The organism is Rossellomorea aquimaris, assembly GCF_020172085.1.
Taxonomy (GTDB): Bacteria; Bacillota; Bacilli; order Bacillales; family Bacillaceae_B; genus Rossellomorea; species Rossellomorea aquimaris_E.
This window is the reverse complement of the sequence record NZ_JAIVAT010000003.1, coordinates 1,090,635-1,205,977: the sequence shown is the minus strand read 5'-3', so window position 1 is coordinate 1,205,977 and position 115,343 is coordinate 1,090,635. Positions and strand designations below refer to the sequence as shown.

The 115,343-nt window shown below is 40.8% G+C and carries 123 protein-coding genes, 1 other RNA gene and 3 riboswitches (2 of these 127 cut by a window edge); of the genes, 34 read left to right on the top strand and 90 right to left on the bottom strand.

The genetic code is table 11. The features are described from left to right. The 18 genes from LCL96_RS07030 to LCL96_RS06945 form a co-directional block, all read right to left on the bottom strand. On the bottom strand, positions 1–587 hold the start of the coding sequence (locus tag LCL96_RS07030; RefSeq protein WP_224940701.1) for an acyl-CoA dehydrogenase family protein. 643 nt of this gene lie to the left of the window's left edge; the window shows 587 of its 1,230 coding nt (coding positions 1–587); it begins with the start codon at positions 585–587; its stop codon lies off the left edge, out of view. Positions 588–623: 36 nt separating this feature from the next. Next, positions 624–1,397 carry an SDR family oxidoreductase gene (locus LCL96_RS07025; protein ID WP_224940700.1) on the bottom strand — a complete coding sequence of 258 codons (774 nt, stop codon included), beginning with the start codon at positions 1,395–1,397 and terminating at the stop codon, positions 624–626. A gap of 176 nt (positions 1,398–1,573) precedes the next feature. Then, complete coding sequence (locus LCL96_RS07020) at positions 1,574–2,959, bottom strand: L-cystine transporter (protein ID WP_224940699.1); 1,386 nt, start codon at positions 2,957–2,959, stop codon at positions 1,574–1,576. A 103-nt stretch (positions 2,960–3,062) separates the two neighbouring features. Continuing rightward, positions 3,063–3,704, bottom strand: a complete 642-nt coding sequence (gene thiE, locus LCL96_RS07015; protein WP_224940698.1) for a thiamine phosphate synthase — start codon at positions 3,702–3,704, stop codon at positions 3,063–3,065. Further along, the gene (thiD, locus tag LCL96_RS07010; protein ID WP_224940697.1) at positions 3,701–4,504 is read right to left on the bottom strand and encodes a bifunctional hydroxymethylpyrimidine kinase/phosphomethylpyrimidine kinase; all 804 of its coding nucleotides are present in this window, start codon (positions 4,502–4,504) and stop codon (positions 3,701–3,703) included. Before thiD ends, thiE begins: the two co-directional genes overlap by 4 nt. An 18-nt stretch (positions 4,505–4,522) precedes the next feature. After that, positions 4,523–5,539, bottom strand: coding sequence for a thiazole biosynthesis adenylyltransferase ThiF (locus tag LCL96_RS07005; RefSeq protein ID WP_412103561.1), 1,017 nt, complete (start codon positions 5,537–5,539; stop codon positions 4,523–4,525). A 2-nt stretch (positions 5,540–5,541) separates the two neighbouring features. Beyond that, positions 5,542–6,306 (bottom strand): thiazole synthase, encoded by a 765-nt coding sequence (locus LCL96_RS07000; protein WP_224940695.1) that lies wholly within the window; start codon positions 6,304–6,306, stop codon positions 5,542–5,544. Position 6,307: 1 nt separating this feature from the next. Further along, entirely contained in the window at positions 6,308–6,511 is a 204-nt protein-coding gene (gene thiS, locus LCL96_RS06995) for a sulfur carrier protein ThiS (RefSeq protein WP_224940694.1), read from the bottom strand. Next, the gene (thiO, locus tag LCL96_RS06990; protein WP_224940693.1) at positions 6,502–7,614 is read right to left on the bottom strand and encodes a glycine oxidase ThiO; all 1,113 of its coding nucleotides are present in this window, start codon (positions 7,612–7,614) and stop codon (positions 6,502–6,504) included. The genes thiS and thiO overlap by 10 nt, the downstream gene beginning before the upstream one ends. Then, a complete protein-coding gene (locus tag LCL96_RS06985; RefSeq protein WP_224940692.1) occupies positions 7,598–8,239 on the bottom strand; it encodes a thiamine phosphate synthase in 642 nt (213 codons plus the stop codon). The genes thiO and LCL96_RS06985 overlap by 17 nt, the downstream gene beginning before the upstream one ends. Continuing rightward, a complete protein-coding gene (locus LCL96_RS06980; RefSeq protein WP_412103534.1) occupies positions 8,229–9,032 on the bottom strand; it encodes an energy-coupling factor transporter transmembrane component T family protein in 804 nt (267 codons plus the stop codon). The genes LCL96_RS06985 and LCL96_RS06980 overlap by 11 nt, the downstream gene beginning before the upstream one ends. Beyond that, positions 9,029–10,456, bottom strand: coding sequence for an ABC transporter ATP-binding protein (locus tag LCL96_RS06975; RefSeq protein WP_224940691.1), 1,428 nt, complete (start codon positions 10,454–10,456; stop codon positions 9,029–9,031). Before LCL96_RS06975 ends, LCL96_RS06980 begins: the two co-directional genes overlap by 4 nt. Before the next feature lie 12 nt (positions 10,457–10,468). Next, the gene (locus tag LCL96_RS06970) at positions 10,469–11,047 is read right to left on the bottom strand and encodes an ECF transporter S component (RefSeq protein WP_224940690.1); all 579 of its coding nucleotides are present in this window, start codon (positions 11,045–11,047) and stop codon (positions 10,469–10,471) included. Continuing rightward, entirely contained in the window at positions 11,040–11,741 is a 702-nt protein-coding gene (gene tenA, locus LCL96_RS06965) for a thiaminase II (RefSeq protein ID WP_224940689.1), read from the bottom strand. Before tenA ends, LCL96_RS06970 begins: the two co-directional genes overlap by 8 nt. A gap of 118 nt (positions 11,742–11,859) precedes the next feature. Next, positions 11,860–11,967, bottom strand: a riboswitch (TPP riboswitch). A gap of 267 nt (positions 11,968–12,234) precedes the next feature. Next, positions 12,235–12,834 (bottom strand): response regulator transcription factor, encoded by a 600-nt coding sequence (locus LCL96_RS06960; protein ID WP_224940688.1) that lies wholly within the window; start codon positions 12,832–12,834, stop codon positions 12,235–12,237. Beyond that, positions 12,831–13,967, bottom strand: coding sequence for a sensor histidine kinase (locus LCL96_RS06955; RefSeq protein ID WP_224941322.1), 1,137 nt, complete (start codon positions 13,965–13,967; stop codon positions 12,831–12,833). Before LCL96_RS06955 ends, LCL96_RS06960 begins: the two co-directional genes overlap by 4 nt. A gap of 115 nt (positions 13,968–14,082) precedes the next feature. Next, positions 14,083–14,280, bottom strand: coding sequence for a hypothetical protein (locus tag LCL96_RS06950; RefSeq protein WP_224940687.1), 198 nt, complete (start codon positions 14,278–14,280; stop codon positions 14,083–14,085). Between the two features lie 292 nt (positions 14,281–14,572). Beyond that, positions 14,573–14,854 (bottom strand): DUF6509 family protein, encoded by a 282-nt coding sequence (locus tag LCL96_RS06945; protein WP_224940686.1) that lies wholly within the window; start codon positions 14,852–14,854, stop codon positions 14,573–14,575. A gap of 173 nt (positions 14,855–15,027) precedes the next feature. On the opposite strand from LCL96_RS06945, the gene LCL96_RS06940 reads away from it, so the two are divergent. Next, complete coding sequence (locus LCL96_RS06940) at positions 15,028–15,333, top strand: hypothetical protein (protein ID WP_224940685.1); 306 nt, start codon at positions 15,028–15,030, stop codon at positions 15,331–15,333. Between the two features lie 426 nt (positions 15,334–15,759). Here LCL96_RS06940 and LCL96_RS06935 read toward each other — a convergent pair whose 3' ends face one another. From LCL96_RS06935 to speD, 5 genes are all read right to left on the bottom strand, one after another. Next, positions 15,760–16,347, bottom strand: a complete 588-nt coding sequence (locus LCL96_RS06935; RefSeq protein ID WP_224940684.1) for a branched-chain amino acid aminotransferase — start codon at positions 16,345–16,347, stop codon at positions 15,760–15,762. 43 nt (positions 16,348–16,390) lie between these two features. Further along, positions 16,391–17,143: an exodeoxyribonuclease III gene (locus LCL96_RS06930; protein WP_224941321.1), complete on the bottom strand. Its 753-nt coding sequence runs from the start codon at positions 17,141–17,143 to the stop codon at positions 16,391–16,393. Positions 17,144–17,376: 233 nt separating this feature from the next. After that, entirely contained in the window at positions 17,377–17,676 is a 300-nt protein-coding gene (locus LCL96_RS06925) for a rhodanese-like domain-containing protein (RefSeq protein ID WP_224940683.1), read from the bottom strand. 119 nt (positions 17,677–17,795) lie between these two features. Continuing rightward, positions 17,796–18,593, bottom strand: a complete 798-nt coding sequence (locus LCL96_RS06920; RefSeq protein ID WP_224940682.1) for a TIGR00266 family protein — start codon at positions 18,591–18,593, stop codon at positions 17,796–17,798. Positions 18,594–18,737: 144 nt separating this feature from the next. Next, positions 18,738–19,550: an adenosylmethionine decarboxylase gene (gene speD / locus LCL96_RS06915; protein ID WP_224940681.1), complete on the bottom strand. Its 813-nt coding sequence runs from the start codon at positions 19,548–19,550 to the stop codon at positions 18,738–18,740. 194 nt (positions 19,551–19,744) lie between these two features. Here speD and LCL96_RS06910 point away from each other — a divergent pair, with 194 nt between their 5' ends. Then, a complete protein-coding gene (locus LCL96_RS06910) occupies positions 19,745–20,875 on the top strand; it encodes a CAP domain-containing protein (RefSeq protein WP_224940680.1) in 1,131 nt (376 codons plus the stop codon). 57 nt (positions 20,876–20,932) lie between these two features. Here LCL96_RS06910 and LCL96_RS06905 read toward each other — a convergent pair whose 3' ends face one another. The 4 genes from LCL96_RS06905 to LCL96_RS06890 all read right to left on the bottom strand — a co-directional run bounded on the left by LCL96_RS06905 (position 20,933) and on the right by LCL96_RS06890 (position 25,885). Then, the gene (locus LCL96_RS06905; RefSeq protein WP_224940679.1) at positions 20,933–21,652 is read right to left on the bottom strand and encodes a DsbA family oxidoreductase; all 720 of its coding nucleotides are present in this window, start codon (positions 21,650–21,652) and stop codon (positions 20,933–20,935) included. Between the two features lie 82 nt (positions 21,653–21,734). Beyond that, complete coding sequence (locus LCL96_RS06900) at positions 21,735–24,317, bottom strand: helicase-related protein (protein WP_224940678.1); 2,583 nt, start codon at positions 24,315–24,317, stop codon at positions 21,735–21,737. 159 nt (positions 24,318–24,476) lie between these two features. After that, positions 24,477–24,923 (bottom strand): CoxG family protein, encoded by a 447-nt coding sequence (locus LCL96_RS06895; RefSeq protein WP_224940677.1) that lies wholly within the window; start codon positions 24,921–24,923, stop codon positions 24,477–24,479. A gap of 173 nt (positions 24,924–25,096) precedes the next feature. Further along, a complete protein-coding gene (locus tag LCL96_RS06890; protein ID WP_224940676.1) occupies positions 25,097–25,885 on the bottom strand; it encodes an HAD family hydrolase in 789 nt (262 codons plus the stop codon). 151 nt (positions 25,886–26,036) lie between these two features. On the opposite strand from LCL96_RS06890, the gene LCL96_RS06885 reads away from it, so the two are divergent. Together LCL96_RS06885 and LCL96_RS06880 are read left to right on the top strand one after the other, a co-directional pair. After that, a complete protein-coding gene (locus LCL96_RS06885) occupies positions 26,037–26,333 on the top strand; it encodes a DUF948 domain-containing protein (protein ID WP_224940675.1) in 297 nt (98 codons plus the stop codon). A 137-nt stretch (positions 26,334–26,470) separates the two neighbouring features. Further along, positions 26,471–27,121 carry an MtnX-like HAD-IB family phosphatase gene (locus LCL96_RS06880; protein WP_224940674.1) on the top strand — a complete coding sequence of 217 codons (651 nt, stop codon included), beginning with the start codon at positions 26,471–26,473 and terminating at the stop codon, positions 27,119–27,121. A gap of 193 nt (positions 27,122–27,314) precedes the next feature. Here the strand turns inward: LCL96_RS06880 and ssrS are convergent. Both ssrS and LCL96_RS06870 read right to left on the bottom strand, forming a co-directional pair. After that, positions 27,315–27,503: non-coding RNA, 6S RNA (gene ssrS, locus LCL96_RS06875), on the bottom strand. A gap of 95 nt (positions 27,504–27,598) precedes the next feature. Continuing rightward, positions 27,599–28,036, bottom strand: a complete 438-nt coding sequence (locus LCL96_RS06870) for a peptidylprolyl isomerase (RefSeq protein ID WP_224940673.1) — start codon at positions 28,034–28,036, stop codon at positions 27,599–27,601. A gap of 216 nt (positions 28,037–28,252) precedes the next feature. Between LCL96_RS06870 and LCL96_RS06865 the strand changes: the two genes are divergently transcribed. Continuing rightward, on the top strand, positions 28,253–28,549 hold the full coding sequence (locus LCL96_RS06865) for a phage holin family protein (protein WP_224940672.1): 297 nt from the start codon (positions 28,253–28,255) through the stop codon (positions 28,547–28,549). Between the two features lie 62 nt (positions 28,550–28,611). On the opposite strand, the gene LCL96_RS06860 is transcribed toward LCL96_RS06865, so the two are convergent. After that, positions 28,612–29,136, bottom strand: a complete 525-nt coding sequence (locus LCL96_RS06860; RefSeq protein WP_224940671.1) for a type 1 glutamine amidotransferase domain-containing protein — start codon at positions 29,134–29,136, stop codon at positions 28,612–28,614. Between the two features lie 355 nt (positions 29,137–29,491). Here LCL96_RS06860 and LCL96_RS06855 point away from each other — a divergent pair, with 355 nt between their 5' ends. Continuing rightward, a complete protein-coding gene (locus LCL96_RS06855; protein WP_224941320.1) occupies positions 29,492–30,097 on the top strand; it encodes a peroxiredoxin in 606 nt (201 codons plus the stop codon). A gap of 35 nt (positions 30,098–30,132) precedes the next feature. Here LCL96_RS06855 and LCL96_RS06850 read toward each other — a convergent pair whose 3' ends face one another. Beyond that, complete coding sequence (locus LCL96_RS06850; RefSeq protein WP_224940670.1) at positions 30,133–31,014, bottom strand: NAD(P)-dependent oxidoreductase; 882 nt, start codon at positions 31,012–31,014, stop codon at positions 30,133–30,135. A gap of 163 nt (positions 31,015–31,177) precedes the next feature. Between LCL96_RS06850 and LCL96_RS06845 the strand changes: the two genes are divergently transcribed. Further along, the gene (locus LCL96_RS06845) at positions 31,178–31,438 is read left to right on the top strand and encodes a hypothetical protein (RefSeq protein WP_224940669.1); all 261 of its coding nucleotides are present in this window, start codon (positions 31,178–31,180) and stop codon (positions 31,436–31,438) included. Positions 31,439–31,483: 45 nt separating this feature from the next. Here LCL96_RS06845 and LCL96_RS06840 read toward each other — a convergent pair whose 3' ends face one another. The 5 genes from LCL96_RS06840 to LCL96_RS06820 form a co-directional block, all read right to left on the bottom strand. After that, entirely contained in the window at positions 31,484–31,840 is a 357-nt protein-coding gene (locus tag LCL96_RS06840; RefSeq protein WP_224940668.1) for a YidH family protein, read from the bottom strand. Between the two features lie 110 nt (positions 31,841–31,950). Next, positions 31,951–33,078 carry an MBL fold metallo-hydrolase gene (locus tag LCL96_RS06835; RefSeq protein WP_224940667.1) on the bottom strand — a complete coding sequence of 376 codons (1,128 nt, stop codon included), beginning with the start codon at positions 33,076–33,078 and terminating at the stop codon, positions 31,951–31,953. A gap of 118 nt (positions 33,079–33,196) precedes the next feature. Further along, positions 33,197–33,493 carry a rhodanese-like domain-containing protein gene (locus LCL96_RS06830; protein WP_224940666.1) on the bottom strand — a complete coding sequence of 99 codons (297 nt, stop codon included), beginning with the start codon at positions 33,491–33,493 and terminating at the stop codon, positions 33,197–33,199. A gap of 36 nt (positions 33,494–33,529) precedes the next feature. Continuing rightward, positions 33,530–33,892 (bottom strand): rhodanese-like domain-containing protein, encoded by a 363-nt coding sequence (locus LCL96_RS06825; protein WP_224940665.1) that lies wholly within the window; start codon positions 33,890–33,892, stop codon positions 33,530–33,532. Between the two features lie 462 nt (positions 33,893–34,354). After that, complete coding sequence (locus tag LCL96_RS06820) at positions 34,355–34,735, bottom strand: hypothetical protein (protein WP_224940664.1); 381 nt, start codon at positions 34,733–34,735, stop codon at positions 34,355–34,357. 225 nt (positions 34,736–34,960) lie between these two features. Here LCL96_RS06820 and LCL96_RS06815 point away from each other — a divergent pair, with 225 nt between their 5' ends. Together LCL96_RS06815 and LCL96_RS23590 are read left to right on the top strand one after the other, a co-directional pair. Beyond that, positions 34,961–35,647: a response regulator transcription factor gene (locus LCL96_RS06815; protein WP_224940663.1), complete on the top strand. Its 687-nt coding sequence runs from the start codon at positions 34,961–34,963 to the stop codon at positions 35,645–35,647. Then, entirely contained in the window at positions 35,644–37,047 is a 1,404-nt protein-coding gene (locus LCL96_RS23590; RefSeq protein ID WP_224940662.1) for a sensor histidine kinase, read from the top strand. Before LCL96_RS06815 ends, LCL96_RS23590 begins: the two co-directional genes overlap by 4 nt. Before the next feature lie 37 nt (positions 37,048–37,084). On the opposite strand, the gene LCL96_RS06805 is transcribed toward LCL96_RS23590, so the two are convergent. The 12 genes from LCL96_RS06805 to LCL96_RS06750 all read right to left on the bottom strand — a co-directional run bounded on the left by LCL96_RS06805 (position 37,085) and on the right by LCL96_RS06750 (position 47,548). Then, the gene (locus LCL96_RS06805; protein ID WP_224940661.1) at positions 37,085–38,005 is read right to left on the bottom strand and encodes a DUF1002 domain-containing protein; all 921 of its coding nucleotides are present in this window, start codon (positions 38,003–38,005) and stop codon (positions 37,085–37,087) included. A gap of 232 nt (positions 38,006–38,237) precedes the next feature. After that, positions 38,238–39,014, bottom strand: coding sequence for a sulfite exporter TauE/SafE family protein (locus tag LCL96_RS06800; RefSeq protein ID WP_224940660.1), 777 nt, complete (start codon positions 39,012–39,014; stop codon positions 38,238–38,240). Between the two features lie 75 nt (positions 39,015–39,089). Further along, complete coding sequence (locus LCL96_RS06795) at positions 39,090–40,217, bottom strand: MBL fold metallo-hydrolase (protein WP_224940659.1); 1,128 nt, start codon at positions 40,215–40,217, stop codon at positions 39,090–39,092. Between the two features lie 24 nt (positions 40,218–40,241). Beyond that, positions 40,242–40,814: a sulfurtransferase TusA family protein gene (locus LCL96_RS06790; RefSeq protein WP_224940658.1), complete on the bottom strand. Its 573-nt coding sequence runs from the start codon at positions 40,812–40,814 to the stop codon at positions 40,242–40,244. 49 nt (positions 40,815–40,863) lie between these two features. Next, complete coding sequence (locus tag LCL96_RS06785; RefSeq protein ID WP_224940657.1) at positions 40,864–41,343, bottom strand: DsrE/DsrF/DrsH-like family protein; 480 nt, start codon at positions 41,341–41,343, stop codon at positions 40,864–40,866. 49 nt (positions 41,344–41,392) lie between these two features. Next, positions 41,393–41,620, bottom strand: coding sequence for a sulfurtransferase TusA family protein (locus tag LCL96_RS06780; protein WP_224940656.1), 228 nt, complete (start codon positions 41,618–41,620; stop codon positions 41,393–41,395). An 82-nt stretch (positions 41,621–41,702) separates the two neighbouring features. Then, entirely contained in the window at positions 41,703–41,963 is a 261-nt protein-coding gene (locus tag LCL96_RS06775; RefSeq protein WP_224940655.1) for a metal-sensitive transcriptional regulator, read from the bottom strand. A gap of 557 nt (positions 41,964–42,520) precedes the next feature. Continuing rightward, positions 42,521–43,774: a M24 family metallopeptidase gene (locus LCL96_RS06770; protein ID WP_224940654.1), complete on the bottom strand. Its 1,254-nt coding sequence runs from the start codon at positions 43,772–43,774 to the stop codon at positions 42,521–42,523. Between the two features lie 122 nt (positions 43,775–43,896). After that, positions 43,897–44,862: an ArsA family ATPase gene (locus LCL96_RS06765; protein WP_224940653.1), complete on the bottom strand. Its 966-nt coding sequence runs from the start codon at positions 44,860–44,862 to the stop codon at positions 43,897–43,899. 27 nt (positions 44,863–44,889) lie between these two features. Next, the gene (locus LCL96_RS06760) at positions 44,890–45,147 is read right to left on the bottom strand and encodes a cory-CC-star protein (RefSeq protein ID WP_224941319.1); all 258 of its coding nucleotides are present in this window, start codon (positions 45,145–45,147) and stop codon (positions 44,890–44,892) included. A gap of 72 nt (positions 45,148–45,219) precedes the next feature. Continuing rightward, a complete protein-coding gene (locus tag LCL96_RS06755; protein WP_224940652.1) occupies positions 45,220–46,959 on the bottom strand; it encodes a carbon starvation protein A in 1,740 nt (579 codons plus the stop codon). A gap of 184 nt (positions 46,960–47,143) precedes the next feature. After that, a complete protein-coding gene (locus tag LCL96_RS06750) occupies positions 47,144–47,548 on the bottom strand; it encodes a sporulation protein (RefSeq protein WP_224940651.1) in 405 nt (134 codons plus the stop codon). A gap of 123 nt (positions 47,549–47,671) precedes the next feature. Here LCL96_RS06750 and LCL96_RS06745 point away from each other — a divergent pair, with 123 nt between their 5' ends. Continuing rightward, positions 47,672–48,007 (top strand): DUF2680 domain-containing protein, encoded by a 336-nt coding sequence (locus LCL96_RS06745; protein ID WP_224940650.1) that lies wholly within the window; start codon positions 47,672–47,674, stop codon positions 48,005–48,007. A gap of 47 nt (positions 48,008–48,054) precedes the next feature. Here LCL96_RS06745 and ltaE read toward each other — a convergent pair whose 3' ends face one another. Continuing rightward, complete coding sequence (gene ltaE, locus LCL96_RS06740) at positions 48,055–49,083, bottom strand: low-specificity L-threonine aldolase (protein ID WP_224940649.1); 1,029 nt, start codon at positions 49,081–49,083, stop codon at positions 48,055–48,057. A 224-nt stretch (positions 49,084–49,307) separates the two neighbouring features. Here ltaE and LCL96_RS06735 point away from each other — a divergent pair, with 224 nt between their 5' ends. Beyond that, positions 49,308–50,564, top strand: a complete 1,257-nt coding sequence (locus LCL96_RS06735) for a helix-turn-helix transcriptional regulator (RefSeq protein ID WP_224940648.1) — start codon at positions 49,308–49,310, stop codon at positions 50,562–50,564. A 201-nt stretch (positions 50,565–50,765) separates the two neighbouring features. Here the strand turns inward: LCL96_RS06735 and LCL96_RS06730 are convergent, their stop codons facing one another. Then, complete coding sequence (locus tag LCL96_RS06730; RefSeq protein ID WP_224940647.1) at positions 50,766–51,398, bottom strand: DUF421 domain-containing protein; 633 nt, start codon at positions 51,396–51,398, stop codon at positions 50,766–50,768. Positions 51,399–51,512: 114 nt separating this feature from the next. Between LCL96_RS06730 and LCL96_RS06725 the strand changes: the two genes are divergently transcribed. From LCL96_RS06725 to LCL96_RS06700, 6 genes are all read left to right on the top strand, one after another. Next, positions 51,513–52,745: an aminopeptidase gene (locus LCL96_RS06725; RefSeq protein ID WP_224940646.1), complete on the top strand. Its 1,233-nt coding sequence runs from the start codon at positions 51,513–51,515 to the stop codon at positions 52,743–52,745. 190 nt (positions 52,746–52,935) lie between these two features. Further along, positions 52,936–53,772 (top strand): alpha/beta hydrolase, encoded by an 837-nt coding sequence (locus LCL96_RS06720; RefSeq protein ID WP_224940645.1) that lies wholly within the window; start codon positions 52,936–52,938, stop codon positions 53,770–53,772. 119 nt (positions 53,773–53,891) lie between these two features. Beyond that, positions 53,892–55,085, top strand: coding sequence for a class I SAM-dependent rRNA methyltransferase (locus tag LCL96_RS06715; RefSeq protein ID WP_224940644.1), 1,194 nt, complete (start codon positions 53,892–53,894; stop codon positions 55,083–55,085). 191 nt (positions 55,086–55,276) lie between these two features. Beyond that, entirely contained in the window at positions 55,277–55,813 is a 537-nt protein-coding gene (locus LCL96_RS06710) for a D-glycero-alpha-D-manno-heptose-1,7-bisphosphate 7-phosphatase (RefSeq protein WP_224941318.1), read from the top strand. A 123-nt stretch (positions 55,814–55,936) separates the two neighbouring features. Then, on the top strand, positions 55,937–57,853 hold the full coding sequence (locus tag LCL96_RS06705) for a DUF294 nucleotidyltransferase-like domain-containing protein (RefSeq protein WP_224940643.1): 1,917 nt from the start codon (positions 55,937–55,939) through the stop codon (positions 57,851–57,853). Beyond that, positions 57,853–58,599 (top strand): PolC-type DNA polymerase III, encoded by a 747-nt coding sequence (locus LCL96_RS06700; protein ID WP_224940642.1) that lies wholly within the window; start codon positions 57,853–57,855, stop codon positions 58,597–58,599. The genes LCL96_RS06705 and LCL96_RS06700 overlap by 1 nt, the downstream gene beginning before the upstream one ends. Positions 58,600–58,651: 52 nt before the next feature. Here the strand turns inward: LCL96_RS06700 and LCL96_RS06695 are convergent, their stop codons facing one another. From LCL96_RS06695 to LCL96_RS06630, 14 genes are all read right to left on the bottom strand, one after another. After that, the gene (locus tag LCL96_RS06695) at positions 58,652–59,914 is read right to left on the bottom strand and encodes a glutamate-5-semialdehyde dehydrogenase (RefSeq protein ID WP_224940641.1); all 1,263 of its coding nucleotides are present in this window, start codon (positions 59,912–59,914) and stop codon (positions 58,652–58,654) included. 72 nt (positions 59,915–59,986) lie between these two features. Then, positions 59,987–61,102 carry a glutamate 5-kinase gene (gene proB, locus LCL96_RS06690; RefSeq protein WP_224940640.1) on the bottom strand — a complete coding sequence of 372 codons (1,116 nt, stop codon included), beginning with the start codon at positions 61,100–61,102 and terminating at the stop codon, positions 59,987–59,989. Between the two features lie 120 nt (positions 61,103–61,222). Continuing rightward, a complete protein-coding gene (proC, locus tag LCL96_RS06685) occupies positions 61,223–62,068 on the bottom strand; it encodes a pyrroline-5-carboxylate reductase (protein WP_224940639.1) in 846 nt (281 codons plus the stop codon). Positions 62,069–62,528: 460 nt separating this feature from the next. Further along, positions 62,529–63,482, bottom strand: a complete 954-nt coding sequence (locus LCL96_RS06680; protein WP_224940638.1) for an LCP family protein — start codon at positions 63,480–63,482, stop codon at positions 62,529–62,531. Positions 63,483–63,658: 176 nt separating this feature from the next. Then, entirely contained in the window at positions 63,659–64,375 is a 717-nt protein-coding gene (locus LCL96_RS06675; RefSeq protein WP_224940637.1) for an ATP-binding protein, read from the bottom strand. After that, positions 64,372–64,857, bottom strand: a complete 486-nt coding sequence (locus LCL96_RS06670) for an ECF transporter S component (RefSeq protein WP_224940636.1) — start codon at positions 64,855–64,857, stop codon at positions 64,372–64,374. Before LCL96_RS06670 ends, LCL96_RS06675 begins: the two co-directional genes overlap by 4 nt. Beyond that, positions 64,847–65,437 (bottom strand): cob(I)yrinic acid a,c-diamide adenosyltransferase, encoded by a 591-nt coding sequence (locus tag LCL96_RS06665; RefSeq protein ID WP_224940635.1) that lies wholly within the window; start codon positions 65,435–65,437, stop codon positions 64,847–64,849. The genes LCL96_RS06670 and LCL96_RS06665 overlap by 11 nt, the downstream gene beginning before the upstream one ends. Before the next feature lie 12 nt (positions 65,438–65,449). After that, positions 65,450–65,878, bottom strand: a complete 429-nt coding sequence (locus LCL96_RS06660) for a bifunctional adenosylcobinamide kinase/adenosylcobinamide-phosphate guanylyltransferase (RefSeq protein ID WP_224940634.1) — start codon at positions 65,876–65,878, stop codon at positions 65,450–65,452. Then, positions 65,830–66,468, bottom strand: coding sequence for a histidine phosphatase family protein (locus tag LCL96_RS06655; protein ID WP_224940633.1), 639 nt, complete (start codon positions 66,466–66,468; stop codon positions 65,830–65,832). The genes LCL96_RS06660 and LCL96_RS06655 overlap by 49 nt, the downstream gene beginning before the upstream one ends. Continuing rightward, entirely contained in the window at positions 66,417–67,205 is a 789-nt protein-coding gene (cobS, locus tag LCL96_RS06650) for an adenosylcobinamide-GDP ribazoletransferase (RefSeq protein ID WP_224940632.1), read from the bottom strand. Before cobS ends, LCL96_RS06655 begins: the two co-directional genes overlap by 52 nt. A gap of 2 nt (positions 67,206–67,207) precedes the next feature. Next, a complete protein-coding gene (locus LCL96_RS06645; protein ID WP_224940631.1) occupies positions 67,208–67,756 on the bottom strand; it encodes a bifunctional adenosylcobinamide kinase/adenosylcobinamide-phosphate guanylyltransferase in 549 nt (182 codons plus the stop codon). 17 nt (positions 67,757–67,773) lie between these two features. Then, entirely contained in the window at positions 67,774–69,240 is a 1,467-nt protein-coding gene (locus LCL96_RS06640; RefSeq protein WP_224940630.1) for an adenosylcobinamide amidohydrolase, read from the bottom strand. Further along, positions 69,237–70,295: a FecCD family ABC transporter permease gene (locus LCL96_RS06635; protein WP_224940629.1), complete on the bottom strand. Its 1,059-nt coding sequence runs from the start codon at positions 70,293–70,295 to the stop codon at positions 69,237–69,239. The genes LCL96_RS06640 and LCL96_RS06635 overlap by 4 nt, the downstream gene beginning before the upstream one ends. Then, the gene (locus LCL96_RS06630; protein WP_224940628.1) at positions 70,258–71,223 is read right to left on the bottom strand and encodes an ABC transporter substrate-binding protein; all 966 of its coding nucleotides are present in this window, start codon (positions 71,221–71,223) and stop codon (positions 70,258–70,260) included. The genes LCL96_RS06635 and LCL96_RS06630 overlap by 38 nt, the downstream gene beginning before the upstream one ends. A gap of 118 nt (positions 71,224–71,341) precedes the next feature. Then, a riboswitch (cobalamin riboswitch) is annotated at positions 71,342–71,541 on the bottom strand. 222 nt (positions 71,542–71,763) lie between these two features. Here LCL96_RS06630 and msrA point away from each other — a divergent pair. Both msrA and LCL96_RS06620 read left to right on the top strand, forming a co-directional pair. Further along, entirely contained in the window at positions 71,764–72,297 is a 534-nt protein-coding gene (gene msrA / locus LCL96_RS06625; RefSeq protein ID WP_224940627.1) for a peptide-methionine (S)-S-oxide reductase MsrA, read from the top strand. A gap of 54 nt (positions 72,298–72,351) precedes the next feature. Next, positions 72,352–72,510, top strand: a complete 159-nt coding sequence (locus tag LCL96_RS06620; protein ID WP_224940626.1) for a hypothetical protein — start codon at positions 72,352–72,354, stop codon at positions 72,508–72,510. Positions 72,511–72,555: 45 nt separating this feature from the next. Here LCL96_RS06620 and LCL96_RS06615 read toward each other — a convergent pair whose 3' ends face one another. Beyond that, positions 72,556–74,061 (bottom strand): phytoene desaturase family protein, encoded by a 1,506-nt coding sequence (locus LCL96_RS06615; RefSeq protein ID WP_224940625.1) that lies wholly within the window; start codon positions 74,059–74,061, stop codon positions 72,556–72,558. A gap of 195 nt (positions 74,062–74,256) precedes the next feature. On the opposite strand from LCL96_RS06615, the gene LCL96_RS06610 reads away from it, so the two are divergent. Together LCL96_RS06610 and LCL96_RS23685 are read left to right on the top strand one after the other, a co-directional pair. Beyond that, positions 74,257–75,372, top strand: coding sequence for a glycosyltransferase (locus LCL96_RS06610; protein ID WP_224940624.1), 1,116 nt, complete (start codon positions 74,257–74,259; stop codon positions 75,370–75,372). Beyond that, positions 75,369–75,869, top strand: a complete 501-nt coding sequence (locus LCL96_RS23685; protein WP_412103532.1) for a glycosyl-4,4'-diaponeurosporenoate acyltransferase — start codon at positions 75,369–75,371, stop codon at positions 75,867–75,869. The genes LCL96_RS06610 and LCL96_RS23685 overlap by 4 nt, the downstream gene beginning before the upstream one ends. Positions 75,870–75,989: 120 nt before the next feature. On the opposite strand, the gene LCL96_RS06600 is transcribed toward LCL96_RS23685, so the two are convergent. Next, positions 75,990–77,045, bottom strand: coding sequence for a C45 family autoproteolytic acyltransferase/hydolase (locus LCL96_RS06600; protein ID WP_224940623.1), 1,056 nt, complete (start codon positions 77,043–77,045; stop codon positions 75,990–75,992). A 228-nt stretch (positions 77,046–77,273) separates the two neighbouring features. Here LCL96_RS06600 and LCL96_RS06595 point away from each other — a divergent pair, with 228 nt between their 5' ends. Next, positions 77,274–78,503 (top strand): MFS transporter, encoded by a 1,230-nt coding sequence (locus tag LCL96_RS06595; RefSeq protein ID WP_224940622.1) that lies wholly within the window; start codon positions 77,274–77,276, stop codon positions 78,501–78,503. Between the two features lie 42 nt (positions 78,504–78,545). On the opposite strand, the gene LCL96_RS06590 is transcribed toward LCL96_RS06595, so the two are convergent. Further along, positions 78,546–79,403 (bottom strand): S1 RNA-binding domain-containing protein, encoded by an 858-nt coding sequence (locus LCL96_RS06590; protein ID WP_224940621.1) that lies wholly within the window; start codon positions 79,401–79,403, stop codon positions 78,546–78,548. Positions 79,404–79,604: 201 nt separating this feature from the next. Then, positions 79,605–79,705: riboswitch (purine riboswitch) on the top strand. Between the two features lie 81 nt (positions 79,706–79,786). On the opposite strand from LCL96_RS06590, the gene LCL96_RS06585 reads away from it, so the two are divergent. Then, positions 79,787–81,079: an NCS2 family permease gene (locus LCL96_RS06585; protein ID WP_224940620.1), complete on the top strand. Its 1,293-nt coding sequence runs from the start codon at positions 79,787–79,789 to the stop codon at positions 81,077–81,079. A gap of 328 nt (positions 81,080–81,407) precedes the next feature. Here the strand turns inward: LCL96_RS06585 and LCL96_RS06580 are convergent, their stop codons facing one another. Further along, positions 81,408–82,622, bottom strand: coding sequence for an MFS transporter (locus tag LCL96_RS06580; protein WP_224940619.1), 1,215 nt, complete (start codon positions 82,620–82,622; stop codon positions 81,408–81,410). A 113-nt stretch (positions 82,623–82,735) separates the two neighbouring features. Beyond that, the gene (locus LCL96_RS06575; protein WP_224940618.1) at positions 82,736–83,251 is read right to left on the bottom strand and encodes a YhcN/YlaJ family sporulation lipoprotein; all 516 of its coding nucleotides are present in this window, start codon (positions 83,249–83,251) and stop codon (positions 82,736–82,738) included. 135 nt (positions 83,252–83,386) lie between these two features. Here LCL96_RS06575 and LCL96_RS06570 point away from each other — a divergent pair, with 135 nt between their 5' ends. Next, entirely contained in the window at positions 83,387–84,115 is a 729-nt protein-coding gene (locus LCL96_RS06570; RefSeq protein WP_224940617.1) for a ZIP family metal transporter, read from the top strand. Between the two features lie 60 nt (positions 84,116–84,175). On the opposite strand, the gene LCL96_RS06565 is transcribed toward LCL96_RS06570, so the two are convergent. The 3 genes from LCL96_RS06565 to LCL96_RS06555 form a co-directional block, all read right to left on the bottom strand. Beyond that, positions 84,176–86,107 carry an endonuclease MutS2 gene (locus LCL96_RS06565; RefSeq protein ID WP_224940616.1) on the bottom strand — a complete coding sequence of 644 codons (1,932 nt, stop codon included), beginning with the start codon at positions 86,105–86,107 and terminating at the stop codon, positions 84,176–84,178. Between the two features lie 422 nt (positions 86,108–86,529). After that, complete coding sequence (locus LCL96_RS06560) at positions 86,530–86,958, bottom strand: DUF4395 domain-containing protein (RefSeq protein ID WP_224940615.1); 429 nt, start codon at positions 86,956–86,958, stop codon at positions 86,530–86,532. 141 nt (positions 86,959–87,099) lie between these two features. Continuing rightward, a complete protein-coding gene (locus tag LCL96_RS06555) occupies positions 87,100–87,378 on the bottom strand; it encodes a YkvA family protein (protein ID WP_224940614.1) in 279 nt (92 codons plus the stop codon). Positions 87,379–87,726: 348 nt separating this feature from the next. Between LCL96_RS06555 and abc-f the strand changes: the two genes are divergently transcribed. Further along, positions 87,727–89,328, top strand: coding sequence for a ribosomal protection-like ABC-F family protein (gene abc-f / locus LCL96_RS06550; RefSeq protein WP_224940613.1), 1,602 nt, complete (start codon positions 87,727–87,729; stop codon positions 89,326–89,328). A gap of 56 nt (positions 89,329–89,384) precedes the next feature. Here abc-f and recQ read toward each other — a convergent pair whose 3' ends face one another. From recQ to LCL96_RS06535, 4 genes are all read right to left on the bottom strand, one after another. After that, positions 89,385–91,511, bottom strand: a complete 2,127-nt coding sequence (gene recQ, locus LCL96_RS06545) for a DNA helicase RecQ (protein WP_224940612.1) — start codon at positions 91,509–91,511, stop codon at positions 89,385–89,387. Positions 91,512–91,676: 165 nt separating this feature from the next. After that, entirely contained in the window at positions 91,677–91,811 is a 135-nt protein-coding gene (locus tag LCL96_RS23410) for a hypothetical protein (RefSeq protein WP_263628067.1), read from the bottom strand. 142 nt (positions 91,812–91,953) lie between these two features. Beyond that, the gene (locus LCL96_RS06540) at positions 91,954–92,169 is read right to left on the bottom strand and encodes a cold-inducible protein YdjO-related protein (RefSeq protein WP_034758928.1); all 216 of its coding nucleotides are present in this window, start codon (positions 92,167–92,169) and stop codon (positions 91,954–91,956) included. Positions 92,170–92,390: 221 nt separating this feature from the next. Beyond that, positions 92,391–92,522, bottom strand: a complete 132-nt coding sequence (locus LCL96_RS06535; protein ID WP_224940611.1) for a YuzL family protein — start codon at positions 92,520–92,522, stop codon at positions 92,391–92,393. A gap of 134 nt (positions 92,523–92,656) precedes the next feature. Here LCL96_RS06535 and LCL96_RS06530 point away from each other — a divergent pair, with 134 nt between their 5' ends. Genes LCL96_RS06530 through LCL96_RS06520 form a run of 3 tightly spaced genes read left to right on the top strand, consistent with a single transcriptional unit; the run spans position 92,657 to position 96,432 of the window. Further along, the gene (locus LCL96_RS06530; protein WP_224940610.1) at positions 92,657–94,171 is read left to right on the top strand and encodes a spore germination protein; all 1,515 of its coding nucleotides are present in this window, start codon (positions 92,657–92,659) and stop codon (positions 94,169–94,171) included. Between the two features lie 12 nt (positions 94,172–94,183). After that, complete coding sequence (locus tag LCL96_RS06525; RefSeq protein ID WP_224940609.1) at positions 94,184–95,296, top strand: GerAB/ArcD/ProY family transporter; 1,113 nt, start codon at positions 94,184–94,186, stop codon at positions 95,294–95,296. After that, a complete protein-coding gene (locus tag LCL96_RS06520) occupies positions 95,293–96,432 on the top strand; it encodes a Ger(x)C family spore germination protein (protein ID WP_224940608.1) in 1,140 nt (379 codons plus the stop codon). Before LCL96_RS06525 ends, LCL96_RS06520 begins: the two co-directional genes overlap by 4 nt. 45 nt (positions 96,433–96,477) lie before the next feature. Here LCL96_RS06520 and LCL96_RS06515 read toward each other — a convergent pair whose 3' ends face one another. Next, positions 96,478–96,822 carry a DUF1033 family protein gene (locus LCL96_RS06515; RefSeq protein WP_224940607.1) on the bottom strand — a complete coding sequence of 115 codons (345 nt, stop codon included), beginning with the start codon at positions 96,820–96,822 and terminating at the stop codon, positions 96,478–96,480. Between the two features lie 165 nt (positions 96,823–96,987). On the opposite strand from LCL96_RS06515, the gene LCL96_RS06510 reads away from it, so the two are divergent. Then, positions 96,988–97,443, top strand: coding sequence for a cupredoxin domain-containing protein (locus LCL96_RS06510; protein ID WP_224940606.1), 456 nt, complete (start codon positions 96,988–96,990; stop codon positions 97,441–97,443). A 551-nt stretch (positions 97,444–97,994) separates the two neighbouring features. Then, positions 97,995–98,747, top strand: coding sequence for a membrane protein insertase YidC (yidC, locus tag LCL96_RS06505; protein WP_224941316.1), 753 nt, complete (start codon positions 97,995–97,997; stop codon positions 98,745–98,747). Positions 98,748–98,778: 31 nt separating this feature from the next. On the opposite strand, the gene LCL96_RS06500 is transcribed toward yidC, so the two are convergent. After that, on the bottom strand, positions 98,779–99,957 hold the full coding sequence (locus LCL96_RS06500; RefSeq protein WP_224940605.1) for a D-alanyl-D-alanine carboxypeptidase family protein: 1,179 nt from the start codon (positions 99,955–99,957) through the stop codon (positions 98,779–98,781). A gap of 262 nt (positions 99,958–100,219) precedes the next feature. Here LCL96_RS06500 and LCL96_RS06495 point away from each other — a divergent pair, with 262 nt between their 5' ends. Beyond that, the gene (locus tag LCL96_RS06495; protein WP_224940604.1) at positions 100,220–100,849 is read left to right on the top strand and encodes a 5-bromo-4-chloroindolyl phosphate hydrolysis family protein; all 630 of its coding nucleotides are present in this window, start codon (positions 100,220–100,222) and stop codon (positions 100,847–100,849) included. Between the two features lie 17 nt (positions 100,850–100,866). Further along, a complete protein-coding gene (locus tag LCL96_RS06490; RefSeq protein ID WP_224940603.1) occupies positions 100,867–102,006 on the top strand; it encodes a toxic anion resistance protein in 1,140 nt (379 codons plus the stop codon). Positions 102,007–102,115: 109 nt separating this feature from the next. Here the strand turns inward: LCL96_RS06490 and LCL96_RS06485 are convergent, their stop codons facing one another. The 6 genes from LCL96_RS06485 to LCL96_RS06465 all read right to left on the bottom strand — a co-directional run bounded on the left by LCL96_RS06485 (position 102,116) and on the right by LCL96_RS06465 (position 108,447). Beyond that, positions 102,116–103,690: a cation:proton antiporter gene (locus tag LCL96_RS06485; protein ID WP_224940602.1), complete on the bottom strand. Its 1,575-nt coding sequence runs from the start codon at positions 103,688–103,690 to the stop codon at positions 102,116–102,118. Positions 103,691–103,881: 191 nt separating this feature from the next. Then, a complete protein-coding gene (locus tag LCL96_RS23405; RefSeq protein ID WP_263628066.1) occupies positions 103,882–104,016 on the bottom strand; it encodes a hypothetical protein in 135 nt (44 codons plus the stop codon). A 198-nt stretch (positions 104,017–104,214) separates the two neighbouring features. Further along, positions 104,215–106,134, bottom strand: coding sequence for a vWA domain-containing protein (locus LCL96_RS06480; protein WP_224940601.1), 1,920 nt, complete (start codon positions 106,132–106,134; stop codon positions 104,215–104,217). A gap of 13 nt (positions 106,135–106,147) precedes the next feature. Continuing rightward, complete coding sequence (locus LCL96_RS06475) at positions 106,148–107,029, bottom strand: ATP-binding protein (RefSeq protein ID WP_224940600.1); 882 nt, start codon at positions 107,027–107,029, stop codon at positions 106,148–106,150. A gap of 152 nt (positions 107,030–107,181) precedes the next feature. Continuing rightward, the gene (locus LCL96_RS06470; RefSeq protein ID WP_224940599.1) at positions 107,182–108,087 is read right to left on the bottom strand and encodes a GNAT family N-acetyltransferase; all 906 of its coding nucleotides are present in this window, start codon (positions 108,085–108,087) and stop codon (positions 107,182–107,184) included. A gap of 156 nt (positions 108,088–108,243) precedes the next feature. Beyond that, positions 108,244–108,447 (bottom strand): DUF6501 family protein, encoded by a 204-nt coding sequence (locus LCL96_RS06465; protein ID WP_224940598.1) that lies wholly within the window; start codon positions 108,445–108,447, stop codon positions 108,244–108,246. Positions 108,448–108,655: 208 nt separating this feature from the next. On the opposite strand from LCL96_RS06465, the gene LCL96_RS06460 reads away from it, so the two are divergent. Next, positions 108,656–108,985: a hypothetical protein gene (locus tag LCL96_RS06460; RefSeq protein WP_224940597.1), complete on the top strand. Its 330-nt coding sequence runs from the start codon at positions 108,656–108,658 to the stop codon at positions 108,983–108,985. 30 nt (positions 108,986–109,015) lie between these two features. Here the strand turns inward: LCL96_RS06460 and LCL96_RS06455 are convergent, their stop codons facing one another. From LCL96_RS06455 to LCL96_RS06445, 3 genes are all read right to left on the bottom strand, one after another. Further along, a complete protein-coding gene (locus LCL96_RS06455) occupies positions 109,016–109,642 on the bottom strand; it encodes a DedA family protein (RefSeq protein ID WP_224940596.1) in 627 nt (208 codons plus the stop codon). A gap of 112 nt (positions 109,643–109,754) precedes the next feature. Next, positions 109,755–110,630: a gamma-glutamylcyclotransferase gene (locus tag LCL96_RS06450; RefSeq protein WP_224940595.1), complete on the bottom strand. Its 876-nt coding sequence runs from the start codon at positions 110,628–110,630 to the stop codon at positions 109,755–109,757. A 181-nt stretch (positions 110,631–110,811) separates the two neighbouring features. Next, positions 110,812–112,449: an AMP-binding protein gene (locus tag LCL96_RS06445; RefSeq protein ID WP_224941315.1), complete on the bottom strand. Its 1,638-nt coding sequence runs from the start codon at positions 112,447–112,449 to the stop codon at positions 110,812–110,814. Positions 112,450–113,323: 874 nt separating this feature from the next. Between LCL96_RS06445 and sda the strand changes: the two genes are divergently transcribed. After that, positions 113,324–113,458, top strand: a complete 135-nt coding sequence (gene sda / locus LCL96_RS06440; protein ID WP_044336757.1) for a sporulation histidine kinase inhibitor Sda — start codon at positions 113,324–113,326, stop codon at positions 113,456–113,458. Between the two features lie 79 nt (positions 113,459–113,537). Here the strand turns inward: sda and LCL96_RS06435 are convergent, their stop codons facing one another. The 3 genes from LCL96_RS06435 to LCL96_RS06425 form a co-directional block, all read right to left on the bottom strand. Next, positions 113,538–113,675 carry a hypothetical protein gene (locus LCL96_RS06435; RefSeq protein WP_224940594.1) on the bottom strand — a complete coding sequence of 46 codons (138 nt, stop codon included), beginning with the start codon at positions 113,673–113,675 and terminating at the stop codon, positions 113,538–113,540. 172 nt (positions 113,676–113,847) lie between these two features. Next, positions 113,848–115,080, bottom strand: a complete 1,233-nt coding sequence (gene odhB / locus LCL96_RS06430; protein ID WP_224940593.1) for a 2-oxoglutarate dehydrogenase complex dihydrolipoyllysine-residue succinyltransferase — start codon at positions 115,078–115,080, stop codon at positions 113,848–113,850. 19 nt (positions 115,081–115,099) lie between these two features. After that, a protein-coding gene (locus tag LCL96_RS06425; protein WP_224940592.1) for a 2-oxoglutarate dehydrogenase E1 component crosses the window boundary here: on the bottom strand, positions 115,100–115,343 show its 3' end. 2,603 nt of this gene lie beyond the right edge of the window; 244 of the gene's 2,847 nt are visible here — the last part of the coding sequence; the start codon falls outside the window, past its right edge — the gene reads right to left on this strand; it ends in the stop codon at positions 115,100–115,102.

The window sequence follows — 115,343 nt, the reverse complement described above, 5'->3', positions numbered from 1 at the left end:
TGTTCATGACGATTTGCATCAGGGTCTGTTTTTCCCATCAAAATTGAAAACTGGCATCGGGGATCTCCAGCACCGGAAGACCACCATTTCCTGGCATTTATGATGTATTCATCTCCATCCCGTACGATACTTGACTTAATGTTTGTTGCATCAGATGAAGCGACATCAGGCTCGGTCATGGAAAAGCATGAGCGAATTTCACCGTTCAGGAGCGGCAAAAGGTATCGCTCCTTTTGAGCAGAAGACCCATACCTCTCTAACACTTCCATATTCCCTGTGTCGGGGGCACTGCAATTAAACACTTCCGGTCCAATCAGGGACCTCCCCATGATTTCACAGAGTGGTGCGTACTCTACATTGTTCAGTCCAGCGCCAAGGTCACTCTGTGGAAGGAATAAATTCCACAACCCTTGTTTCCTTGCTTCGGATTTTAACTCCTCCATGATGGGCGGGACGGCATTCCAGCGTGTTTCTTGCTTATTAAGCTGTTCATCATATAGTGATTCATTCGGGTATACGTAATCTTCCATAAAACGGGATAGTTTATTTTGATATTCTTGTACTTTTGAAGAGTAGGAGAAATCCATGACATCCATCCTTCCTTATTGAATAAATCTTACTTGTTACATGGCTGATGAGCCGCCATCCACCACAAGGACCGAACCCGTAACAAAATCAGATGCACGGGCAGCCAGGAATAGAGCCGCTCCTTTTAAATCATCTTCGCTGCCGAATCGATTTAATGGCGTACCTTCTAAAATGGCTTCCCCGGCATGGGAGAGGATTCCCTTTGACATTTTTGTCGGAAAGAAGCCTGGTGCAATCGCATTAACATGGATGCCACGAGATCCCCATTTCACGGCAAGATCCTTCGTGAAGTTGATGACCGCTGCTTTACTTGTACTATATCCGATGGCATCCATATACCTTGGGTCCGTACCTTGCAGCCCAGCTACAGACGCGATGTTGATGATTTTCCCTACCTGCTGCTCTAACATCAACTTTCCTACGGCCTGTGACATAATGAAGGTCCCATTCACATTTACATTCATGACTTTATGCCATGCCTCAAGAGGCATTTCTTCTGCAGGCGCCCCCCATGAAGCTCCGCTGTTATTCACCAGGATGTCTATTCGGCCAAATGCTTTTTTGGTTTCATCCACAACCCTCTCGACATCTTCCGGATTCGTGACATCACATTGAAAAGAAAGAGCTTGAACACCCATACCCTCTAAATCCTTTTTGACTTCATCACATGCATCTACATTTCTTGAACAGACTACAACATTGGCCCCTGCTTCAGCAAATCCTGTGGCGATCTGCTTTCCAAGACCCCTTCCTCCACCTGTCACCAGTGCCACCTTACCAGATAAATCAAACAAGTCCTTTACATGCATATTTCTGCCTCCTTATTCCATACATTCAATCCACACCAAAGATACTAACCGGTCGGTATGTTAATTCTATAGTAAATAATATAGTCTGAATTTTCAATCATAATCACTTAAAAAAGATGTGATTTTCCATTCCCTATCAAAAAACTGGCTCATACTAGTATGAGCCAGCCCTATTTTTAAGCTTCCGCTTCAATCATTTCTTTATTATAGGTTTCAGTATCCAGTTCTCCCGTTACCTTACTCGTTATGATACCCGATGTCATCGCACCACTCACATTAACGGCTGTCCGCCCCATGTCGATTAAAGGCTCTATCGAAATCAAAAGGCCCGCTAACGCTACCGGCAGATCCATGGCAGATAGAACGAGGATAGCGGCAAAGGTTGCACCGCCACCAACTCCGGCGACACCGAAGGAACTGATGGCCACGACAGCAATAAGTGTGAAAATAAATGAAGGGGTAAAAGGATTGATTCCAACCGTTGGCGCGATCATGACGGCAAGCATTGCCGGGTATACACCGGCACACCCATTTTGCCCGATGGATAAACCGAAAGATCCCGAGAAGTTGGCGATCCCTTCTGACACACCCAGTTTATTCTTCTGAGTTTGTATGTTAAGGGGTAGTGTCCCTGCACTGGACCTGGAGGTAAAGGCAAAAGCCAATACAGGAAGCACTTTTTTCACGTACGTGACCGGATTCAGTCCAGTAAGTGTCAGCAAGATTAAGTGGATCAAGAACATGACGATCAATGCGATATAGGATGCTCCTACAAATTCACCCAGCTTCATAATGGCATCGAAATCACTCAGTGCCACCGTTTTTGCCATAATGGCAAGCACTCCGAATGGCGTCAGCCTTAATACAAGGGTCACAATTCTCATCACGACCGCATAGATTGAATCCACGATTTTTTTGAAAGATTCAGCCGTATCAGGTTCCTTCCGTCTGACCCCTAAATAGGCGATACCGATAAATCCTGCAAATATCACGACAGCAATGGTCGATGTGGCTCTTTCTCCGGTCAAATCAAGGAAAGGATTCTGAGGCAGGAGCTCCAGGATTTTTTGAGGGTAGCTTTGACCTTCTAACGCCGCAGCCCTTTCCTCTAGTTGAACACCCCTTGCCGCTTCGGCATTTCCTTGATCGATTTGGATGGCTTCCAAATCGAATGCTGCGGTTGTTGCAATTCCGACTGCAGCAGCAACAGCCGTCGTGCCTACAAGCAACCCGATAATCAATACAGATATCTTTCCTAGATTAGAAGATTGTTTCAGCTTTGTGAAAGCTGATACGATTGACACGAACACGAGCGGCATGACAATCATTTGAAGAAGCTTTATATAACCTGTTCCAACAATATTGAACCATTCAATCGATTGGGTTACATTTTCATCGCCTGCCTCATACACCCACTGTAAACCGAGTCCGAAAACAATCCCCAGTCCGAGCGCGGCAAACACCCGTTTTGAAAACGAAACATTTTTTCTTTGCATATGAAATAATACACCAATGAGAACAAGAAACACCAAAATGTTCAATAAAACAAACCAGACATTCATTCAAAACCCTCCCTCTTATCGCTGATGATGATACAAGTTAGACCGGGGTCTACTGTATAGTATGATAGGGGAGGGCAAGATATGTTGCTTTGTCCGATAAAAGCTATGATTTTAACAAACTATTCTGGACCGCTTGAAAAAGAGTGTGGGTTTTCTCTGGCTGTTTTGAAATCGCTGAAATGACCGCTACACCATCTGAGCCTGCTTCCATTACGTCTTGGATATTGTCGAGATGGATTCCTCCAATCCCGACTAATGGGAGAAGAATCCCTTCCGCTCGCATTGATTCAATCACCTTTGGCCCTTGAACGTTTCTACAATCATTCTTTGTTGTTGTATGAAACATGGGACCCACCCCAAGATAATCCGCACCTGACTCTACTGCGAGCTTGGCTTCTGTCACATTATGGGCAGATACTCCAAGTAATCTATCCCCCATTTTTTTACGGACTACCTCGACTGATTCGTCTTCTTGCCCTATATGTACACCATCTGCATTCATTGACAACGCAAGCTCCACATCATCATTGATGATAAAAGGAACACTGTGTTTTTGACACAATTGTTGGAGTTTAAGAGCCAGCTCCATCTTGGGCTGCCCTTTCAGACAACGAATCCCCTTTTCACGAAATTGAAACATGGTAACCCCGCCTGAGAGAGCATCTTCCAACACTCGGACAGGAGATCTTTCACAATTTTGGCTGCCCATGACAAAATATAGCTTTAAAGAGTCTCTCAGAGTCATACTTTCAAACCTTCATGGTAAGCCCAGTGGTTCGTTGGACCGTGCCCGCTCCCGATCCCGAGTGAATGCGTAATAGCGGCTGATATAAATTCCTTGGCAGTCTGGACTGAATCATAGACAGTGTTCCCTTTTGCCAGTTCTGCCGTAATGACTGCAGAGAACGTACAGCCTGTTCCATGCGTATGGGGTGTAGAGACTCTTGGACTCGTAAACTCATAAAATCCTTTGCCGTCATAAAGAATGTCAGTTGCATATAAAGATTGAGACTGGTGACCACCTTTAATGACCACATGTTTTGCCCCCATCTCGTATAGGTCCACCGCTGCTTTCCTACAATCATCAACATTCACTATCTGTCTCCCAGTTAAAGCTTCTGCCTCAGGTATATTGGGAGTGATGACGTAAGCAACCGGGATCAAACGATTGAGCAATGTTTGAATGGATTTTTCTTCTAATAAAGAAGCACCGCCTTTCGCAATCATCACAGGATCCACTATAAGCTTTTCCCAGCCGGAGGAGCTGGCAAAATCCGCAACAGATGCAATGATCTCTTCATTCACTAACATTCCGGTTTTTACCGCTTGCGGTGGTAAATCTTCAGTTACAGAAGTCAATTGTTCTATGACTCCAGATACCGACAATGGAAATACCCCCTGTACTCCTTTTGTATTTTGAGCTGTAACGGCTGTAATGGCAGACATCCCATAGACATGACATGCATGAAAGGTTTTTAAATCTGCTTGTATACCGGCGCCACCACCGCTATCCGATCCTGCAATCGTCAACGCTTTATTCACCATTTTATATTCACTCCTTTTTCAACCAAAGTAACGGTGATAAACTGATTTTGCTTCCTTTATTTCTTTCGTTCCATGGACAAGCGCCCGTCCATCATAGAATAAGACGACCCTGAGGGAATCTACTTTGAACCTAATCAAATAAGGATTCCTTTCCACTTGCTTGCCTTGGCTCTCAAGTGTTCTTGAAATGTCCAAGAGGTTAACAGAGTGCCTTGAAGCTGGCCGGATTTGAACAGAATCCCGTCCACATAGGACGGCCGTTTTGGTTTGATTCTCATATCGAAGACTTGGGTATGTTCTATGAACACCACATGAAGGACATTCTACTCGCTTCAACTTACTCACATCCAAAGACGTATGCTCATTTTTCCATAAATCGAAAGAGAAGACCCTGTGGCTAAGAGCTTCATAGTCTTCCACTAAAATCTTTAGTGCCTCTGTCGTTTGATAGGCGACCACCTGTGAGACGGCAGGACTGATAATTCCTGCTGTGTCACAGGTCAAGCCCCCAATAGGAACTTCATCGAGTAAACATGAAATACACGGGGTGACATTGGGAAGAATCGTGAATGAAATTCCATAGCTCCCCACGCAGGCTCCGTAGATCCAGGGAATGGAAAGTTTTTGAGATACATCATTGATGATCATTCTCGTATCAAAGTTATCTGTTGCATCGATGATCAGGTCCACACCCATGGCCATGTTCAATAACTCTTCAGGCATGACGTCCAGAATATGTGCTTCGATGTCAACATTTGAATTAATCTCTTCCAGTCTTTTTTTGGCAGCTATCGCCTTTGGAAGGCGACTTTTTGCATCTTGCTCATTGTAGAGCTGCTGTCGTTGCAGATTGCTCCATTCGACGTAATCACGGTCCACAATCGTCAGCTTTCCAATACCGGCACGAACGAGGACTTCCGCGTTCCCTGTTCCCAAAGCTCCTGCTCCAATTATGAGCACATGTTTACCCCTTATTCTTTCCTGGCCCTCTGTTCCAATAGGCAAAAACAAGATTTGTCTGGAATATCTCTCCACATTCAAACACTCATCCCCTCGATCGGACTACTTGCTGATGCATAGCGCTTTCGGGGAATTCTCCCGGCTTCATATCCAAAACGGCCACCCTCAATGGCAAGTCTCATGGCATTGGCCATTTTAATTGGATCTTTCGATTGTGACACCGCCGTGTTCAACAACACAGCATCTGCTCCCAGTTCCATAGCATAAGCAGCATCTGCTGGTGATCCAATCCCAGCATCAACGATGACCGGTACATTTGCCTGCTCAATAATGAAGCGAAGATTTACCGGGTTAACAATTCCCTGTCCCGATCCGATTGGTGATGCACCGGGCATAATGGCATGTGCCCCCAACTCTTCCAATTTCCTTGCAAGAACCACATCATCGGATGTATAAGGGAGGACCGTGAATCCTTCTTTAATCAATTCTTCTGTAGCCTTCAGTGTTTCCACGGGATCGGGCAACAATGTTTTATCACACCCAATCACTTCCACCTTAATCATGTCACAAAGTCCTGACGCTCTGGCTAACTGTGCATGCCGCACCGCTTCATCCGCTGTTTTTGCGCCAGCCGTATTCGGTAATAATGAGTAGCTTTCCAAGTCGAGTTTTTCTAAGAAGTTGGGTTGGCTGGGCTCGAATATATTCATTCTCCTGACCGTAAACGTAAGAATTTCTGCACCAGAAACCTCAACCGCTTTCTTCTGAATATCAAAATCAGGATATTTCCCTGTTCCTAACAATAATCTGGAATGGAATGTATAGTTTCCGATTTTCAACATGTCAACCGCCTCCTACAAATTGGACTAATTCAATAGTATCTCCGTTTTCAACTGCTGCCTTTTCATGTTCTTCTTTTCTTAAAATGGTTTGATTCTGTTCAACCATAATCGTTCGATTCTTCAGTTTGAAATGGTGTATAAGTTCTTCTATCGTAGTGATTGTGTCAGGCACTGTCACCTGCTGTCCATTTATCCTTAATTCCATTTTCTAGAACTCCCAACGTATGAATGTAGTAATGGATTCTCTTTGCCTTCCAATAGGTCTGCCATCATGACTCCGGTGATGGGAGCAAGGAGAATGCCATTTCGGTAGTGGCCCGTTGCAATGGAGAGCCCTTCCCACCTTTCACTCCTTCCGATCATAGGAAGTCCTCCGTGTGTTTGAGGCCGTATCCCTGACCAGGCTTTTTCCCAATCGGTATGGATAAGGTCTGGAAGAATTTCTGTAGCTTTCTTCATTAAACTCATCATTCCGCTAACGGAAATGCTTTCATCAAAGGTATTAGCGTGTTCTGTAGCCCCTATTAGTAATCGTCCACCCACCTTCGGAACAATGTAGCAACCCTCAGTGAAAATGGTCCTTTCCACCAATTCCCGGGGACATTTCACCGAAAAGCATTCACCTTTGACTGGAAAAGAGTGAAGTGTTAAACCGATTTTCCCCAATAGTGATTGACTCCAAGCACCGCCTGCAACGATTATTTCAGATGCAGAATAGGAACCGATAGACGTTTGAACTCCCGTTATCCTGCTTCCTTCAACAATAAAATCATATACATCCGTATACTCCTTGACATCAGCCCCTAATCTGACTGAAGCGAGCCCCAACGCTTCAGTTAGTTTCGGGGCCGCAACGTTTCCATCCCGTGGAATGAATAAACCACCGGCCACCTGCTTCGAAAGATGAGGCTCGAAGGCTGATAGCTTAAGAGGGGATAGCCATTCTACCTGTTCATCCTGTTCCGTTTGGGAGGCGACAGTTACTAAATTCTGTGCCTCTTCCTCTGTCCTTGCAAGTTTGATCATTCCATTTTCAACATACTCAATATCCATACCGGTTACTTCTTTTAATTCCTGTGCAAGGGCCGGGTACAAATTACGGCTGTTCTGCGCCAGTCGATAGAGGGGACTGCCCCCGGTTAATTCAGTATGTACTCCAAGCATTCCAGCTGCGGCTTTGGAGGCCTTGGATGCTAATCGATTCTTCTCCATCACCAATACTTTTTTTCCTCTTTTGGAAAGCTGATACGCAATGGAGCAGCCGATCACACCTCCACCTACAATCAACACATCAAATTGTTTCGCCAAGCTGTTTCACCTCCTTATGGGTTGCTTTATAGTAAGCCCGGGCTGCTTCTAGAGGGTCTTCAGAAAGGAAGATACCTGACAAGACCGCGATACCCTTTGCACCGGTTCTAACAATGTCATCTACTCGTCCGGGTGTAATACCCCCGATGGCAATAACGGGAAGGGGAATGTTCAAAACAATCTCTTCCAAATTTACAATCCCTTTCCCTTTCTTCCCTGGTTTCGACGTTGTATCATAAACATTTCCATAAAGGAGAAAATCTGCCCCTTGTTCATATGCCAGAAGGGCTTCTTGCATACTGTGCACCGATGACCCGATTTTCAAAGATGGGAAAGCCTTCTTCACTAAGCCAACTGGAGCACTATGATGTCCAAGCTGAACCCCTCTTACATGTTTCATACAAGCGATGTCTGCACGGTCATTGATACACAGTTTCCTTAACGGCACTCCCACAGCCGTTAATTCTACAACGGCTTCAATCAACTCAGCTCCTGTCCAGCTTCTTTCACGAATATGAAGCATATCAATATAGGGGTGAATGGTTCTCGAGATTTTCACCAATTCTTCCCTTGATTGCTGACCAGTGGAAATGACATGTAATCGTCTTCTTTTTTCAATTTCCATAGCGAACATCTCCCGTCGGAAAAATTGGTAGATCAATAGAAAGGAAGTAACTTACTAAAATCATGAGAATGATGCTCCCGATAAAATACGCATCAAATTTCGAAAAGCCGACTTTGTAGAAATAGGTCCTCTCCCCATCGCCAACGAATCCTTTCGTTTCCATTGCAACCGCTATTCTGTGTGCCCTTCGGATACTTTGCGCCAATAAGGGAATGGAGTAAGCTTGTATTTTATGAATTTGATGCTTCATTCCTTTTTGTTCTCGAATCCCCCTGACTTTCAAGGCATTTCCAATCGTATTGAATTCTTCCAACATGATGGGAATCAGCCTTAGTCCGGCCATAAAACTATAAGCATACTTCGGCTTTAGGCGTAATTGTTGCATGAGTGAATAAAACAGTAGGACAGGTCTCGTTGTAAGAGCAAATAAGAGGCCTAAAACAGCAAATACAAATGCTCTCAATCCTATATGAACCCCCCTGTAAAAACTTTCCTCCGTCACTTCGATCAACCCCCACGTAAGCCACGTTGTCTCTCCTTTCCCAAACATAATCATCGAGGATGCAGTAGACAGAAAGACAAGGAAAAATGGCAAGACCAGTAGCAGCACTAATTTCCTTGAGTATCCTGAGAACGACCACAATAAGAGGAAAGCGAACAATGTCAAATACATAAGCCAATTAAGGTAATGAACAAATAGTAAAAATACAAAAAGTCCGATCATCACGATCAATTTCAAGCTCGGGTTTGTGTCATGGAGCCAGGTATGTTTATAAACAAATTCCATATTCACAGCGCTTTTCTCCTTGCTACTTCTACATCCACATCTTGAAGCAATCGTCCTTTTTCAATTGTCCATACCCTGGTTGCAAAGTGTTGGATGATTTTATCATCATGAGTCACCATCAAAATGGTTGCGCCTTCACGCTGTAACTCTTGAAGCATTTCAATCAGTGCGAAGGTATTTTGTGCGTCCTGCCCGAAGGTTGGTTCATCCAATAATAGAATCTCCTTATTGGGAACGATGGAAGCTGCAACACTTAATCTGCGTTTTTGCCCCATGGATAGAGTATATGGATGATGAAACTTATATGGATCAAGCATGAATCGCTGGAGTAAATTTTCCACATCTTTCTCAACACACTTTTCATCTAATTTCTTCAGCCGAAAGCTGTAAGCCACTTCGTCAAAAACGGTATGTGTGACAAACTGTAATTCGGGATTTTGAAAAACAAACGCACAATCTTTGGGAACCTTTTTCCCCTTCACCTGCATTCCATTTAGTTCGTACGTCCCGCTTGTATGAATGAATTTCATTAAGCTGTGAAGTAATGTTGATTTCCCTGCACCATTCCTTCCTGTAATGGCAATCCATTCTCCTTTCCGGATCGCAGCATGCGGCAGGTGGATCTTCTCTTTTTTTTGAATATAGCCTTTAAAGTTTTCCATACTTGCAATCACTGGTCCAAACGAAGGAATCTCCCTCTGGCATCGGGATGACAGATATTCTTCCCACGCGCCCGGGTACCAAACACCTAAAGACCTCAACGTTTCTTTGTAACGGCTTAGGATCCATTCTTTCGTTCCATCCGCCATAATGGTTCCATCTGCATCGAATAGAATGATCCGATCTATGATTTCCAGAACATGATCGAGTTTATGCTCTACAATCACTAGGGTTTTGTCTTTACAAATCTCTTTGATTGTTTTCCAAACAGACGCTGTGCTTTCCTCGTCCAACAGTGAGGTCGGTTCATCCAGGAATAGAGTATGGGGTTCTAGAGCAAGAACAGAGGCAATGGCCAACTTTTGCTTCATACCTCCTGATAATGTTGAGATTTTCGTATGGGGATCTTTCATCTCCAGTCCCACTTCCGATAACAGCCTGCGAATGGTCTCTTTCATCTCCTCTCTCTTGATTTGTAAATTCTCCAAGACAAAGGCCAATTCTTCATCTACAAATGGCATACAAAATTGAGAGTCGGGATCTTGAAATACATATCCATATGAATCAGCTATCTCCATGTTGGAAGCTCTCATGGGAACATCCACAGACCGGGGGATCACCCCGGATAAAACATGAAGAAGTGTTGATTTACCACATCCTGATGGACCCAATAGCAATACTTTTTCCCCTTCATTGATTGACAGACTGACATCATTAAACATCCGTTTTTCCGATCCGGGAAATTTAAGTCGAAGGTTTTCAACATGCATAAAGTTCACCTCTTAATGATGCAATGAATCGTACTCTTCTTGATCAGCACGTCTTACAAGACTTGTGACTCCGGTTTTCTCGAGGGCCCTAACCAAATAAAAAGATCCTGCACCTGCGATGACAATCGAACCCAGTAATCTCGCAACAATGAATAAGGACAGATTCCAAAGGGCCAAATCTCCAATATATCCTTTCATGTAGTCCATAAAGATGGAACCACATGCAGAACCAACTGCCGCGAAACATATAATCGAAAAATCATAGCGTTTATATTTCGTCATAAAGAAAATCAACTCTGCCATCAACCCTTGAATGATTCCAAATAAAAGCACCTCCAGTCCCCATTCTGAACCCATGAGAAACTCCCCGGATGAAGCGGCGATTTCGGCTAAAAGGGCCACTCCCGGTTTTCGGATAATCAAGAATGCCACTGTGGCCGCCATGAACCACATTCCATAGATGAATTGATCCGCATGTAAACCGATTGGCTTCATTAAGTTGTAAAATGGTCCCCAAAGTTTATAAATAACTCCAAACATGATGGAAATGACTACTGTTACTAAAATATCCGTCAGTTTTAATTTAGACATGCTGCTCACCCCTTTTCTTTCCGGCATCCAGAGCAAACGGCCATTTTTCAAGAGTATAAGCCATTTCCCAAAACTGTAACTCATAGATGCTGCTCAAAATGAAATTTTCTTTCATTCTTTCTTTATCACATGCGCTCATTGTTTCTGCCAATTCATCAAGACGATTGATTTGTTCTTCGACTAACTCTTTGAACCATTCCCCTCCATATGCCTCAATCCATTCCTGATAAACCGGCTCTTCCGGAGTGCATGATTTCAAGCGTTCCCCTATCTCGTAATAGAGCCAGTAGCATGGGAGAATCGCCGCCAAGATATCCGCAAGACCTCCATATCTCGCAGAACGATACATATGCGACGTATAGGCATATGCTGTGGGAGCCGGTTTGAAATTCTGTATTTCCTCCTCCGTGATACCTAATCGTTTCGAGAAATTTTCATGAAGTGAAAGCTCTGCTTCATTTGTTCCTACAGCGTGCGATGCCATTCGTGATGTAGTATGTAGATCCATTGCTTTTGACGCACCGAGCGCCTGCACCTTCGAGAAATGTGAAAGATAATAGGCATCTTGCAAGAGGTAGTACTTGAACTTCTCGATGGGGAGCGTTCCATCCCCGATCCCTTTGACGAAGGGATGATGGAAGCTCGCGTCCCAAATTTCCTTGACTTCATTTCGTAACACCGTTGAAAATGACATTATTTCCTACTCCTTTTCCAGACGACCCGAAATGGGCAACAAAAAAAGCCACTTTCCATGATGCATACCGCATACAGAAAGTGGCTTGAGATCAGAATGATAGAATCGTATTCTTCGTGACCGTCAAACACCACTTCCCTCCGCTGGTCTCAACCAGATCAGGTTCAAAGGGTCTTAAAGTCACACTTTAATCTCAGCCTTTTAGAAGGCACCCCTAGTGGATCGTCTTATGAAATTTTGTTTTCGATGTTATCGTATCATGATTCATTTCGTTGTCAACACAAATAGCACAAATCATTGTTTTTTATCAGTTACAAATTGACCCTTGGATGCAATGACATCAAAAGATTTAGCAGTTTTCATTTTTGATGAAATATTTTTTTCTAAAAAAATTCGTCAGTCCCTTTATCTCTTCTTTTTAGAATAGAATAAATATTCAATATCATGCAAGACCATAAAGGGACGAACCTTGTTAAAAGGTCCGTCCCTCGAATTATTTAAACCACCCTTTTTCTTTCGATTGTGTGATGGCTTCGATTCGATTTTTCACTTCAAGCTTGTCGAGTATGGTAGAGATATAATTCCTGACAGTTCCTGTTTTAAGCTGTAGTTCATCGGCGATTTCCTTTGTGTTTTTCCCGTCGGCAACAAGCTCCAGTACTTCTTTTTCCCTGTCTGTAAGAGGGTTTTCTTCACTGTAGACATCATCCATTAGCTCAGGTGCATAAATGCGCTTGCCATCCATCACAAGTCGGATCGAGTTCGCCAGTTCTTCACTAGGACTGTCCTTCAACAAATATCCTTTCACTCCACCTTTGAGCGCACGCTGGAAATAACCTGATCTTGCAAAAGTAGTAAGGATGATCACCTTGCAATCTTCCCCCTTTAATTCCTCAGCTGCTTCAAGGCCGGTCTTCTTGGGCATTTCAATATCCATAATGCATATATCAGGTTTAAGTTCGTGGACGAGGGCAATGGCTTCTTCTCCATTGCCCGCTTTTCCTACCACTTCCATATCATCTTCCAAACTTAAAAGCGAACCCAGTGCGCCCAACAGCATCCGTTGATCTTCGGCAATCACAATTCGAATCATTCCATTCCCTCCCTATCTGTCTGCTTGATTACTTTTGGCACCCGCATAATCAAGGTGGTGCCTTCATCCGAAACAATGTCGAGACTGCCATTCACAAATTCCAACCGCTCTCTCATTCCGATCAGACCGCTTCCTCCTGACTGTGAGTAATCACTTCCGATCCCTACACCGTCATCTTTCACCAAGATGGTCATCTCTTTATCCGATTCTTCAATAAGGAGTTCACAGTAGGAAGCCTTACTATGTTTGACTACATTTGTCACTGCCTCTTTTAAGCACATGCTTAAGATGTTTTCCATAAAGAGAGATGCTTGTGGAAGGTTGCTTTCTTCACACAAGATGAATTCGATATCAGCTGCCTTTAAGAGCTGTTTGATCCTGACAATCTCATCCTTCAATCGGATTCCCCTCATCTGGGAGACCATTGTCCTGACCTCACTCAATGCGGTTCTTGCCGTTTGTTGAACATCTTGCAATTCATTTCTTGCCTGTTCTGGATCTTTATAGACCAATTTTCTCGCAAGGTCACTTTTCAAACCAATCAACGAAAGCTTTTGACCCAGCGTATCGTGGAGGTCCCTGGCAATCCTTTGACGTTCTTCCTGTTTGACAAGATCCGAAATTCGCTTATTTGCATCTTCAAGCTGATCTTCAAGCTGTACTTGTTTATTCCGGTTATAAATATTGAACGGCAGCAATATTACGCTGATCCATATGATCAGAATGAACGGAAACTGAGATAGGAACAATTCATCCTGCAACACAAAGTTATAGTTGATCGAAGCCGTTGTCAGCACAAGATGGATAATGTAAAGTGTCAAAAAAGCAACGCGATTTTTAATATTTCCGTTATAGTAGGCTATGTAAAAAGCAAAATATATAAAATTAAATTGTATGGTCATTGTAATGGAGATCGCAATGAGTATCGATGTCCATAAATAAACGGGCCAATCTTTTGAGATGAAGGCGAAACGTAATGAAATAAAAAACGCAATGGTCAAGAAAATCCCTACCGCAATTTCAATCGTAGAGGAAGATTGAAAAATAAAGTAAAAGGGCAGGATGCTGATAATGCTCCATATGTAGGGGGAGATCCCTGAACCTCTTTGAATATTGATTATTTTCTTCGGCATTTGCATGCTGGAAACCTCTTTTACTTTCAATATTTTAAATATGTCTCCTATATTATGACATAAATAATCCGGATTTTCATATGTAGCTCATTAAAAGAACTGTTTATTTCTTATGCTAGTATTTCCGGTTTTGAATTCTTTTTTGCTTCTCCATGACCTCATAGGATTTGTGTATGATGTCTGTTAAGACGTCACCTTTGTACACTCTGCCAATTTTCGTATTCTGCTGATAGTATTCTACAATTTCATCCAATTTCTCTGATGTTTCTTTATCAACCCTTACATTAAGTTGCATTCTTCCTTGATTTGACAAGGTTCGCACTCCTTTCTATCAATATGATATCATCTGCTAGCACATTAGTATCAATAGTATATCAAATGATATCATTGAGATACACAGTACAAATGTCATATAAATTTTAAAATACATGAATCGTTTTTTTCACTTTCTCCAAATACTTTTAACACCTTTCTTTCTTCGATTTACTCATTCCATTTTTTACATCCAATACCCATGCAAACATATTGATCTGAATCATTGAAACTGGTAAAAAAGCATCCTCCCGACTCATTAACCAATGGAAGGGAGGATGCTCTGCATCATTTTATTCGATATGTTCTTGGCAGTATTGCAAAATGAGGCTTTCTTCTTCTTCTTCTAATTCAAAATCCATGATGGTCTCAGTGTTTCTCTCAATGATCGTGGATTGTACGATTCTCGCTCCATTCTCATCCCGAACAAAAATGGCCTTTATGTAAATACCCTGTTCTGAATACAGGTCATCATCCTCTGGCACTTCGACATCAAGCATCACTTCATAACGGTCTCCACTTAATATACCAGTTGGATCTTTTAATTCCTCAACATGGTGGTTGGTAATATTCATCGTTCTAACTTCCTTTCAATCTGAAACATGTTTCGTTCATCTTTCTATTATACACCTTTAATCGCCCAATTTAAAAATGTATACTCTATCTCAGTGAAAAAGGATATGAATAGGCTTCCTTCTCCAACTTCGTTATAATACAGATAGTATCATTGTTTAAGGAGAGAATATTAGTGAATTCTAAAGAAATGCAAGAAAAAATCATCCAAAATTATCAGAAGGACGAGCATATGATGATCCTTGTATTTGCACAATGGTGTGTGAATCATGATCTCGATCCTACTGAGCTCTATCAAAGAGCCTATCCCCAGCAAGGAAAAAATCCTGCCCTGCAGCATGGAATCGACTTGACCGTACCTAAAGAGGAATCAGAAGATATTCCAGACAGTACATTACTTGGCGTCCTTTCCCTTTTCGGAAACGAAGACCTTGCTCATGTCGTGACAGAAGAAATCAATAAGCGCACAAAGAAAAGGTGAAGAACAAAGAGGGACGGACCTGTTGAAGGTCCGTCCCTCTTTGTCGCTCCATATAAAATCAAAGTAGTAACGAATGATGTGGAATAAGGTTGGTGATATTGGCCAGGCTGTCAACACGATTTAGGTAGCTATCTTTTCTTGATCACCGATTTGAAGATCCTGTTTTAATACGAAATCGTCCAGCTGCCTATAAAACCAATGATGCTGAAGATTAGCCCTGATAGTACCCTAAATGTTCAAACCAAGTTGTGATTAAAAAGGATATGTAAAATAGGATACTTTTGTGGGATTCGTTACATGAGATCATCAAACACCCCCTCTTCCACTTGGTCTATGAAGGAAAGTTATTCGACTACGATCTGATCAAATCAAACAAGGGAAAAATAAAATCCCCCTCGAATTCAATTATTCAGGGGGATTACCTTATTAAGCCTCATCCACGTTTTGAATGAGCCTAAACAGGAATTCATAGATAAGCTCATAAGCTTCCAGCATTGAATACTCTTCTTTAAATTCCGGAAGTTCATTCAAAGTAAAATTCAAGTCCCACAACCCATCTTCACCATTAAACAACAAATCAAATGATGATTCAACTTCAAGGGACTCTTCCAAATACCGCTCAATCTGACTCCTATACTTCTTTTGGAGTCTTAATCCAAGCATTGCATCATACGTCCCGAATACGTCGTCCACTTCCAACGAAACGGCTTCCACTCCAATCACCTCGAACCATTCGGATTCAAGGTAAATGAATTCTTTTTTATGCTCTCTCAAGTAGCTGAGGGGTTGTCCAAGAAATGTAACAGCTTCCTCACTGATCAGTTCTTCTGTTTCTTTATCACAACGCTCGATATACGCATCCTGAAAACGTGAATCTTTATCTGGAGAAGTAATCTCATCAACGTCCAGTAACCCTTGCTTTACCACATATTCCTTCTCCAGATCAAACAAAGGCACAGTACCTTCAGATTCTTTTATTTCCTCAATGAATGGTTTCAATCTTTTCTGTAACATTCTTTTCCCTCCTTAAACATTCTTTCTTTTTATCATGTTTGTACTATTCTATCTCTAAGTATACAGGACAATGGTCGCTTCCGAGGATATCAGAGTGAATTTCAGCTTTTTTTATAGAACGTGATAATTGTTCGGAGACAATAAAGTAATCAATCCTCCACCCGATATTTCGCTCACGCACATTACTCATATAAGACCACCAACTGAAGGCGTCATCTTTGTCGGGATAAAGATATCGAAAACTGTCGGTGAACCCTTCATGCAGTAACAATGTCATTTTACCCCTTTCTTCATCGGTGAATCCCGAATTTCCTCGGTTGGACTTATCATTTTTCAGGTCGATTTCAGTATGCGCCACGTTTAGGTCCCCGCATAGAATGACCTGCTTATGAAGATTCAATTCTAGGAGGTAAGCTCTTAAAGTATCCTCCCACTCCAGGCGTTCCTCGATCCTCGAAAGATCTCTTTTAGAATTGGGCGTATACACATTCACCAAATAAAAGGATTCAAATTCACATGTAATGATCCTTCCCTCAGACTCTATTTCATCGTCGTTAAAACCATAGCTGACAGCCAGAGGCTCCCGTTTCGTGAAGACCGCAGTCCCTGAATATCCCTTTCGGATTGCATAGTTCCAATACTGATGATACCCATTTAAATCCAGTGAAATTTGACCATCCTGAAGCTTCGTTTCTTGAAGACAAAAGATATCCGCATCCATACGGTGGAAATAATCTAAAAACCCTTTTTTCACACATGCTCTAATTCCGTTTACATTCCAGGATACCAGCTTCATAGTCATTTTTTCATCTCCTTTACTCTCAAAACATCTCTTATTATCCTACCATAAAATCCACTTCCATCTATTATTATACTGAGATAACACCTGAGATTTTTTATATTATATCGATATAATACCATCTGTTTAATGTTGTTTTCTCACAATAAAAAACCATGCGATGCATGGTTTTTTATTGGATTATGATCAATCCATTTACTATTATTTTTTCCTTTTAGGATCTTTAGTGATTAGTTTGTCGGACCTTCCCAAGACATCATGCCACCAGTCATATTGATCACATCAAACCCTTGATCTTCAAGAAATTGTGCGGCTTTTCCGCTTCTCCCCCCTGATCGGCAGACCATGATATACTCTTTTGTCTTTTCTAATTCATTCATGCGACTCTCTATTTGCCCTAATGAGATGTGCTTCGCGCTAGGAATCATCCCCATTGCCACTTCGTCATCTTCACGTACATCTATGATGTTTAGAAATTGATTTTCGTCATTCAATAATTCTTCAACCTGTTTAGCTGTTAAGTGTTTCATAGCTTGTACCTCCTCATTTGTTTTCAGTGCTTATGTACACATAATATACCTATAAGGGTATTTTGTCAATCATAATGTAAAAAAGCACTTCCGCTGCAGGAAGTGCTTTTAAACACCTATCAATCGTCACCGTTGAGTAGGTCACCAAGTCCACCAAGTAAACTTCCTTCACCCGTGGAACGTCCTCCACCTGGGGCGTTGGCATAAATCCTTTCCGCTAACCGACTGAATGGAAGTGACTGGATCCAAACTGTACCAGGACCACGGACTGTTGCAAAAAACAATCCTTCTCCCCCTAAGAAAGCAGATTTAATTTTGCCGACATATTCTATGTTGTAATCCACTTCTTTCGTCATGGCAACTAAACAACCTGTATCGACTCGTAACACTTCTCCTGGCTGAAGCTCTCTTCTGTGGATGGTTCCACCTGCATGGAGAAAGGCCAACCCGTCTCCTTCTAGCTTCTGCATGATAAAGCCTTCCCCGCCAAAGAAGCCTGTACCTAATTTCTTTTGAAAGTCAATTCCGACAGATACTCCCTTTGCCGCACAAAGAAAAGCATCCTTTTGACAAATCACTTTACCGCCTAATTCGCTTAAATCAACCGGAATGATCTTTCCTGGATATGGAGCAGCAAAGGATACATGCTTTTTACCCATGCCCTCATTGGTGAATACGGTCATGAACAAACTCTCGCCAGTCAATATACGCTTTCCGGCACCAACTAGCTTGCCAAGAAATCCTCCTGCACCCCCGCCTTGAGATCCATCACCAAAGATCGTCTCCATTCCTATTCCATCTTCCATCATCATCATGCCACCAGCTTCCGCTACGGCACTTTCACCTGGATCTAATTCTATTTCGACAAACTGCATATCATCCCCGTGCAATTTGTATTCAATTTCATGTGAATTCATTCCATAATCCTCCTCTATTCTCATGTATATTTACCTATTCTTCAAGAGGATGGAGATTTCCTTCTTAACATCTATTTTCATAATAATAAGATTTCGAACAAAAAACCCCTTCGCAGAATGGTGCACAAAGGGGGGTTGACCTTCCTATGGTCTGGGGATGTTTTTACCATAAAAGATTTCATCCATTTCCATCTTAACTTTATCCGTAATTTCGTCGACCTCATTTTCTTCAAGTTTGTCCTTTGTATAACCGAATAAATAGTTGTTTAAATCAAATTCCTTCAGCTTACATTTTGTGTGAAAAATATTTTGAGGATAGACATTCACGTCAATCATGTCATACTCATCCTTGATTTCTTCGGGAATGTAATTCTGGATCGAGTTGATATCGTGATCAATGAATAGTTTTTTTCCATTAATATCCCTTGTAAACCCCCTCACCCGATAATCCATCGTCATGATGTCTGTGTCGAATGAGTGGATCAAGTAGTTCAACGCCTTTAAGGGGGAAATTTCCCCGCATGTTGATACATCAATATCGGCCCTGAATGTAGAAATTCCTTCATGAGGATGATACTCTGGGTAGGTATGCACGGTAATATGGCTTTTATCAAGATGCATCGTCACCGTAGAAGGCAATGGACCGGGTGATTCATCAAAATGCTCCGTCGGCACTTCGACGATCGGTCCTTCCGATACCAGGATTGTCACACTTGCCCCTTGGGGAACGTAGTCTTGCTTCGAAATATTCAACACATGAGCTCCGATAATATCCGATACATGTGTGAGAATCTTCGTCAATCGATCGGCGTTATACTGTTCATCGATGTATTCAATGTATGCTTCCCGTTCTTCCCGGGTCTTTGTATAGCAAATATCATACATATTAAAACTTAATGATTTCGTTAAGTTATTGAATTCATGGAGTTGAATACGTTCTTCATGAGATAATTTCATTGTGCATTTCCCCTTATATGTAAAATTTGTGAGTATGCCCTATTCACTTATCTTACCCAGACCCTACCATACTAAAACAGGCAGTTTGGATTGAAAACGATATAGAATGGGTACAAAACAAAGTGAATAAGCCTTTCTCTTTTTACTTCTTAAGTATTTTGGATACAATGGAAGGTAGAATGGAGTGTTAGCATTTGAAACGATTATTAATCTTAGTCATGATCGTCATGATTGCCTATATATCAAAACCCGCCTGGGAAGAGAAAGTGGAAGCGACAGGATTTGATTCTGTCCTCTCCAAAATTGAAGAAATGAAGAACAATCCCCAGGTGCAGGAAACCTTTAATCAACTTTATCATAAAGTGAGCGTTCTGCTTATAAAACTTGATGATTCATTCCGGGATCTTGAGAGCCCTTCCGGCACCAGAGATGAAGATCCTGTCGAGAAGCCGACCCTGACATTGCCGAGTGAGCAGAAGTTCTCTATCTATAATATCGAAATCGGGGATTCCAAAGAAAGTGTCGAGGGAGAACTCGGTGAAGCAAAGAGACAGTCCATCAATGAATACGGTGTTTTATGGTATGCCTATCATGAAAACTACCGGAATTTCTTAATGGTTTCATATGACCAAAACAATAAAGTAAATGGCCTATTCACAAACCAGGATCTCCTCTCCTCCGATTCAGGTATTAAAATGGGCGTTTCCAAAGAAGTGGTACAGAATGAACTTGGTAAACCGTTAACGAATATCCGAAAAGGATTGACATTGTATCAGCTTCAAAATAACGGTGAACAGGAAGTATTCCAAGTTGATGGAAACTATGTGACCATTTTCTATGACAAGCATGAAAACGATACGGTCACTGGCATTCAGATCATCAGTGATAAGTTGGAAGCAAATAAGAAAGAATTCTATACAAAGGCAAGTACTAAATTAAAGGAAGGATTTGAATATCAGTTATTCGACCTTACCAATGCCAGTCGCGTTGAAAAAGGGCTGAGTGTTCTATCATGGGATAGTCAGGTGAGAGACACCGCCCGGAAGCATAGCTTGGATATGGCGGAACAGGATTACTTCAGTCACACGAACCTAGAAGGAGAATCACCTTTTGACCGTATGGAAGAAGATCAGGTAGCTTTCCGTACTGCAGGAGAAAACCTGGCATACGGACAATTAAGTTCAATCTTTGCCCACGAGGGACTGATGAATTCCAAAGGGCATAGAGAGAACATCCTTCAGCCACACTACGAGCACTTAGGTATAGGTGTCGCCTTTAACGAAAAATCACAGCCTTACTATACAGAAAACTTCTACAGTGATTAAAAAAAGCAAGCGGAAGCATCTCCGCTTGCTTTTATCGTTTTCATATTGTTTTATTGATTACTCTTTGGAATTCGGAACTTCACATCCATTTTCATCACAAGCCATACCTTCCGTTCCAAGAGGCTGGAGCGGGGACGTTTGGTTTTCCTCTTCCCACACTTTTTGAATCGAATTTAGAAAAACATCACTTGGCTGTGCACCGGATATCGCATATTTACGATTGATGACAAAAAATGGAACACCTTGTACGCCAATTTGCCTTGCTTCATCCTCATCCATTCGAACATCTTGTGAGAAATCTTCACCGTTCAGGACCGCAAGTGCTTCTTTTTCATCTAATCCTGCATGTTTCGCTAATTCTGAAAGAGTACCCTTGTCACCAATATGTTTGGAAAGGGTAAAATGGGCATGTAACAGGATTTCAGTCAAGTCTGCTTCCTTCCCTTTTGTTTTCGCATATTTCGTCAAGCGATGAGCATCAAAGGTATTGGTTGGAATATTCGTATCAAAACGGAAGTCGAGACCTACTGTTAATGCTTGCTGACTCATACGATCCGTCATATTTTGAGCTTGTTCAAGTGACGTTCCATACTTTTTCGCAAGAATTTCCTGTATACTATTTTCTGTGTTAACTGGAGCACTCGGATCCAATTCAAAGCTTTTAAACTCTATTTCCACCTTATCCCTTTGAGGGAATTTCTCTAGTGCTTCCTCTAAATGGCGTTTCCCTATATAACAAAATGGACACACATAATCTGACCATACTTCAATCTTCAATCGGACCACCTCAATCATCATTTTCAATTCACAATCGATACTACCACATAAGCCTTCATTCTACTTAAGATTTGCTCAAAATTTAATGTTTTGGTGGTTTTCTCCTTGACCTTCTCTTTAATCGGGCTGCATGACACCGATCACAAATCGGGAACCCGAAGTTTGGTGGAAGCTTCTTACCGCATTGTTTACACGTTTGCGTCAAACTTGTAACCTCTGTCCTGAGACTCTCGTGCACACCATCGGCAATTTCACTCCTCACCCTCTCCCAGTAATATGCCTCTGTCTGCCTGCCCAATCGATATAAAAACAGGAGATGGAGACCAACAGCCTTATATGAGACCTCTTTTTGTTCCAGGTTTTTATTCTTTAACTGTGGCTCTGGTAATTCTTCTCCGTTTACTATCGCAAACATACATTCAAGCCACTGTTCCGTTAACTGTGACTCTTTCTTAGAGAACGGCAAATGCAGAAATCCGTATAAATCATTCAATGATAATTTTGCTTCGATGTCTGTTCCGCGGATTAATTCGTAAAGCTCCCTTTCTTCAAATAGAGTTGCCTTTTCCGTTCCATAGGGACTTCTGAACTTGTCCCATAAATAGAAGAACGTGTCCATATCATGATAATAGCGCTGAAAGCGTTCAAATACACCACTCGTAGGAGCAATGGCAAACGTTCTGAGAGACTGATCAGGTTGTTCAAGTAGCTGTTTCATCACTTTTATATCCTTAGTAAAGGCAACCCGTCCTTCATTGTAAATCCCTTTTCTACCAGCTCGACCGGCAATCTGCTTTACTTCCTGAGAAGTAAGCCTTCTCCTTCTCGTCCCGTCAAATTTATCTGTTTCCAGGAATACAATCCTGCGTATCGGTAAGTTCAGCCCCATTCCAATTGCATCAGTGGCAACGATCATATTGGTTTTACCTTTAATGAACTGCATCATCTGCCTCTTCCTTGTTTCTGGAGGCATACTGCCGTAAATCATGCTGACCTTATGTCCGTTATTCTGCAATCTTGAAGCCGTATCCAGTACCTTTTTCCTCGAGAAACACACTACAGCGTCTCCCTTTTTTGCATGTTTCAATTGAAACTCTTTCGATTCAACCTGCAACGGAACCTCTCTCTTATACGTATGGATTTCCACGTTCCCATCACCAACCAGCTCCATTAGGAGTTCCCGAACGTTTTCACTTCCTATAATATGGACCTCTTTCGCTCTAGATTTCGTAATCGCCCGGTACCACGCAAATCCTCTATCCTGATCAGCCAGCATTTGTGCTTCGTCAATCACGATCACATCATATTCATCTTTCTCATGAAACATTTCTACAGTAGATGAAACGTGATTTGCATAAAGGACTTCTTTTTCTTCTTCCCCTGTTTTCAAATTACAAGGGACGTCGGCTGAATTTAATGTGTCGAACACTTCTAAAGCAAGAAGTCTAAGTGGGGCGAGGTACATACCGCTCTTTGCCTCTTTCATTCGGCTGATGGCATGGTGGGTCTTGCCTGTATTCGTTTCTCCAATATGAAGAATATATCGGATATCTCCCCTGAATGAGGGGCTGTATTCCCTCCCAAAGATGTCTTCCAATGCACGTTCTTCTTCTTCCTGCTGCCGTTTTAATTCAGCTAATTCAGCAGCCTTCCTTTCCTCCTGCTTCTTGAGATCTTTTTCAAACAATGAAAGATGAATCGCTGGATCAAAAGGAAACTCCAATATCCGTATCAAATCCTCAATATATTCCTCTTGTATCATATTAAAAAAGCGCGACTTTAAAGTAAGGAGAAAATGATGGCTGATCCTGCTCAGCCTTTCTTCTGTTAGTTTCAGACCGAACACATTCTCATAATTTATCCTTAATTCTTCAGGCATATGCTGTAGTAAAGATCGATAGACTACCAGCTCGGAATGGTAGAAAACAAAACGCTCATATGGATAGTAATAGGTTTCATATTCCCACCCATGACCATCCCAGTGTTCACTCTTTTTGTGTATCGAACCGGTAAATTCTTTCAGAAAATCAGAGACAGTCTTGAAGGAATCACAGGTGAATTGGCCTTCTTCTTCCAATTTCTCCTCAAGCATATACGGTTCAATGGATTGATATTTCGTCTTTGTTTCAAGATCGTTCAAACATTTCTTAGCGAAAATATATCGCAGCTCGACATACCAATGAAGTTCAAGCTTGTTCAGTTGAGTATCTATGTAAGAAAGGATCTCTTTTCGAGTCTCTTTTTGTAGAGTTGCCTGCTTCTTTTCTTTGTTTTTCTTAAGATACTCGTTACGCACACGTAAATAAAGCTCCTTCCACTCTTCTTCAACTGGTGGGGTTTCCGTTAACCAATTTAAAATATGGAAAGGGAGATACTCTCTAATTTCATTTCGGAACAATTTATTGATCAACTTTTTATCTGTTCCTTCTATATCGTAACCTTTCTTTCGAAGAAAGGCTTTTTTATGGCTACGAAGCACATCATTCGTTACCTTATTCAGCCAAATATTCAGCCAAATTTGATGGAAAAATGCACTTCTTTCTGCCAGGTAGTCTTGAAATGAAGGACAATGCTCATGTTCCTCCAAAAAATGTGTAATATCTTCCTTTATTTTCTGTTTCGTTTCTTCTATAGCCTCTTCTCGAAGAAGGTGAAGCTTTTCCATGGTAAGACCCCTTTATGTTTATACGTTTTCTTCTATTTTCTTTTTAGTGTATGTATTTATTCTCTAACTATCAATTATCCAACTTATAAAGCATTCATTATATCACAGAATCAGGCTTTAAAAGAATACAAGCCCTTCATGTAACGACAGGACTTGCATTCATGAGCTTTCTCTTTCAATTGCCTCTCCAACAGCTATCGTTAATTCCCTCGTAAGGTCCACTACCATTTTATCGAAAGTGGATTGAAGGAGTTTTGCCATCGGGCTTGTTGATTGGATTGTTAAGCTTCCCGTCATTTCTGTGACGACCGGATTCACTTCTACAGCATTAAAATACCCTTTACCCGTAAACCGTTGATTGATCCCGTCTAACGTGAACTTCACTTCAGAGGGAGCAGTCCATTCTGTAATTAGAACCTGGACATGAATCTTCTTGGTCAGCATCCCGTAATGAACGGTAAATTTCCAAGTAGATTGAGTGTCAGAGATAATGCTATGCTCCTTGTATCCTGGAACCAAAGGAGCCCAAGCGTTCAAATCTCGGATAAACGACCATACATCTGATCGCGAAGCACAGACATGTACTTGATGTATTCCTGTTCCCATAAGAGTACCTCCTTCATACACATAGGGGGTTACGGTAATTCCCAAACTCCTTCACACCTGTCTGAAGACGATAAAGTGGATACTTCCGTGAATAGTATGAATGGGGTTAGGATATTATGACTGTTAAAAGCGAGAAATAAAGAGGCTTCGACAGTTCGAAGCCCCCTAGACAACTATCTTATGTTTTTAACGATATCGATCACTTCATACAGTTCTTTTATTTCATAATCTGGAACAACTGTTTGAGGAATTTGCCCGCGACGATTGATCCAGACGGTTTTGATACCTAATATGGAAGCTCCCAGAATGTCTGTATTTAGATTATCCCCAACCATGACGACCTCTTCTTTTTGAAGCTGAAGCCTATCCAACGCATGCTGGAACATCGCCGGATCCGGTTTTCCTTTACCAACATCACCTGAAATGATGATTTCCTCAAAGTAAGGGAGGAGCTCCGGCGTTTTATCAAGCTTTGTATTCTGTAGATGGGGTGATCCGTTGGTTAATAACAAAAGCTGATAATGTTTTTTCACTTCATTTAGTACACGGAAGGTATCTTCATATACATATGGCCTTTGTTTTCTTTCAAGGCGGAATTTCTCGGATAACTCTTTACCAAGTTCAGGATCTGAAATGCCTAATGATTGCAATCCGTTTGTCCAAGCCATCTTACGATAAGTAGGAACGATTTCCTTCATTTGAAGAAAACGTTCGTCATGTTCATCCAGGAATTCCCCCCACAGCCCTTCAAAAGGATTGATACCAATATTTTGTGTGAATTCATATGTATCATATGTTGCATAAAGCTCTCTAGCAGCTTCTCTCACACTTGACTCTAATTTGTGAGGATCTGTTCCCACTCTGTCTTGAGCATATTGGCAGGTTGCATTGAACGCCTCTGAAATACTTTTTGAGTCCCATAATAAGGTGTCATCCAGATCAAACATAATGGCTTTAAGCAATTTCATCTCTCCCTTAACAGTGATCAAACTTATCATATAGATTACTAGGTATAATAGAATTAGTAAACCAATAGAAGAAATATTTGATGCGTTATTTTTATAGTATTTAGGGAATATAACTTAAAACAAATGATAATGAGGTGAATTCTAGATGTGGATTGTGTATGCAAGCATTGCATTATTTGTCATCGGATTGGTTATGTTGGGAGTAGCATTATGGAGAACGATAAAAACTACCCGCCCCATCGTGAATGAAATGAATCAAACGGTCATAAACATTCAATCAAGAATGGATAAAATCTCTTCAGAAGCCACTCAGCTTCAAGAAACCCAGTCTGAGATCCAAATGGATATTGACTATAAAAAATCGACGTTCACGGGCACCATTCAGGAAGTAAAAAGAACACCGGAAGTACTGAAAGATTTTGTAAAGAGTATAAAAAAGTAAAACAGCCCCCTGTTTAAATACAGGGGTTAGAAAAATCCCTATTGTTTACATAATAATATTATGAACAATCCATGCGGTTTCTCCCTCTTCATAAATCATGTTACAATCGACTAAACTAGAAATGTGGAGGAGACGCAATGAAGAAATGGGCATTTGTTTCAGACTTTGATGGAACCATCTCGAAGAAAGACTTTTATCATCTCGTATTGGAAAAATACTTTAAAGAAGGCGAAAAGTTGTTTAAAAGGTGGAAAGCCGGTGAAATGAAGGACATTGATTTCCTTCGGACAGTCTTTTCATCTATTCATCAAGATGAACATCAAATCATCGAGGATATCCTTTCAATTGAAATAGATGATCATGTTACTTCCTTTATCCGTAAAGTCCAGGAAGAAGGAGGAAATTTCTATATTCTCAGTGCGGGAACGGATTACTATATCCACCAAATACTGAACCATCGTGGAATCAGAAATGTTAAAGTGTTTTCGAATGAAGGTTTTTATAAAGAAAGAAATATACATATGACGATTGATCCACAACATCCTCATCATTCAGAGCGTTATGGGATTGACAAGTCCAAAGTCATTGCAGAACTAAAGGAACAGTATGAGACGATTTATTTTGCCGGTGATAGCGAGCCCGATAGTCACGCTGCGAAAGTGGCAGATGTCACATTTGCCATGAAAGCATTGCAACGTATTCTTAAGGAATGCGGAACTCCATTTGTTGGGGTAGATGATTTTCATGGCATTGACCGTTACCTGACAGAGGAAGGTAGATTGAAATAAATCGTTTTGCATGATAAACTTAATTTGCCTCTCCCGAACATTCGCTTGTTGCGGGACACTTAACCATGTACGGACGGGAGGGGCCTTGCTACATATGATACTGACTGAATTCTTTTATTAGGATTCAGTTTTTTATTTTTTCAGCAAATAAAAAAGCCAGCCCCCGATTGGGAACTGACTTGAGATACTAAGGTTAGGAGCCACAATTGCCGTAATATGATATAAGAAAGTTTTAAACCACCACTCCTCAAAGTGGGTGTTTGCAGAAGGTTTCCTGTCGTCCTCAAATCGTGGAGGCTTGACATTCCAACTTCGATGTAAAACTCCCTATTACAGTTTAAAGGTTAAAACTTCGTTATAATTACGTACAACGCAGCCTGTATTAGTATGATACAACATGACATGCATTATTTCAACTATTGATTTTCTTCAATTAGACGATTAATTGTTATCAGTCAAAGGTCCGTCCCTCTTGCATTATGCGTCGAGTACTTCTACCTTCTCCATTACGTCGCCGTTTTTCATTGATTTGGCGATATCGATGCCTGAAGTCACTTTTCCGAAGACTGTGTGGACTCCGTTCAAGTGAGGTTGTGGTTCATGTACGATGAAGAATTGGCTGCCGCCTGTATCTTTCCCTGCATGGGCCATGGATAATGAGCCTTCTTCATGCTTATGGGGATTCCCTTCTGTTTCACATTTGATGGTGTATCCTGGACCACCCATACCATTTCCGTTAGGGCACCCGCCTTGACTTACGAAGCCAGGGATGACACGGTGAAAGCTTAAACCGTTATAAAATCCTTCGTTTGCTAATTTTTCAAAATTTGCTACTGTTCCAGGTGCTTCATTTGGGAATAGATCGAATTCAATTTTCTCACCTGTCTGGAATTGTATGTACCCTTTTTTCGCCATTTATAACAGCTCCTTTTTTATTATAGGTCAATCAATATAATATCATTGAAGTTTTCGTATGTCACTTTAAAGGGTATAATTGCATTCATTTTCATTGCGGATTTTACAAGCATCATTTCACTTTTTAAAAAACTTATCCGTACAGGTTGTCATGAATCCCCCCAATACATGAATAAGCTTTATAGAAGTCATTTTTCATTATAGGGAGTGAATGACATGATCGAAAACTTATTAAGCGGGATTTCTATCGATCCACAGGTCACAGTACTTGTTCCTGTACTATGGGTGCTCGGCTATGCATTGAAAAGAACACCACATATTCAGGATTGGTTGATTATTTGGATTTTATTATTGGTGGGAGTCGCTGCAAGCGGGTGGACCTTGGGGTTTGACTTTAACGGAATCGCTAACGGCTTCATCGCAACCGGTGCCGCCATTACTACACATCAATCTGTAAAACAGACGTTTTTTGCCCGGGTGAATGATCGGAATAAAAGAGAAAAAAAGAAATAGATAAAAGATGAACTGGTCAAGGAAGGCTTACTCTCTGCTTCCTTGACCAGTCCTTTTATCGTTCATTCTTTTGTCAGCACTTCAATGAATTCTCTCATATAGTCGGGCAAATCTGGGGGTCTGCGGCTGGAAACGATGTGGCCATCTGTTACGACAGGCTCATTTATCCAGGTAGCTCCTGCATTTTCCATATCATCTTTTATTCCAGGTGTGCTGGTGACTTTTACTCCTTGAAGGATCTTGGCTGATATCAATACCCATCCGGCATGACAGATTTGGCCGATCGGTTTCTTTCTGTCATCCATTGATTGTACCATAGCAATAACTTCTTCATAACGACGAAGTTTATCGGGAGACCACCCTCCCGGAACCAGTATGGCGTCATAATCTTTCGGATCGATATCTTTAAAAGCATATTCAGAAACAATCGGCACCCCATATTTCCCGATATATTCCTCATTGGCATTCTCACCGACAATATGTACTGTGGCTCCTTCTTCCCTTAATCGCAGGACCGGGTACCATAACTCCAGATCTTCGAAATCCGTACTGACTAATTGAATGATTTTCTTACCTACTAATTTCAACAGAAACCCTCCTCACTAATACTATCATTGTCTAACTTACTAGAAGATATTGCAAACAGTAAACTCAGTTATAGGGGCTATACTTCTTAATCGCTTTAATGATCGTTTTCGTTTGGAAATAAGTTACAAGGAAGGCAATTATGGTCATGGCTGAACCAAACGTGTATATCACTTGGGAAAGATTCTTCATAGTGTTTTTTTTCATGAGACTCATCATTCCTTCGAAAAATTTACAATCACCCCCTATTATTCCCATTTTATCGTGAAGTATGAATTGAATGGGGCCATGCACGTAATCATATCTAATCGTACAAAGACATATGTTGATAGTACTTTTCTGAAAAGGGGTGAGTGAATGAATAAACCAGGTACTGAAACTCAGACATTTCCATTTTGTGCGCAAACTAATGACCCCGCCCCTCCCTTTATTGCTGAGGCATACGATAATATACAAAAGAAAATAACGACCGTTAACATGGAGACATATCGTGGAAAATGGGTCATCTTATTTTTTTATTCCAGTGATTTCACTTTCGTGTGACCGACAGAACTGGCAGCGGTCGCTGCTATTTACCCTAAAATTCAAGCGCTCCAGACCGAGGTGCTTGGGATAAGTACAGATAGTGTTTACGCTCACAAAGTGTTTACGGAGGTATCCCCTTCTGCATCAAAGGTACAATTTCCATTGGTGAGTGACCGAAACCACCAAATAAGTAAAGCCTATCGTGTATTGAATGAGCAGGCTGGCGCAACGTTTCGTGCCACCGTCATCATTGATCCTGATGGAATCATAACTTCTAAAATGCTTTACCCGAATGAAGTCGGTAGAAATGCATTTGAAATCTTAAGGGTATTGGAAGGGATTCAATATGCCAGAAAGACCGGCACAGGAGTATCTGCCAATTGGCTTCCTACCCAATCAGGAATACAAAAAAATCCACAATTTATCGGAAAGATCTAAATAAACGTCCCCGCATGCGGGGACGTTTATTTAGATTAGTGCTCTAATAATTTTATAAGAGCTTGAGTGCCGCTATTTTCCTCTCCATTCATGGCCAACTCCTCATATAATGAAAGAGCTAATTCAAGACCTGGAGTCCTAAGTTCCATATCCTTTGCCGAATCAAGGGCGATCTTTAAATCCTTGATAAAATGCTTTATATAAAAGCCCGGGGCGTAATCTTCTTCAATCATTCGTGGAACCAAATTACTAAGGGACCAGCTGCCTGCTGCCCCGGATGTGATACTCTTCAGGACATTTTCTGGATTCAAACCTGATTTTTTTGCATAAAGAAGGGCTTCAGTAACTCCCATCATATTAGATGCAATGGCAATCTGGTTACACATCTTTGTATGCTGACCAGAACCTGCTTTTCCTTGGTAGACCACATTGGAACCAAGACGATCCAGGAGTGGTTTCGCTAACTCGAACGATTCCTCATCTCCCCCCACCATAATGGAAAGCCTTGCCTCTTTTGCCCCTATATCCCCGCCTGAAACCGGAGCATCCAATATGGAAATTCCTTTATCCATTCCTTTTTTGAAAATCTCCGCTGCTAGTTTTGGAGAAGAAGTCGTCATATCTAAAGCAACGGAACCCTGCTTCATGTGTTTCAAGATGCCATTTTCCCCAAGATATAATTCCTCTACATCTGAAGGGTACCCTACGATTGTAATGACTACATCCGAAGCTTCTGCCACCTCTTGGGGTGTGTCAACCCATTTTGCACCATTATGTATTAAATCTAACGCCTTCTCTTTTGTACGATTATAGACAACTAATGGGAAACCAGCTTCAAGAATATGACCTGCCATACTTTTCCCCATTACCCCTGTTCCGATAAATCCAATGACATTTTGTTTCGTAAGATTCTTCATTTCATCATCCCTCTCAAACATATTGATGTATGTTTATTTTCAACTAGAAAGATGTCCTTGTCCACTCATTATTCATTCATGATGTCCAATGTTTAAATTTATGTGCGTTGGGAAAATAGAGAACATACTGATAAAACGAACTACTCGATTGGAGGAAAAGAAGATGAAACTGAACAAAAAAATACTTGTTGGTGCAACTGTTACCGCTGGCTCTCTAGGATGGGCATTATCATCGAAAGAAAAACGTAACCAGCTTCACAATATGAAGGAAGGACTGGTTACAAAATTCAAAAAGAGGAAAAAAGAAGATCTCCCACTCGAAAAAGGAGGGAATCCTGACCCTTCCAATATAGAAGATAATTCCATGGTGAGCGAAGGAGCCATGACATCCGTCCAATACTACAATGAACAAAAACAGAATTAATAAAAGCTGAACGCAGGGATTTATTTCCTATTGCGTTCAGCTTTTTTAATTCAGCGAAAAAAAATAAACAGTCACAAGTAAGAGTACAATTGTAGCCACGACTGTCATCATTTTAATAAACACATCAGCAGACACAAATGTTTGTGTATTGATATGTCTCCTCGTCCTGTAGTAATTAATGGTGGAACCAATAATGATGGCTAATCCAATGAAGATGGAAATTACACTTATTCCTGCGGCAATTTTATCTTGAAGTGGGTCCCCTTGTAAGGAGTTAAAGTGTAAGCTTGTGGTTAAAAATCCAATTCCGATGATGGCAATGGCTGTACGGATCCACGCCAAGAACGTTCTCTCATTTGCCAGATGCTGCTGAATATATTTTGATTCATTTATTTCCTTCATAACGGAACACATCCTTAATTCTTCCAGTACATGCAAACATCCCAATCGATGTTGGGATGTTGCATTTCCCTTTGCCTTTTATGCTTCGTCAAAAAATGTCTAAAAGCCCATTAACGTACGGCACAACGGTTGGGACCTGTTTCCATTTCACGCTTTTCATCTTGTTCAGGATTGATTTTACCCATATTCGTTTCACGGATTTTCTCATAGCTATTTGGTTGTGGGGGAAGGTTTTCAGTGACTGTGTGTCTGAATTCCTCTTCATTTTCTATATTCAATCCGTGATTCTTCTGATAGAGATCACCTAAACGGTGGGAGATCGAGCCATCTTCATTCATTTCATCTATCGTCATGAAATGTGCAGGAAGAACGATTAAATCATCCCCGAGATGTTTGTACCTGGAATATAATGTGTCTCTTAAGTCCCCTACCCAGTCCTCGGCTTTGCCCGCTAGATCCGGCCTTCCGATGGAATCAATAAACAGAATGTCCCCTGTTAATAAATAATGCTGATCAACGATGAACGACGTGCTCCCGATCGTATGACCTGGCGAGTAGACAGCTTTAATCGTCGTATCACCCACCTCGATTTCCATATCATCAGTCAGTTCATTAAATGTATACTGAACTTCTTCTGCATCTTTTGGAGGTAAATAATAGGGTGAATCATATTCCTTGCTTAGAGCACGACCACCGGAAATGTGATCTGCATGGAGGTGGGAATCCAGTACAGCTTTCACTTGTACATTTCGATCCTTCATGAATGTTTTATAAGGCTCTACTAAACGGCTGGGATCGATGAATGCAACCTCTCCTTTTGAGACGATGGCGTATGATAGACACCCTTTCCCGATTCGTACAAACTGATATATCTCCCCACCTGCCAGTTCACCGATCTTTACCGGTTCAAGGTACTCACTCCAGGCCTGCATACCGCCCTCGACGGAATATATATTTTCCATTCCTGCCTCTGCAAGCATTTCGGCCGTTTTTGCTGATGAATTCCCTTTTGCACAAATGACATAAATCGCTTCATCATTTGGTAAAGTGGATTGAACAGATGCCAGATTGTCTTTCAACTCAGAAAACGGTTTGTTCAGGATCTTGACGTTCTTACCTTCCACTTTCCAATCGTCAAAGGCTTCTTTAGGACGAACGTCAAGAATGAACATCCTTTCCCCGTCCATGATTTTTCTGGTAAGTTCCTTGGCTGTTAAGTCTTTAACTGTCGTTGTCATAACTTTCATTCCTCCCTCAAGTTAGTGTTATCCCTTCGTTTATACATTATCCTAAATTTCATAAACTAAACCTACAGGGGTATTAACAAGCATAGAATTGGGGGAAGAGTGAAAGAGATTAATCGACCTTCCCTGCCCAGGCAAACATACCGCCTTCCATATTCGTTACATTATAACCGTGATAAGAAAGAAACTTCACTGCCTGGCTGCTTCTGCCTCCTGATTGACAGACGACAATGTAATCTTTGTTCTTCTCTAATTCATTCATGCGAAATTCAAGCAATCCCAGTGGAATGTTCAAACTGTTTGGGATTTTCCCGTTACGTACTTCAGCTGCTTCACGGACATCGAGTATATTTAAGGATTCCCCTTCTGATAATCGTCTGTTTACTTCATCGCTCAAAATGGATTTCATTTTTCATTCACTCTCTTTCAATAAATTTTCATTATATCAGTGTGACCAGGAATTCATTCCACCCCTAACATTCGTTATGGAAGTGAATCCTTTCTTTTCAAGTACTTTACATGCATTTGCACTTCTCATCCCGCTTTGACAGATGACGATGATCTCCTTATCTTTGGAAAGGGATTGATCATTTTTGGGTAATGAGTTTAAAGGCATATTCTTGAACTGTTTGATATGATTGTTCTTGTATTCTCCTGGCGTGCGAACATCAATGAACTGTTTGTTCTTATCTCCCAACATGGATTTTAATTCCTCAGTAGAAATTTGTTTGATGTTTTTACTTGGCTTTTTCATCATGATATAAAACATTACTAGTACAGCCAATACAATTAATCCAATAAACTCCATCTTAAGCACCTCGATTTATTTAGTATGGAATGATGCATGAAACTCATTTGTAATATAATCATATTATATACCCCTATAGGTATAAAATCAAGGGATAAAATTTTCATTTAGGCTGTCTTCGTAAACATTATTGATTTTGAACAATCGAGAGGTGGTTGATTGCAGCGAGAATCAACTGAACAAGCATAAATATTTGGTATAACAGTGTAAATGTCAGGGTTTCAACCAAAACATTTTCTTGGATGCAGTGAACGAATTATACTAAGGTTCTTTTCCTTTACTGATTTTTATGACCATTTAATTCATTCTTTGGCTAAGAATCAATGACATAGCATTTGCAAATCATTGTCTGTGTAAGTATAACAACTATCTTTGCGAGAAGAGCTTTCTTTTATCATGACAAGTTTCCTGATTTCTGCAAGAAAAAGCCGACTCCATAGGTATGGAGTCGGCTCACTCTATTCACATGTAATAATAGTAGCGTTTGTGTGGACCTTTAAATGGGAATGGTGTGTTTACAATCTGTCCGCCGAGAAATCCCAATCCCAGTCCAATTAACCCAGCCCCGAGAGGGTTAATACCATACCCACCTATCGGACCGTATGGAGGCGGACCATACCCCGCTTGTTGATATCCAGATAGCGGATATACCTGCTGACCGTACATTGGTGGATTACCGTAGGCTACCTGATTATAAGGCGGTACCTGACCTTGTGCCCCTCCCCATGCCCCGGGTACTTGAGATCCACTATTAAAATTCCCATCACTCATAAGATTCGGGAGTCCACTTTGATTAAATAGGGTCATGATATTCTTTCTGTTCATGGTTCTCCTTTCATACATGTTCGTCACTCCTCTTTATTAGCCTATTATGAAAAGGAAAAAGGGGAAGGGCAAATGTCCCTATTAAAGAAAAAGTAACGGACTAGATCATTGTTATTGTATTAGCTTTTACATGCTAAAATAGAAAATGAGAATGAACATACATATCTCACAGAAACTTCACTAATTATATCTATAATAAAAATGGATGCAGCACCCTGCATCAACATGTCGGGAGTGATGATCATGAAAAAATGGAATGTACTTATAGTAGATGATGAACCGGAAATGAGACAGTTGATCAAGCTGTACTTGAACAGGGAACATTATTTCTGTATAGAGGCTGAAAACGGATTATCCGCTCTTGATCAACTAAATAAAACACATGTGGATCTTATGGTTGTGGATATTATGATGCCGTTTATGGACGGATTTCAATTGCTGGAAGAGGTAAGAAGAAAAAGTCAAATCCCGTTCATTTTTCTTTCTGCTAAAGGGGATGACCTGGACAAGGTGAAAGGACTTAAACTTGGAAGCGATGATTATATGGTCAAGCCTTTCAACGCCGAAGAACTTATCGCGCGCATTGAAACCATTCTTAGAAGGTCGTATGGAATTCAAACGAACCAGCGTTCCATGGTCGAAAAATATGGTTCAGTATCCTTCAATTTAGCTTCAAGGACCGTTTCCGTCGGTGAACTTTCACCACGATTGACATTAAAGGAATACGAACTATTCTTATTCCTTGCCCGTAACCACGGGAGAGTGTATAAAAGGGATCAATTACTTGATCAGGTATGGGGAAATGATTATGAAGGCAGCGATCGCACAGTTGATACTCATATCAAAACCTTAAGGCTGAAATTGAAAGAATACGGTCATGTAATTGAAACCGTATGGGGACTAGGGTATAAATTTGAGGAATCCATGTGAAAAACAGTAACCTCACTCTGAATAAAAAAGTTTCGATTCTTTTATTGAGCAGCTTATTTTTGACGATCCTGTTTTCATTTCTTTTCATTCATTTCCTTTACAAAGATTTATATATAGGAACCGTAAAGGAATCTTTGCTATATCAAGGACAGAGAACGGCTGCTCACTATCATTATGGCGATGTCAGCGGAAATGTGAAAGACAAGATTCTTTGGTATAACGTCATCTCTCCCTATGAAGTTTCAGTAGTTGAAAACCTTGATGATTTAGGGAAGAATTTCCCTTTTCTTATTGACCAAAAGCCACTCATCAATAGCACAGATGTAAAAGAATTGGCTAAAGGGAATCATGTCATGAAAGAAGGTTATGTAGACGAGTTCAATCGGAATGTGATAGGGGCCATCTTTCCACTGATGAATGAAGATCATTTAATGGGATATTTGTTCATATATATCCCATTGGCTGAAATGACAGAAGTATTCAGTAAAGGAATCCCCATTCTAGTATTGGCGGGAGTCATGTTTTATTTTCTTCTGTTTCTAATCATTCAATCTTCCCTAGGCTCCTTGTTCAAGCCTGTCAGGGAGATGCAGAGATTCTCAAATAAAGTAGCGGGTGGGGACTTCACAGAACGTTTAAAGGTCACCACGAATGATGAAATGGCTGAGCTTGCCATAACCTTTAACAGCATGGTTGACTCCCTGCAACACCAAGAAGATCGAAAAAGACAATTTCTTTCCAATGTCGCTCATGAGTTACGGACCCCACTTACGTACATCGGCGGTTATGCGAAAGCATTGACTGACAGAGTTCAAACAACACCTGAAGAAATAGAAAAAAGCTTGCAGCTAATTCAAAAAGAATCGATTCGTATGCAGAAATTAATAACGGAACTCCTTGAACTGAACAAATTAGAAGATTCATCCTTTTCACTTGATGTCGAACCGATGGTACTCTCTCAATTCATCATGGACTCTCTAACACTGATTCAACCCCAGGCAGAATTGAAACATATGGACATCCATCATACCTTAAACGAGGAGTCCATCATAAATGGAGATCCCAACCGTGTGATGCAGGTATTTTATAATATCCTGGACAATGCTTTGAAATACTCATCTGAAGGAAGCTCCATTTCCATTCATTCTTATGAAGAAGATGGTAAGGCTGTAGTCAAGATTCAAGATGCAGGAATCGGAATACCAAAAGACTCCATATCACAGATTGGAGAAAGATTCTACAGATCGGACCTCTCCAGGACAAGAGGCACCGGAGGATATGGCCTTGGTTTATCCATCGCCAAGGAAATCATGCATAAGCATAAAGGTTCCTTAGCCATTGAAAGCGAAGAAAGAAAAGGAACGACAGTTTATCTATCGTTTCCATTGCTTGAATTATAAAAGCCTGAGTCTCAAGAGACTCAGGCTTTTTGTAATATTATCCAAATAAATTTTTGATGGATTTAAAGAAATTTGCGATTGCCTCTAACAAACCGGAAAAGAAATCAGATACTTTTTGCCCGAATCCTTCATCATTCACTATTTCTTTAATCGTTGTTTGAATATCCTTTGTTAAATCATCCAGTTGTTGTTGAACATGGTCGAAGTCAATATCAAGTGATCTCATCTTTTCAAAGAGATCAATCAGAAGCTGACGATCCTCGGGACTTAACTCAATGTTCAGAGTTTGGAGTTTATCTTCAACGATTTTCTCCACTTCCTCTTTCGTTGCTGGATCTTGTTTTGCAATTTCCTTTTTGATTTCAGTTAATAGATTACTAACCTCTTCTTTGTCGATGCCTGCTTCTTTGGCTAATTCAGTTGCTACGGATAGCTCTTCGTTGGCTACTTCCATCCGAACGGTATCAAGCTTTTCTCCACTCACATCATAGGCCTTGTATATTCCCACCAGTGCAGAATGACCACTGACCTTTACAGGTGAAGCGACATCGACCACCGCATTTTCCACGCCCGCTGTTAACAGGGCATTGGAATACATCGAATTTGTGACTTCCGTAATATTCTCAGGTGTCACAATGTTGACTTTTAATCCTTCCCCTTTTTCTTTACGGGTAATCATGGCAGAAGAAAACATTCTCGCGTTACGGTTCTCACCTTCAATATATTTCACAAGGTCTTCACCTGTTGCTGTAAACTCTTCCACTTCTGTTCCCTCGTCCATACCGAATTGCTTCTGAACTTCATTTTTCTGCTCGTTGGTAAGCGTTTCTCCATATACAACGATAGGTAGTCCGAATTTTTCATTTATGCTTGCTTTATCATTATCTGCAGCAGATGCAGGCTGGATTCCGCTTACCATTAGTGAACATAGTAAGACAATACCAATAAGCTTTTTCATGTTCATTCTCCCTTTTTTAAAATGGATAAATCATCGAACGCCTCCATTGTACTTGTACAATGAAATGTATTCATCCATCTAGAGTCTTATTTTTTTCTATTATATAGACGAAACAGACCCAAGGAAAGTTACAAGTAGATTTCTGTAAGAATACAAAAATAGCTCAGCCCTTACACTCATGCACCTTCTCTTGCTCTTTGAAGGTGCATGAGTTGTAGAACCAAGCAATCATTTATAAAATATCTACCCAGATTTTAATCGCTGTTCCTAAAATTAACAGAGCTAAAATCATCTGGAGAATCTTAGTATTCATTTTCTTTCCTGCCATTGCTCCAAGTGGAGAGGCAATCAGACTGGCTACTACCATGATCATGGCAGGCAGGTAGTCTACTTGCCCAGTGGAGATCTTTCCTACTGTTGATCCGATGGAAGAAATTAATGTTATGGCAAGAGAGGAAGCAATCGTCATTCTTGTCGGTATTTTAAGGACGACAAGCATGATTGGAACTAATAGGAATGCTCCTGCCGCCCCGACGATACCTGCACCGACCCCGACGATAAGGGCAAGTGTGGCAGCGAGCCATTTATTAAACGACACATCTTCAAGCTTTATATCGTCTATACCTTTTTTCGGAATGAACATCATTACGGCAGCAATGAGTGCCAATATTCCATATACGATGTTTATTCCCGCTTCACTCATAAATTTAGAGCCGTACCCACCAACAAAACTACCGATTAAAATGCTTATCCCCATATAGGCAATGAGCGTTTTATTGAGATAGCCTCCTTTTCGGTAAGCCCATACTCCTCCGAGTGTTGCAAAGAACACTTGGACAGCGCTAATACCTGATACCTCATGGGCAGAAAATGTAGCTACTCCCAATAAAGGTGGAATATACAAGAGCATCGGATATTTAATGATACTTCCTCCAATACCAACCATTCCAGAAATATAAGAACCGACAAAGCCGATTAGAAAGATTGTAATAATAAAGGCCAAATCCATTGTGAACCCTCCTATTCTAGTGAAATGGGAACCGGCTCAAGCTGGTTCCCATCAGGACATTATTCAAATTCGTTTTTATCGTACAGCACAACGGTTTGGTCCGATTTCCATCTCGCGTTGCTTCTCTTCATCCGGAGTGACTTTCCCCATGTTTGTTTCACGGATTTCCTGATACGCATTTGGTTGTGGAGGCAGATTTTCAGAAACAAGCTTTCTGAATTCTTCTTCACTCTCAATGTTTAAACCGTGGTTCTTGGCAAATAGTGTTCCTAGCTTTTCCCCTACAGAACCGTCTTCGTTTAATTCTTCAATAATCATAAAGTGAGCCGGTAAGACAGTAAGCTCCATAGATAGGTCTTTATAACGTTTGTATAAACTTTCTCTCAAGTCCCCTACCCAATCTTCCGCTTTTCCGGCAAGATCAGGACGACCGATACTATCGACGAATAAAATATCTCCTGATAATAAGAATTTCTCATCGACTACGAAAGATGTAGAACCAATCGTGTGTCCCGGTGAATATAGAGCCGCAATCTCGATGGTTGTATTTCCGATAACAACTTTATTTCCATCTTCAAGTGCAGCATATTCAAATGTCACCTCATCAGCATCTTTAGGTGGTAACCAGTAGGTTGCACCTGTTGCTGCTGCAATGGTACGTCCTCCCGAAATATGATCGGCATGCAGATGAGTATCAAAAACGTTTGTGATCGTAGCTTCTTTTTCTTTTGCGAACTCAATGAATACATCCGCCATACGTGTTGCGTCCACAATCGCAGCTTCTCCATTGGATACAACCATATACGATAGACAACCTTTGCCTAGACGGACGAATTGATAAAGCTCACCGCCATTTGATAAGTCACCTACTTTAACAGGCTCAAGATGCTCACTCCAGGCCTTCATTCCGCCTTCAAGATAAGAAACATCCTTTCCTTCTTCAGACAGCATTTCGGCTACCATAACGGAAGAACCTTCTTTCGCACAAACAACAACAATATCTTTATCCTCCGGAAGTTGAACGAGAATTTCTTCAACACCATCTAAAAGATCGAAATAAGGAATATTCAAGTAATCGAATTTTTCTCCTTCAATTTTCCAATCTTCAAATGCATCCACATTACGGACATCTAAGATGAATAATTCTTCTTTGTTCATTACTTTTTGTGCTATTTCTTTAGTATTCATCGGTTTCACAGCCATTTATATGCCTCCTAAAAATATGAATTATTTAATTTCGGATGTTACTTTCCCAGTCCATTCGCTCATTCCAGGAACAACATTGATTACATTTGCAAACCCTTTTTCTGAAAGCATTTGGGCTGCCATATCACTTCTGTTTCCTGTGCGGCAGACGACATAAATGTCTTTGTCTTTATTCAATTCATCTACCCGAGTCTCTAAATCACCAAGAGGCATTGAGATAGAACCTGGTATATGTTTGAACGCATATTCCGCTTTTTCACGGACATCGAGAATAACGACATTTTCATCGCCTAATTTACTTTCTAAAGTTCCATTGTCTGTCACAACTTCGTGTTTACGCTCAACAGCCTCTTCACCACTTGATTTTCGGAGGAAATGCTTCAGGACATCTCCTTCTTCAATCGTCCCTAAATAATCATGTCCGGAACTCTTTGCCCAAGCTTGAAGATCTGCTTTAGACCCCTTATCTGTTGCCTGGATTTCAATTACATGCCCGGCTTCCATGTCTTTCAGGGCCTTTTTAGTTTTCACAATCGGCATTGGACAAGCGAGTCCTTTTGCGTCTAACACGATATTTGATTCGATACTGTTCATAAAACGACCTCCAATTACCTCGTAGGGTATATTTTCTCACAAAAAAAATTTAGATAAATAAATTAACGTTTCCGTCTTCGGCATCTGCTAGATACGCCGCTACACCTGCATATTCGATTTCTTCTAATAATTCGTCTTTGTGTAACCCCAACAGATCCATCGTCATCGTACATGCAACTAATTTAACATCCTGTTCCCGTGCCATATCAATTAGATCAGGTAAAGGCATGGCATTATGTTTCTTCATGACTCCTTTGATCATTTTAGGGCCCATTCCCATGAAGTTCATGTTGGATAATCCCATTTTATCTGCTCCACGTGGCATCATTTTCCCAAACATTTTCTCCATAAATCCTTTTTTCACTGGTACCAACTCTTCTTTTCTTAAAGCATTCAATCCCCAGAATGTGTGGAAGATCGTAACCTCATGATCATATGCAGCTGCACCGTTCGCGATGATATATGCGGCCATCGCTTTATCGTAATCTCCGCTAAAAAGTATAATATTCGTTGTTTTTGTTTCTGACATTGTATCTCCTCCTAATTACTACTAGGGGTATATCTCCCCTCAAAAAAAATTATCCTTTTTTGATCCAGAATGTGAATACATCATTTTCTTCATTGGAATCCATTAATTCATGTCCTGTTGATTTTGCCCATGCTGTAAGGTCACTTTTTGCCCCTTTATCCGTCGTTTGAACCTCTAATATCTGACCTGTTTCGATTTCTTTAATGGCCTTTCTCGTTTTCACGATTGGCATTGGACAAGCTAAACCTTTTGCATCTAAAACTTTATCTGCGTTCATGTGAATTTCCTCCTAATAATGTGTTTTCTTATACCTATAAGGGTATATTAATTGATATAAAAAAAGATGTCAACTCTTTTTCTTATCGACTCTTTACTAATAAATTTACTGCCTCTTTAACGAGCTCTTCTGTGCTTTCACCCGTTTCTTGGGAATCCCTTACACACTCAACAAGATTCATACTGACAATTAAACCTACGGAACGGTCAAGAGCTGTTTTGGCTGCGGAAAGTTGAGTGATGACATCCTTACAATCTTCCCCCTGCTCCATCATCCTTACAATTCCCCGGAGCTGCCCTTCAACACGTTTGATTCGATTTTTAATTTGTGCATTGTATTCCATCAAGACACCTCCTGTTGGTTTATTGTTTTCTTGCTACATTCATAATGATATACCCTGCAAGGTATATAGTCAAGGGGGTATTTAATTATTTTTAAATTAAAGTTGTTTTTCGTAAACATGGTTGCTTTTGAACAAGCGAAAGGTGGTTGATATCCGCTGCAGGTGCTCGCTTTCCCGCAGTAGTCGAGCACCTGCAGCGAGAATCAACCGTCTAAGTATGACTGTTTCAGTACAAACGTGGAAGTGTCAGTATGGTATGTGACTCTTGGGAGCAGGTAGGGAGTGGACCCCTATCTTACGTTCTACTTTAGAAGAGAGAATTAATCCTAATTTCATTTTATTCGGCACGGTTTTCAAATTATTCATCCCATTCCAGAATTATTACTCCCCTTTTTCATTTTATTAATCCTAATTTCGATTAATTGATCCCTTCTGTCGAATTTTCTTTAGATAAGCACACACTGTTACCCCTCCGAAACAATGCTTTCTTTACATAAAAAAAGACGGATCACACAATCTCTGTGATCCGTCTTTTAGGCTAATAACAAGAAGGTCAACTAAATTAAATAAAATGAGGTCTGCCTTTTAGCCATATACTCCAGTCGATCTTGAATGAAGGCAACAGGCTCCTCCAAATAAATGGGGATGATTTGATTCCATTCGGGAATGTATTGTTTAATATTGAATTCCATCGCATAGCAGCTATTCGCCGTTAAAGGAAGGTCACCTCTGATGGGGATATCCCCTTGTTGATCATATAAGCCTATTAATGCTCCCGCTTCATGACAGTGATTCCCTAATGGATGAGAATAGAGCATCGCCTCAATTTCTTCTCCTTTTGCCTTTTTCATTGCCCGGTAAAATACTTCATTTCCTGTTCTTCCAATTTTCATTTCCTCGGTTATGATGTCCTCAAACCTTAAAGCTGTTTGGAAAGCAGACTGAAGTCCTTCCGGCGCATCCTCCTCACCTGGATAGAGTACGTATGCCAGCTGCTGGGCATCCGTAGTAAGTCCAAGGTAGCGAATGCCAAAATCTAAATGTATGATATCTCCAAAACGGATGATCTCTCCTTCTAAGCGATCCATGTCCGATCCTTTTCTTTGCAAATCGACTGTAGGGTAAAAGGATGTTTCCATCCCTTCGTCTAAAACGCGCTGACGTATCCAATCGACTACATCTTCCGTAGTCGTGATCCCTGGATGAATCACCGCTCTTGATAATGCTTCTTCCGCAATGGTCCTTCCAAGCTCGGCTATAGATGGGTATGCCACTAATTCCTTGGAGGTTCTAATCGATAGCCAATCTACTATCACATGTTGTGCTGACATGAATTTATGTGAATGCTCGTCCAATAACATGCTTACATGCTGGAAATAGGAGTGACTCAACCCATCTGCAACAGCAAACGTCGAGGAATAATTCAAAGCTATGGTGTCAGGGTTTTGTTCTTCCACAAGCCTTTTCAGACATTCCCATTGATCGCACTCTTCTGGGTTCCAGACCCGTTCATAAAACGGTTCGAAATTTGGGTTTGGGTGCAGGACCCATCTTTTGAGATGCTTACCATTGTCTAAATGAAATACCAGGATTGTCAATCTCCTCGAACTGTCGATCGATGCTGGGTATAGACTCTTTAGGACGGGATCTTCATTATATTCCCTTCCAACCACTATCCACATGTTGACATCGTGCTTTGCCATTAGTGAAGGCAAAAGTGTATTAAGCCGATGAAATAACCAACGATTTTGAGTTTCTTCCCTTTTCTTTAATGGAAGAATGGCGGGGATAGTCTTCTTCTCATTTTTCATTGGAACCACTTCCCTCCATTGATTGTTTCACTACATTTTCGACAAAAACCCACATTTCCCCTTCATAAAATATAAAATGACCATTGAAGAATATACAATGGTCATTCATACTATGTATTTCCCTATAGCTGACGAACTCTTTCACTCTTTACAATTTCCTTCTTAAGCAAAGCTGCGAAGGTTTCAAGAAGAGGAAGAGTGCAAATATCTTCTTCCATCAATGGGATCCGATAGAGTGATTGTTTGGTGAACTTTTCTTTCATCAGTCGCAAATAAACCTTTTCCTGATCTCTTCTCTTTTGTAAGAACTCACCATCTGCCCGAGTGGGTAGAACTTTATTGATAACCAGTCCACCAACGTCAAGTGAATGCCTGCACATCGACTCAATCGCTTTTTCTGTTTCAAGTATCGGGAGCCGTTCAGGGATAAGTACAAATATAAAGCCTGTCTTTTTTTGATCCAATAGAACCTCTCTAACCCTTGAAAACTTTTCCCGGCGCTTTTGAAGGACATCATAGATGGGGTCTTCAACCGGCTCTCCATCATTCAAGAGTTGAGAGTAATTCTTGTTTGTTTTCTTCCTTCTTTCCAGCATTCCATCCATCCATACCCCCATAAGTTCCGGGAGCGATAACAGTCGAATCGTATGGCCGGTTGGTGCTGTGTCAAAAATGATTTTGTCAAATTCATTCCCTTCTTCAAGAATGATGGAAACAATACGATCAAATAATGCTGCCTCTTCCGCACCTGGTGCCGTAGCGGCCATGTCGATTTGCCGGTGTACTTCATTTACCATTGTGGACTTGACCATCCCTTTCAGATTCCCTTTTACTCCATCAATGTATTGACGTGTTTCCATGTCCGGATTAATCTCAATTCCCCACAAATTTTCCAGTAATGGCGTCTTATGTCCCTTGATTTCCTGATGAAAGATATCACCGAGATTATGTGCGGGATCTGTTGAAATAATTAATGTCTTCTTTCCCATTTTTGCAAACATGACAGCCAAAGCAGATGCTGTCGTTGATTTCCCAACTCCTCCTTTCCCTCCTATAAATAGAATGGACTGTTGCACAAGATCACTCATACCTTTCTCCCCTCCTTCTATTTCTCTTTAACAACATCTGATACCGTCCAGAGGAGAGTGTTCCATCCCCATCCTTAAGTGCCAATCATGAAACTTTTCTATGATATAAGGATAAAGCTCCAGGGTGTAATAGAAGACAGGATTCGGGATCCCAAGCATGTCTGAATAGAGGAGCAATAAAAATAAATCATCCTCATCCCTCAATTCCCTGGCAATTTCCGTTTTGTGAGGGAGGCGTATCATATCATCATACAGTGCGATTATCTTTTTGAACTTTGCTTTCATTGATACATCCATTATGATTCCTCCGTTTTAATAGAATACAAAAGGGGTCTCATGTTGAGGCCCCTTTCAAGGTCATACTGTAAACTGGGTAGGATCGTCTCCCTTTTTCGAGAGGGACGATGCCGCGGTGACGAGTATCCACAAAGTAAAAATCAGGATGATGCTTCCAAAGATAAACAGGAGCATATTACCACTCGACTCACCGGCTCCCGACCATTCAAAAACAACTTGATGAATCATCGCCCAAAGTGTCATAAACATAAGGAACAGCATAGGTATCAATGTTGCTAAGTAATTTCTACCCTGACGCTTCAGCCATATGGTGATCAGCAGCAAACTGATGCCCGCAAGCAGCTGATTTGATGTCCCAAACAAAGGCCAGAGAAGATATCCACCTGAACCGAATCCTTTAGGACCCTGCGGCAGAAGCGTTAATGCGGCACTAGATACAACCGCAACCGTAGTGGCAACATGGGCATTGGTCAGTGGTTGCACCTTGTATTCCTCTCCCAATTCGGCAATGATATATCTCATGAGCCTCACAGAGGAATCCAAAGTCGTTGCAGCAAAGCTTACGATGATGACAGAAACGATCGTAGCCGCAATATCAGCAGGGATTCCTACACCTGTTGCAAGTTGCCCCGCTCCTTTAATGAATACACCTAATCCTGCTCCGCTTGCTGCGGCAAATCCACTGTAGGTTGCTTTGAATTCTGCCACGTTTGGGAAAAAGGTAATACAGGCGATGATGGCAATTAATGCGAGCGCTCCTTCTCCTACCGCCCCCAGGTACCCTACAAATCGTGCATCCGTTTCCTTATTCAACTGCTTTGAAGATGTCCCAGATGAAACCAGTCCATGGAAACCGGATATGGCACCACAGGCAATGGTTATAAACAATAATGGAAACCAAGATACGTCTGCAGAACCGTTTGTCATCGGTGCAGTGATTTCCGGGTTAGTAAATAACAGACCGAGATAGAGTAAACCAAGACCGACAATTAATTGATGTGAATTGATATAATCTCGTGGCTGCAACAGTTTCCACACTGGAAGGATGGAAGCTATGTAAACATATATCATTAAAATGACAATCCAGACGAAGAAAGCCATACTGGTTGAACTTAAACCAAATAATGACGTTGCATCCTGTCCACCGAAATAACGTACCAAATCGATTTGTAAAACATCCACCCTGCTTGCAATGACAGCCGAAGCATACATCACACCGAGAGCTACTATTGAAGGCAATAACATGCTACCATTGCGTTTGTATACGGAATATCCAATCCATACCGCCAGAGGAATCTGGATAAAGACAGATAATACACTTGCTGGGAAGGTAATGAATAAATTAGCTATAACCCATGCAAATACTGCATTAACCATTAATACAAGAATTAATATGATACATAGAAAAAGTACTTTTGCCCGTTTTCCAATAAGCTTATTCGCTAATGTGCCGACGGATTGTCCCTTATTTCGAACTGAAAGAACCAGCGTGCCAAAATCATGGATACCAGCTGCAAATACAGTCCCGAAGATTACCCAAAGAAAAGCAGGAAGCCATCCCCAATATACCGCGATTGCAGGACCTACGATCGGTGCCGCACCGGCAACCGATGTAAAATGGTGCCCCCATAGGACAAATCTATTTGTTGGTACAAAATCGACCCCGTCCTTATACTGGTGTGCGGGGGTCTCATAATTCGGATCGAGCCTGTACACCCTCTCGGCTATAAGTGTAGAATAATATTTGTATCCTACCAGAAACACGATACCACCAATGACTGCTAACCATATTCCACCCATCAAATTCCTCCCTTTTCAAATGTATGCACACAGTTAGAATTCTGAATTTTTAGAATGTATGCGCTTCCTTCATTTTACATTGGGTTTTTATGGTTTTCAATGAGAACATTGTACTTTTTATCCCTGCCATCTTAAATAAGAAAAGAGCCAGATCCTCTAGGAACCGGCCCTTCATTTTTTTGAATCATCGGACATAAATGCTATCTTCATCTGTAGGATCCACTGCTTGAGGTATATCCACTGTCGTCCTAAGAATAGTTTGATCTGTATCAGTTGTTTTAGGATGATTCGATTTCGTAGGGAACTCAAATGGGATCCGCTTTTCTTCCCCAGCCCTGATCGTCCCGATCTTGTCTAAGGCAATCGTACCCAAATCTTTTTCATGATAGCAAAAATCACTATCTTTTTTATCTTCCTCATACTTATGAAGAAGCAGTAACTGTACCTCATTAATTGGTTGATCAGCCATTCCACCCTTCAGGACTACATCACCTTTAATGTGGTCGCCCGGGGATATCTCTGTAGTGTGAACAATGGTATCTACTTTCACATGGCCAATGCCAATACTTGACAAAAATTTATTTAACACCTTTTACGCCCCCCTCTTTCTTGTTTATACTAACAATTCCCTCTTCGATTCGTCCACTCTTACATATTCTGCTAATACTTCGCAAAGAATATGAAGGAATCTTTGGAAAGGAGGGAATAAATATTGAAAAAAATAGTGGTATCAATACTTGCTGTCTTCCTACTCAGCCTAGGTTTCGGATCTTTGGCTTCTGCAGAAGGTGAAGGACAGGCACCCCAGCAAAAGGTGAATCTTTCAGAAGAACAAAAAGCTGAGCTTGGTAAATTACATGATCAAATGTTCTCAACAAAACAAGAACTTGTGAAGAAGTATGTCGAGTATGGTGTCTTTTCGAAAGAGCAAGGAGATAGAATTCTTAAGATGATGGAAGACAAACATCAAAAGCTAAAAGAAAATGGCTATATGATGAGATGGCACCCCCATCCTCATCATGGAAAACAATTGGATCGCAAAGAGTGAGTGAAATGGAAGGGCACGTCCTGCCCTTCCGTATTTTTATACCGTTATCACTTACTGCTGAAACTCCCCCCAAGTATATTAGACACCTTTTTCATGTCATTCATGCTCACATCATAATGAGTGGTGAATCGAACCAGAGAAGGTCCAAAGCTAACGGCCAATATCCCTTTCTCTTTTAACGAATCTACAAATTGGTCAGATGTCATTCCGGTACCGGATACGTCGGCCACGACGATATTTGTATCTACTCCATTGATCACCTCAATACCCTTGCATGATTGAAGGGCTTCCTTAAGGATTTCCGCCTTATCATGATCTTCCGATAACCGATCTCTCATTTGAGTCAAAGCAACCAAACCAGGAGCTGCAATCACACCTGCTTGCCTCAATCCCCCGCCTAAACGCTTTCTCCACTTTCTCGCCCTTTTAATAAAGCTATGGTCACCGGCAATGATCGAACCTACCGGTGCACCCAACCCTTTGGATAGGCATATTTGCACGGTGTCACAATGAACGGTGAATTCTTTGACACTTAAACCACTTGCAGCAACCGCATTAAAGAGCCTCGCTCCATCCACGTGCACTGGAATAGAATGTTTCTTGGCAATCGTATGGATGCTATGCATATTTTGCGGAGATACGATTGCACCTCCCGCACGGTTATGTGTATTTTCCAAGCAAATCAATCCTGTTTCAGGAAAGTGCTGATCCTCTGTACGAATAGCAGCTTCTACCTCTACTGGGGCCATTTCTCCATTTTCCCCTGTGATGGTTCGGGTTTGAACACCTGCCAGAGCTGCAACGGCACCTGATTCATAATAGAAAATATGCGAATTGGTTTCTAAGAGAATTTCATTTCCCGGTCGCGTATGGGTCAGTACGGCAATTTGGTTTCCCTGCGTACCGCTTGTGACGAATAACGCCTCTTCCTTACCAAGAATACCGGCTGCTTCTTCTTCAAGCTTTTGGACGGTCGGGTCTTCACCATACACATCATCACCGACTTCAGCCTCATACGCAGCCTTTCTCATAGCTTCTATCGGTTTTGTTACTGTGTCGCTTCTTAAATCAATCACAGTGAGATTCCTCCTCTAATCATTCAATGAACTTATTATAACAAAGGACTTTCGCGAATGTTTCGATAAGAATGATGTCCTCCTGAAAGAATCATACAACCAAGTACCTATAAAAAATTATAATTATAGGAATATTCTAAACTTTCTAGCTTTATTTATGATACTATTTTATTAATCTGTTCCATTGGTCAGAGTCCATTGCCCTGTCAAAGGAGAAGAATCACATGACGATCGGTTCAAAAATACGGTTTCATAGACTTAAACGCCATTTAACCCAAGAAGAATTATCAAAAGGGATCATTTCGGTATCCTACCTTTCAAAACTTGAAAACAACCAAGTGACACCTTCTGAAGATATCATTCAGTTGCTTTGTGAACGATTGGGCGTAAACCATATCCTTGATCATCCAGAGCATCTGAATAAGCTACTGGAATCATGGAATCATGCATTACTTTGGAATAAATCCGAGGAAGCGGGGGCCATTTACCAACTCATACAAAGGGAACTCGATCAGACAGATGAGTTAATGACCCATTTATTTCATAGGATTCTATGCTTCAGGGTGAAGTTAATTCAGGGCAATCTTTCAGAGGCTCTGAAGCACATGATGCATATTCAATCGAACTATAGAGAACTAACCGACACCTTGAAATTTTACTATCATAAATATAAAGGAAACTATTACTACCTTAACGAGGATTTCGTAAAAGCCAATGGAGAGCTAAAAGAAGCTGAAACGTACTATGTGCTTGGAAATGTTGTGAATGAAGAAGAAAGGGCCGATTTATACTATCTATTTAGTTTAGTACTGACACGTTTGAGCATGTATCGATTATCCATTTACTATGGAGAAAAGTCTCTTTCAATCTTCCAGGGAGTATATTATCAGAAAAGATGTGCAGAGGTCCATTTACTATTGGGAATCTGCTACAGGAGAATTAGAAATAGCGAGGAAGCCGTGAAGCATTATGAATGGGCCAATTTCATTTCTCAGTCCATACAGTATACTTCTTTACAATCGAAGGTCGAACAAAATCTCGGTTACTTGAAATCCTTTATGAATAAAAGCAGCGAAGCCATCCAGCATTATTTAAAAAGTATAGAACTAAAAGGAGAGGATGATGAAGGTAAGCTTTATTCTGTTCTCTCCCTTGTAAAAGAACACTATAAACTGAATCAATTTTCAGAAGTTCGTTATTGGTTACCAAAAGGGTTGCAGCTATGTTCAAAAGAAAAATATCCAGAAAAATTCTATCAATTATCTTATTATCAATTTGCTATGAACGATTTCCCTGATGGATTTGAGAGCTTTATGAGAGAATACGCTCTCCCCCACTTCAAACAGAACAGCTCTCCTCTATTATATGCCGAATATTCTAAATCCCTTGGCCATTATTACCAAGGTGTTAGAAGATATAAACTTGCTGCATTCCATCTAAATGAAGCCAATGTCATTTATGAAGAAATGCTGACTTTATAAGGAGGTGAAAAAAGATGAAAAGCCTAAAAAAATTATTGATCATTACCAGCCTTACGGCAATGGCCCTGGCAGGTGTTGTAGTAGTCAACTCAAATGAGGAAGAATTCCCTCCATTCTCAAGTAAATTATGATGTTTCTAGGACGGTCCTTTAAATTGGACGGTCCTTTAATTTTTTATGCATAAAATGGCTGGTTCGGATTTCATTTCAATTCTTCAGGAGGCTCAATGGAATGTGAACCTGAGCTCACTTCATGGAACAAATCGTTAGATGCTTCAGCTGGAGATTGAAGGTCCTTATTAGCCCCCTCGAATGCACCCTGGACCGGCCTCAAGAAAAGTGCGTGCATTTCTTGTCTCAACAGAAGTATTTCTTCTTTCGTTGCAGGCTGCTTATTCTGCTTAAGGACAAACCCCAATTGACCACTGGGCTCAAGAGTTGCTTCTTCAATATCAGAAATGGAATGCACTTGATTTTGTCTCAACTTCATCTCAAGTTGGTCTATAGTAAATCTGAGTTTCTTTAACGTATCTGTCTGTAGTTCACCATTCTTAATCAAGAGTTTGGATCTTCCGGTTATTAATTTCTCTAACCCGTCTATCTTCACTTGGGCATATTCCATCACTATCAGAGAGAGGACGAGCATCAGCCCGACTAATAAGGTAGACCAGACACTTTCCCCTGCGATTGGCTGGACAAGAAGTGATCCGATACCGATCATAATGACGACTTGAGCAATATTCATTTGTGAAATCGACTTTCTTCCCGCAATCCTCAACAATAATGTCCCCCCGATAGCAATAACGATTGCTTTCCACAGAAGATTGATATCCATACCACACCATCCTTTTTAATTGTAGGTTTTGATTAATTACGAGTAATATTCAATGAAATTTTCTGACAAAAGAGATATAGTTAAGGATGAGTATCTATTTAAGGGGGAGCATGAATGAATCAAACATTTGAGAAAAATTTAGAAAGATATGCAGAATTAATCGTAGAGGTCGGGTTGAATCTTCAAAAAGGACAGGAGCTAATGATTTCAGCACCAATCACCTCATACCAATTTGTTCGCCTGGTTACAGAAAAAGCATACGAGGCGGGGGCATTAAACGTATTAACTGATTTTTATGATGATGAGCTAAAAAAAATCCGCTTGGAAAGATCAACCGAAGACGGATTGAAAGCGTTTCCGACATGGAAGGCAAAGGGATATATTGAAATGGCAGAAAACAATGTAGCGTTGTTAAACTTAGCAGCACCAAATCCCTCCCTATTGAGGGACACAGACCCTACACGGGTAGCCATGTTGAACAAAACCTCTGCTGAAGCGATGAAAGACTTCTCAGCTTATATCGGTGGAGGAAAGATTAGCTGGTTGATCGCAGCCATTCCTACGAATGAATGGGCCAAAACCGTTTTCCCTGAGCTTCCTCAGGAAGAAGCATTTTCTAAGCTATGGGAAAATATCTTTTATACAACGAGAACCGATCAGGAGAAAACCGTAGAACTATGGGAATCTCATATTTCAAACCTTAATATAAAAGCGAAACAATTAAACGAAGGAAACTACAAAAAACTGCACTACAAAGGACCGGGTACAGATCTAACAATAGAATTTCACCCTAAGACAAAATGGATCAGTGCACAGTTTACAAACGATAAAGGCATTCCTTTTGTGCCGAATCTTCCAACAGAAGAAGTATTTTCGATCCCTGTTAAATATGGTGTGAACGGCAAAGTTTCCAGCACAAAGCCCCTTAACTACAGCGGTACGTTGATCAAGAATTTTTCATTAACCTTCAAGGAAGGGAAAGTGGTCGATTTCAGTGCAGAAGAAGGCTACGAAACACTAAAGAACCTTCTCGAAACGGATGAAGGGGCATCCTATTTGGGAGAAGTCGCATTGGTACCGCACGATTCCCCTATTTCCAATACGAATATCATCTTTAATAATACCCTTTTTGATGAAAATGCTTCATGTCACATAGCACTGGGGAGAGCGTTGACTGTGTGTGTAGAGGATGGAAAGTCTATGACATCTGAACAGTTACAGGATATAGGCTTCAATGAAAGCATGATTCATGTAGATTTTATGATTGGATCTGGAGAGTTGGATATTGACGGTGAGAAATCAGACGGGACAATTGAAGCGATATTTAGAGCAGGTGACTGGGTGTAAAATTTGTTGTATATGGCAGAATAACGTTGAAGGCTTAAATTTCTATTTAAGCCTTTTTCTTATTGAGAAATAACGTACCATTTATGGAAAAAGTTACATAGAATATGACAAATAAATTTCTTTTTTAACATATTCAATACTTCACGAATCCATTACAATAGAGGTATACCTTTTTAAAGGAGCGATATTCTTGTCAGAAAAAAGTAGACGGTCCATTTTATGGAGCGGCATCATCATCGTCGCTTTCTTCACATTATATACAATATTCCGTACGACAAACGTCCAGTCCAGTGAAAAACCATTAACTGCCGAGGAAAAATACCCCACTGTTTTTGTGCACGGGTATAAAGGTACATATAATTCGTTTAAATCAATGCTGGATCGTTTTGAAAACCAACACGGTTGGGGACAAAAGACGTTGGTCATCTCAGTGTCTGACTCCGGGAGTGTCAGTTACAAAGGGACCATCCCTAAAAATCCTACTTCGCCTCCCCTTGTGCAAGTCATATTTGAAGATAATCGTGCATCAATGGATAAACAAGCGATATGGCTTGAAAACGCCATGAAATTATTGCATCATCAATTTAATGTCACGAATGTTAATATCGTTGCACACTCCATGGGCGGTCTTGCATCAACTCAATATTTAGAAAATAGTGGTATGAACTCATTTGTACCTAAAACCAATAAATTCATTTCAATAGCTACTCCTTTTCAGGGCGTTACAAAGGAATCATATGATCAAATCAATACCGGTGCAGCCGTTATCGACTTGAAGCCTGACTCACACGCATTGAAGAAAATGTATATCAATCGTCACTCAATCCCTACTGAGGTGAAAGTATTATCCATCGCCGGTTCAGGGGATGACGTGGTTAACGTCCAAAGTGCCATTGGAAGTCAATCCATTTTTGACAAAAATCCTTTTCAGTCCAAAATAGTATACGATCCATCGATTTCCCATAGCGGCTTACATGAGACTATAAAAGTCGACCGTCTTGTAGGAAACTACCTTTGGAGTAAATGATTGAAACCTAATTCCCTCTTCCGGTTGATTCTCGAGAGGGATTTTTTTTATTCAGTTGCGTAAACTTTCTTTACGTTCTATACTACACAAGACTATACCAATAGGTTAGGATGAGTTGAATGACAAAAGAAATAGTCGTGAAAGCAAGCCCCAAATACATATCACAATTCCAAAAAGGGTTTCCGCTTCTAAATAAAGAAAACGTCACAACATCGATACAGAATATACAAGATGGTGATATTCTCAAACTGGTTGACACCCATAACCGCTTTATCGCTAAAGGGTACTTTGGAATTCAAAATAAAGGAATCGGCTGGCTACTGAGCTGGAAAGAACAAGAAGACATCGATCAGGCGTTCATACATAAAAAAATTCAAGCTGCCATCAATCAACGACTTCACTTCTTCTACAGTGAAGATACGACCGCATTCAGAGTATTCAATGGAGAAGGTGACGGTTTCGGAGGCCTGACCATCGATTACTTCGATGGATATTATCTCATTCAGTGGTATTCAAGAGGCGCCTATTCTTTTCATGAAGAAGTGATGACATCGTTACGGGAATTGACCGATTTCAAAGGCATTTATCAGAAAAAACGGTTCGCCCAAGAAGGAAAATACGTCGAAGAAGATGATTTCGTAGAAGGAACACGTCCTTCATTCCCTCTGCTCGTCAAAGAAAATGGTGTTCAATTCGCGATCTATTTAAATGATGGTGCGATGGTCGGTGTATTCCTTGATCAACGTGAAGTGCGAAAAAGAATACGTGACGAGTATTCTAAAGACAAAAGGGTTTTAAATACATTTTCCTACACCGGGGCCTTTTCTGTTTTCGCTGCACTTGGAGGTGCCATTGAAACGACCAGCGTGGACCTGGCAAATCGCAGTTTAAGTAAAACCATTGAACAGTTCAGCATCAACGGAATCGATTACGAGGCTCAGAATATTATTGTTGAAGATGTCTTTAAATACTTCAAATATGCTGTAAAAAAAGAACTTTCATTTGACTTGGTCATATTAGACCCTCCAAGCTTTGCACGATCAAAGAAACATACTTTCAGTGCTGCCAAGGATTATAAGGACCTATTGAAAGAAGCCATTGCCATCACCGAGAAGAACGGAACGATCGTAGCATCCACTAACTGCAGTACATTTAATATGAAAAAATTCAAAGGATTCATTGAGACTGCTTTCAAAGAATCCAATGGAAAATATAAAATCCTAGAAGAATACACTCTTCCCGAAGATTTTAAAACGCTGAGTCAATACAAGCAAAGTGACTATTTAAAAGTTGCTTTTATCCGCAAACTATAACGGTAGGGTCCGGTACAAGCTCCGGACCTCCTTATACTTTTCCCACAAGAATTAAACATGAAGAAATGAATGATTTGATAACCATCTCCCTATAAATGACAGAATACTCTGTCATTATTTCCTCGGAAACCGCAAGAAACGACATGTAACTGTACAACTTGTTGAATAACAACGAATAAGGGGGATTTATGTTGAAAAAAGCAGTTTTTCTTGACCGTGATGGTGTGATCAATGAGGTCAAAACCAAAAGAGTTAGATTCGTGAACCGGCCTGATCAGTTTCATTTTCTCGAAGGAGTTCCGGAAGCTGCCAAGCTATTGTCCCAATCTGGCTACCTTCTATTTGTCGTAACAAATCAAGGTGGTGTTGGTTTAGGCTACCTATCCCACGATGAACTTCATTCAATACATGATCATATGGTGAAAGAAATTGAAAAAGCAGGTGGAATCATTCAGGAAGTTTCCTGTTGTACCCATAAACCTGATGCAGGATGTACATGCAGAAAACCTGAACCCGGAATGCTTCTTGATTTGGCAGAGAAATATAATATTGACATGAGTGAATCCTATATGGTTGGGGATCGTGAAGTAGACATAGAAGCCGGGCGGAAAGCTGGTTGCAATACCATTTTCCTTCATGCCCCTACTTCTTCAACGTATGACGCCGATTATTTATTTCCTGACTTGATCAGTGCGGCTGATTTCATCGTAAAGAATAATAAAATGTAATGGCGACTCACCCGCCTACACGAGCCACCTTAAGCAAGGTGGCTTTCTTGTTGTTTTACAGTTTTCAAAATGGGGAAATCTATGATAAAGTACTATGGAACTAGCATGAACGGGAGGTTTTCGATGAATCAGCAGGAATTATTTCAAATTATACGTGATCATTATCCTTTTGATGTTCTATCTCCGGAACAGCTGGATTATATTATTTCCGGTTCTAGATACACGACCTTCAAAAAAGGTGAATTTCTCTTTCATGAAGATGAAACGATAGAAGAACTGGATATTTACTTTCTCGTCTCCGGTCTTGCGAAAAATGTTCTCCATCGATCGAGTGGAAAGCAGTATTCACTCCGTTTCTATTACCCTGGCGACTTGATTGGAATCATGATCATGCTCACAAGCGGACAAATGACTTTTTCAGTGCAGGCAATAGAAGATTGCACGGTTTTCCGCATTCAAAAGGATCACTTGTTGGAGATCATGACCAAAAACAACGACTTTTCTAAAATCATTTTTGAAAGCATCGGCAACCGAATGAAAACCCTATATGATGAAATAAAGGTAAAGTCCGCCTCAGAAACCGACGATGAGAACATCAATCTATTTCGTACAAAGGTTCATACACTTATGGATAGCCCTACTTTCATTGACGCTGATGCTACAATTGTCGATGCGGCCAAAAAGATGAAAGAACATGATACATACGGGTTAGTAGTGGTGAATCCGGATAAAAAAATGCTCGGTATCCTTACTCAACGCGAAATCCTTTCCTATATAACCAACCCTGGTATGTCTGATAAGGCAAAAGATTGGATGAAGGAAAAACCCTTCTGGATCCGGGATGAATCCTTCGCATATGAAGCCCTTTCCTACTTCAAACATGAAGAAGTGGACTTCGTCCCGATCATCCGCAATGATATCGTCGTCGGAGTTCTTACGAGTACGTCTTTCCTCAATATTCAGGATTCGAATTACCTGGATCTTTCCTATAAGATTCAAAAGGCAGTGACGAATGATGAATTGGTTGAGCTTGCTACAGTAAAGAGCGAAACTTTTCAACAATTCATACAGGACCTTCTGACACAAGACAGCTTCGGATTTGATATTTGCGAAGTGATCTCGAATTATAACGATCGGCTTCACCGCAAAATCATCCAATTAAGTGAAAGGGAAATGAGACAAGAAGGATTCGGTTCTGCTCCAATCAATTATTGTTTCATTGTGATGGGCAGCCAGGGGCGGAGTGAGCAGGGATTCCATACAGACCAGGATAATGGGATTATCCTTGATGATTATAATCACTTATCTGACCTTAAGAAAGTCGATCACTATTTTCAAGCATTCACCGAGAAACTGAACCAAAAACTTGCTGCATGCGGCTTCCAGGAATGTACAGGGGGCATCATGGCGAAAGAACAAAAATGGAAGCGATCCTACACGGATTGGAAGAAAGCGATCGATGAGTGGCTTCACGAAATGGATGCTCAAGAAATTCAGAATATCACGATGTTTTATGATTTCCGTCCAATATATGGGGATTATTCCATCGCTGAAGAAATCCGGAATTACCTTGCTGACAAGTCTAAACGATCGCTTAATATGCAACAACTCTTGAGAAAAGATGCCCTACGTTTCAAACTTCCCGTCGGTCCACTGGGTCGCGTAAATCTAAAACCAAAAAATCATCTATTTAATATCAAGAAATCGGGACTCTTACAAATCGTTAATATGATTCGTATCCATTCCGTCAAGTATGGAATAAAAGAAGTAAATACGATAAAAAGGGTACAAGCATTAAAAAAATTGCAGGCATTCCATCCAAGAGATGCGGAAAATGTAAAAACAGCTATGCATATCCTTCTATCCTTAAGGACAAAACAAAATCTCATGGAACTTAGTGAAGGTAAACCCTTAAGCAATCATATAGATGTTCGTACACTTTCTAGAGAGGACCGTCAAAAATTAAAAGAATCCATCCAGATAGCCAATCGACTACAGCAGGTAATGGAAATCAGTTTTAACAGGAACCGGGTGGTTTAATGGATGATATAGGCATAAATGTAGGCTACCGGATACTAAAATATTATTTATGGCAGCAGTTTTTCTTTCGATATCAAGTCAAACGTGAAAAAGAGAAACTATCCTACCATAAATTATCTCGTGCCCTTAAACAATTTGAAGAAGAAAAACCAACCCTTCAAAAAAAGCACTTATTCCATTGTACCTTCACCATCTTTGACTTGGAGACGACCGGATTTTTCCCAGAGGTAGGAGATGAAATCATTTCTATAGGTGCTGTAAAAATCAAAGAAGGGAAAGTGCAACGAGATGATACCTTTTATCAGGTGATTGATCCTCTTCAAACGGTATCCAGGGAGACAAAACGTTTTACTGGGCTAAGGCGAAAAGACTTTGCAAATGGTGTAACGCTGCCAATCGGGCTGGAGCGTTTTTTAGAGTTCAGCAAAGGGACGATCCTGGTCGCCCACCCTGCAAGCTTTGATATTAATTTCCTGCAAAAAAGGATATATAAGTGGGAACTCCCCTCTTTCGATCCTGAGTTTATCGATTCATTTGCATTGGCTAATAGTTTGCTTGATAGAGATGACTGCTATTTGGATGCACTTGTAAAGAAATTCAACATAGAAAATCGCACACGTCATCACGCTTTAAATGATGCCATCATGACAGCCGAGATCTTTGAGAGACTGTTGAGGCTTTGTTATCAAAAAGAGGTTCACACAATCCGGGGATTACATGAATTCCTGAATCAGGAATCGGGTTAGGATAAAATTGAAAAAGCGCATGAGAATATCTCATGCGCTTCTGTAAATATTTTTATCGAATTTGTCCAGTTCCATGCATCATATATTTTATTGTTGTCAAAGCAGGGAGCCCCATCGGTCCTCTTGCATGCAGTTTCTGAGTTGAAATACCAATTTCAGCACCAAATCCTAGTGCTCCACCATCTGTGAATCGTGTAGAAGCATTATGATAAAGAGCAGCAGCATCGACGAGCATCATGAACGTTTTCGCTGTATCTTTATTTTCAGTCACGATGGCCTCTGAATGTTTGGTTCCATATTGTTCAATATGTTCCACTGCCTCATTTAAAGTAGACACAATTTTAACCGCGATATCAAGACTTAAATATTCGTTTGCCCAGTCCTCTTCTCCTGCAAGCTTTGCACCTGCTATTGCCTCGACCACTTTCTCATCTCCATGAATGGAAACATTATGCGTTTTAAGCTTTTCAACGAAGGCATCCCGATTCTGATTGAACCATTCTTCATGAAGAATGACCGTTTCAGCCGCATTACAAACAGCTGGACGATCCGTTTTCGCATTGATGATGATGTTCAATGCCTTGTCCACTTCAGCTTCCTTGTCGATATAAATATGACAGTTTCCTACTCCTGTCTCAAGGACAGGAACCGTAGCATTATTCACAACGGCATTGATCAACGCTCCACCACCACGGGGAATTAACACATCAATATGTTCTTTCATTGTAAACAGTTCATTTGTCGCTTCACGATCTGTTGTATTAATGAATTGTACGGCATCTTTCGGTATCTCTGTTTGTTCCAAGGCTTCATGTATGACGTCGACAATGGCTTTGTTCGACGTGATGGCGTTTGAACCACCTTTGAGGATGATGGCATTTCCTGATTTTAATGCAAGTCCGGTAGCATCTACAGTAACATTTGGACGTGCTTCATAAATCATACCGATGACACCAAGCGGCACGGTCACTTTTTGGACTTGCAACTGATTTTCCAATGTCCAATCTGAAACCACTTTACCAGTCGGGTCTTCCAGTTCAGCAACTTGACGAAGTCCGTTTGCAAAGTCTTCAACCCGTTCTTTAGAAAGTGATAAGCGATCCATAAACGCTGCTTCAAAACCTTTTTCTCTTCCTCTTTCAAGATCTTTTTCATTTTCCTTCAAGATCGTTTCGTACTTCGCTTCTAGATGATCGGCGAGAGTATGAAGTGCTTTATTTTTTTGTTCAGTCGTTAACATACTGAGTGTTTTTGAAGCTTTCTTTGCCAGAATGGCTTGTTTTTTTACATCGGTTTTTTCTACAGTTAAAGTCATCAAATACCTCCTGATTATTTTAAACAACGCTCTTTGTAAACATTTTTAATGATGAATCATAGTAATCCTAAATTATACTCCTACTGGAATCGGCACTTCTACATGACAGACTAGCTGATCGATTTCCACTACGATTTCATCTGCATTAATGTCTGCTGGGTTCTTAAGCTTTCCTGAACGATAGTTGACGATTCCAAGCCCGACTTCCTCATTGCGATTATCAAGAATTCGAACGACGGCACCTTTATCAAATCGGCCTTTCACAGTATAGATATCTTCAATCGTCAAGCTTTCCTTCTGTTCTAAAATGCGGTCTTTCGCTCCTGAATCGATGGTGATTTCACCTTCTGGGCCTGAATTGAACGCAATCCACTGTTTTTTGGAATCGAGATTCACAGAATCTTCCGTCGATTCGAAATAGGTTCCTTTAGCGGTATGTTGGACAGCATCATAAATGACGTTTGCATTTCCAGACTTTCCGAGGAACGCTGGGATGCCGGATGCCATTGTAATCTTAAATGCGTCTATCTTCGATCTCATGCCGCCTGTACCGACAGAGCTTCCAGGTTCTCCAGCCATGTCTTCAATATCCTCTGTAATTTCTGTCACACTTTCAAGAAGTTCAGCATCTGGATTTTTGCGTGGATCAGAATCATATAGCCCATCAATATCGGATAGAATGATGAGTTGATCGGCATCAACCAGCGCTGCAACTTTAGCAGATAGTGTGTCATTATCTCCAAACTTCAAACGGTCAATCGTCACGGTATCATTTTCATTCACAATGGGAATGATTCCTCTTTCTAGTAGGACATTAATCGTGTTTCTTGCATTGTTATATCTGTCTTCGTCAGAAAAATCACTACGAGTGATCAAAATTTGAGAAGCCACGTATCCGTTGGAAATTAACAGATCGGAATACGCTTCTATTAATAGTCCTTGGCCGATTGCTGCTGCGGCCTGCTTCTCTGGTAATGAACTTGGGCGTGTCAAACAACCCAATTTACGGTAACCCGCAGCGACAGCTCCTGATGAAACCAACAACACTTCATGGCCGTCGTCCTTTAGACGGACAACCTCATCCACAAGGCGTTCAAGCTTTCTGCGGCTCATTTCTCCATGTAAGCTTGTCAATGAACTACTTCCAATCTTAATGACAATACGTTTCTTCTGATTATCTTGGGACATTCAATCACTCCTAGTAAAAAGGGTCCGTCCCTCGCCCCTCTTTCTTTATGCAGGGACGGACCTGTATTTCTGGTTTGGCTGGTATCATTTATATGAGGTGTTTGTTATTGGATGTTTGGATTAGCTCGTAACTAATTGTTTGGACTGTAAGGATGAGCTGATTTCTTTCGACCGCTTCTCTGCTCCCTTAACAGCTTCTGAAATAGCCTTACCTCCACCAAACTGTGCGAGTGCATCAAGTCCAGCAGCTGTAGTACCATTCGGGGATGTGACGTTTTCTCTGAGTTGTGTCGGTGACTCTTCTCGCTCAAGCATCATTTTGGCTGCACCGAAAATGGTTTGAGCGCCGATTTTCCGTGCCAGTGATGGATCTAATCCAGCCTCGGCACCAGTCTTTTCAATGTGTTCCATTAAATAATAGAAGTATGCTGGACCGCTTCCGGCAATTCCGGTGAAGATGTCCATTTGACTTTCTTCAATGACGAATACTTCGCCAATGCTTGATAATAATTCTTCTGCGTTTTCCATATCTTCTCTTGAAGTGAAGCGACCTGCACTGATCGCCGTTGCAGATTCCTTCAACATACTTGACGTATTCGGCATGACACGGATGACAGGCTGACCTGCAGGCAGTTGATCTTCCATATGAGAAGTTGTGATTCCTGCGAGTACCGACATAATCACCGTATCGTTTCTTACCAAATGATTGATGGAATCTAATGCTTTATCTATATCCTTTGGCTTCATAGCAAGTATGAGAATATCTATTTTTTCAAAGGGCAGATCATCTTTTGTTAAAGCTGTGATATCATATTTAGCTTTCATTTCTTGAAGTCTACCTTGATCGCTTCGATTGGAAACGATGATTTGTTCTGCTGGTATCTTTCCGCTTTGTACAGTTCCTGAGATCATCGCTTCAGCCATATTTCCTGCACCTAAAAAAGCAATCGTTTTATTTTTTAACAATCATATCCACTCCCGTTCCTAATTTTATATCAAGTTTTTCAAACACATTTTTTGTTTTTAATACGTACATTTTAAGGAATGTTTTTAATTCAATTCATTGTATGTTTGTTATGACATGTCGCCAAAACCCTTGATTGGCGTGTGTTTTGTTCACAACGTTTATTATCGTAACATGCTGAAGAATGATATCAAGGGCAATAAAGGAAGTAGTAAGGAATTAGCCGAAATAGCTAGTGGAAGCGTTATCATTACCATTTATGTTATTCAGATTCCTTCTGAGGGCCTTTAATTGGCTGAGAAAGCGTATAATCAGAATTTTTACTTTTAACTTTCATTTGGAAACCACCCATTTTCATCTATCTAATCCTATAGGCGCGGTTCTGACACAGAAGGTAGCCAACTAATACGTCCACATGAAAAAATCCCGGTTAGTCGTGAATGACTAACCGGGATTTTGTATTTATTCTGTTGCAGCTTCATCCTTACTTTTTCCACTTAGAAAGTCTTTCAGAGCTTGAATATTTTCTTCGAAATCAATCTCAAGAACGGAACCGACTCCGCTGTAACTACCAAATCCATATGACCCTTCAACAGGGATCGTAAGCTTGTCCATATCACTGCTGTTACTTAACAGGATATCTTTTGCTATTGAAATTTGATCCAGTTTACTCATGTTCGTCTGAATATAAGGTTGGATAGAACCTGCCATTTTCGGAAGCTTCGTTACGCCACCAATGGAAAGGACTTCATCTTTCAGTGCTGCAATTACCTTTTGTTGTCTTTCGACTCGACCAAAGTCACCCTGTTCATCGTGACGGAATCTTGCGTAACCCAATAGTTCCTTCCCATTCAGGTTTTGGACACCAGGTTCAAGGGATACACCGATGTTTGCTGACATGGCCTTCTCAACATCCATTTCAATTCCTTCCGGTGCCAGGATATCGACCGACTGTTCAAACCCTTTGAAATCGACGATCATGAAATACTGAATATCAAGATCGAAATTCTGCTTAATGGTCTTTCTAAGCAATTCGGGACCGCCTAAATAAAATGCGGTATTCAGCTTATAGTTTTTATAGCCGGGAATCTCTGCATATATATCTCTCATAAATGAAACGAGCTTGGTTTCATTTGTTTTCGGATCAATTTGTGCGAGCATCATCGTATCGGTTCTCGACTTTTCCTCGCCTCTGCTATCGACTCCCAATAACAAAATATTAACCTTCCCGTTTTCGTCTTTAACACCATTGAATTTATAATCTTCCTGCATCTGGTCTTCACCAGCCATTTTATAACCGCTGTAAAATTGAAAAGCAGCGTACCCGAGTAAACTAAAAATAAGGAGTAATAATACCAAAATCACTTTTCTTCCGCGTTTTTTCTTTTTGGTCTTTCGATCTAACCGTGACTCCATTTCTTCACCTACTTTTATGACATTCATGAATTAACCGATGATAGTATGAAATAGTACTCTATACTCTTGAAATTGACAATCGCAGAATACTGGATGAACTAACACATTTCTCCATACACTCTCACCTTGAAAATATATCTTACCACAAATATCCTTAAAAGTATTTAGTTGTTCTTTCAATTAATACGAAGGGAACTATAGTAGCTTTCTGTCAGTTTCCTAACGGCTGGTTCTTCTTCTGATTGAAAAGCAATGATAAATGATGTGGCCGGTCCGCTTGATTTCTCCAAGTCATGCAATGAGGATACATCTTTTTCGGTCAACGGCTTCCCTGTGATTACAGAAAGTTCGTGCCGTACACCTTTAGAACCCACAGGCAAGAGATCGAAGATAGAAGGATGCTCTATGCACTTCTTGAATAAAGCCAATGGGGCGACAGACGATTTCTGTCTTAACACTTCATCACCAACTAGTGGTGTACCGATAAGAGCATATGAAAGACGTCCCCTGGATACTTGCCGACTCTCCTTCTTCCTTATACCAATGCATGTTACTCCGAGAGCAGACTGGTTGAGGCTGAAATTGGATTCAGAACTTCCGGTTATAGGGACATCCTCCAAATCCAGTTCACTCAGACCCTTCCGAACGCCTTGGGTATACTTTTCCCATACTGCATCACTTGTGAAATTCATTAACTGAACAGTCCTGAGACATGCCCCGACAGCCAAACATTCCATCGCCGCAACCCGAAAGCTGAAATATCCAACCACTTCAGGATCAACTCGAACCACGTCATCCGTTTTCGTCCCTATTCCACCGCTGCAGTCAGACGCAATGATCAGTTCGTCTTCTTCATTGATGGTTACTGATAGTACATCCCGATTATCAATCATGCCGCTCCTCCCTGTGGTAATCTGGCAGCAAGTGGAGGATATAGAAAGTGGGCGATGGTCAAGTTAATAAAGCTCCCTATTACAAGGGGAGGAACAATTGCAACGTAAAAAGAAGCACTTATAATAAAAATAAATGGAACAGCTGATAAAATTCCGTTCCCTATCAAAAAAAGGACAGCCGCCATTACACGTTTCCCTTTAGAAAATACATACCCGAACAACCAGACAACAAGTGACATTTCAGCGGCGATAAGGATATGAAGAGGTCCAAGGGGAAAGCCTGCATATAGGCTGGAAAGTAAATGTCCACAACCAGCCACAACCGCCCCTTTCCTTCCATTGAACAGAGACGCGACCAATAATGCAGGCATACTGTCCAGCGCAACTGTCCCGATAACCGCCGGGATCTTCACCATTCCTCCGATGGCAGAAAAAGCTATAAATAATGATAGTAATAAAAGTGATTTGAGATTACTTTTCATTGTTTTTCTGCACTTTACGGGAGGAAAACACGTTGGCACTCCGAATATATTCAACGTCCTTTACGTTGCTGCGGTGATTGATCACTCGTGCCAAAGCAAAGAAGTAGTCTGATAACCGATTGATATATTGTAATGTTACATGAGGAAAGTCCTCATCGGTCTTTGAAAGGGATACGATGCATCTCTCGGCCCTTCTGGAAACGGTCCTTGCAATATGAATACTCGAAGAGGCTTTCACTCCGCCTGGAAGGATGAATTTCTCAAGGGCAGGAGCTTCTTTTATCAAACGGTCAATCTTTTCCTCCAACGAATGAACAGATGCCTCCTGTAGCTTACTTTTTCTCTTTTTTGAGACATTGGATAAGTCCCCTCCACAATCGAACAGTTCATGCTGAATGGTCTCGAGGTCGGTCAATATATCTTGAAATCGATCAGGATCCAATTCGGAAATAGCCTGACCAACGAAACAATTCACCTCATCCAAAGTACCATATGCTTCAACACGGATATCATCTTTGTCGACCCTGCCACCAATCAAGCTTGTTTGACCCTTGTCACCGGTTCTTGTATAAAGTTGCATACTACCTCTCCTTTACCCTTTTAATGTTGTAGCCAATCCGTACCATACGAGCCATACTTTTTGAGACACTTCCACCAAGTCTTGATACACCCAACCCGTCATATCCCTCCACTCCCTGGAAAAGGGGTCAATGGGGACAATTCCTTTTCCGATTTCCGATCCGATCCAGATGACTTTTCGTTCTGGATGTTCTTCTTCCCACTTCCTTAAACGTAGCATCTGTTCTCTAAATCTCTCCCTGACATCACCTTGGCAGTGCATAAGGGAAAATCGAACAGCATATTCTAGTCCCTCCAATACAAGGGTTGACTTTGCCGGCTGGATCTCTTCAAAGCCCCCCTCAAATAATGGAATCCATTGTGTATCAGCGTTCTCTAAACAAAAATCGTGTCTCACCCATCCTGCCTTCCCATTAAAGGAACCGCCCGTAATGAAGTACAAATCTGCTGCCTCCAATCTTCTTCTTTTTCCCAAACCAGTTCATATCCATTTCCATGGTTAATTTCCCAATCCCAAAAGGTTCGAAGTTCCTCTTTAGGGGATAAAGTAGTTAATAGATGCCGAATGACACCTCCGTGAGTAATGACGGCATAACGTCTCCCATTCATTTCTTCCACTTGATCCTTGACCTGTTCCCATGCGACGTCAACTCGTTTTCTAAATTGGGACATCCCTTCTCCTCCTGGAGGCGAATGGAATGGATCGGTCACCCATTTCTGAAAAACTTCATCGCCCTTCAAGTTCTGATAGGTCATTCCTTCCCACTCTCCAAAGTGTATTTCCCTCAATAGTGGGGATGATACCACCGGCAGTTTAGGAAACAAATGATGGACCGTTTCCAAACAGCGGTCAAGGTCGCTTGAAAAACAGTATTCATACTGTTCGAAGCGTTGTTTTGACTTCATGAGCATTTCCGTCCCATTCCGTGATAAGGTTGGGTTCGACCAGCCGATATACTTCCCCTTTTCATTTTCATCTGTTAAACCATGTCGAATAACTGCAATAACCATATAGTCATCCATAAAATCCATTCCACTCCTTCTACACTTGCACCGACTGTATCTCCTGTCATACCACCGAACCATTTGATTGTTTTCAAATAAATGAACCAGAAACATCCGATTGTGACCATAAAGAATAAGGAATACATAACAAAATCATGTAGGAGGATGCTTGACACTCCGACTAATAAAGGTAAAAGGACGAGCCAGGGAATTTCTTTCATTGATATATGCTTACTGAAGGAATATCCCATTCCTGAATTTTGTGCTGGCGGGATAAGAACGAGGCATGCCCCCATGACCAGCCGGCTCAATATAGGAATCGATACAAGGACCATGGAGATCACTGCAGAATCAGAGTTTTGGAGTGTTTCGTAAATGAACAGAAATCGGGAAGAGAGCAACACCAATACAGATAAGACACCAAATGCCCCGACTCGGGGATCCTTCATGATGTCTAATCTTCTATTTTGATCTCTATATGAAAAGTAGGCGTCACTCGCATCCATATAACCATCTAAATGAAGGCCACCTGAGATGAGGATGGGCATAACCCATATATAAAACGATAATGCCAAAGTGCTCATAGGTGTATATGCAGCAAGCAACAGATAACCGCTTGAAAGGAGCACTCCTATACTGAATCCCAGTATAGGGAAAGTCCGAACCATCCACTTCCATTCTTCTTTTCCCATCGAGAGTTCTTTTCGGATTGGAAAAGTGGTAAAGAACTGGACATTAAGTAAAAAGCTTTTTAATACGATCATGTCTATGTAGCTCCCTTCTTTACCACCGGGACTCCAACTGTCATATCAATCGCTGTATGGGCCATCTCTACCATGTTCATATGCAATTTACCCAATGTCCGCTGAAACCGAAGTATATCCTTCGAATTCGATGGAATGTCATACAGCACCTCATTGCTTACTACGATTAACACGTCAGCTTTATCCATTAACAGTTTCACAGCTTGATAGATTTCTTTCTCAACGATCGTTGAGTCAACCTTTTCCAAACTGAACAACTCATTTGTAAGAAGAGTGGTGAGACAGTCTAACAAAACAATGGAATTGGATGGAATAGATTCGACAATGCCATGAATCGCTTTGGGGCGCTCAATGGTTGTCCAGTTTTCAGGAGAGGACTGTCGATCAAGCCGATGTTTTATTATCCTCTCTTCCATCTCAAAGTCCGTCACCACTCCGCATGCAAGATAAATCAGTACCTCATTTGACTTTCTAAGTGCAACTGCCAGTTTTTCAGCATATGAGCTTTTTCCGGACCTGACACCTCCGGTAATGAATAGTAGTTTCCCCATAACAAGCCTCTTCCTCTTCAGCCTTCACCTTGTTTCTTCTTATAGTGCTGAATGGCTTTTTTTGTCACCTCGTATACCCCTCTCCCGATCAGTTTCCCAATCGGAGTAATGGGTCCGGCAAAGGGATCGGGATCTCCTTTTTGACTTGAGGCGATAAGAATGCTGTCTGTTGGCGTTCCAGTAGCAAGCTGACCAGTACGCCTGTCTCTGATATCCATGTCATTTAGTGCCCTCACCTTTGCCTCAGTAGACGTCACGAGTGCTTCAATATAAGCCTCGTCTGATAGATTTCCGTTTATGAATATCCATGTATTGATCGTACCTGGCTTTGACTCAATCTCATATTGATAACTAGTTGACACATCCATTGCATTTCCAACACCTGCCGTAACCATGACGAAAACAGATCTTCCTCCTGTCTCGTAGCGTGCGTAAGTCAGGTTCGTCAAATCAAGCGCAGTCATCATACCTACAGAAAGAGAGGGATCTACATCTTTTTTCACAAGAAACGCTCTCATCTCTTTTTGATAATCCGGGCTGTCATAATCAACAGGCACTCTGCGATTAATAAAGTGTGAGTACCATCCTATTCCAGCCCCAATAATTCCGGAAGACATACATTTCAACGGAAATGGTGCAGCAAAATGGATGCATTCTTCACTCGTTATAATGTACTTTTCATCTAAAACAGGGTCTTCCGTTTTATTTTCTTCTGGTACAATCACCATCTGTGGTTTAGCCACTGATGGATGAGCATGTTTCTGAACTTTCGTATGATACACTGCTTCGATATGTTCTTCTTTCAACACCTCTTCTGGATGATGGAGAAGTTTTGTTTTGCCCTTGTCTAAAAGCAACAATCGATCACAGTAAAGGCTCGCTAAATTCAAATCGTGAAAGATGGCTGCGACTGTTAATTTCTCTGATATAGTTTGAGTTCGAATAAGATCCAACAGTATTTTCTGATAAGAAAGATCCAGATGATTAGTCGGTTCATCCAGAAGTAAGATTTGAGGCTCTTGAGCAAGTGCCTGTGCAAGGAACACCCTTTGTCGTTCTCCCCCCGACAGCTCATGCAGGTAGCGGTCCTGCAACGATTCTATGCCCGTCTGCTCCATTACTTTATCAACTATTTCTATATCCCGGTCAGTCGTACCCTTGAATAATCCTTTCTGATGTGCATACCTTCCAAGCATTACGGTTTCTCTCACTTCATAAGAAAAAGGGGCAGATGAGATCTGTGGCAGAACTGCAACGAGTTTAGCCAATTCCCTTGACGAAAACTGATGAAGGGGCTTTTCCTTCAGTGCAATGGTGCCTTCCATTAAAGGAAGAAGACCCGTCATCGCTTTAAGCAAGGTCGTCTTCCCACTTCCGTTCGGGCCAAGTATTCCAAAGAATTCCCCTTTTTCAATTTGAAAGTTTATGTCTTCCACAACTTTACGATTGTCATATCCAACCGAAACTCCGTTTATATGGATCATGAAGAAACCCCTCTTTTCTTTAAGAGAATATACGCAAACATCGGCGCACCGATTAATGCGGTAATCACTCCAATGGGAAGTTCAGTCGGAGAAATGACCGTTCTCGAAAGCAAATCGGCAAGAACGAGAAATCCGCCTCCTACAATAATGGAAAGAGGAAGCAAATGTTTGTGATCATGTCCGACCATTCTTCGCAAGAAATGAGGGATGACAAGACCGACAAATCCAATGGTCCCCGATACGGCAACTGCTGCGCCGGTTAGGATGCTTCCCGCAATTAATATGAGAAGCTTTCTTTTATGAACCGAGATACCGATATGACGGGCTTGTTCCTCCCCGAAACTCATTCCGTTCAATTCCTTGCTGTTAAGAAGGAGCAACACTACTCCTAAAAGGAAGAAAGGAAATATGATGGCAATGTAATCCCACCCCCTCATGGATACGCTTCCAAGAAGCCATCCGATGATCTGCCTCAGCTCTTCTCCTGTAAGTGCGATCATTAAGGAAATCAAAGAACCTAAAAACGAGCTGAAAATGATCCCCGTCAGGATGATGGTTTCGACCTTCATCGTCCTCTCAACTTTTTGTGCAAACCACAATACAAGAAATACGGTGATGATGGAACAAATGATACTGAAAAAGGGAAGCGTAAACTTCCCAATGAACGGAATACTCCAGTGAAAAAATAATGTGATGACCGCACCGACCGATGCTCCTGAAGAAACCCCCAATGTATAAGGATCAGCCAACGGATTTCGCAATAATCCTTGAAAAGAAGCTCCTGCGATAGCTAAGGAGCTTCCAACCAATAGAGCTAATAAGACCCTGGGTAATCTGATGGTATACACGATGTTCGTAAACATGGGATCAACCGTTTCAGGTAAGTCAAATCCAAACCATTTAGAACCGACGATATATAGAATATCCATTGGTGGAATCGAAATCGTTCCAATCGAAATACCTGCCAGAAGGGCTATGACTAAAAATAGTCCAGCCAGTCCGTACGTTACCCCTATTTTATTCTGCAAATACCTCTGGATAGATCGACTTTGCAATTTCCTCTACTCCTTCAACCAATCTTGGACCCGTACGAGTGACTAAATCTGAATGGACGTCCTGAACATCGCTATTCTTAACAGCATTCACTGCTTTCCATCCGTCTCTATCCATTACCTGTTCTTTTGGATTTTCACTGTAATAACCATAGGTAGTGATGATTACGTCAGGATTTGATGAGATGACCGCTTCCTGATTTACCTTAACCCATCCTTCTTGATCGTTCATAACATTTTCAGCATTGACCATCGTCAGCATTTGATCGATGAAGGTGTCCTTACCGGGCGAGTAAATGTCGGGTGAAGGTGAGACTTCCACATACACGCGTTTCTTATCTGATACATCTTTCGCTTTTTCTTGAATGGTTTTCAGATCCGATTTCATGTCAGAAACGATGGACTCAGCCTGATCCTTCTTCCCGACAAGTGTTCCAATATCTTGAATCGTATTATATACCTCTTCAAAGCTTTTTGCATCGTGAACAATGAATACGTTGATGCCTGCATCTTTCAATTGACTTAACCCTTCTTCTGCCGATTTGGCAGTAGATTCATGGGCAAGTACTAGATCCGGGTCCAAGCTGACGATTTTCTCAACGTTGAACTCCATTCCCCCGATCTTTTCTTTATCCGCTGCTTCTTCAGGATAATTGTCAAAATCGGAGACCCCGACGATTTCTTCGTTTAATCCAAGCTCAAATAAGATTTCAGTATTGCTTGGAATCAATGAAACGATATGTTTAGGTTGTTCTTCCAGTGTAACCTTATGATCCAATGCGTCATTTAGAGATAACGGATACCCTGATTGATCTTGTGTGGTTTCAGCTGTATCCTTTTTATTTGATTGATCTCCATCATCCGTTCCACATGCTGTTAGGAACCCGATGGCTAATAATAATGAAAGTAGTGCTTTGAATGTGTGTTTCATTTCCTTTTCCCCCTGTTCGGATTGGACAGAAAAAAACATCTCCAGTGGACTAGAGATGTTGTGTAAGATGCATAAATAGGGTCTCAACATGCATATTACACCTTTCTATCCGCGTAGATTTGGTGTGAAAAAATCAGGCAGGTCTCCTGGCTCATGGTCATTGCTCGCTGACACCTTCCCATGTATATTTACACAGTGGTATGTTTACAGCTCACTACCATTTACAGTGGCGGGACCGCGTTGGAATTTCACCAACTTCCCTATTAAGAAGCTAAGAAGTATCATGACCTCCGCTTCACCTGATCTTGTAACATATGTAACTGTTCCGTTCAAAAGAATTATACACAAAATCCATTGGATAGGAAATGAATTTTGGTGAATTTGTTGAAAATTGCAGGAATAGCCCGAAAAACGAGTGACATGATTTCGTATAGACAGCTAAGTAAATACATTGTCGCCATGATTCTTTCGTGGTAAAATCTGTTCATGCAATTGCTTCACTGCTTTAATGGGGCATATATGGTACAGGAGGTTTGCAATATGAGTGAAAACAGAGAAGTCGCTACCTTTGCAGGAGGGTGCTTTTGGTGCATGGTAAAACCGTTTGATGAACTGCCGGGAATTATCGATGTGATATCCGGTTATTCGGGCGGTCATCTTGAGAATCCATCTTATGAGGATATTAAAGCTGGAAACAGCGGACATTATGAAGTGGTTCAGATCACCTTTAATCCTGCTCTTTTTCCTTACGAACGGCTTTTGGAGCTGTATTGGCCCCAAATAGATCCGACAGATGAAGGGGGTCAATTTCACGACCGGGGTGACCAGTATCGTACCGCTATCTTCTATCACAACGAAGAACAAAAACAATTAGCGGAAAAGACTAAGAAAGCGATTGGTGAAAGCGGACGATTCAAGAAACCGATTGTCACCAAAATCCTTCCTGCGTCCATTTTTTATCCGGCTGAAGACTATCATCAAAAGTTCTATAAGAAGAATCCAGATGAGTATAAACAAGATCGTGAAAAATCCGGCCGCGATCAATTCATCGATGATCATTGGAAAAACAATTAATGGCATGAGATCAAGCTCCTTTCGACAAACTAAAGGGTAGGAAGGAGTTTTTTTATGAAGAAAAATGACAAAAGCAAAAACGATAAAGAGCAGGTTGTGGGATTCGCCGGCCCGGGTAAAGTCGTCAATTTCTTTGACCCCTATCCTGATGAGGAAGAAGAAAATGTGAACAACTCGGATACCGTAGATGACCATTCTTCTGAATGGAAGTAAAACGAAAATAGGTGAGGGCTGAAGGAATTCAGCTCTCACCCTTTTTTATCCAATAAATCGATTCACTTTTATCTGCTCTTCCAGAATCAATTCTGCCGTCAATTGACCTGATAGTGTGACCATGGGAACGCCGCCTCCCGGGTGGGTTGAACCTCCTACAAAATACATATTTGAGAGAACTCTGCTCTTATTTGGTATTTTGAATCCACCATTAAGCTTTCTATCAGTAACCGTTCCATAGATCGATCCACCATTTGCACCATAAAGACTCTGAAGGTCATTCGGCGTGAATGTATATTCGTATTCGATGTGATCTCTCAAGTTGGCAACACCCATTTTCTCCAATTTCTCAAGCACTTTCATGCGATAAGAGTCCTTATACTGAGACCAGTCTTCCCCTTCTCTCAAAGGGGGAACATGTGTCAACACAAAGAGGTTTTCCTTCCCTTCCGGGGCCTGGGTCGGATCGGTTTTAGATGAAATGCCGATATATACTGTCGGATCGTCCGCAAGCTTTTTCTCATCAAAAATCTGCCTGAACTCTTTTTGAGGATCCTTACTGAAAAAGAAATTATGATGGGCGAGATGATCGTATTTACGGTCAACTCCCAGTAACAATACCAATCCCGAAACGGTTGGCGCATATTTCCCCAGGTCATTGGCTTCCTTTGAAGATTCGTGATAGTCTGCCAACAGGGATTTGTAACACGGGATTGCCTCTAAGTTTGATACGACGATGTCAGCCATCAATTCTTCGCCAATCTTTGTTCTTACTCCATCGGCACGGGTTCCTGAAGTAAGAATGTCTTCCACTTCACAATTCAATCGTACTTCCACACCAAGTTCCTCCAACACCTTTGCCATGGCCTCTGCAATTTTATACATGCCTCCCTTTACATAATGAACCCCTAGTCCTAACTGCACATGAGTCAATTGCGACATAATAGCCGGAGCATGATATGGGGAGGATCCCACATACATGATGAGAAAATTAAATAACTGTTGTAAATGCTTATCTTTGAAGAATCTACGGTTTGCAGCATCCATGGATTTCATTGGATCCATTTGCAGTAATTCTTTGACAGGATGCATGGTGCGCAGATCCTGTAAACCGTTGATGCTTTTTTTATAAAAGCTTTTCATCGTAAGTTCATACATTTTCCCGCAGTAATTTAAATAATTGAAGAAGTTGTGACTATCCTCTATGGAGGTCTTCTTTAGCTCTTCTAACATGGTAGGAAGATCCGAAGAAACATCGAGTACCTTTCCATCTTCAAAGAAAGTCCTCCAGCCTGGCTCCACCCTTACAATATCTACGTAATCACTAAGGTCACGGTTCGCATGAGCGAAAACCTTTTCCAATACCCAGGGCATTGTCAGGATCGAAGGCCCTGTATCGAAGACAAACCCTTTCCCTTCCCTTCTATTTAATTTCCCCCCGAGCCTTTCTCCTTTTTCTAAAATCGTAACATCGTATCCTTCTGAAGATAGACGGATGGCTGTCGACATTCCTGCAAGACCGCCCCCGACGATGACTACTTTCTTTTTCATTTTCATGTCCTCCTTACGAGAAAGATAATTTAGACTGATTTGCCTTTTCAACTTTCCATTGTGCCCAATTTATATCACTTCAAAACAAATAGGTACTCAATGATTGGAGAGATGAATGAATATCTTAACGTATTATGGAAACATTAAATGGTTAAAATGGCGATACAACACTATTTTCTTTAAGAAGGTGAAAAGATGGGCGTATGGTTTGTAACCTTGATTCTGACCATGTTCCTTTTTACGAGAATTCCGGTCGTCAAGAAATCGATTCACGTTAGGAATAGCTTTCTGGTCAAAAAATGTTCGATCATCATTCCTGCAAGAAATGAAGAAAAAACAATAGGAAAACTGCTATTAAGTATTGAAAAGCAGCTAATCCAGCCCATGGAGGTTATTGTCGTAAACGATGGTTCCACAGATCGAACGAAGGCGATTGCTGAAAGTTCTGGAGCAATCGTGGTGGATGCCCCTCCACTTCCGAATGGATGGAATGGGAAATCTTGGGCTTGTTGGCATGGGGCGAACCTGGCTAAAGGAGAGATTTTACTTTTTGTTGATAGTGATACATGGTTTGAGCAGGCAGGCTTGCTCAGAATTTGCGAAACATTTAATCAACAACAGTGTCAAGGGGTGCTGACCATCCATCCTTATCATAAAATGGAAAACGCATATGAAACCCTTTCCATGTTGTTTCATTTAATTGTGTTTGCTTCAACCAGCATCACCCATCTATTTTCCTGGCTTACAAAGCCAACAGGTGGATTTGGACAATGTCTCCTTTGTTCAAAGAGTGTGTACAAGAGAATTGGTGGACATGAAGCGGTCAAAGGGGAAATGGTAGAGCATTTTTCTTTGAGTCAGAGGGCGAAGAAATACGGTGAATCCGTCGAGGGGGCAAGCGGCAAAACAGCCATCTCCATGAGAATGTATGGGGAAGGCATTCATGAATTATTCCGAGGATGGTCCAAAAGCTTCGCATCGGGATCCAAGTCTACAAACATTCTCCTCCTTGTGCTGGTTTCTATATGGATTGCTTCCCTTACATCCCTGGTCTGTAATTTACCAGGAATGATATGGGAAAACCCCGTTCTTAGCATCGTTCAATACAGTGTTATTGGAACCTACTTGTATATAATCGTACGGAGGATCGGGAACTTTAGTATTTTTGAAACATTATTATTTCCCATCCATATTCTATTTTTTCATATGACTTTTTTCCATTCTCTATTGAACACTTTCATTAGGAAAAACACAATGTGGAAAGACAGGTACGTATTTATTGAGAAAGGAAAGGATGAAAAGATGAAATGATCCTGATGTTCAATATTTTCGTATGGGTTTGTATTCATTTGACGATCTCATATATGACCTCAAGATTCTCACCAGCTTTTTTACAGAAAGTTTCATTCATCTTTCGCCCACTAACATATGAGCTGGATGGGCCATTTTATGCACGTTTGAAAATCAGGAAATGGAAAGCATACCTCCCTGATGCCGGAGGATGGTTTCGCTCAGGGATGAAGAAAAATCAGATCGGCCTCTCCTCCGATTCAGGAAGAGAGACTTTCCTAAGGGAATTAGACAGGGCAGAATTATCCCATTGGTTGCAAATGCTTCCGGCTCCATTATTTTTCATCCAGAATAACGGTATGTTGTCTTGGGTCATGTTTTCATATGGCATCTTTTTCAATCTCCCCCTTATCCTTGTCCAACGGTACAATCGTATAAGGATATTGCGTGTGATCAAGCATTCCGTTTCATCCAAAAATCAAGAAGTGCCACTACATTCCAAGACCCCACATTTTTAAGAAATAGATAAATCGTACATAAGTTAAACTAAATGTGTACATTTTATAGATAAGAACCGAGGAAGTCCTCCACTTTAATAAGCCGTTAATCCCTTGATTTGCTCGGTTCCCTCCTTTTCTCTACATCTCGTCCATAAATAAGAACGGTTCACGAGTATCAAAATCCCCCGAAATCTCCCGAATCGGAATGTCCTCTCCCTTTATCCAATTCTGAAAGTCTATCTTTACACCTTCGGCACTTTGACCGAAACCGATCAAGCATAGCAGCGATTTACAATCAAAGACACATGTATGAATGGTACCCGCCCACGAATCATATGCTTTCTTGAAGATCGGGCTGTCCACATGATTGAAAAGGTGAAGTGCCCCTTCCATGGTTAATCTCTTTTTCTCCCCTGAGCGCAATTGGGTCAACCTCTTTACAGATTCCTTTACATAATGGCGGTTATCCTGTTTCATATGATTCATTTGAAAATGGTTGGTGCAGCTAAGACTTGAGGCATGATATACACCAATTCCTCTTGGGGAAGCCTCCACTACAGCAGCCTTTCCATTTCGATCATACAACGAGTAGTTAAAACTATGGCGGTGTGGTAGCCTCCTCAAGACATCAATGGCCTCGTCCGAATTTTTACAAGTGTCTAAGAGAATGCGCGCGATTGTCGTACATATGAACCCCTCACCCGGATTCAACCGGTTGACAAAATGAAAGCCAATTGCCAAACCTTTTTCATTCAAGCCGTCTATCCTTCCGATTCCTCTCCCGGAAAACCCTATAGAAGCGTATCCGTCTTCCGGATTCACAAGTAATAGCCTGCCTTCATAGGTTCTAGGGTGATAATCATAATTCCTCACATAAATACCATCTTTGGCCAGCGAAGAACAACCGGAATGGATCCATTCCTGCTGAAAGCCTGAATATTCATGAACCGTTTCTTCCAGGGACCACTGTAAACCATCAGACAAGCCCTTTAATTCATCCCACAAGCCGGGGGCAAATTGGCTGAATATCCTCTTCACTTCATTTATGTCCACCTTGTAGTCACGCAATGATTTCCTGCGTCGATTCAAATGGTGTGCATACAGTGGCGATTCCCGAAGTGCATTACCTAATTGTAGACCAATGTCATAATAAGTCCCCCTGGACTGCAATACGTCTAATACAACTTTTTTCATTCATCCATGTCCCTTTCTCATTTTTAAATTGTGAAATAATAACTCCCTTCCTTTTTAACGCTATTATGTTACACTTAATTCATTAATCAGTAGGAGGAAATATTATGCAAAAAACATTAAAAACACTTTCACTAATTCAAGAAGGAGTGAACGTTCTGAATTTGCAATAAGTAACGACGCTCCTTCTTCCGGCATATAAAAAAAATTCAGGAAGCAGGAGACATATTTATGATGAAACAAACGCTCGCATCCCATAACATCCGGATGCTATTTTGGATTTCTTTTTTTGGTACAATCAGTTTTCTTCAACCTGTACTAACGTTATTCTATTTCGAAAGAGGGTTAACCTCCTCGGATATATTAATTGTTCTTATGTTCTGGAGCGGGGCCGTATTACTTGGAGAGGTTCCGACTGGAATATTCGCCGATCGCTACGGGGCAAAATATTCATTTTTACTCGGTTCCTTTCTTAAGTTCCTTAGTATCGTTTTTCTTTTATTTGCCTACGAACCTTGGATGTTTTTCTTGTACAGCTTCATCAACGGGTTCAGTGTGACCTTTTTCTCTGGAGCAGACGAAGCGTTAATCTATGATTCACTCAAGGAGTCAAATGAAGAAAATCGAATGGATCATGCGATGGGAAAAATCCAGTCAGCTTCGTTCATTAGTATGCTGATTGCCGTACTGTTCGGTTCATATCTAGCGAAGGATTTAGCAGATACCCAATTTACCGTTCTCATTATGCTGGGATTAGCCTTTCACTTGATAGAATTATTGTTGATTCTTGGTGTGAAGCAGCCTACTGCTGATTCGTTCCAGAAAGAAAATCCATTCTTGCAAATCAAGAGTGGTCTTATAGTCATAAGGCAAGCCCCACAATTATTGCTGATGTTCCTGAATGTTACATTGGTCTTCATTCCGGCTGGGGCCGTTTACCAATACTTTGATCAACCACTCTTAAAAGATGCAGGCGTCCCGGTCTACCTGATCGGTGTCTTTTATGCGGTTGCTGCCATTCTTGGCTATATCGCTTCCAATTCCATAGGCTGGATGACGGGGCGTTTTGCCAGGGTATGGCTGATGAACCTGTCTGGATTGCTGGCCGTAGTAGGTTTACTTCTTTCGGGTTTATTCGGCTCCTCTTTATGGGTCGTTTTAGGTGCATTCTTTCTGTTAAGACTTGTTGGGGCAATCCGTTATCCCATCTACTCCCAATTAAGTAATGATTTGATTCCCTCGGGGATCAGGGCGACGACGATCTCATTGCTTTCCATCGTGGATTCATGCTTAGACCTTGTCGTATTCGGTGTATTGTCCAGCATTGCTTTGAAAGGATATTCCACCGTACTCATTGGATGTGCCTTCATCGCGTTATTGGGCACCTTGTTACCGATTGCACCGATTAAATCAAAAAGAACAGAACTGAAAGTTGAAGAAGACAGTCAGTTCAAATTGTAAACAAAGAGTGCTGACAACGTGTCAGCACTCTTTGTGAATGTATTATTTCTTTAAGTACGTCCAGCCTTCCTCCTGGTACACTCGATTTTCTTTCATCAGTTTCCCCAGGGCACGTTTAAAGGACGCTTTACTCATATTGAAACGGTCTTTGATTTCGTCCGGCTGACTTTTATCCCAAAAAGGGATTGCGCCATTTCGTTGTTCCAAGTACTCAAGAATGACCTCGGCATCATCCTGCATCTTATCCTGCTTTAAAGGTAAGAATGAAACATTTACGTTTCCGTCATCCTTTACGTCGATGACTCTCCCTTCCACTAGTTCCCCGAGTCTAGGCTCTGCTTTGCGTTCATTCATGTGAACGAAGCAGCGATACCCTTGCTCAGATAAGAAGAAGGTCCCCACTCGGAGCAGACGATACACTCTTCCTTGGACTTTCGCATTCATCATTTCATTTGATGCTCTTCTCGAGACCTGTTCGATGATATTTTCAGTTGCCAATCTTCCGTATAAACGGTCTTGCTTATCCCGATTCAATGTTAAGAAAAGCTGGTCACCGGGATTTGGCCAAAGCTCCAGAAACTTCGGAAGATCATCTGATGAAACCAAAATATCCTTAGGTAATCCAATATTTACAAAAACACCTAAATCTTCGCGTTTGTCCACAACTTCTGCCCACCCGTATGCACCAACCTGTATCTTAGGGATACGCATGGTCGCTGTCAGACGAACATCCTTGTCATGATAAAGAAATACTTTCACCGTATCTCCTTCTTGAATTTCTTCTGTTATTTCAGAGTGATGCAGCAATACACGATCCTCATCATTCGTTAAAAAGAAACCATATGGTACTTCATGATCAACGAATAAATCCACTACCGTACCTGGCTTTAAAGAAGACATTTTATTATTTCCTCCTATATCGTTAACTTACAAAAATTCTCTACGTTTGTATTCACTAAATATAGCTTTTTTCACTTGTGTTGTATAGTGCGTATGAGGTTTTTTACAATAAATCATCAATTTAGAAAATAATGAATTCATGAACTTTTAACTGTTCCATTGACCAGTTATTTGCGAGTTGTTATGATTCTTCTAATTCAATTATAACAAACACATACAACTTGTATAAGTTCAAGAATATGGCTTGAACGTTTCTACCAGCTACCTTAAATGGCTTGTCTACAAGATAAAGTAATATCAATAAAATTATTTTATCCTGTAGATGACACTCTGGTCGATTTTCACCAGAGTTTTTTTTATTTTATCTACCAGGAGGGTTACGCATGAAAACATTCTTTCAATTCGCGGAAAGAGGGACAACGTATAGAAAAGAAACATTAGCAGGAGTGACAACCTTCCTTTCGATGGCCTACATCCTTGTGGTTAATCCCATCATTCTCAGTCAGGCAGGAATGGATAAGGGTGCCTTATTCACAGCTACCGCCCTATCTGCGATAGTAGGGTCCCTTTTAATCGGTATTCTTGCAAACTTCCCAATAGGCATAGCCCCTAGTATGGGTCTGAACTCTTTCTTTACCTTTTCAGTATGCATTGGTATGGGAGTTCCTTGGGAGATAGCACTGACAGGAGTATTCATCGCTGGAATCATCTTTATGATATTAAGTGTGATGAAAATCAGGGAAAAGATCATTAACGTCATCCCACAGGATCTAAAATTCGCCATTGCAGGCGGGATAGGGTTCTTTGTCGCTTTCATTGGTTTTAAAAACGCCGGATTGGTTGTCTCTAATCCGGAAACATTTGTTTCGATTGGGGATCTATCATCTCCCGCCACACTGCTTGCCGTATTCGGATTCATCATTACGTTGATGATGTTAGTCAAAGGTATTAAAGGCGGCATATTCTACGGGATGGTTGCAACTACTGTCATCGGTATGATCGTCGGGAAAATTGATGTGCCCCACTCTGTTATCGGGAAGGTCCCTAGTCTGGAACCGACTTTCGGAGTTGTATTTACACATCTTGGCGATATTTTCACACTTGAAATTATGGCCGTTATCTTTACTTTCCTATTTGTCGCATTCTTTGATACAGCAGGTGCATTGATTGCCGTTGCCAGTCAGGCAGGAATCATGAAGGATAATCAAATTCCGAATGCAGGTAGAGCCTTGCTCGCTGATTCAGCATCAGGAGTGGCAGGTGCGATATTCGGTACCTCCACGACTGCATCTTTTGTGGAATCTTCTGCTGGGGTTGCGGTTGGAGGAAGAACAGGTTTCACATCGGTGGTGATTGCCATTTGTTTCACGATTGCCTTGTTCTTCTCTCCAGTTTTGTCGGTCATAACACCTGAGGTGACAGCACCTGCACTCATTATTGTCGGAGCATTAATGGCTACTGAAGTAAGGCATATCAATTGGAATCGACTCGAAGTTGTCATTCCGTCTTTCGTAACCATCATTATGATGCCTTTAACCTTTAGTGTCGCAACCGGGATTGCCTTAGGCTTCATTCTCTATCCATTTGCTATGATCTCACTAAAGAAATGGAAAGAGGTTCATCCCATCATGTATATCCTTTGCGGATTATTCATTCTTTATTTTGCATTTTCTTAACGATCAACCTCATGCAAAGAGGGTTGATGCCTTTGGAAACCTCCACGGCATCAACCCTTTTTTGTTGTATGTTAGTAAACATTGTTGTATTAATGAAGCAAGCGGTGGTTGATTACAGCGAGAGGTGCTCGCTTTCCGCGGGGCCTGAGTTAAGCCTCCTCGTGCTTCTGCACTGCGGGGTCTCAACTTTCACGCGTTTCCCGCAGGAGTCGAGCACCTGCAGTGAGAATCAACTTGCTAAGAAACGTTTTAACTATAATAAAATAGAGCAGTAGAGAATTAAACGCTGTTTTATAATCAACAATTTTCACTGTAAGTGCTTTAATAATTACTTATGAAAGCTTCGAACGGTTTCATCTGTTGGAAGGAAGAATGTCATCATTCCAAGCAGGGGAAGGAAGCTGCATAGGATCATCACGAACCGTATGGTGAATAGGTCAGCAAGTCCTCCAAATAGAACGGCTCCAACTGCTCCCATACCGAACGCCAATCCAACGGTCAAGCCTGACACCATCCCAATCTTACTCGGCAGAAGTTCCTGGGCATACACGACAATGACACTGAAACTTGACGACAAAATAAGCCCTATACAAAAAATAAATGGATAAATCATGATCAATGACAAATAAGGTAACGCCAGCGTCAATGGTGCGGCACCAATCATGGAAAAAAAGATAATATTTCTTTTCCCGAAACGATCGGCCAATGGCCCCCCTAAAAATGTCCCCAATACCCCGGCGAACATAAATACGAATATGTATGACTGTGCTTCTTTAATAGAAAGACCATAATCTTCAATCAGATAAAACTGGTAGTAATTTGAAATACCGGCACCATACCAAGATCTGGCAAACACAAGAAAAACGACGAATACCATTGCCCATTTCACTTTAGGGTGAATCGACGTTTTCTTCCAATCAGATTTCTTTGTGCGATTCATTTTATTAATCGAACGGATACGCTCAGAGTACCATGCTGATACACGAACTAACACCAACACGCCTATGATGGCGACAATTGTGAACCATAACGCCCCCACTTGTCCAAACGGTACGAAGATAAACGCTGTAATCAATGGGGCAAGCGATTGACCGGTATTTCCTCCCACCTGATAAATCGATTGCGCCAGCCCCCTGCGGTTCCCCGCTGCCATATAGGCTACTCGTGACCCTTCCGGATGAAAGATGGCTGAGCCAAACCCTATAAATAAAACAGATACGATGATCCAAATAAAATGGCCGGAAAGTGCAAAACCTATCAATCCCATTAAACTAGATAACATTCCTAAAGGAAGTAAATATGGCCTTGATCGGATATCTGCATAATAACCAAATATGGGTTGTAATAAAGAGGATGTCATATTAAGTGCAAAGGCAATCCAGCCAATTTGCGTGTAACTTAGCTGCAATGATTCCTCAATGATTGGAAACATGGCCGGCACCACTGCTTGAAGGGTATCGTTAATAAAATGACCCGAACTGATGGCTAGAAGAATACCATAAATAGTAGGATTTACAGCTGGCTTTCTCAATGCTTGTGCCATTTCTACCTCCCCTTCCGCATTTATTTCGTTTCTCTAAATAGTATACTGAAAAAACCATCCTTTTCCTACAGACAAATAAAAAAAGCCGAACTAAGTTCGACTTTGGTTGTTGATTATCCTCTATTTGGAAATACTCTCTTCACCATATCTGCTATTTCCTCACCGAATCCTTTAATCGGTTCTCCATTTCTAGCTTTATCTGCATAGCCTCTCATACGATCAATGAAATCAGGATTAGTGGATACGTACACATTGTCAATACTTCCATTTGCCTTTTTCACTTGATCTGAGATTTTCTTTTCCAATTCCTTCGATACGTTTCCATTCATATTATCTTCAAGCACGGCTGCAACATATGCATTTTGATCGGTTGTCAGGACGTAAGCACTTTTCACTTCTTTAAGGTCCGCCACTTTATCGGCTTCTTTCTCGGCAAGAGAATAATTCTCTCTCATAGTCCCGTCATTCACATAATCCCGATTTGCCTGATCATTTTTGTAGTTCACTCTTTCCAGATTACGGTTGTTCATTTGTTGTCCTTCTTCGTTCATGTTATTGCTCGTACCACAGCCTGAAGCCACAGTCATGAACATCAAACCCATAAGGGAAATCAATAGGTACTTTTTCATTGTCATGCCTCCTAAATTTTATTCACCCTTACTTTCCCCATACCTTTTTAAATCTATGCAAGGATTCATTACGTGTTTAATTCATTACATATTAAGGGAAAACTCAAAAGAAACGATACATTAGGTGGTGGAAAAATGTTTCAGGCAGCTTTATGGGGAGGTGCAGCGAGTGTATCTTTATTAATCGGCGCTTTTATGGGGATTTTCCTACATATTCCAAAGAGGATCGTTGCGTATATTATGGCGTTAGGAACGGGACTGATCATCGGGTCCGCTACCTTTGATTTATTAAGTGAGGCTGAAGGAAACGCAAATTTGATGTACCTCATTTCGATGTTTCTCGCAGGCGCACTTATCTTTACATTATTTGAACTATACATCTCTAAAAAAGGCGGTAGCGAGAGGAAGCGCTCAAGGCAAAATCCTCAAAATCATTCAGGTTTGGCCATCTATGTCGGTACGATAATGGATGCCATTCCTGAATCCATCATTATTGGAGTAAGTTTTATCGAAAGCCAGTCCATGCAATGGGTTTTTATCCTTGCTATCTTTATCAGTAATTTACCTGAGTCTTTATCAAGTAGTATCGGTTTGAAGCTCGATCAGTACAGTACGAGGAAAATCCTTTCTCTTTGGGGTAGTGTCGTCATTCTTTCATCGCTCAGTTCTTTACTGGGATACGTATTTTTGCAGAATGCCCCTGAGAGCACCTCCTACTTGATCGGAGCTTTTGGTGCAGGGGGATTACTGGCCATGGTCTCCTCCACGATGATGCCTGAAGCATTTGAAGAAGGTGGACCCATCGTTGGTTTCCTTTCCTCCCTAGGCATCATACTTTCTTTTATCTTCACCCATTTGTCTTAGTTTCATTTTAAAAATATAATAAAAACGTACTTGGGTCTCTTCCCAAGTACGTTTTTCTAATTATTCTTCATGATTGATGGTCAAACCATCTACAAATCTTTTTCCCATGAGCTTATCTTTTTTTCGATTTTCTTTGCTCTCAAAGATGATATCGAAGTCATAGTCTTCCGGATACAATTCCTTTGCTGAAACATAAAGCTCTAGTCGTTTATGTTTCACGGTTTTTTTCATCCCTCTCACCTGAACCGTATAATTCCCTTTATCATCAGGACCATCGAATACGATACCAAACTCTCCATCAGGGGAGATTTTTACATTATCACCTTTAGAAAAGAGTGTGATTCCCTGGTTTTCTTTTACGGTCTTCCTGTACACCCTTTTACTGTGTTTATTTACAATGACCTGTTTCTCCATTTCCTTTTTCATGTGGAAGTCGATATTACCCAAACTGTATGTTTTACTCTCCTTATAAGTGATTTCGTGGGCTCTTTCAATGATTTCAGGGTGCATACCAAGCTTCAACGCAATGGAGAACGCTTGGCTTTCTCCCCCTTTTCCGACAATGAGCTTATACGTAGGCTGAAGGGTTTCGATATTAAACTCCATACTGCCATTCATAAAGCCTTCATGTCCTTCTGCAAAATGTTTGATTTCACTGTAATGAGTAGTGGCAAGGATTGTTGCCCCTTTATCAAATAATTGATTCAGAATCGCAGTAGCGAGTCCCATACCTTCCAAAGGATCAGTTCCGGAGCCGAGTTCATCCAATAGAACCAGTGAACGATCGTTTGTATACTTTAAGATATCGATTATATTTTTTATATGGGAACTGAATGTACTTAAGTTCTGCTGCAGACTCTGGCCATCACCTATATCTAGAAGGATTTGATGATACAAGCTGATTTCACTTCCTTCCGCTGCTGGGATGTGAAGGCCGCATTGAGTCATTAGGGTGAGCAGGCCCACCGTTTTGATGGTCACGGTTTTCCCTCCAGTATTAGGACCGGTAATAACCAACGCATGAAATCCTTCTCCCATCTTGATGGATAGGGGGACTGCCTTTTTCCCTAACAGAGGATGTATTGCATTCTGTAAATGAATTCGGTGATCTTCATTTACGATTGCCTTTACACCATCATATGAACGGCTATATTTAGCTTTTGCAAACAACACATCGTAATGGACCATCGTTTCTATCGCAAGGGTAATTTGTGATTCGTATTCTTGAACAAGGCCCGTTAATGCCCATAGAATATTTTCGACTTCACGTTCCTCTTCAAGTTTATAAAGGAGTAGCTGATCCTGTTGTGTGCTCAGTTCCTCCGGTTCAATATATAGAGTCGAACCAGAGGCGGAAGTATCCAATACAGCACCTTTCATTTTTCCTCTGAATTCCTTTTTGATGGGCAGGACATATCTGCCGTTTCGCTCGCTTACAATTGATTCCTGTAGGAACGTTTTGTATTTCGAAGATTTTACGATCGATTGTATTTTATCCTTTAACCGATCTTCTTGGATTCCTACCTGCTTTCTTATCCTCAATAATTCTTTACTCGCATAATCATCCACTCTGCCATTCCGGATGCATCGGTTGATCTCCTCACCCAAATCCGGGATATCTTCAATAGAGTATACGTATGATGAAACTCGCGGTGCAAGCCACTGCTTATCCTCCATGTATTTTTTGAGTTTTTTACAAGCATCTAGAAAATAATATAATCCTGTTAGCTGATCTGGTCTGAGCGGGACTCCTTTATTCAGGTTCGCCATGATGTTTTCTACACCGTCTAGAGCATGGATCGGTATGCTGGCACTCTTCTTTAGGATGCGAACGGCTTCTGTCACCTCATCCAGTCGCATTTCGACCTGGCGGATATTCGTCGATGGCTGAAGGTTCCACAATTCTCTTTTTCCTTCTTCCGTAAGTGCAAACCCCATCAGTTCTTCTTTTACTGAATTGAATTCAAGTGTTTGAAACGTTTTTTCATTCATTCTTATCTCCTCCAGATAATAAAAATAGACCACAACGAACAATGTCCATTGTGGCCTTCCATCTTTCGTATACAACTCCATCATCTTACAAGCGTGCGCAGGCGCATTGGGATATTTTTCTTCGAAACTACCTTCGAAAAGATTCCCGATTGCGGATTTGTGCACAAAAAAGAGCTGTGCACAAAGACACAGCTCTCCTGATTAAGGAATAAGTATGCTATGACCATTGTTCTTAACTACACTTTGAAGGCATCACTAAATAAGCTTTATCAATAGCTTGTTGTAAAAGCCATTGCCTACAAAATGTCCGTATTCATTTCACGGTTAGTTAAGAACGACACCTAACATATAACATACTCCCTTTGTATACACTATTTAAATTCATGAACAGTTTACGATGTTTTCCATCTGTTGTCAATAGGCTACTGTAAAGACCGTTTGTATTGGAACCTTTTCCATTGAAATCTGATGAAGCATCCAATGCAGAAACCTGCAAGAGCAACAGATGCAGCCATGAAGACCATTCCTGAGAAGATATAGTATGCCGTGCTCCAGCCTGCAGCTGCACTTAAGATTGCCGCCCCCAGGCAGCTTACCGCAATGATATTATTAAACTGCTGTTGATCGGCATCTTCCTGTTGATAAGCGGAAGGTTCTTTCTTTAAGAACAGCTTTCCAGTCTTGATGACGGGATTGTATTTAAATAGTAAAGCAGACATACCAACCAAAAGTGGCAGAATTATAAGGAGTTCTATTTGAAAAACCCATGAAAGGGCCACTATTGAAACGATGAACCATTGATTTAATTGAACTAAAGGTCTCGGTATAGAAACGGGTGTTGAGGTACGCATTTAATTCATACCTTTCTTATTGGAATTAGTGTAATTATAGTGTATGGGATTTAGCTAAAAAAATCAAAAGAAAAAACCGAAAACAGCTGCCCATTTTTTGGCTGTTTCCGGTCCTTCATGATCTTACATCCTCATTTGGAATCATTTTGTAATTTCATATCTCTTTTGTAACTCCTCTGGAGCCATTTTTACAATGAACTGAAGAATAAATGCAAACACCGCTACATCATCGACAATCCCCAACACAAAAAACACATCAGGAATCACATCCATTGGCAGCAGGAAATAAAAGATCATCAATCCCACCGTTAATCCCTTCTTCACAAAAGAAACGTCCCTGGACCGGAAAAAATCAACCAAAAACGGAACCGATTTTCTCACATTAAACAGAAACCTCACCCGTTTCCAAAACCTCATCATTGTTCATCACCTGTCCTGAGTTTTTATTTAGTATCATAGCACACCAAAAAGAATGAGGTATCCCTTTAAAAGTCATTGTTCATACTCAGCATCGATTTTTGGCTCATTCGAGGGAAACCTTAGTTTCCCTCGCCTTTCAGCTATAGCTGAAAGGTGAGTCAAAAATCATCTCCTACAAAACGTCACTTCTTAATAGAACTAGTACCTCTCCTTATATACCTTCCCAAACTTCTTCTATAATAATGTAAACACCCGGTAAAATTATCAAGGTTCCACCAACCACTCTATCTTTTTGGCCTGCTTGCGTGTTATAATCTTTTAGATTGAGTATTAGGAGGTATATCATTTATGATTCAGGTTTCAGATGTAAGCTTGCGTTTTGGGGATAGAAAATTATTCGAAGACGTGAATATAAAGTTTAATCCAGGGAATTGCTACGGCCTTATCGGAGCAAACGGTGCTGGTAAATCTACATTTTTAAAGATTCTTTCAGGTGAAATCGAAGCTCAGACCGGACACGTATCTATGGGCTCTGGAGAGCGCCTTGCAGTCTTAAAGCAGGATCACTTCGAGTACGAAGAATACGAAGTGTTGAAAGTCGTCATCATGGGGCATACACGTTTATATGACGTCATGCAGGAGAAAGATGCCATCTATATGAAGGAAGATTTCTCTGATGAAGACGGGATGAGAGCGGCTGAATTAGAAGGTGAATTCGCTGAACTGAACGGGTGGGAAGCTGAATCAGAAGCTGCCATTCTACTAAAAGGCTTAGGAATCAATGAGGATCTCCACACTAAACAAATGTCCGAATTGACCGGTGGAGAAAAAGTGAAAGTATTATTAGCACAGGCACTATTCGGAAAACCCGATGTCCTGTTACTGGATGAGCCTACCAACCACTTGGACATCCAGGCGATTCAATGGCTGGAAGACTTCTTAATCAATTTCGAGAATACAGTCATCGTCGTATCCCATGACCGTCACTTCTTAAACAAAGTGTGTACACATATTGCTGACCTTGACTTTGGAAAAATCCAAGTCTATGTCGGGAACTACGATTTCTGGTACGAGTCCAGTCAGTTAGCACTAAAGATGGCTCAGGATCAGAACAAGAAGAAAGAAGAGAAAATTAAAGAACTTCAGGCATTCGTTGCCAGATTCAGCGCCAATGCCTCTAAATCAAAGCAAGCCACTTCACGTAAGAAATCACTTGAAAAAATCACATTGGATGACATCAAACCGAGCTCCCGTCGTTATCCTTATGTACAATTCAAGCCGGAACGTGAAATCGGTAACGATGTTCTTCGAGTGGAAGGACTCACCAAAACGGTTGACGGTGTAAAAGTACTGAACAACGTTTCCTTTATTATGAATAAAGAAGACAAAATTGCCCTGGTCGGAACGAATGAAATTGCTAAAACAACTTTATTCAAGATACTTGCCGGCGAGATGGAACCGGACAGCGGCACGTTTAAATGGGGCGTGACCACATCCCAGGCGTACTTCCCTAATGACAACTCCAAGTATTTTGAAGGAAGTGAACCATCCCTTGTAGAGTGGTTACGTCAATATTCACCTGAAGATGAAAGTGAAACATTCCTTCGCGGTTTCTTAGGACGTATGCTCTTCTCAGGGGAAGAAGTATTAAAGAAGCCTGGCGTCCTTTCCGGGGGAGAAAAAGTCCGCTGCATGTTATCGAAAATGATGCTGAGCGGGTCAAATGTTCTCCTATTGGATGAACCTACGAACCACTTGGACCTGGAATCCATTACGGCATTGAATAACGGCTTGATTAACTTTAAAGGTGCCATGATTTTCGCATCACATGACCACCAGTTCATTCAAACGATCGCCAATCGTATAATTGAGATCACTGAAGATGGAGTCATTGATAAAGAAACCACCTACGATGAATTCCTGGAAATGAAAGCTGCAATGAAAGCTTAATGGAATATAAAAAAGAGGATGCCCGGACTGGCATCCTCTTTTTTGATCTTCAATTCTTACTTCTGTCCTGCTTTGACTAAATAGCCTTTAATTTGAAAATAGCTGATTTCTTTTGGAAGTTCTTCTTTAATGGGCTTTAATAATCCTGTCCCCACCTTAGATACGGCTTTTTCAATTAAGATTTCTTCTTCTTCTGTAAAGAGAATACTCCAATCATCCATCATGCCCTCCTGATAGGTTCTGATGATATGATTTTCAATCGTAGCCGTGCTCATGCCCCTCTCTTTCGCAATGTCCTTGATCTTTTTATGTTCCTTGAATAAGGAAAAACTGATCAGGTACGAAGCCGTGTCCGACTTGTTTGACTTGTAGGTTGTTTCAGGCTTTTGGATCTCCACTTGATGCTGTGGATTTTCTTCCAAAAAAGCTGAAATCTCATTAATGAAAAGTTCTCCGTATCGTACCAGTTTGCTTTCCCCCACTCCGCTGACATGAAGAAATTCTTCTGATGTTTTTGGTTTTTTCATACACATATCCTGTAAGGACTTGTCTGAAAAAATCACGAATGGAGGAACCCCTTCTGAATCTGCGATGGACTTTCTCAGGTTTCGAAGAGCATGGAACAAGCCATCTTCCTTAGGGACGATAGCAGAAACCGTCGGCTGTATCTTCCTGGTTACCTTCCGCTCTCCCATTAATACCTCTTTCCCTTTTGTCGAGACCTTAAGTACCGGAAAACTCCCCCCTTCAACCCCAATGATCCCTTCAGAAATCAAATAGTCGATAAACAGCCCCACTTCTTTCTGTGACTGATCTTTCATTAACCCATATGTGGTCAGACGATCAAACCCCCAATCAAGAATCTTCTTATTCTTTGATCCAGTGAGTACCCCGCTGATAAGAGAGGTTCCGAATCTCTCATTCATTCGCATCATACAGGATAAGACCATTTGTGCTTCTTTCGTTACATCCTCTGATTCACGGTCATCGAGGCAATTACTGCAATGTCCACACTCTTGGTCAACATGTTCTCCAAAATAATTCAATATATAATTTTGTAAGCAGGCCTCCGTATGAACGAAGTCAATCATGTCACGAAGCTTCTGCATCTCATTTTTATGAAGTTCTGGATTTACGATGTTTTGATCAATGATGTACCTCTGTGTCTGAATATCTTGGGGGGAAAATAACAAAACACACTCGCTGTCCACCCCGTCACGTCCTGCCCTGCCTGCTTCCTGGTAATAACCTTCCATATTCTTGGGGATTTGATAGTGAACCACGTAGCGTACATTTGATTTGTTTATTCCCATTCCAAATGCATTTGTCGCAATCATAATGGTAATGGAATCATTCAGGAATGCTTCTTGTTGTTCCTGCCGTAATGTGTCTGACAGTCCTCCATGATACTTCCCGGCTGCATATCCCTTTTTCTCCAGGTGCAAATAGAGATTTTCCACTTCCTTACGAGTAGCGCAATAGATGATACCTGAATGCTGTTTATTCTTTGATACATACTTTTCCACCCAGCGCTTTCGATCCTCCCCCTTTACCACTTGGAAAAATAGATTCGTTCGTTGAAATCCGGTTAATACTTTATTTTGATCCGGGATCTGTAGATGGTGAAGGATATCCTCTTGAACTTGAGGAGTAGCGGTTGCTGTCAGAGCAAGGATCACCGGGTTGGAACTCAGCTGATTCACAGCTTTGTAGATCCCTAAATAACTCGGTCTGAAATCGTGACCCCATTGGGATAAACAATGGGCTTCATCAACAGCTACAAGGGGAATGGGAAGTGTATGGAGGAAATGCAGAAATCCTGAAGATTCCAACCTCTCGGGAGCAATATACACAAGCTTGTACTCACCTAAGGATATCTCTTCCATCCTGCTTTCCACTTCATTATTTGATAGAGTACTATTAATATAGGTAGCAGGGATCCCTTGATGTAACAGCGAATCCACTTGATCTTTCATCAGGGAGATGAGCGGAGAGATGACAAGTGTCACACCATCCTGCATCAGGGCTGGAATTTGATAACAAAGCGACTTCCCTCCGCCAGTCGGCATGATGCCCACTGTGTTTTTCCCTTCTAATATATTTCCAATAATTCTCGCTTGTCCGTCCCTGAACTCATCATATCCAAAGTATTGCTTTAATACCTGCTTTGCTTCTGCAATCACACTCTTCCCTCCAAATTAACTTTCTTATCCCTCTATTGTATTAGAGATAACAGGACGTGCCAATAGGAAGGATATAAATCTTCCTAAATAAGCCTTACTTCAAATTTGAATATAAAAAATAGCTGTACATGAGTATTAATACACATGTACAGCCTCTTCATTAGATTAGAACCATTTAATCGTTTTTTCTTCTTTATTTACGTCAACAGGTTTGGATAGCTTCCAAAAGCCGTCCCACACAGTTTCTTTTCGGTCATTTTCTATCGAAGTACTTTTCACTTCTTTCTCTTTTTTGGACATGATGCTCCCTCCTTTGATACATAAATACATTACATACTATTCAAATGTAAAAAAAGAGTTTAATAATTTTTCGCATTTATCTATAGGAATTACACCAGCAATGAAAAAAGAACCAATCGGATGATTGGTTCTTTACGATCCATCAGGATGATTTCATTGTAGGATGGGGATTATCCACCACTTGTAACACTTTAGTGGAAGTCACCATATCTTCTTTACAAAGCGGACACTTGGGTGTATCTTCACTTTTAAAATTATCTCTCATCCAGCCCTTACAATCTTCAGCGGAACAAGCCCAAATCTTTGTTTCCTCTGTTTTAATTTCTTCCTCAACTTGATTTCTACGACCAAAAGCCATTGAACGTCCTCCTTTAAGGTAAGTAGGATTTCCTTGCTATGCTTTCTAACAGGAAAATATGATGTGGTAATTTATGCTGCAGATAGTATGTGGTCAATGATAGTTCATTCACTAATCAGTTTAAATACATTGATTATTTCCATTATACCATACTTGACATCATTTTAATATATCAACGCTAAAGTATAGGCAATATGTAGGTGTTGAGACAAAAAAACCACTTATTTTTTCTTTCTATTCCTTGATGAAGGCGACTTCACTCCACCTGACATTTCCTGACTGGTCGTGCCTTGTCCTTCCACTTGTGAAGAGCCCAGTGCTGCTTTTGACGGATCTTTTTTCCTATTGCTCATCTGATTCACCTCCTTCCCTACCTTTCCCCACCTAGATCCCTTTTATGTACATCCGTTAATGAATGAATCAATGAGTAAGAATTCGTTACATGGGAATTCTAATCTTTAAATTAAGGTTTAGGGTGTTGAATTTCGTGTTTAAACGAAGAAAAATTCAGAAAGACATAAAGAAACAATCCCCCCATAGCTTTGAAGTAGAGACCTTTCATAAGGAAGTGCTCTCTTTGGTAAGCAATAGCGAAGATTTAGTCTTTAGGACGATTACATCGGATAATCAAACGATCGCTGTGGTTTACTTTGAAGACCTAATCAATGCCACTTCCATGCAGGATAGCATTATAAGGCCACTTGAGGAGACAGACGGGGAGATATATTACCAACAGATCAAAGACACAATCAATATTGCAAAGCTGACAGTAACCAATTCCATCACTGATGTGGTTGATAATCTTGTCAATGGGACCGCTTATATCTTTAAAGAAGGAGATACACACGGGATATTAGCAGATGTAGCGGATAAGGGCACCCGCGCCCTGGAAAAAGCCGAGACAGAATCACTTGTGTTCGGTCCTAAGATCTCATTCACAGAGTCGATTACGAAAAACCTGAATCTGATCCGATCGAACATCAATGACCCAAAGCTATGTGTAGAAACATTTACAATCGGTTCAAGAACGAAAAAAAAGGTTCAGATGGTGTACATAAAGGACATTGCAGAAGAAGAAAACGTCAATACGTTCAGACAGCGCATCACAGACATTGAAGTTGACAGCATTGTTGATTCAACTGTACTTGCCCAAATGATTGAAGATAATTCCTATACCTTCTTTCCACAGTTCATTACAACAGAGCTCCCAGATCGCTGCACCATATCCCTCCTTCACGGGAAGATCGCTCTATTGGTGGACAGAAGCCCAACAGCGATTATCGGGCCTTCAACATTTATGAATTTCTTTGAATCAACCGAAGATATTTATATGAGATGGAATATGGGGACCTTTCTAAGAATGATTCGCTTTGTGGCCATCTTTTTTTCAATCCTTCTCACCCCTGCTTATGTGGCCGTTTTGACGTACCATTATGAGGTGATCCCATCTGCACTATTGGTGTCCCTAGGTCAGTCTCGCTCGAACGTTCCCTTTCCGCCTGTGTTCGAGGCATTGTTACTTGAATTCATCATAGAACTGCTAAGAGAGGCAGGAGCCAGACTGCCAACCAAGGTCGGTCAAACAATGGGGATTGTAGGGGGTATCGTCATTGGTCAAGCTTCCGTCCAAGCCGGGTTTACCAGTAATATCCTGATCATCATCATTGCGATTTCAGCACTGGGTTCCTTCACTGCACCCAGCTATGCAATCGGTACTGCAGTTAGAATCATACGCTTTCCCATCATTGTCATGGCAGGATTATATGGCGGCGTCGGCATCATGTTCTGCTTTTGCTTTCTACTGATCCATTTGCTGAAGATCACAACTTTGGGGAGACCATATTTATCCCCCATCTACCCATTTCGATTTCCCGACTTGAAGTACAGCCTGTTTCGCCTGCCTTACCAGTTTCTAGTCAACCGTCCCGTGTCCAATCATCCCATGGATCAAATGCGTATTCCTTTGAAAAAAGCAAAACAGAAAAAAGACGTAGACGAATAAAGGGTGTTAGGTATGGAAATTAATGTGAATCCTAAAGAACGGCTCATGTTTAACGCATTTTTGATGATGTTTGTTTTGCATACTGCCCAGACGGGTGTTGGAATTGCAGGTTTACCAAGAGTCATCTTTATGGAAGCCAAAAGTGATGCATGGATTTCGGTGATTCTATCCGGAATCCTTGTTTCCATTGTGTTATTCCTGATGATTAAAATGCTTGAAACCTACGAAAGCGCCGACTTGTATGGAATTCACATGGACCTATATGGAAAATGGTTCAGTAAGTTATTTAATATTCTCTATATCAGTTTTTATCTGAGCGTCACCTATGTGATCCTGATGAATTACATTGAGATGGTCCAAGCCTGGATTTTCCCGAAGATGCCGACGTGGCTTTTGATGGGCCTGCTGATATTTTTACTTGTATATGGAGTTCTTGGGGGAATCAGAGTGGTTGTCGGGGTTGCATTTTTGGGACTGATCCTGGCTTTCTGGCTATTGTTCATGATCTATACACCGATTAAATTCATGGATTTCAATCATCTTCAGCCTGTCCTGACCGCTTCCCCCAAAGAGATTCTCATGGGTGTATATAAGTCGAGCTTCACGATTATCGGCTTTGACCTGGTACTGTTTTTCTATCCTTACGTTAAAGAAAAAAAGAAAGTGTTGAAATACGCCCTCATTGGTACCGGATATTCTACATTTCTTTTTACCATCGTGACTGTTGTCTGCATTGGATTCTTCTCAGAAGATGCCCTATTAAAGACGATCTGGCCGGTTCTCTCCATGTTCAAGATTTTGAGGATCCCTAACCTGGAGCGCTTCGAATTTATAGCTGTCTCGTTTTGGATGATGGTCATCCTGCCAAACATTTGCCTATACTTTTGGGTAGCTTCGAGAGGCATGAAGAGGGTGTTTCATTTTTCTCAAAAAAAAGCCATATATCTATTTGCCATGCTCCTCTGGGTTTTATCCTTCTTTATCAAGGACCGAATGACCATGAATACCATTACAGATAAAGTTGGTTCTATCAGTTTCATTCTCACTTTTGTGTATCCCAGTTTTTTATTTATTCTAGTCAAATTAAAATACTTAGGAAAAAAGAAAAAGGATGTGAGTATATGACCAGGATGATTATGCTTCTGGTGGTATGTATCGCTAGTTTTTTCTTAAGCGGCTGTGTGGAAACGAAATATTTAGAAAAGCTTGGATTGATTACTGCAGTGGGATATGACCAAGATGAAGATGAGAAAATTACTGGAACCTTAGTTCTCTACCAATTCAATCCTGCCATGGAGGATGTTGAAAAAGTACTGACAAGCACAGCGAAGACAAGTAAAGGGATCCGCTTGTCACAAAACCTTGAAACAGACCATAAGCTGGTCTCGGGACAGCTGCGAATTGCCATATATGGGCGTGATCTGGCAAGTAAAGGGATTGCTCACTTAGTGGATACGCTCGAGAGAGACTCATCCATTGGAAATATGGTATATTTAACGATCGCAGACACGACAGCTGAAGAAATCCTAACCTATCAAATGGAAGAAACCCCTTCGAATAGAGGCACCTATTTATACAATTTAGTCCGGCAGAATGTTGAAGCAGAAATGCTTGTTTCCCCCACACTGCAAGAGTTCATCACTGATTACGGCAGTGTTGGTAAAGATCCCATCCTTCCCTTATTAACTGCCAAAGATGGAAAAGTAGGTGTATCTGGGATGGCACTCTTTATAAGAGATAAATTTATAAAAGAAATAAAAAAGGATAAAATATTCTTTATTCGTTCTCTCATCGAGGATTACGATTTAGGCAGTGTCGAAGTAGAATTACCTATTGAACCATTCGATCCTTACTTATCAAGGCTTCATGAAGGACAAGAAAACGATAAAGTATATATCATGATTGACAGTATCAAATCTTCTCACACCATTACAGCAAAAAAAAGCACTAAACCTTCCTTCAAGGTTCAATTGGACATCCAATCACGCTTGCTGGAAATGTCAGAAGAAATGAATTTGTCCGAGCCGAAAGCTTTGCGTTTACTTGAAAATGAAATTGGATCGTATATTGAAAAGAATATTAAAGACATGATCCTTATGCTTCAAGAAGAGGGAACGGACCCAATTGGATTCGGCATGGAATATAAGAGTATCCGCGGACACCAGAATGTCTCACGGAATGAGTGGGACAAATTATACAAGCAGGCAACATTTGATGTGGAAGTCCATAATAATATCATTCGAACCGGTGTCATCGATTAAAAACTGCAATAGGTCCATCCCTACTGGATGGACCTATTCTTATACCTATTGAATGTAATTGTTGATTTCTGAAATGATCGATGCATCTTTTATTTCCATCGGCTGATTATCCTCGAAGATGATCAGTCCGTAAAAGACCTGAAGATCATCATCACAGGCTTCGCAAAAATCCACCTCATCAGGATTCCAAAATGCTATGGAGTTAAATTTCTTAGTCCTTGACTTTGGAAAATTGTCACTGAGTCGTTTCATTTCCTTAAGAAATAAAACAACCGCTTCTTGCCTGCTGTATAATGTCCAATCCTTTAAGATGTCCAATTCCCAGCCTTCAAAAAACCACCACGGCTCTGCATCACTTTTGGTTGTCATCACTCTCCACGTTTTGTCCAATGCTTCACCCTCCTTGCTTCCATCTTCAAATTGTACATAAAATGGAGTCGAAAGAAAAACAATTAAATTTCCCTCCTAATAACTTATTGACAAGTTCTCTGTGGTACAAGCATAGGTTTAATAGAAAAGGACCAATTTGAGCTGATCTCAAGAGGGGGAAAATAAATGAATTTCATAGTATTAAAAAAAGGGTCCATTCTTGCCATTCTAGTGACTTTATTGATCATTACAGTCGGTACGATTTGGTCTTTATCCTCTAAAAACTCCTACCCAACGGTTTCTTTATCTGAGAAAACAGGTGAGAAACAAGTCATTCAGCTTGTAACGGGCGAGTTCAAGTCGCAAACGGCCGAAGGCAAAGAAATAGAAGCCTATCGTTGGGACCCTGGGACGATCGTGGTGGAAAAAGGAAGAGAGGTCGAACTCCGTATTTATGGAGTCAACGGCATGGAACATCCTTTTTACATTGAGGGAACAGATATTACAGGCACTGTTAGAAAAGGGAAAGAAACGGTCGTTAACGTCACCTTTCCAAAAGAAGGTACCTACAGACTTATTTGCGAAACGCATGAAACCATTCAAAATAATGGCCCTATGATCGCCTATATCGTGGTTGATTAGTTTATTCATCCCTTAGACGTGAGATCTCTAGATGGCATTCCGCCATCTAGAGATCTTTTGTTGTGACGTGAAATCACTGATCATTTTTTATGAAACCTTTTGTTCACAAATTCGTATGTACAATTACCATGGATTCTATGCGAAAATAGCAGTATACTTTAAATGTGTTAAAATAATCATACACTTATTATTGATGCAACCAGAATAAGAAAAGGAGTCTTCTCCATTGACATTCATAATTGTACAAGACTTAATGGATTTTTACTTAAGTCCTTTGCATGTTAGTATCGTGTTTTTATTTATACTGGCTTTGATATGGGATCGTTGCCCTTCCCCATTCCATTTCTATACACACGATTATAATCAAAGGCTTGAAGGGAGCAGCCTAATAGTTAAGCACGTAGCTGAAAGTGAGATCATACCTGTGCGGATCTGGTTCGCAACGTGCATGAAATTTCAGTTCTACCATACTGATAATGATGAGGAATTCTCTTCTGTATATTGCTAAATGAGAAGTAAATATACTGAGGAGGAAAATAACATTGAAAAAAATGACAATTATTATCACTATGCTATTATTTACATTGACAGGATGCCAAAGTGCCACAACCGATGGAGCGTTCTTTCATGATTATCTCGTCAATCCATTCTCATTTCTCATTCATGAGATAGGGACTTTCCTAGGGGGGAACTTTGGAGTAGCCATTATCGTAATCACTCTTCTAATTCGCCTCGTTCTCCTGCCTTTTATGCTAAAAACGTATAAGAGTCAACAGGACATGAAAGGCAAAATGGCTTTGATTAAACCAGAAATGTCTGCAATCCAAAAAAAGATCAAAGAAACAAAAAACAAAGAAGAGCAAAAGAAGCTTCAGCAGGAATTGATGATGCTCTACCAGAAGAACGGCGTAAACCCTCTCAACATGGGATGTTTGCCGTTATTAATTCAAACGCCGATTTTGATTGGTTTGTATTATGCCATCCGTTCTTCTTCAGAAATAGCCAGCCACTCATTTCTATGGTTTAATTTAGGACAACCGGACCATATAATGGCTGTCATTGCCGGGGCTGTGTATTTAGCCCAATCACGTGTCACATTAATGAACATCCCTGCAGAGCAGCAGGCACAGATGAAGATAATGGGACTGCTTTCACCCGTTATGATTTTTATCTTTTCATTAAACGCGCCAGCTGCCCTCCCGCTATACTGGACTGTAGGAGGTGCATTCCTCATCCTACAAACCCTGATGGGGAAAATGCTTTATCAACCTCAACATTCTTTAGAAAAACAGGAAAGTCAATAAAAGGGAGCCCTCGGGCTCCCTTTTTTACCATTTATTTATTGTAGGATTCCCTTCGGAATATTGCCAAGCCAGCAATGAAAAGCAGGGCCATGTAGATGATAAATGGATACAACAGTAGTTGTTGACTCAGTTCTTTACCAAAGAACATCCTTTTATGTTCACTTGAAGCGACAGCTTCAGAATGAATAATCGGAGTTTCTTTAACAGGAATCAAGTTTGTTGACAGCATTTTTTCATGGTCCTCATTGTAAAGGGTTAACACTCCATCTTGTTCCAGTTTCTGTGTCACCTTACCGCTGACAGGCTGGGTATATGGGATGTCCCTTTCCAAGTCGTAAGAAGTACCATCCAATTGAAAGATCGTTTCCTTTGGAATATAGTTCCTCTCAAATTGATTCAGCCCATAATCAAGCAGTTTCTTCGTGTCCGAGTATATGGCCCTTTTAGACTGAGCTTTCATGGTAACGACTACAATCGAAAGCTTTTCATTTTCTGCCGATGTCACCAGGGTGTGTCTTGATTCAGGAATATAACCATTTTTCCCTCCTGTCACCTCGGGATATGGAATTTCTCCTTTCACCATTTTATGATGGTTATAAAGTGTAGTATTCCACCCTTCCGCCTTCCAATCTAGTGACTTAATATCGAATAATGCTTGAAATTGCTTATTCTTTAAAGCGTAACTTGTGATCTTGGCCATATCATAGGCGGTAGTATAATGGTTCTTTCCATAAAGTCCATGTGGATTCTCAAAGTGGGTATCCTCCACCCCCACTTCCTCTTCAAGGAACACATTTAATTTATCGACAAACCGTTTCACTGAACCCTCTGTATGTTCAGCGATGGCAACGGCTGCATCATTCCCCGAATTCACCATCAGGCCTTTAAGAAGCTGTTCTAACGACATTGATTCACCTGTAGATAAATAAACGGTGGAACCTTCCGTTTTACTGGCTCTCTCACTGATTTTCACCTGTTCATCAAGGTCAGCATGCTCAATTGCGTAAATCGCTGTGGCAATTTTCGTGATGCTTGCAGGGTCCATCCTTTTATTACCATTCTTGGAATACAGGACACTGCCGTTTTGAGAATCGATTATAACAGCCGAATCGCTAAATATAGTTCTGGGTTTGTTCATATTATTTTGTTGAGCTGACACACTTGGAGTAATAATGCAAAGCATGATCAGCACAATCAATCCTTTTTTCATATATCCACACACCTGTCTTGTCATTGTACTCACTAATTCATTCTATCAAAAATAGATTTCGGATAATCACCCAATTGAAATATGTTAAGAAATTGAAAGAATGATGTCATTTTCATGCAAATATTCCCGATTTTTCTTTTATCATCTCTTCATCATTTCCATTTTTCCCTCTTTTACAATAAAATGATAGTAGGTATATTATGAAACCTTTATTACTTTCAATCGTATGTAAGGTAAGCATCTTTATTAAGGGGTAGATGAAATGAACACATTTCTGCAATTTTTATTAAGGACTGTCATCTCTTTCAGTGTAGGAATCAGCAGTTTTATCGCTTACTTACTCCTAATGGACCTGGGATTACCTCTTACTTTCCTCTCAGGCATCGGTACGGGGGTATTGGTTTTCATCTTTGTAAAGGCACTCCAAAAAAAGTGGTGGCTGAACAAAAACTGCCTTTCCTCAAGGGAATTTCGATATATAAATAGAAACTTAAAAGAAGCGAAGGAAAAAGTAAAACGGCTTCAAAAACAGCAGTTAAAGGTTAGGTCTCTCGGTGCTTTCAAACAAATACTTGAAATTAACCGCTTAACGAGGAGAATATATCAGCTTGTTAAAAAAGAGCCAAAACGATTCTTTTCAGCAGAGTCATTCTTTTTCTATCATTTAGACTCTGTAGTGGAAATAACCGAGAAGTACACCTTCCTTGCATCTCAGCCTGGTAAAAATAACGAAACATTCCTTTCCCTTCAACAAACCCGTACAACACTTGATGACTTAACGGGGTCATTGGAAAATGATTTACAAAAAGTGTTGGCCGACGACATGGATCATTTACGATTTGAACTAAATTTCGCTAATCAACATTTATCTCATAAAAAAGATCTCAAATAACTTTCGGAGGTTTTATCATGGAGCAACGAAATGAACAATCAGAACTGGATTTATTGCTTTCAAACCCATTTGGAGATGATATGCCTGTTGGCACTGAACAAACAAAGTCGCCATTGTTACTCGATCGTCTGCCGAAAGAACAGCAGGAGAAAGCGAAACAATTAGCCTCACAAATCGACTACAAAGATTATGAAGCCATTTTGAAATATGGAACAGCTGCTCAATCACAACTATCCAACTTCTCTCATTCAATGTTGGACCATGTCCAAAAACGCGATATTGGTCCGATTGGAGACGTATTAAGTGACTTGATGAAGAAGCTTGAGCAAATGAATCCGGATGAACTGAATACTAAACAAAAAGGAGTTTTCAAAAAGCTATTCCGTAAAGTGTCTTCATCACTTCAGGAGGTTCTGTCTAAATACCAGAAGATCGGTTCCCAAATTGATAGGATTTCAGTGAGACTCGAGCATTCAAAAAAGACACTGCTCGATGATAACCGATTATTGGAAACCTTATATGAAAAAAATAAAGATTACTTCCAAGCACTTAATATGTACATTGCTGCTGCGGAAATCAAACGAGAAGAAATTCAGAACAGCCTACTCCCTACTTTACGCAGAAAGGCTGAGGAAACGGATGATGAATTGATTTATCAGGAAGTTAATGACACGATGCAATTTCTCGACCGATTGGATAAACGCATTCATGATTTAAAGTTAAGCAGACAGATGACCATTCAGTCTGCCCCTCAAATCCGATTGATTCAAAATACAAATCAGGCACTGGCTGAAAAGATTCAAGCTTCCGTCCTGACAGCGATCCCTCTCTGGAAGAATCAAATTGCCATTGCCCTTACCCTACTGAACCAACAGAAGGCAGTAGCCGCTCAAAAGCAGGTTTCCCGTACGACCAATGAACTGCTACTGAAAAATTCCGAGATGCTCAAGACGAACAGCATCGAAACGGCGAAGGAAAATGAACGAGGAATCATCGACATCGATACTCTAAAGAAAACACAGGAAAATCTTATTTCCACAATCGAAGAAACACTGGCTATCCAGGCAGACGGCAGACAAAAGCGACAGCAGGCAGAACAGGAAATGGTCACTATGGAAAACGACCTGAAACAGAAGCTCATCGAAATGAGAAAATAATCAAGAAGGTTTGTACCATTTCACGCTAAGTAGTAAAGAACCCTTCAGCTCAATTACATTTGAGCTGAAGGGTTCTTTTTGAACTATAAAAAACAGAATAGTTCTATCATTATTTCTCTTCATTATGAACAATGCTATCCGTGATGGCATCATATTCCTTCTCTGCTATCGAACTACTGATGATTTCTTCTTTTTCCAGCCTTGATATCGCATCATATTCAGCGTACAGTGCATGTTTTTTCAGAGTTGAAAGCTGGTCTGCTTTTAACACAGGATTACGCTCAAACAATTCATCTAATTGTGCACGAAGCATATCAATCCTCTTCTTATACGTATCAATGAGTTCATCTGAGACCGGGTCAGTGATATATAGTTTCTGTTTCACTCGATGAATCTCTGAAATTGCTGTTTCATACCGATGAAGCTGACTTAGTAATTTCTGAAATTCATCTTGACCTTCTTCTTTAGGCTTAATGCCCAATACGTTAATTAACGGCTTTATGGTAAGTCCCTGCACCACAAGACTGAATAATACCACACTAAAGCCCAGGATCAGCACATCTTCCCTTCCCGGGAAGTCACGGGGCAAACTAAGGACAAGTGCAATTGACAGTGACCCTTTTAATCCACCCCAATTCAGTATGTGTTTCCACATATGCGGAAAGTTCCCAATAAGAGATAAGCTTGTATATACTGCAATGCTTCTTGCAACTACTACCAAAAGAATCGCTGCGAATATGTATGGCCATTTATCAAGGAGATCGATCCTGGTTATCTCAAGGCCGACCATCAAGAAAACCAGTGAATTGGCAAGTAACGCTGCTACATCCCAAAAACTATTGATATTCAGCTTGGTAGTGGGACTCATTCCGATTTTCGCGCCGAAATTCCCAAAAATCAAGGCGGCAATGACCACGGCAATGACCCCTGATGCATGAACACTTTCCGCCAAAAGGAAAGAGCCGTAAAAAAGGATGACACTAAAAATGATTTCGAGAGGATAGTCATCATAATATTTCGTTAATATTGAAAAGGCATAGCCTAAGGAACCACCGATGATGACGCCTAATGACACCACCCTGATGAACTCCCATATACCACTCCCAAGTCCTGCCCAACCTGCATCAATATATGATACAAGATAAAAGGCGGAAATATTGAACAGTACAACGGCCAATCCGTCATTGAATAGACTTTCTCCTTCAATCACAACGGCCAATCTTTTCTTCACTCCGACGCTTTTGAAAATACTCAACACGCTGACAGGGTCTGTTGCACTCATGAGTGCCCCGAAAACGAATGCCGCCGGGATGGAAAAACCAAAGAAATAGTAAGCTGAAAAACCGATGATCAAGAATGAAATCAGCGTTCCTCCGAATGCGAGGGCGATGATCGGTTCTTTGTTTGCCTTAAGATGGGAATATGGCAGCTTTAGCGCGGCTTCTCCCAGGAGGGCTGGTAAAAACAGCGTAATAATGACAAAATTAAAGACTTCACCTTCTGTAATGAAATCTTTAAGCGGCTCCAATACAGGTATATTAAATAGTCCAATCAGGGCTCCGACGATAACGAGAGCAATCGGATAAGGCTGCTTGAATTTCTTCGCAATCGCTGTAATTCCGGCTGCTATCATCACTAACATAAGACCCAGTTCAAAAATATGGTGCATATTCAATTCATGCATACTCAGCGCTTCCTCCCTTGTACATTCCATTTCCCTAATGTTTCTATATACTAACTTTCCCTTCTATGTAGAAACGACTCACCAGCCTTTCTCCCATTTTCAACCAAAAAAAGAATGACCTTATGTTTACCATTAAGTCATTCTTCTTTAGTATACAGATTTTCCCTCTGAGAATAAAACCTTAATTTCTGTTAGTGGCCTTTCAGAATCCAAATATAATATCGTTTTTTATTCGTTGATTCCTCTTTCCATCCATCTTGATTCAGCTGTTGATTCATTCGATGATATTCTTGTATGTTTACATTCAATTCAGACAAATTGTTCAAGATCCCATCCCCTTTTCACTTGATACATTCAGTTTATTTGATTCGCTATATGAATGTATGAGATAGATGATTGATTTTCTTTCAGACTGAAGTCGGAATTGATTTCCCCCCTTGGGCCATCTAGACGTGGATCTCTTGCAATGTTTACAATAAAAAGACGACTACAAGTTTCAGAGTGTAGTCGTCTTTTTTGGTGTTTTAAATACTTTTGTACAATAGTTTTCTGAGTAAAGGGAACAATACTTCCGGGAGCTCCTCTACATCGGAAACAAGGATGCTGTAATTCCCATAAATATTTTGTATGGTTGCTCTTTGGGCGTCATCTATCTCTCCGTTGGCTAAGAAGACATTAATGACCTCGATTCCTTTTTTCCTTGCATCCAGTACGGCCTCGTGAGTATCGACAATCCCATTTTGTTCATATTCCATAGCCGCAGGCTCACCATCTGAGAAGACAAGAAGAAATTTCTGTTTTTCATTCCGCATCAAAATTCTTTCTGTCATTAACCGGATCGCAAATCCATCCCGATTATCCTCCTCCGGTTGAAGTTGCATGATTTCTGAACCACTTCCTGGTTTCAAAGAAGTATAGAAATTCAATACAGGATTCATATAATTGGGTTGACTGGTTTTGGTGGCACGATTGGTATCTTCCCAAAAGCCGACGACTTCATGTGGTACACGAATTGACTTTAATGATTCATGAAATAAGGTAATTCCAAGCTTCGTTTGATCCATTTTGTCATACATGGATCCTGAACAATCGACGAGTAGAGAGAACACAGCATCTATTTCCGAAGATGGATTCTGTTTTTTATAGAAAAGCCTTGGATTATCATCCGTGATAAATCTCAATAACTTTTTATTTAATCTTCCAAAATGCAGGTCTGTTCTAGGCTGTATCCGCTTGTGTTCCAATGTCTTCTCAATCATCTTTTGCAGTTTTTTTTGATAAGGGGCAATCAGCCCCTTGTTGTGATTATACGAATCCTTTTCTTCAGAAGTAGGGACAGCGGGGGTGATAAAGTGAGGCACGGCAAATCTATTATCCTTGCCATATTCACTTTCACCACCTCCAGACTCTTCCCTCTCCATCTCTTGCGCTTTCACATTGTGATACTGCTCTCGATCCGTGTCTTGGGCAGACCCCTGAACCATGGCCAGCGCCTGATCACCGTCATCGCCTTCACGGACCCCTTCCCCCATCAGATCGGATTGTGAGCCTTGATCTAAATCAAATTGCAGGAAGGATTCCCCTTTATCACTGGTTTCCCTATGCCAGGTACGGAATTCTTCATCCATTACTTCTTCTTCGCCTGTGCTTTCTTCCTCCAGAATATCCTGGTTCTGAAGGGGATCCTTTCTCTTTAAATCGTCAAATGTTTCATTGAACGGATCAACCGTCTCATAGACGTCTTCAGGCAAGTGGAAATACTCATTTAACATATCTTTACGAACGATTTCATCCACTACCTCTACGATTTCCAACGCGACCTTCACTACATCTCTTGTTGACCCGGTTTCAAAAAAGCGTGTGATTTGTCCGTGAATAAAGGGCATGGCCATGTCGATATCCTCATTAATACTCACCGGTTGTTCTAACGGTGACTGAGCATGTAGAAGAAGGAATATAGAATTGAAGAGTGCATCTGTAAACACACTTTTTGTCAAGTTGACTTTCAGTTGGGCATCAAAGTGTTGACGATACAATTTTCTTCTTGTTTCAAAGGGCTTTTTCGTACCTGGGCGTTTGGATTTACAAATTTCCTCCAGCCTTGTTTCTTCCCCGATGACAAACAATTGCTTGGCGAAACGGGGTACCGAAGTGGATTTCACTTTCTCGATGTACTTCCTTACCTCATCATTATCGGTTTCAAAAAGATTACCGATTGTTCTCAAGTAGACATCACTTTTCAACCCATGTACTTCTTCTTCCCTTTTACGATGATCCCAGAAATGACTGACATAGACCGTTTCCTCTTTATGATCCAAATATGAGAATGGACCGTACTTTAAGTTCATATCCGCATTCCTTGAAAGTGTTTTCGTAAGGTCTGCCATTTCCATCACTAAAAAGGAATCAATGTTTTCATCATTAAATTGTATAAATCGATGCATTATAGATCCCTCATTATTCAAATAATGTCTCTGCTATATTCAGAATCGCCGCTTTTTCCCGTTCATCTTCAAGCTTATCGACGATCCCTCTCTTTATAGCACGCTTCGCTGGAAGATACAGGGCCAGATCGCAAGCATCCAGTAGTGCACGTATGGAAGCTGATTCCTCTGAGATTTGTCCATTTTTCACTTGGATTAATAAGTCCGAAGACAAATGGACAAACTGGCTGATGAGTAAAGGATCTGTCAGTTTACTTTGACTTTCAATGACACTCTTTAACGTATCTCCTTCAATATATGGTACATCAATGACAACAAAGCGATTTTTAAGTGCCTCATTTAATGGGACGGTCCCAACATACCCCTCGTTTATTGCGGCTACGACACCAAATGAAGGTGCAGCTTTCACCACTTCCCCTGTAAATGGGTTCGTTATACTTCTTCTGTAATCCAACACACCATTTAGAATCGGCAATGTTTCGGGTTTAGCCATATTGATTTCGTCGATATAGAGCAAATGACCTTTTTTCATAGCTTGAATGACAGGTCCCTCTATAAATTCAATGGTACTCTTCCCGTCTTTTTCACTGATCGTTTTATATCCTAGTAATGCTTCCGCATCTAAATCCACTGAACAGTTAATGCTATGCATCGGCTGTGAGAAAATAGAAGATAATGTATCGGAGAGCTTTGTTTTACCTGATCCCGTTGGTCCTTTAAGGAGAAGGTTTTTCCCTAAGGAGAGTGAGATGATGCTGTCCTCTATGATGTATTGTTCACTCGCTGTATAACCGCCTTCACCGATTAAAGATTGATCCCCAGTAGAGGCGAATGATTGTTTTCTTTCGTTTATTGTATGATTGACCGATTCCGGTAAGCTTCTTTCCAGATTCATGTTTTGACATCCTTTCCATTTCACATACTTGTCATTCTACATGGTATAGCGCTTACACTGCAAAGGGTCTGCCCAAATTTGTCCACTCCTGATTTAAACTAATCTCTTAACCCATTCAAAAAAAGCACCCCGATCGGGTGCTTCTCACACATCTATATATTTAAATCACAACGAGTGAATCCTCTATATACATACATACCAGCTTTTTGATAGACAATCGTGGCGTCTGTGTAGCTATCGCTGTCCACGGAGAGAGCTGCTGTTTTCATCCCTCGTTCCCTCAATTTCCAGAATGCGTAGGAAAGCAGAGAATGAGCAAGCCCTTTTCGACGCTGGTTCCTCTTTACCCCGAGATGAGAAATTTCACCCATTTTGGTTTCTTCATTGACAGAGCAGAGAATAAATCCGACCACCGTATCCCCTTCCTTTAATAGAAACCAAAGAGTCGGATCAAATGATGGACGATAAAAACGCTGTTTGAATTCTCCTAACTCAGTCGGGTGATAATCAAAATGGTCAGAGAAAACGTCTTCAAATAGTTCATGAAGGTCATGGGTTTCAGTTTCGGGATTGAAGCTGGTAATTCGATGTGATGAAGGCAAGGTTTCATTTGTCAGGGATTCAAGATCCTTTTTCATCTGAAACCAGTAACGGGTCGGAATAAATCCACATTTCTCAAACGACCGCATCTCTTCTTCAAAATTTGCTGATAATATGATCGATTTGGTATCACGACGATCTCTCTTTCGGATCATAGCGGATGACACTAATTCTTTGGCCATCTCCGTTATATAAAGGTCCATCCGTTCATCAGGGTTGGCCAGAATTAAAGAGGGTAGGCGATGATCCTTTTCTGTCAGTATAGTGATGGCCACTAATTCCCCATCATGCCATAATCCTTTGCGATCGCTTTCTGGAATAGATTCGATCATTTCCAGTATTTCATATTCGCTCGTCTGGATCTCACCATATACCTTTGATTCATAGTTATTAAAAAGTTGTATAAGTGAGGACCGGTCCTGAATAGTAATCACTCGTTTACTAAATAATTGCTGCATATTCCGTCTCCCCATCTGATCAAGTTTTTCAGACCTGTTCTACATAACCTAAATAACAACTAGAAAATTCAGTCTCGAAAAACCAGAAAAAATTCTTCATTCAGAATGTAAAAAGCTGATTTCCCCCATTCAGGAAGAAATCAGCTGGAAGTAGGATTACACTTCTTCAAAATACTCTTTGTAGAAGCCACCCATTTTGCCACTTTCATCGATTACGAAGTAGTAGTCTTCGGATTCATTTTTCACTTCGTATTCTTTTCCAACCGTGAGGACATTTGCAACTGTATATTTCTTTGCATCTGTATGTACACACTTTACCTTTTTATTCGTATTATGCTCTGTCCACGTTTTATGGATCAAATCAATAACCTCCTTTTGATGAGAACTATGCTACTAGTATATTCTTACAGGGGCATTTGTTCAACTACAATCTATATGTTCGCTTCAGTTGAATTATTCAGCGAATGTCCTGAAAGAAAATTGTGTCAAATATTTGAGATTTTTGTCACCTCACACCATTTATATGGTATATTATAGGAGATTAAAGGTTTAGAGAGGTAAGATACTAGTGAAAAAAGGATTGACCAAGATAGGGATGCTCTTCTCGATCATACTGTTTGTTTATATGAATACACACAGGCCAAATGAAGAACAGTTTTACACATGGCTTTTAAATGAATATGATATTGAATGTCATGAATCGATTACGTGCACGAAAAAGTCTCAGGGAAATTCTTACACAACTCTGATCGAAACCGGATCGAATATTAAAAATGGGTATTTATTTTTTAATACGATCGGCAAGATTTATGAGGATGAGGATGGTTCGCGAATCACGGTAAAAGCGATGGGGATGTTCGGTAAATATTTCACAATCATAATTGATGAGCAAGGCTGATGGAGATGCCAGATTTCCACCAGTCTTTTATTATTTTCGATATCTTACTTTTTTCCATTTGGTTGAAGCATTGCTTTTTTTTATAGTGAAAACGAGACCCGATATCATCATAAAGAGAAATAGGAGCACAAAGAAAATCCCTGCTTTCACACTCACTTCCTCTAAAACTACCTGAAAGCTCTTAGGAAAGTAACGTCCAATCTGAAAATAGATGATTCCCCATACGAAAGCAGATGGCAGGGCATAGAGGAGGAATTTCATGAACGAAATTCCTTTTGACGTTCCTGCAATGTAGGGCATGAATAATCGGACTCCGGGTATGAAGTAGCTGAATGAAATCGCCAAAGGGCCGTACCTATTTATCCAAGCCTCTCCATTTTCAATGAGTCTTTTAGATTTATTCCCATTCATCATTCGAGAAGATAATTTTGTACCAACGTATCTTCCATTCAAGAAGGCAAAGATTCCATAAGAAATTAATCCACTATACATAAACAGAAATGAGGTATAGGGGTTGAAATTCCTCCATTCAGAAAGATAACCTGCGAGTGCTGCAGCAAGTTCGTTTGGTACAGGCAAACCCAAAAATACAACCCAACTAAAAAGGAACATTGCGATATAGCCATATTGATCTACTAATTGAAGTAAAAAATCCATAGCACACCTCATCTCACTCGATAGAATTAATATTCACACTAGTTCCTCCAGGTCATATCATTAATACCCCCGGATGGATAAAGTGAAACTCTGGTGTATTAGAGTTCAACGGTTAACTGGGTCTTAGGAGGTCTTCTACTTGCTCCTCTGACATGCCTATTTCCACTAATTGTTTTTGCAACCTTTTATGGTAGGACATGCTTACATGTGGATGGCTGCCCCGAAGGATCTCTCTGGCATAGTGATCGGGAGGGCATGTTTCATCATTCTTCTCCTTCACAATAAAGGTCAATACATCTTTAAATGGTTCGCCTCCTATCATAATGTCTATGAAAGCTGCCCTGTACCAACCCGGGGTGACTCCCTCCCTCGTAAACAAGTATTCTACTGCCTCCTGAGGTATATCATATATCACGCCTTCCATGGTGCCTCCATCTTCAATGATGTCTCCACGACCGCCATCCTGTACCTGAAAGAGATATTTCATTGTGTATCCTTTCAAAACACCTGCCCCAAGACAATTCATGAAATGATGATCTACTTGGGCTTTTTTAAATCGGTCATCGTCCATACAGGAGCCGTATGCAAAATAAAGTGTTCTTGCAGGTTTCATTTGCAAAAATTGATGTACCTTCCAGTCACCTGAAGGAATTTCTTCTTGGAATAAAGCTTCATTTTCTGAAAAATATACAAATGCCTCAAGTTCTGCTGTATCGGTTTCGATTTTTTTCAGCTTCCGGATATAAAGGTTGTTTTCACGACCTTCCAGGAACTCCTCCAATTCATCAACCTTTGATAATATGTCAGAGTTAATCTTATATACTTCTCCATAGACGGTCCCCTCACCTTCTCTAAGAGCCGGATAACCTCTATTAGTCTCGTAAAGGACCCCCTTAATCCACGCTTGTTCGCGGACTAATGAAGCTTCCTTTAATAATGTATGATTACTTTCATGCCTTCTTAACGTTCCATAAACAAAAACATACACTGCTTTATCCCTCTCCTTTTATTAACATAACTTTATTATAGTTAATCGAATACATTGTCTTTTTTTTATTTTATCAAACGGTCCAGGAAATTTCAGTTATTCTCTACTTCACTATACGATTAATGATAAAAGGACATTCCAATTCATATGGAATGTCCTCTCGGGAAACGCTTTCAATTTTTTAGTTTCTTTTCGGTAAGGCCGTTTGTTTTGCTTGCTCTCTTAATCGGAATTTCTGGATTTTCCCTGAAGCAGTCATCGGATAGGCATCGGTAAATTCAAAATATCTTGGTATTTTATGGCGGGATATCTTCCCCGTACAATACTCTCTGATTTCTTCAGAAGTTGCGTTTTGACCTTCTTTCAGAATAATCCAGGCCATAACCTCCTCGCCATATACCTCATCGGGAATACCTATGACCTGAACATCCAATACCTTTGGATGGGAATAAAGGAACTCTTCAATTTCTCTCGGGTAAATATTCTCACCGCCTCGAATGATCATATCTTTCAGCCTTCCTGTGATCCTGCAATATCCATGTTCATCCATTACGGCAAGATCACCTGTATGAAGCCATCCATCTTCATCTATCGCATGTCTTGTTGCCTCATCATTCTTGTAGTACCCCTTCATTACGTGATATCCACGGGTACACAATTCACCCTGTACGCCATTTGGGACTTCCCGATTTGAACCAGGCTCCACAATTTTCACTTCAACATTCGGTAGGGCTTTCCCAACGGTTTCGACCTTCAATTCAATTGGATCGTGAGTACGTGTTTGGGTAATCACAGGTGATGATTCAGTCTGTCCATATGCAATCGTGATTTCATCCGCTCCCATTTTGTCCATAACACCTTTCATGACCTCAATCGGACAATTGCTCCCTGCCATGATACCCGTTCGCAGATGAGTCAAATCAAATTGTTCAAAGTCAGGATGGTTCAGCTCGGAGATAAACATAGTCGGCACTCCATGAAGGGCCGTACATTTCTCATCCTGAACCGTCTTAAGGACCTGTTTGGCATCGAATTCCTGTAACGGAACCATTGTTGCCCCAACGGAAACGCATGCAAGTACCCCTAATACACATCCAAAACAATGAAAGAAAGGAACCGGAATACATAAACGATCCTCAGAACCAAGCCTCATGCATCCGGCAATGTTATAACCATTGTTTACGATATTGGAGTGAGTAAGCATGACCCCTTTTGGAAAGCCCGTGGTACCTGAAGTATATTGCATATTGATCACATCATGGGGGGATAGGCTGGAAAGTATTTCATCAAGCTCTTGGTCCTCTACCTCTCTTCCCTTATCCATGATATCTTTCCAACTATATGTACCCGGATAGGAATTTTCCCCTAAAACAATTACATTCTTTAAGAAAGGAAGTTTTGCACTCTTTAATTCCCCCGGTTTGGAAGATTTCAATTCCGGACAGATCTCATAAAGCATGTCAATATAAGATGCACCCCTGAATTCTTCCATCAAAATAATGGACTGACTGTCAGACTGTTTTAGTAAATATTCTAATTCAGCCGTTCGATAGTTCGTATTGACGGTCACCAGAACAGCACCCATTTTCCCCGTGGCGAATTGGCTTACCAACCATTCAGGTGTGTTTGATGCCCATATAGCAATATGATCCCCCTTATTGATCCCAAGCTTTATAAATCCTTTTGCAGCCTGTCTGGACAATTGATTAAAATCGTAATATGACCATCTTAATCCCCTGTCTGCATAGACAACCGCTTCAATATCAGGCTGAATCCTTGCTTTTGTTTCGAGAAGATCCCCTACTGTAGTGTGTAAAATCTCCGACAAATGAATATCCCCCTTTATTTAGACCATTTGAAGATTGGAACCCTTCAGCACTAGTCAAAAGTGAAAATCCAGTTCCTTATTCGTGTATATTATCACAAAAATTAAAATTTTCAAACTAATTACCATCTATTTATTAGGATCTTGTTGCATTGTTAATTGTCAATGATCTTTTCCCATAATAATCAGTAATAATAAAGTATATTAGATAAAATCGTACACTGTAGCATAGAAAATGATATGGTTATACGAAACATTTATACTTGGACAGTTGATTCTCGCTGCAGGTGCTCGACTTCTGGAGGGAAAAGCTGGACATGACGAAAAGCGTAGGCGGCTTGGTCAGGCCCGACAAGCATAAGAGGAATGGGCGAAGAAGGCGTATTTATGCTTTTTTGGACCATTTAGTTGATGACCTCGAGGGGCTAGCAGCCGTAGCTGGATCTTGGAGACCACACAGAGCTTTAGCCCGAAGAGGTACACCGCTAGCCCCGAGGAAATCGAGCACCTCTAGCTGTAATCAACCACAACTCGCTACATCCAAAAGCAACAATGTTTACGAAAATAGCCTTTCGCAAAGATTGTTGTTATTCTTACAGAGGCTATGATGCTGCAAATGCTCAGTCGTTGAATGTGTGCTTGAGGGGGAAAGGAACTGATCTGCGACATTATTCAACATGATTAAAAAAGCACAACTAGATTATGTAGACAAAAATCGTCTAATCTAAACCAAAAACAACAAAATAACTTAAAATCCAACTTTAGAAGTGATTTACGAAAAAACTCTTTTCAAATGAGTGATTTCTATGTAGAATATATAGAAAATATAGAAAATTCTATATTTTATACATTTCCTGGGAGGTTGGTCATGAAAATCTTAAGTAATGAACAGTTGGTAGCAGCTTATCGTGATGCTGAGAAACAAGGGAATGATCAGGACTGGATTTTGCTTCTAAAGAAAGAAATTCGTAACCGTGGATTGAAACCTTTTAGGAAATCTTGACCAAGTAAAGAAACATAAAATTAGAAATTTTGGCTTTTATCTCACCCCCTGAGAATTCAATTGGCAGACAGACTCATATTCATTTGAGTCTGTCTTTTTTCATTTTCTTTGAACCATGGTATTCCTCGATAAGCTTATATTGCTCACTATCGAGCAGTCCCATTTTATGAAATAAATAAGAATATTGGATCACTTTTTTTGAATGAAATGTTTTCATATTTTCACCCTCTCCGATTGCCGTCCCAAATTTGCCTTAAGTAAACTTTATTTTACTTATCCATATTTTATGTTGATGGTGAAAATTTGTGAAAAAAAAAGCTGATTCACATACCATAAATGGTCATATGAATCAGCAAAACATTCATCTATCATTATTCAATCAGGATAGCTTAACCTTCTAGAAGTAAATCTTCAGGGTTTTCAAGTAAGTCTTTCACCATTGCAAGGAACCCAACAGCTTCTTTACCATCAATGATTCTATGATCATACGATAAAGCAATGTACATCATAGGACGATTTTCCATTGTATCCTTATCAATGGCTACAGGACGAAGTTGAATTTTATGCATTCCAAGAATTCCAACTTGAGGTCCGTTTAAGATTGGAGTGGACAGAAGTGAACCGAATACCCCACCATTCGTAATCGTAAATGAACCACCTTGAAGATCTCCTAGCGATAATTTATTATTTCTAGCCTTAGTGGCCAGTTCCATAATTTCGCCTTCGATTTCTGCAAAGTTCTTGCGCTCACAATCACGTACGACCGGTACAACAAGCCCGTCATCTGTAGACACGGCTACACCGACATCATAGAATTTTTTCAGGACAATTTCGTCTCCATCAATCTCAGCATTGACATAAGGGTATTTCTTCAAAGCTGCTACTACTGCTTTTGTGAAGAAACTCATGAAACCAAGTCTTACATCATGATCATCAAAGAATTTGTCCTTCTTCCGTTTACGCAGCTCCATTACTTTACTCATATCAATTTCATTGAACGTCGTTAACATGGCTGCTGTTTGTTGAACCTCCACCAAACGTTTTGCAATCGTTTGACGACGACGGGACATTTTCTCACGTACTACCGGCTTTCCATCATCTTTCTTAGCAGGCGCTTTCTTCTCCTCGGCAGAAGGTTTAGAAGGTGCTTCAGCTGGTTTATTGCTATAGGCTTCAATGTCCTGTTTACGCACTCGGCCTAGTGGGTCTGTAGGCACATCAGAAAGGTCAATCCCTTTTTCACGTGCTAATTTTCGTGCTGCCGGAGAAGCGATTGGACGATTCTTTTTATCTTCTTTCGCTGTTGCATCTTCATTCGTGCTGTTTTCCTTCACTTCTTGCTTTGGCGCATCTTCTTTTGCTTCAGAAGAAGTGGACGCTGCTTCCCCTCCGGCACCAACAATGGCAATCACTTGACCGACTTCAACCGTATCACCTTCGCCTGCCTTTAGCTCTTTGATTGTACCGGCTTCTTCTGAAATGACTTCAACATTCACTTTATCCGTTTCAAGCTCGACAATATATTCGCCTTTTTCAACATAATCCCCTGGTTGTTTCAACCATTGTGCAATTGTACCTTCTGTAATTGATTCTGCTAATTCTGGAACTTTAATTTCTGCCACTGTGATGTCCTCCTCTTTCTTATCGGGTTAACGCTTCGGTAATAATCCGTGATTGTTCTTTTTTGTGTACAGTCGGTTCCCCTTCTGATGGACTGGAACGTCTGCGACGACCGACATAATGAACCTCTACTCCCTTTGGTGCAAGGTCTCTGAGTCGTGACTCCGCGAAGGTCCATGCCCCCATATTCTTAGGTTCTTCCTGAATCCAGACCAATTCTTTTAGATTTGGATATCTTTCTAAGATGGCTGTTATATCTCCTTTA

Coding starts and splice junctions, on each gene's coding strand:
- LCL96_RS07025 (WP_224940700.1), bottom strand. CDS start 1,397: ATGCATGTAAAGGACTTGTTTGATTTATCTGGTAAGGTGGCACTGGTG.
- LCL96_RS07020 (WP_224940699.1), bottom strand. CDS start 2,959: ATGAATGTCTGGTTTGTTTTATTGAACATTTTGGTGTTTCTTGTTCTC.
- thiE (WP_224940698.1), bottom strand. CDS start 3,704: ATGACTCTGAGAGACTCTTTAAAGCTATATTTTGTCATGGGCAGCCAA.
- thiD (WP_224940697.1), bottom strand. CDS start 4,504: ATGGTGAATAAAGCGTTGACGATTGCAGGATCGGATAGCGGTGGTGGC.
- LCL96_RS07000 (WP_224940695.1), bottom strand. CDS start 6,306: ATGTTGAAAATCGGAAACTATACATTCCATTCCAGATTATTGTTAGGA.
- thiS (WP_224940694.1), bottom strand. CDS start 6,511: ATGGAATTAAGGATAAATGGACAGCAGGTGACAGTGCCTGACACAATC.
- LCL96_RS06985 (WP_224940692.1), bottom strand. CDS start 8,239: ATGGAAATTGAAAAAAGAAGACGATTACATGTCATTTCCACTGGTCAG.
- LCL96_RS06975 (WP_224940691.1), bottom strand. CDS start 10,456: ATGCATGTTGAAAACCTTCGACTTAAATTTCCCGGATCGGAAAAACGG.
- LCL96_RS06970 (WP_224940690.1), bottom strand. CDS start 11,047: ATGTCTAAATTAAAACTGACGGATATTTTAGTAACAGTAGTCATTTCC.
- tenA (WP_224940689.1), bottom strand. CDS start 11,741: ATGTCATTTTCAACGGTGTTACGAAATGAAGTCAAGGAAATTTGGGAC.
- LCL96_RS06960 (WP_224940688.1), bottom strand. CDS start 12,834: ATGATTCGAATTGTGATTGCCGAAGATCAACGGATGCTGTTGGGCGCA.
- LCL96_RS06955 (WP_224941322.1), bottom strand. CDS start 13,967: ATGCCGAAGAAAATAATCAATATTCAAAGAGGTTCAGGGATCTCCCCC.
- LCL96_RS06945 (WP_224940686.1), bottom strand. CDS start 14,854: ATGAATATTACCAACCACCATGTTGAGGAATTAAAAGATCCAACTGGT.
- LCL96_RS06935 (WP_224940684.1), bottom strand. CDS start 16,347: ATGTTACAGAAAAGATTGAAACCATTCATTGAGGAAATAAAAGAATCT.
- LCL96_RS06930 (WP_224941321.1), bottom strand. CDS start 17,143: ATGAAGCTGGTATCCTGGAATGTAAACGGAATTAGAGCATGTGTGAAA.
- LCL96_RS06925 (WP_224940683.1), bottom strand. CDS start 17,676: ATGAAACACTTAACAGCTAAACAGGTTGAAGAATTATTGAATGACGAA.
- LCL96_RS06920 (WP_224940682.1), bottom strand. CDS start 18,593: ATGAATTCACATGAAATTGAATACAAATTGCACGGGGATGATATGCAG.
- speD (WP_224940681.1), bottom strand. CDS start 19,550: ATGAAATTATCTCATGAAGAACGTATTCAACTCCATGAATTCAATAAC.
- LCL96_RS06900 (WP_224940678.1), bottom strand. CDS start 24,317: ATGGAAAAGCTTCACCTTCTTCGAGAAGAGGCTATAGAAGAAACGAAA.
- LCL96_RS06895 (WP_224940677.1), bottom strand. CDS start 24,923: ATGGGAACAGGAATACATCAAGTACATGTCTGTGCTTCGCGATCAGAT.
- LCL96_RS06885 (WP_224940675.1), top strand. CDS start 26,037: ATGTGGATTGTGTATGCAAGCATTGCATTATTTGTCATCGGATTGGTT.
- LCL96_RS06880 (WP_224940674.1), top strand. CDS start 26,471: ATGAAGAAATGGGCATTTGTTTCAGACTTTGATGGAACCATCTCGAAG.
- LCL96_RS06870 (WP_224940673.1), bottom strand. CDS start 28,036: ATGGCGAAAAAAGGGTACATACAATTCCAGACAGGTGAGAAAATTGAA.
- LCL96_RS06865 (WP_224940672.1), top strand. CDS start 28,253: ATGATCGAAAACTTATTAAGCGGGATTTCTATCGATCCACAGGTCACA.
- LCL96_RS06850 (WP_224940670.1), bottom strand. CDS start 31,014: ATGAAGAATCTTACGAAACAAAATGTCATTGGATTTATCGGAACAGGG.
- LCL96_RS06845 (WP_224940669.1), top strand. CDS start 31,178: ATGAAACTGAACAAAAAAATACTTGTTGGTGCAACTGTTACCGCTGGC.
- LCL96_RS06840 (WP_224940668.1), bottom strand. CDS start 31,840: ATGAAGGAAATAAATGAATCAAAATATATTCAGCAGCATCTGGCAAAT.
- LCL96_RS06835 (WP_224940667.1), bottom strand. CDS start 33,078: ATGACAACGACAGTTAAAGACTTAACAGCCAAGGAACTTACCAGAAAA.
- LCL96_RS06830 (WP_224940666.1), bottom strand. CDS start 33,493: ATGAAATCCATTTTGAGCGATGAAGTAAACAGACGATTATCAGAAGGG.
- LCL96_RS06825 (WP_224940665.1), bottom strand. CDS start 33,892: ATGGAGTTTATTGGATTAATTGTATTGGCTGTACTAGTAATGTTTTAT.
- LCL96_RS06820 (WP_224940664.1), bottom strand. CDS start 34,735: ATGTATGAAAGGAGAACCATGAACAGAAAGAATATCATGACCCTATTT.
- LCL96_RS06815 (WP_224940663.1), top strand. CDS start 34,961: ATGAAAAAATGGAATGTACTTATAGTAGATGATGAACCGGAAATGAGA.
- LCL96_RS06805 (WP_224940661.1), bottom strand. CDS start 38,005: ATGAAAAAGCTTATTGGTATTGTCTTACTATGTTCACTAATGGTAAGC.
- LCL96_RS06800 (WP_224940660.1), bottom strand. CDS start 39,014: ATGGATTTGGCCTTTATTATTACAATCTTTCTAATCGGCTTTGTCGGT.
- LCL96_RS06795 (WP_224940659.1), bottom strand. CDS start 40,217: ATGGCTGTGAAACCGATGAATACTAAAGAAATAGCACAAAAAGTAATG.
- LCL96_RS06790 (WP_224940658.1), bottom strand. CDS start 40,814: ATGAACAGTATCGAATCAAATATCGTGTTAGACGCAAAAGGACTCGCT.
- LCL96_RS06785 (WP_224940657.1), bottom strand. CDS start 41,343: ATGTCAGAAACAAAAACAACGAATATTATACTTTTTAGCGGAGATTAC.
- LCL96_RS06780 (WP_224940656.1), bottom strand. CDS start 41,620: ATGAACGCAGATAAAGTTTTAGATGCAAAAGGTTTAGCTTGTCCAATG.
- LCL96_RS06775 (WP_224940655.1), bottom strand. CDS start 41,963: ATGGAATACAATGCACAAATTAAAAATCGAATCAAACGTGTTGAAGGG.
- LCL96_RS06770 (WP_224940654.1), bottom strand. CDS start 43,774: ATGAAAAATGAGAAGAAGACTATCCCCGCCATTCTTCCATTAAAGAAA.
- LCL96_RS06765 (WP_224940653.1), bottom strand. CDS start 44,862: ATGAGTGATCTTGTGCAACAGTCCATTCTATTTATAGGAGGGAAAGGA.
- LCL96_RS06760 (WP_224941319.1), bottom strand. CDS start 45,147: ATGAAAGCAAAGTTCAAAAAGATAATCGCACTGTATGATGATATGATA.
- LCL96_RS06755 (WP_224940652.1), bottom strand. CDS start 46,959: ATGGGTGGAATATGGTTAGCAGTCATTGGTGGTATCGTGTTTCTGGTA.
- LCL96_RS06735 (WP_224940648.1), top strand. CDS start 49,308: ATGACGATCGGTTCAAAAATACGGTTTCATAGACTTAAACGCCATTTA.
- LCL96_RS06730 (WP_224940647.1), bottom strand. CDS start 51,398: ATGGATATCAATCTTCTGTGGAAAGCAATCGTTATTGCTATCGGGGGG.
- LCL96_RS06725 (WP_224940646.1), top strand. CDS start 51,513: ATGAATCAAACATTTGAGAAAAATTTAGAAAGATATGCAGAATTAATC.
- LCL96_RS06715 (WP_224940644.1), top strand. CDS start 53,892: ATGACAAAAGAAATAGTCGTGAAAGCAAGCCCCAAATACATATCACAA.
- LCL96_RS06705 (WP_224940643.1), top strand. CDS start 55,937: ATGAATCAGCAGGAATTATTTCAAATTATACGTGATCATTATCCTTTT.
- LCL96_RS06700 (WP_224940642.1), top strand. CDS start 57,853: ATGGATGATATAGGCATAAATGTAGGCTACCGGATACTAAAATATTAT.
- LCL96_RS06695 (WP_224940641.1), bottom strand. CDS start 59,914: ATGACTTTAACTGTAGAAAAAACCGATGTAAAAAAACAAGCCATTCTG.
- proB (WP_224940640.1), bottom strand. CDS start 61,102: ATGTCCCAAGATAATCAGAAGAAACGTATTGTCATTAAGATTGGAAGT.
- LCL96_RS06680 (WP_224940638.1), bottom strand. CDS start 63,482: ATGGAGTCACGGTTAGATCGAAAGACCAAAAAGAAAAAACGCGGAAGA.
- LCL96_RS06675 (WP_224940637.1), bottom strand. CDS start 64,375: ATGATTGATAATCGGGATGTACTATCAGTAACCATCAATGAAGAAGAC.
- LCL96_RS06670 (WP_224940636.1), bottom strand. CDS start 64,857: ATGAAAAGTAATCTCAAATCACTTTTATTACTATCATTATTTATAGCT.
- LCL96_RS06665 (WP_224940635.1), bottom strand. CDS start 65,437: ATGCAACTTTATACAAGAACCGGTGACAAGGGTCAAACAAGCTTGATT.
- LCL96_RS06655 (WP_224940633.1), bottom strand. CDS start 66,468: ATGGATTTTATGGATGACTATATGGTTATTGCAGTTATTCGACATGGT.
- cobS (WP_224940632.1), bottom strand. CDS start 67,205: ATGATCGTATTAAAAAGCTTTTTACTTAATGTCCAGTTCTTTACCACT.
- LCL96_RS06645 (WP_224940631.1), bottom strand. CDS start 67,756: ATGGGGAAACTACTATTCATTACCGGAGGTGTCAGGTCCGGAAAAAGC.
- LCL96_RS06640 (WP_224940630.1), bottom strand. CDS start 69,240: ATGATCCATATAAACGGAGTTTCGGTTGGATATGACAATCGTAAAGTT.
- LCL96_RS06630 (WP_224940628.1), bottom strand. CDS start 71,223: ATGAAACACACATTCAAAGCACTACTTTCATTATTATTAGCCATCGGG.
- msrA (WP_224940627.1), top strand. CDS start 71,764: ATGAGTGAAAACAGAGAAGTCGCTACCTTTGCAGGAGGGTGCTTTTGG.
- LCL96_RS06620 (WP_224940626.1), top strand. CDS start 72,352: ATGAAGAAAAATGACAAAAGCAAAAACGATAAAGAGCAGGTTGTGGGA.
- LCL96_RS06615 (WP_224940625.1), bottom strand. CDS start 74,061: ATGAAAAAGAAAGTAGTCATCGTCGGGGGCGGTCTTGCAGGAATGTCG.
- LCL96_RS06610 (WP_224940624.1), top strand. CDS start 74,257: ATGGGCGTATGGTTTGTAACCTTGATTCTGACCATGTTCCTTTTTACG.
- LCL96_RS23685 (WP_412103532.1), top strand. CDS start 75,369: ATGATCCTGATGTTCAATATTTTCGTATGGGTTTGTATTCATTTGACG.
- LCL96_RS06600 (WP_224940623.1), bottom strand. CDS start 77,045: ATGAAAAAAGTTGTATTAGACGTATTGCAGTCCAGGGGGACTTATTAT.
- LCL96_RS06595 (WP_224940622.1), top strand. CDS start 77,274: ATGATGAAACAAACGCTCGCATCCCATAACATCCGGATGCTATTTTGG.
- LCL96_RS06590 (WP_224940621.1), bottom strand. CDS start 79,403: ATGTCTTCTTTAAAGCCAGGTACGGTAGTGGATTTATTCGTTGATCAT.
- LCL96_RS06585 (WP_224940620.1), top strand. CDS start 79,787: ATGAAAACATTCTTTCAATTCGCGGAAAGAGGGACAACGTATAGAAAA.
- LCL96_RS06580 (WP_224940619.1), bottom strand. CDS start 82,622: ATGGCACAAGCATTGAGAAAGCCAGCTGTAAATCCTACTATTTATGGT.
- LCL96_RS06575 (WP_224940618.1), bottom strand. CDS start 83,251: ATGAAAAAGTACCTATTGATTTCCCTTATGGGTTTGATGTTCATGACT.
- LCL96_RS06570 (WP_224940617.1), top strand. CDS start 83,387: ATGTTTCAGGCAGCTTTATGGGGAGGTGCAGCGAGTGTATCTTTATTA.
- LCL96_RS06565 (WP_224940616.1), bottom strand. CDS start 86,107: ATGAATGAAAAAACGTTTCAAACACTTGAATTCAATTCAGTAAAAGAA.
- LCL96_RS06560 (WP_224940615.1), bottom strand. CDS start 86,958: ATGCGTACCTCAACACCCGTTTCTATACCGAGACCTTTAGTTCAATTA.
- LCL96_RS06555 (WP_224940614.1), bottom strand. CDS start 87,378: ATGATGAGGTTTTGGAAACGGGTGAGGTTTCTGTTTAATGTGAGAAAA.
- abc-f (WP_224940613.1), top strand. CDS start 87,727: ATGATTCAGGTTTCAGATGTAAGCTTGCGTTTTGGGGATAGAAAATTA.
- LCL96_RS23410 (WP_263628067.1), bottom strand. CDS start 91,811: ATGTCCAAAAAAGAGAAAGAAGTGAAAAGTACTTCGATAGAAAATGAC.
- LCL96_RS06540 (WP_034758928.1), bottom strand. CDS start 92,169: ATGGCTTTTGGTCGTAGAAATCAAGTTGAGGAAGAAATTAAAACAGAG.
- LCL96_RS06535 (WP_224940611.1), bottom strand. CDS start 92,522: ATGAGCAATAGGAAAAAAGATCCGTCAAAAGCAGCACTGGGCTCTTCA.
- LCL96_RS06525 (WP_224940609.1), top strand. CDS start 94,184: ATGGAAATTAATGTGAATCCTAAAGAACGGCTCATGTTTAACGCATTT.
- LCL96_RS06520 (WP_224940608.1), top strand. CDS start 95,293: ATGACCAGGATGATTATGCTTCTGGTGGTATGTATCGCTAGTTTTTTC.
- LCL96_RS06510 (WP_224940606.1), top strand. CDS start 96,988: ATGAATTTCATAGTATTAAAAAAAGGGTCCATTCTTGCCATTCTAGTG.
- yidC (WP_224941316.1), top strand. CDS start 97,995: ATGACAATTATTATCACTATGCTATTATTTACATTGACAGGATGCCAA.
- LCL96_RS06500 (WP_224940605.1), bottom strand. CDS start 99,957: ATGAAAAAAGGATTGATTGTGCTGATCATGCTTTGCATTATTACTCCA.
- LCL96_RS06495 (WP_224940604.1), top strand. CDS start 100,220: ATGAACACATTTCTGCAATTTTTATTAAGGACTGTCATCTCTTTCAGT.
- LCL96_RS06490 (WP_224940603.1), top strand. CDS start 100,867: ATGGAGCAACGAAATGAACAATCAGAACTGGATTTATTGCTTTCAAAC.
- LCL96_RS06485 (WP_224940602.1), bottom strand. CDS start 103,690: ATGCATGAATTGAATATGCACCATATTTTTGAACTGGGTCTTATGTTA.
- LCL96_RS06480 (WP_224940601.1), bottom strand. CDS start 106,134: ATGCATCGATTTATACAATTTAATGATGAAAACATTGATTCCTTTTTA.
- LCL96_RS06475 (WP_224940600.1), bottom strand. CDS start 107,029: ATGAATCTGGAAAGAAGCTTACCGGAATCGGTCAATCATACAATAAAC.
- LCL96_RS06470 (WP_224940599.1), bottom strand. CDS start 108,087: ATGCAGCAATTATTTAGTAAACGAGTGATTACTATTCAGGACCGGTCC.
- LCL96_RS06455 (WP_224940596.1), bottom strand. CDS start 109,642: ATGGATTTTTTACTTCAATTAGTAGATCAATATGGCTATATCGCAATG.
- sda (WP_044336757.1), top strand. CDS start 113,324: ATGAAAATCTTAAGTAATGAACAGTTGGTAGCAGCTTATCGTGATGCT.
- LCL96_RS06435 (WP_224940594.1), bottom strand. CDS start 113,675: ATGAAAACATTTCATTCAAAAAAAGTGATCCAATATTCTTATTTATTT.